Source organism: Mesorhizobium sp. WSM4833 (genome assembly GCF_055811095.1).
The window spans coordinates 54,889-168,097 of the sequence record NZ_JBVVQG010000006.1 but is presented as its reverse complement, the minus strand read 5'-3'; the positions used below and the strand labels follow the sequence as shown (position 1 = coordinate 168,097).

Annotated in this window: 105 protein-coding genes, 1 tRNA gene and 2 pseudogenes (2 of these 108 running past the window's edge); 44 read left to right on the top strand and 64 right to left on the bottom strand. The window is 63.0% G+C overall.

All coding sequences use genetic code 11. The features are described from left to right. A protein-coding gene (locus AC0L2D_RS13825) for an outer membrane protein assembly factor BamE (protein WP_013532236.1) crosses the window boundary here: on the top strand, positions 1–247 show its end. It extends 266 nt beyond the left edge of the window; the window shows 247 of its 513 coding nt (coding positions 267–513); its start codon lies beyond the left edge, outside the window; its stop codon occupies positions 245–247. A gap of 272 nt (positions 248–519) precedes the next feature. On the opposite strand, the gene AC0L2D_RS13820 is transcribed toward AC0L2D_RS13825, so the two are convergent. From AC0L2D_RS13820 to osmF, 5 genes are all read right to left on the bottom strand, one after another. Next, positions 520–2,661: a sodium-translocating pyrophosphatase gene (locus AC0L2D_RS13820; protein WP_473541343.1), complete on the bottom strand. Its 2,142-nt coding sequence runs from the start codon at positions 2,659–2,661 to the stop codon at positions 520–522. A 239-nt stretch (positions 2,662–2,900) separates the two neighbouring features. After that, the gene (locus AC0L2D_RS13815; protein ID WP_473541342.1) at positions 2,901–3,650 is read right to left on the bottom strand and encodes an ABC transporter permease; all 750 of its coding nucleotides are present in this window, start codon (positions 3,648–3,650) and stop codon (positions 2,901–2,903) included. Further along, positions 3,647–4,585 carry an ABC transporter ATP-binding protein gene (locus tag AC0L2D_RS13810; RefSeq protein ID WP_013532239.1) on the bottom strand — a complete coding sequence of 313 codons (939 nt, stop codon included), beginning with the start codon at positions 4,583–4,585 and terminating at the stop codon, positions 3,647–3,649. The genes AC0L2D_RS13815 and AC0L2D_RS13810 overlap by 4 nt, the downstream gene beginning before the upstream one ends. Further along, positions 4,582–5,745 carry an ABC transporter permease gene (locus AC0L2D_RS13805; RefSeq protein ID WP_473541341.1) on the bottom strand — a complete coding sequence of 388 codons (1,164 nt, stop codon included), beginning with the start codon at positions 5,743–5,745 and terminating at the stop codon, positions 4,582–4,584. The genes AC0L2D_RS13810 and AC0L2D_RS13805 overlap by 4 nt, the downstream gene beginning before the upstream one ends. 55 nt (positions 5,746–5,800) lie before the next feature. Next, positions 5,801–6,712 carry a glycine betaine ABC transporter substrate-binding protein OsmF gene (osmF, locus tag AC0L2D_RS13800; protein WP_013532241.1) on the bottom strand — a complete coding sequence of 304 codons (912 nt, stop codon included), beginning with the start codon at positions 6,710–6,712 and terminating at the stop codon, positions 5,801–5,803. Between the two features lie 204 nt (positions 6,713–6,916). Here osmF and AC0L2D_RS13795 point away from each other — a divergent pair, with 204 nt between their 5' ends. After that, positions 6,917–7,489, top strand: a complete 573-nt coding sequence (locus AC0L2D_RS13795; RefSeq protein WP_013532242.1) for an NADPH-dependent FMN reductase — start codon at positions 6,917–6,919, stop codon at positions 7,487–7,489. 8 nt (positions 7,490–7,497) lie between these two features. Here AC0L2D_RS13795 and AC0L2D_RS13790 read toward each other — a convergent pair whose 3' ends face one another. The 15 genes and pseudogenes from AC0L2D_RS13790 to AC0L2D_RS13720 form a co-directional block, all read right to left on the bottom strand. Continuing rightward, the gene (locus AC0L2D_RS13790; protein ID WP_024504678.1) at positions 7,498–8,709 is read right to left on the bottom strand and encodes an MFS transporter; all 1,212 of its coding nucleotides are present in this window, start codon (positions 8,707–8,709) and stop codon (positions 7,498–7,500) included. Next, positions 8,706–9,206 carry a transcription antitermination factor NusB gene (gene nusB / locus AC0L2D_RS13785; RefSeq protein ID WP_013532244.1) on the bottom strand — a complete coding sequence of 167 codons (501 nt, stop codon included), beginning with the start codon at positions 9,204–9,206 and terminating at the stop codon, positions 8,706–8,708. The genes AC0L2D_RS13790 and nusB overlap by 4 nt, the downstream gene beginning before the upstream one ends. Further along, positions 9,203–9,697: a 6,7-dimethyl-8-ribityllumazine synthase gene (ribH, locus tag AC0L2D_RS13780; RefSeq protein ID WP_013532245.1), complete on the bottom strand. Its 495-nt coding sequence runs from the start codon at positions 9,695–9,697 to the stop codon at positions 9,203–9,205. Before ribH ends, nusB begins: the two co-directional genes overlap by 4 nt. Positions 9,698–9,778: 81 nt before the next feature. Further along, positions 9,779–10,054 carry a type II toxin-antitoxin system RelE/ParE family toxin gene (locus AC0L2D_RS13775; RefSeq protein WP_473541340.1) on the bottom strand — a complete coding sequence of 92 codons (276 nt, stop codon included), beginning with the start codon at positions 10,052–10,054 and terminating at the stop codon, positions 9,779–9,781. Continuing rightward, complete coding sequence (locus AC0L2D_RS13770) at positions 10,054–10,314, bottom strand: CopG family ribbon-helix-helix protein (protein WP_013532247.1); 261 nt, start codon at positions 10,312–10,314, stop codon at positions 10,054–10,056. The genes AC0L2D_RS13775 and AC0L2D_RS13770 overlap by 1 nt, the downstream gene beginning before the upstream one ends. Before the next feature lie 63 nt (positions 10,315–10,377). Continuing rightward, a complete protein-coding gene (locus AC0L2D_RS13765; protein ID WP_013532248.1) occupies positions 10,378–10,995 on the bottom strand; it encodes a riboflavin synthase in 618 nt (205 codons plus the stop codon). Between the two features lie 12 nt (positions 10,996–11,007). Then, entirely contained in the window at positions 11,008–12,123 is a 1,116-nt protein-coding gene (gene ribD / locus AC0L2D_RS13760) for a bifunctional diaminohydroxyphosphoribosylaminopyrimidine deaminase/5-amino-6-(5-phosphoribosylamino)uracil reductase RibD (RefSeq protein WP_473541339.1), read from the bottom strand. Positions 12,124–12,125: 2 nt separating this feature from the next. Beyond that, positions 12,126–12,605, bottom strand: coding sequence for a transcriptional regulator NrdR (gene nrdR / locus AC0L2D_RS13755; protein WP_013532250.1), 480 nt, complete (start codon positions 12,603–12,605; stop codon positions 12,126–12,128). 157 nt (positions 12,606–12,762) lie between these two features. After that, positions 12,763–13,428 carry a hypothetical protein gene (locus AC0L2D_RS13750; RefSeq protein WP_024504683.1) on the bottom strand — a complete coding sequence of 222 codons (666 nt, stop codon included), beginning with the start codon at positions 13,426–13,428 and terminating at the stop codon, positions 12,763–12,765. 76 nt (positions 13,429–13,504) lie between these two features. Then, the gene (gene glyA, locus AC0L2D_RS13745) at positions 13,505–14,818 is read right to left on the bottom strand and encodes a serine hydroxymethyltransferase (protein ID WP_473541338.1); all 1,314 of its coding nucleotides are present in this window, start codon (positions 14,816–14,818) and stop codon (positions 13,505–13,507) included. 173 nt (positions 14,819–14,991) lie between these two features. Further along, positions 14,992–16,637: pseudogene (locus tag AC0L2D_RS13740) on the bottom strand (Na+/H+ antiporter). A gap of 142 nt (positions 16,638–16,779) precedes the next feature. Then, positions 16,780–18,033 (bottom strand): L,D-transpeptidase family protein, encoded by a 1,254-nt coding sequence (locus AC0L2D_RS13735; protein WP_127366821.1) that lies wholly within the window; start codon positions 18,031–18,033, stop codon positions 16,780–16,782. Between the two features lie 421 nt (positions 18,034–18,454). Further along, the gene (ldtR, locus tag AC0L2D_RS13730) at positions 18,455–18,970 is read right to left on the bottom strand and encodes a transcriptional regulator LdtR (protein WP_008875359.1); all 516 of its coding nucleotides are present in this window, start codon (positions 18,968–18,970) and stop codon (positions 18,455–18,457) included. A 238-nt stretch (positions 18,971–19,208) separates the two neighbouring features. Then, the gene (locus tag AC0L2D_RS13725) at positions 19,209–19,631 is read right to left on the bottom strand and encodes a DUF6163 family protein (protein WP_013532255.1); all 423 of its coding nucleotides are present in this window, start codon (positions 19,629–19,631) and stop codon (positions 19,209–19,211) included. Next, positions 19,628–20,671, bottom strand: coding sequence for an enoyl-CoA hydratase/isomerase family protein (locus tag AC0L2D_RS13720; protein WP_013532256.1), 1,044 nt, complete (start codon positions 20,669–20,671; stop codon positions 19,628–19,630). Before AC0L2D_RS13720 ends, AC0L2D_RS13725 begins: the two co-directional genes overlap by 4 nt. 194 nt (positions 20,672–20,865) lie before the next feature. On the opposite strand from AC0L2D_RS13720, the gene AC0L2D_RS13715 reads away from it, so the two are divergent. The 3 genes from AC0L2D_RS13715 to AC0L2D_RS13705 all read left to right on the top strand — a co-directional run bounded on the left by AC0L2D_RS13715 (position 20,866) and on the right by AC0L2D_RS13705 (position 23,678). Next, on the top strand, positions 20,866–21,693 hold the full coding sequence (locus AC0L2D_RS13715; RefSeq protein WP_473541337.1) for a DUF2066 domain-containing protein: 828 nt from the start codon (positions 20,866–20,868) through the stop codon (positions 21,691–21,693). Positions 21,694–21,781: 88 nt separating this feature from the next. Beyond that, complete coding sequence (hemB, locus tag AC0L2D_RS13710) at positions 21,782–22,813, top strand: porphobilinogen synthase (protein ID WP_013532258.1); 1,032 nt, start codon at positions 21,782–21,784, stop codon at positions 22,811–22,813. 217 nt (positions 22,814–23,030) lie between these two features. Next, positions 23,031–23,678: a dihydrofolate reductase family protein gene (locus AC0L2D_RS13705; protein WP_127367368.1), complete on the top strand. Its 648-nt coding sequence runs from the start codon at positions 23,031–23,033 to the stop codon at positions 23,676–23,678. A gap of 50 nt (positions 23,679–23,728) precedes the next feature. Here AC0L2D_RS13705 and ppk2 read toward each other — a convergent pair whose 3' ends face one another. Further along, positions 23,729–24,649, bottom strand: coding sequence for a polyphosphate kinase 2 (gene ppk2 / locus AC0L2D_RS13700; RefSeq protein WP_013532260.1), 921 nt, complete (start codon positions 24,647–24,649; stop codon positions 23,729–23,731). A 277-nt stretch (positions 24,650–24,926) separates the two neighbouring features. On the opposite strand from ppk2, the gene AC0L2D_RS13695 reads away from it, so the two are divergent. Then, positions 24,927–25,970 carry an aldo/keto reductase gene (locus AC0L2D_RS13695; RefSeq protein WP_013532261.1) on the top strand — a complete coding sequence of 348 codons (1,044 nt, stop codon included), beginning with the start codon at positions 24,927–24,929 and terminating at the stop codon, positions 25,968–25,970. A 176-nt stretch (positions 25,971–26,146) separates the two neighbouring features. After that, positions 26,147–26,299: a hypothetical protein gene (locus tag AC0L2D_RS13690; RefSeq protein ID WP_013532262.1), complete on the top strand. Its 153-nt coding sequence runs from the start codon at positions 26,147–26,149 to the stop codon at positions 26,297–26,299. A gap of 66 nt (positions 26,300–26,365) precedes the next feature. Here AC0L2D_RS13690 and AC0L2D_RS13685 read toward each other — a convergent pair whose 3' ends face one another. Together AC0L2D_RS13685 and AC0L2D_RS13680 are read right to left on the bottom strand one after the other, a co-directional pair. Beyond that, positions 26,366–26,599, bottom strand: coding sequence for a DUF982 domain-containing protein (locus tag AC0L2D_RS13685; protein WP_244506945.1), 234 nt, complete (start codon positions 26,597–26,599; stop codon positions 26,366–26,368). A 113-nt stretch (positions 26,600–26,712) separates the two neighbouring features. Continuing rightward, positions 26,713–27,378, bottom strand: a complete 666-nt coding sequence (locus AC0L2D_RS13680; RefSeq protein WP_027162432.1) for a GntR family transcriptional regulator — start codon at positions 27,376–27,378, stop codon at positions 26,713–26,715. Positions 27,379–27,543: 165 nt separating this feature from the next. Between AC0L2D_RS13680 and AC0L2D_RS13675 the strand changes: the two genes are divergently transcribed. Next, positions 27,544–28,803 carry a multidrug efflux MFS transporter gene (locus AC0L2D_RS13675; protein WP_063171892.1) on the top strand — a complete coding sequence of 420 codons (1,260 nt, stop codon included), beginning with the start codon at positions 27,544–27,546 and terminating at the stop codon, positions 28,801–28,803. Between the two features lie 28 nt (positions 28,804–28,831). Continuing rightward, positions 28,832–29,206 carry a DUF423 domain-containing protein gene (locus tag AC0L2D_RS13670; protein ID WP_473541336.1) on the top strand — a complete coding sequence of 125 codons (375 nt, stop codon included), beginning with the start codon at positions 28,832–28,834 and terminating at the stop codon, positions 29,204–29,206. Positions 29,207–29,238: 32 nt separating this feature from the next. On the opposite strand, the gene AC0L2D_RS13665 is transcribed toward AC0L2D_RS13670, so the two are convergent. Continuing rightward, a complete protein-coding gene (locus AC0L2D_RS13665; RefSeq protein WP_473541335.1) occupies positions 29,239–29,667 on the bottom strand; it encodes a hypothetical protein in 429 nt (142 codons plus the stop codon). 82 nt (positions 29,668–29,749) lie between these two features. Between AC0L2D_RS13665 and AC0L2D_RS13660 the strand changes: the two genes are divergently transcribed. After that, positions 29,750–30,829 (top strand): LacI family DNA-binding transcriptional regulator, encoded by a 1,080-nt coding sequence (locus AC0L2D_RS13660; protein ID WP_473541334.1) that lies wholly within the window; start codon positions 29,750–29,752, stop codon positions 30,827–30,829. A gap of 2 nt (positions 30,830–30,831) precedes the next feature. Here AC0L2D_RS13660 and AC0L2D_RS13655 read toward each other — a convergent pair whose 3' ends face one another. Continuing rightward, positions 30,832–32,067, bottom strand: coding sequence for an OpgC family protein (locus tag AC0L2D_RS13655; protein WP_024504692.1), 1,236 nt, complete (start codon positions 32,065–32,067; stop codon positions 30,832–30,834). 200 nt (positions 32,068–32,267) lie between these two features. Here AC0L2D_RS13655 and AC0L2D_RS13650 point away from each other — a divergent pair, with 200 nt between their 5' ends. Next, positions 32,268–32,936, top strand: a complete 669-nt coding sequence (locus AC0L2D_RS13650) for an alpha/beta hydrolase (RefSeq protein WP_473541333.1) — start codon at positions 32,268–32,270, stop codon at positions 32,934–32,936. Between the two features lie 26 nt (positions 32,937–32,962). Here the strand turns inward: AC0L2D_RS13650 and sthA are convergent, their stop codons facing one another. Beyond that, positions 32,963–34,351, bottom strand: coding sequence for a Si-specific NAD(P)(+) transhydrogenase (gene sthA, locus AC0L2D_RS13645; RefSeq protein ID WP_473541332.1), 1,389 nt, complete (start codon positions 34,349–34,351; stop codon positions 32,963–32,965). Positions 34,352–34,553: 202 nt separating this feature from the next. Here sthA and AC0L2D_RS13640 point away from each other — a divergent pair, with 202 nt between their 5' ends. The 3 genes from AC0L2D_RS13640 to AC0L2D_RS13630 all read left to right on the top strand — a co-directional run bounded on the left by AC0L2D_RS13640 (position 34,554) and on the right by AC0L2D_RS13630 (position 36,954). Further along, a complete protein-coding gene (locus AC0L2D_RS13640; protein WP_027162437.1) occupies positions 34,554–35,024 on the top strand; it encodes an RDD family protein in 471 nt (156 codons plus the stop codon). A gap of 140 nt (positions 35,025–35,164) precedes the next feature. After that, a complete protein-coding gene (locus AC0L2D_RS13635) occupies positions 35,165–35,929 on the top strand; it encodes an arginyltransferase (RefSeq protein ID WP_013532274.1) in 765 nt (254 codons plus the stop codon). Between the two features lie 128 nt (positions 35,930–36,057). Further along, positions 36,058–36,954 (top strand): DMT family transporter, encoded by an 897-nt coding sequence (locus AC0L2D_RS13630; RefSeq protein WP_473541331.1) that lies wholly within the window; start codon positions 36,058–36,060, stop codon positions 36,952–36,954. A 35-nt stretch (positions 36,955–36,989) separates the two neighbouring features. Here AC0L2D_RS13630 and AC0L2D_RS13625 read toward each other — a convergent pair whose 3' ends face one another. Both AC0L2D_RS13625 and parC read right to left on the bottom strand, forming a co-directional pair. Continuing rightward, positions 36,990–38,204: an AI-2E family transporter gene (locus tag AC0L2D_RS13625; protein WP_027162439.1), complete on the bottom strand. Its 1,215-nt coding sequence runs from the start codon at positions 38,202–38,204 to the stop codon at positions 36,990–36,992. Between the two features lie 271 nt (positions 38,205–38,475). Then, positions 38,476–40,728: a DNA topoisomerase IV subunit A gene (gene parC, locus AC0L2D_RS13620; RefSeq protein ID WP_024504699.1), complete on the bottom strand. Its 2,253-nt coding sequence runs from the start codon at positions 40,726–40,728 to the stop codon at positions 38,476–38,478. On the opposite strand from parC, the gene AC0L2D_RS13615 reads away from it, so the two are divergent. Together AC0L2D_RS13615 and AC0L2D_RS13610 are read left to right on the top strand one after the other, a co-directional pair. Beyond that, a complete protein-coding gene (locus AC0L2D_RS13615) occupies positions 40,684–40,953 on the top strand; it encodes a hypothetical protein (protein ID WP_127423385.1) in 270 nt (89 codons plus the stop codon). The genes parC and AC0L2D_RS13615 overlap by 45 nt on opposite strands. Before the next feature lie 103 nt (positions 40,954–41,056). After that, positions 41,057–42,247 carry a hypothetical protein gene (locus AC0L2D_RS13610; RefSeq protein ID WP_064995458.1) on the top strand — a complete coding sequence of 397 codons (1,191 nt, stop codon included), beginning with the start codon at positions 41,057–41,059 and terminating at the stop codon, positions 42,245–42,247. Between the two features lie 116 nt (positions 42,248–42,363). Here the strand turns inward: AC0L2D_RS13610 and aspS are convergent, their stop codons facing one another. After that, positions 42,364–44,154 (bottom strand): aspartate--tRNA ligase, encoded by a 1,791-nt coding sequence (gene aspS, locus AC0L2D_RS13605; protein ID WP_164920061.1) that lies wholly within the window; start codon positions 44,152–44,154, stop codon positions 42,364–42,366. A 194-nt stretch (positions 44,155–44,348) separates the two neighbouring features. On the opposite strand from aspS, the gene AC0L2D_RS13600 reads away from it, so the two are divergent. The 3 genes from AC0L2D_RS13600 to rnd all read left to right on the top strand — a co-directional run bounded on the left by AC0L2D_RS13600 (position 44,349) and on the right by rnd (position 47,261). Further along, the gene (locus AC0L2D_RS13600) at positions 44,349–44,717 is read left to right on the top strand and encodes a hypothetical protein (protein WP_024504702.1); all 369 of its coding nucleotides are present in this window, start codon (positions 44,349–44,351) and stop codon (positions 44,715–44,717) included. A gap of 72 nt (positions 44,718–44,789) precedes the next feature. Then, on the top strand, positions 44,790–46,034 hold the full coding sequence (locus tag AC0L2D_RS13595) for an MFS transporter (RefSeq protein ID WP_473541330.1): 1,245 nt from the start codon (positions 44,790–44,792) through the stop codon (positions 46,032–46,034). A 75-nt stretch (positions 46,035–46,109) separates the two neighbouring features. After that, entirely contained in the window at positions 46,110–47,261 is a 1,152-nt protein-coding gene (rnd, locus tag AC0L2D_RS13590; protein ID WP_127369637.1) for a ribonuclease D, read from the top strand. Between the two features lie 53 nt (positions 47,262–47,314). Here the strand turns inward: rnd and AC0L2D_RS13585 are convergent, their stop codons facing one another. The 3 genes from AC0L2D_RS13585 to guaB are packed head-to-tail and all read right to left on the bottom strand — an operon-like array spanning position 47,315 to position 49,848. Next, positions 47,315–47,734, bottom strand: a complete 420-nt coding sequence (locus AC0L2D_RS13585; RefSeq protein WP_473541329.1) for an MAPEG family protein — start codon at positions 47,732–47,734, stop codon at positions 47,315–47,317. Positions 47,735–47,771: 37 nt separating this feature from the next. After that, positions 47,772–48,395, bottom strand: a complete 624-nt coding sequence (locus AC0L2D_RS13580; RefSeq protein WP_275954715.1) for a hypothetical protein — start codon at positions 48,393–48,395, stop codon at positions 47,772–47,774. Continuing rightward, positions 48,346–49,848 (bottom strand): IMP dehydrogenase, encoded by a 1,503-nt coding sequence (gene guaB, locus AC0L2D_RS13575; protein ID WP_473541328.1) that lies wholly within the window; start codon positions 49,846–49,848, stop codon positions 48,346–48,348. Before guaB ends, AC0L2D_RS13580 begins: the two co-directional genes overlap by 50 nt. A gap of 307 nt (positions 49,849–50,155) precedes the next feature. On the opposite strand from guaB, the gene AC0L2D_RS13570 reads away from it, so the two are divergent. After that, the gene (locus tag AC0L2D_RS13570) at positions 50,156–51,574 is read left to right on the top strand and encodes a DHA2 family efflux MFS transporter permease subunit (RefSeq protein ID WP_473541327.1); all 1,419 of its coding nucleotides are present in this window, start codon (positions 50,156–50,158) and stop codon (positions 51,572–51,574) included. A gap of 104 nt (positions 51,575–51,678) precedes the next feature. Here AC0L2D_RS13570 and AC0L2D_RS13565 read toward each other — a convergent pair whose 3' ends face one another. Beyond that, complete coding sequence (locus tag AC0L2D_RS13565) at positions 51,679–52,422, bottom strand: RlmE family RNA methyltransferase (RefSeq protein WP_013532288.1); 744 nt, start codon at positions 52,420–52,422, stop codon at positions 51,679–51,681. A gap of 229 nt (positions 52,423–52,651) precedes the next feature. After that, positions 52,652–54,010, bottom strand: coding sequence for a Ppx/GppA phosphatase family protein (locus AC0L2D_RS13560; RefSeq protein ID WP_473541325.1), 1,359 nt, complete (start codon positions 54,008–54,010; stop codon positions 52,652–52,654). Between the two features lie 377 nt (positions 54,011–54,387). Between AC0L2D_RS13560 and AC0L2D_RS13555 the strand changes: the two genes are divergently transcribed. The 5 genes from AC0L2D_RS13555 to AC0L2D_RS13535 all read left to right on the top strand — a co-directional run bounded on the left by AC0L2D_RS13555 (position 54,388) and on the right by AC0L2D_RS13535 (position 58,800). Then, the gene (locus AC0L2D_RS13555; RefSeq protein ID WP_024505761.1) at positions 54,388–55,320 is read left to right on the top strand and encodes a lysylphosphatidylglycerol synthase domain-containing protein; all 933 of its coding nucleotides are present in this window, start codon (positions 54,388–54,390) and stop codon (positions 55,318–55,320) included. A gap of 187 nt (positions 55,321–55,507) precedes the next feature. Beyond that, positions 55,508–55,581, top strand: a tRNA-Gln gene (locus AC0L2D_RS13550). 151 nt (positions 55,582–55,732) lie between these two features. Beyond that, positions 55,733–56,089 (top strand): hypothetical protein, encoded by a 357-nt coding sequence (locus AC0L2D_RS13545; RefSeq protein ID WP_024505762.1) that lies wholly within the window; start codon positions 55,733–55,735, stop codon positions 56,087–56,089. A gap of 262 nt (positions 56,090–56,351) precedes the next feature. Continuing rightward, positions 56,352–56,984, top strand: a complete 633-nt coding sequence (locus AC0L2D_RS13540) for a hypothetical protein (RefSeq protein ID WP_473541323.1) — start codon at positions 56,352–56,354, stop codon at positions 56,982–56,984. Between the two features lie 136 nt (positions 56,985–57,120). Continuing rightward, on the top strand, positions 57,121–58,800 hold the full coding sequence (locus tag AC0L2D_RS13535) for a tetratricopeptide repeat protein (protein ID WP_473541321.1): 1,680 nt from the start codon (positions 57,121–57,123) through the stop codon (positions 58,798–58,800). A 202-nt stretch (positions 58,801–59,002) separates the two neighbouring features. Here AC0L2D_RS13535 and AC0L2D_RS13530 read toward each other — a convergent pair whose 3' ends face one another. Beyond that, positions 59,003–59,221 (bottom strand): hypothetical protein, encoded by a 219-nt coding sequence (locus AC0L2D_RS13530; RefSeq protein WP_013532292.1) that lies wholly within the window; start codon positions 59,219–59,221, stop codon positions 59,003–59,005. 290 nt (positions 59,222–59,511) lie between these two features. Between AC0L2D_RS13530 and AC0L2D_RS13525 the strand changes: the two genes are divergently transcribed. Continuing rightward, entirely contained in the window at positions 59,512–60,516 is a 1,005-nt protein-coding gene (locus AC0L2D_RS13525) for a L,D-transpeptidase family protein (RefSeq protein ID WP_013532293.1), read from the top strand. A 40-nt stretch (positions 60,517–60,556) separates the two neighbouring features. Here the strand turns inward: AC0L2D_RS13525 and AC0L2D_RS13520 are convergent, their stop codons facing one another. Beyond that, complete coding sequence (locus AC0L2D_RS13520) at positions 60,557–61,288, bottom strand: D-lyxose/D-mannose family sugar isomerase (RefSeq protein ID WP_473541319.1); 732 nt, start codon at positions 61,286–61,288, stop codon at positions 60,557–60,559. A gap of 191 nt (positions 61,289–61,479) precedes the next feature. Here AC0L2D_RS13520 and AC0L2D_RS13515 point away from each other — a divergent pair, with 191 nt between their 5' ends. After that, on the top strand, positions 61,480–62,538 hold the full coding sequence (locus AC0L2D_RS13515; RefSeq protein ID WP_473541445.1) for a D-TA family PLP-dependent enzyme: 1,059 nt from the start codon (positions 61,480–61,482) through the stop codon (positions 62,536–62,538). A 21-nt stretch (positions 62,539–62,559) separates the two neighbouring features. Here AC0L2D_RS13515 and AC0L2D_RS13510 read toward each other — a convergent pair whose 3' ends face one another. The 8 genes from AC0L2D_RS13510 to hutI form a co-directional block, all read right to left on the bottom strand. Then, positions 62,560–63,336 (bottom strand): heme ABC transporter permease, encoded by a 777-nt coding sequence (locus AC0L2D_RS13510; RefSeq protein ID WP_473541317.1) that lies wholly within the window; start codon positions 63,334–63,336, stop codon positions 62,560–62,562. A gap of 107 nt (positions 63,337–63,443) precedes the next feature. Beyond that, complete coding sequence (locus tag AC0L2D_RS13505; RefSeq protein WP_013532297.1) at positions 63,444–65,225, bottom strand: glucan ABC transporter ATP-binding protein/ permease; 1,782 nt, start codon at positions 65,223–65,225, stop codon at positions 63,444–63,446. A gap of 510 nt (positions 65,226–65,735) precedes the next feature. Beyond that, positions 65,736–74,318 carry a glycoside hydrolase family 94 protein gene (locus tag AC0L2D_RS13500; protein ID WP_473541315.1) on the bottom strand — a complete coding sequence of 2,861 codons (8,583 nt, stop codon included), beginning with the start codon at positions 74,316–74,318 and terminating at the stop codon, positions 65,736–65,738. A gap of 266 nt (positions 74,319–74,584) precedes the next feature. Then, positions 74,585–75,172 carry a HutD/Ves family protein gene (locus AC0L2D_RS13495; RefSeq protein ID WP_013532299.1) on the bottom strand — a complete coding sequence of 196 codons (588 nt, stop codon included), beginning with the start codon at positions 75,170–75,172 and terminating at the stop codon, positions 74,585–74,587. Positions 75,173–75,257: 85 nt separating this feature from the next. After that, positions 75,258–76,928 carry a urocanate hydratase gene (gene hutU / locus AC0L2D_RS13490; RefSeq protein WP_013532300.1) on the bottom strand — a complete coding sequence of 557 codons (1,671 nt, stop codon included), beginning with the start codon at positions 76,926–76,928 and terminating at the stop codon, positions 75,258–75,260. A 26-nt stretch (positions 76,929–76,954) separates the two neighbouring features. Next, the gene (hutG, locus tag AC0L2D_RS13485; protein WP_013532301.1) at positions 76,955–77,773 is read right to left on the bottom strand and encodes an N-formylglutamate deformylase; all 819 of its coding nucleotides are present in this window, start codon (positions 77,771–77,773) and stop codon (positions 76,955–76,957) included. Beyond that, positions 77,773–79,314: a histidine ammonia-lyase gene (gene hutH / locus AC0L2D_RS13480; RefSeq protein ID WP_473541312.1), complete on the bottom strand. Its 1,542-nt coding sequence runs from the start codon at positions 79,312–79,314 to the stop codon at positions 77,773–77,775. The genes hutG and hutH overlap by 1 nt, the downstream gene beginning before the upstream one ends. Further along, a complete protein-coding gene (gene hutI, locus AC0L2D_RS13475; RefSeq protein ID WP_063167743.1) occupies positions 79,311–80,546 on the bottom strand; it encodes an imidazolonepropionase in 1,236 nt (411 codons plus the stop codon). Before hutI ends, hutH begins: the two co-directional genes overlap by 4 nt. 98 nt (positions 80,547–80,644) lie before the next feature. Between hutI and AC0L2D_RS13470 the strand changes: the two genes are divergently transcribed. Then, positions 80,645–82,000, top strand: a complete 1,356-nt coding sequence (locus AC0L2D_RS13470) for a formimidoylglutamate deiminase (protein WP_473541311.1) — start codon at positions 80,645–80,647, stop codon at positions 81,998–82,000. Further along, positions 81,997–82,734 carry a histidine utilization repressor gene (gene hutC / locus AC0L2D_RS13465; protein WP_473541309.1) on the top strand — a complete coding sequence of 246 codons (738 nt, stop codon included), beginning with the start codon at positions 81,997–81,999 and terminating at the stop codon, positions 82,732–82,734. Before AC0L2D_RS13470 ends, hutC begins: the two co-directional genes overlap by 4 nt. A gap of 45 nt (positions 82,735–82,779) precedes the next feature. On the opposite strand, the gene AC0L2D_RS13460 is transcribed toward hutC, so the two are convergent. Next, a complete protein-coding gene (locus tag AC0L2D_RS13460; protein WP_013532306.1) occupies positions 82,780–83,124 on the bottom strand; it encodes a RidA family protein in 345 nt (114 codons plus the stop codon). A 226-nt stretch (positions 83,125–83,350) separates the two neighbouring features. On the opposite strand from AC0L2D_RS13460, the gene aztA reads away from it, so the two are divergent. From aztA to AC0L2D_RS13440, 4 genes are all read left to right on the top strand, one after another. Then, a complete protein-coding gene (gene aztA / locus AC0L2D_RS13455; RefSeq protein WP_063167741.1) occupies positions 83,351–84,157 on the top strand; it encodes a zinc ABC transporter ATP-binding protein AztA in 807 nt (268 codons plus the stop codon). Beyond that, positions 84,157–85,032, top strand: a complete 876-nt coding sequence (gene aztB / locus AC0L2D_RS13450; protein WP_013532308.1) for a zinc ABC transporter permease AztB — start codon at positions 84,157–84,159, stop codon at positions 85,030–85,032. The genes aztA and aztB overlap by 1 nt, the downstream gene beginning before the upstream one ends. Before the next feature lie 27 nt (positions 85,033–85,059). Beyond that, positions 85,060–86,001 carry a zinc ABC transporter substrate-binding protein AztC gene (aztC, locus tag AC0L2D_RS13445; RefSeq protein ID WP_013532309.1) on the top strand — a complete coding sequence of 314 codons (942 nt, stop codon included), beginning with the start codon at positions 85,060–85,062 and terminating at the stop codon, positions 85,999–86,001. A 150-nt stretch (positions 86,002–86,151) separates the two neighbouring features. Next, positions 86,152–86,490: a protein tyrosine phosphatase family protein gene (locus tag AC0L2D_RS13440; protein ID WP_473541305.1), complete on the top strand. Its 339-nt coding sequence runs from the start codon at positions 86,152–86,154 to the stop codon at positions 86,488–86,490. Positions 86,491–86,567: 77 nt separating this feature from the next. Here the strand turns inward: AC0L2D_RS13440 and AC0L2D_RS13435 are convergent, their stop codons facing one another. Continuing rightward, positions 86,568–87,035 carry an Lrp/AsnC family transcriptional regulator gene (locus AC0L2D_RS13435; protein WP_013532311.1) on the bottom strand — a complete coding sequence of 156 codons (468 nt, stop codon included), beginning with the start codon at positions 87,033–87,035 and terminating at the stop codon, positions 86,568–86,570. A gap of 138 nt (positions 87,036–87,173) precedes the next feature. Here AC0L2D_RS13435 and hppD point away from each other — a divergent pair, with 138 nt between their 5' ends. From hppD to AC0L2D_RS13420, 3 genes are all read left to right on the top strand, one after another. Further along, positions 87,174–88,286, top strand: coding sequence for a 4-hydroxyphenylpyruvate dioxygenase (hppD, locus tag AC0L2D_RS13430; RefSeq protein WP_473541303.1), 1,113 nt, complete (start codon positions 87,174–87,176; stop codon positions 88,284–88,286). Positions 88,287–88,348: 62 nt separating this feature from the next. Further along, positions 88,349–88,576: a type II toxin-antitoxin system Phd/YefM family antitoxin gene (locus tag AC0L2D_RS13425; protein WP_473541301.1), complete on the top strand. Its 228-nt coding sequence runs from the start codon at positions 88,349–88,351 to the stop codon at positions 88,574–88,576. Next, complete coding sequence (locus tag AC0L2D_RS13420; protein WP_013532314.1) at positions 88,573–88,947, top strand: type II toxin-antitoxin system VapC family toxin; 375 nt, start codon at positions 88,573–88,575, stop codon at positions 88,945–88,947. Before AC0L2D_RS13425 ends, AC0L2D_RS13420 begins: the two co-directional genes overlap by 4 nt. A 27-nt stretch (positions 88,948–88,974) precedes the next feature. On the opposite strand, the pseudogene AC0L2D_RS13415 reads toward AC0L2D_RS13420, so the two are convergent. The 5 genes and pseudogenes from AC0L2D_RS13415 to hmgA form a co-directional block, all read right to left on the bottom strand. Then, positions 88,975–89,070 (bottom strand): annotated as a pseudogene (locus AC0L2D_RS13415) (DinB family protein); the annotation flags it as partial. 4 nt (positions 89,071–89,074) lie between these two features. Next, positions 89,075–89,362, bottom strand: coding sequence for a hypothetical protein (locus tag AC0L2D_RS13410; protein ID WP_473541299.1), 288 nt, complete (start codon positions 89,360–89,362; stop codon positions 89,075–89,077). Between the two features lie 4 nt (positions 89,363–89,366). Further along, positions 89,367–90,380, bottom strand: a complete 1,014-nt coding sequence (locus AC0L2D_RS13405) for a fumarylacetoacetate hydrolase family protein (RefSeq protein WP_127365974.1) — start codon at positions 90,378–90,380, stop codon at positions 89,367–89,369. Next, entirely contained in the window at positions 90,377–91,264 is an 888-nt protein-coding gene (locus AC0L2D_RS13400) for an MBL fold metallo-hydrolase (RefSeq protein WP_032899759.1), read from the bottom strand. The genes AC0L2D_RS13405 and AC0L2D_RS13400 overlap by 4 nt, the downstream gene beginning before the upstream one ends. A gap of 11 nt (positions 91,265–91,275) precedes the next feature. Further along, entirely contained in the window at positions 91,276–92,589 is a 1,314-nt protein-coding gene (gene hmgA, locus AC0L2D_RS13395; RefSeq protein ID WP_473541297.1) for a homogentisate 1,2-dioxygenase, read from the bottom strand. Positions 92,590–92,676: 87 nt separating this feature from the next. Here hmgA and AC0L2D_RS13390 point away from each other — a divergent pair, with 87 nt between their 5' ends. After that, on the top strand, positions 92,677–93,150 hold the full coding sequence (locus AC0L2D_RS13390; RefSeq protein WP_024505603.1) for a MarR family winged helix-turn-helix transcriptional regulator: 474 nt from the start codon (positions 92,677–92,679) through the stop codon (positions 93,148–93,150). 145 nt (positions 93,151–93,295) lie between these two features. Beyond that, positions 93,296–93,802: a DUF2380 domain-containing protein gene (locus tag AC0L2D_RS13385; RefSeq protein ID WP_013532320.1), complete on the top strand. Its 507-nt coding sequence runs from the start codon at positions 93,296–93,298 to the stop codon at positions 93,800–93,802. 8 nt (positions 93,803–93,810) lie between these two features. Here the strand turns inward: AC0L2D_RS13385 and tdh are convergent, their stop codons facing one another. Further along, on the bottom strand, positions 93,811–94,845 hold the full coding sequence (tdh, locus tag AC0L2D_RS13380) for an L-threonine 3-dehydrogenase (RefSeq protein ID WP_013532321.1): 1,035 nt from the start codon (positions 94,843–94,845) through the stop codon (positions 93,811–93,813). A 52-nt stretch (positions 94,846–94,897) separates the two neighbouring features. Continuing rightward, positions 94,898–96,085 carry a glycine C-acetyltransferase gene (locus AC0L2D_RS13375; RefSeq protein ID WP_473541295.1) on the bottom strand — a complete coding sequence of 396 codons (1,188 nt, stop codon included), beginning with the start codon at positions 96,083–96,085 and terminating at the stop codon, positions 94,898–94,900. A gap of 331 nt (positions 96,086–96,416) precedes the next feature. On the opposite strand from AC0L2D_RS13375, the gene AC0L2D_RS13370 reads away from it, so the two are divergent. Next, positions 96,417–98,483, top strand: coding sequence for a putative bifunctional diguanylate cyclase/phosphodiesterase (locus AC0L2D_RS13370; RefSeq protein ID WP_473541293.1), 2,067 nt, complete (start codon positions 96,417–96,419; stop codon positions 98,481–98,483). A gap of 76 nt (positions 98,484–98,559) precedes the next feature. Further along, a complete protein-coding gene (locus AC0L2D_RS13365) occupies positions 98,560–99,300 on the top strand; it encodes a polysaccharide deacetylase family protein (protein WP_081714379.1) in 741 nt (246 codons plus the stop codon). 71 nt (positions 99,301–99,371) lie between these two features. Here AC0L2D_RS13365 and AC0L2D_RS13360 read toward each other — a convergent pair whose 3' ends face one another. Continuing rightward, positions 99,372–100,109, bottom strand: coding sequence for a hypothetical protein (locus AC0L2D_RS13360; protein WP_473541291.1), 738 nt, complete (start codon positions 100,107–100,109; stop codon positions 99,372–99,374). Positions 100,110–100,299: 190 nt separating this feature from the next. After that, a complete protein-coding gene (locus AC0L2D_RS13355; RefSeq protein ID WP_013532326.1) occupies positions 100,300–100,728 on the bottom strand; it encodes a MarR family winged helix-turn-helix transcriptional regulator in 429 nt (142 codons plus the stop codon). 115 nt (positions 100,729–100,843) lie between these two features. Here AC0L2D_RS13355 and AC0L2D_RS13350 point away from each other — a divergent pair, with 115 nt between their 5' ends. Beyond that, complete coding sequence (locus AC0L2D_RS13350) at positions 100,844–101,251, top strand: hypothetical protein (protein ID WP_013532327.1); 408 nt, start codon at positions 100,844–100,846, stop codon at positions 101,249–101,251. 143 nt (positions 101,252–101,394) lie between these two features. Here the strand turns inward: AC0L2D_RS13350 and AC0L2D_RS13345 are convergent, their stop codons facing one another. Beyond that, positions 101,395–103,440, bottom strand: a complete 2,046-nt coding sequence (locus AC0L2D_RS13345) for an oxidoreductase (protein WP_473541289.1) — start codon at positions 103,438–103,440, stop codon at positions 101,395–101,397. Between the two features lie 101 nt (positions 103,441–103,541). On the opposite strand from AC0L2D_RS13345, the gene queF reads away from it, so the two are divergent. Beyond that, positions 103,542–104,003, top strand: a complete 462-nt coding sequence (gene queF / locus AC0L2D_RS13340; protein WP_063171865.1) for a preQ(1) synthase — start codon at positions 103,542–103,544, stop codon at positions 104,001–104,003. A gap of 9 nt (positions 104,004–104,012) precedes the next feature. On the opposite strand, the gene AC0L2D_RS13335 is transcribed toward queF, so the two are convergent. The 4 genes from AC0L2D_RS13335 to AC0L2D_RS13320 all read right to left on the bottom strand — a co-directional run bounded on the left by AC0L2D_RS13335 (position 104,013) and on the right by AC0L2D_RS13320 (position 108,447). Continuing rightward, entirely contained in the window at positions 104,013–104,624 is a 612-nt protein-coding gene (locus tag AC0L2D_RS13335; RefSeq protein WP_013532329.1) for a YqhG/Tai3 family protein, read from the bottom strand. A 4-nt stretch (positions 104,625–104,628) separates the two neighbouring features. Further along, complete coding sequence (locus tag AC0L2D_RS13330; RefSeq protein WP_027163240.1) at positions 104,629–105,108, bottom strand: DUF3828 domain-containing protein; 480 nt, start codon at positions 105,106–105,108, stop codon at positions 104,629–104,631. Positions 105,109–105,204: 96 nt separating this feature from the next. Next, a complete protein-coding gene (locus AC0L2D_RS13325; RefSeq protein WP_024504821.1) occupies positions 105,205–106,854 on the bottom strand; it encodes an ABC transporter substrate-binding protein in 1,650 nt (549 codons plus the stop codon). A gap of 42 nt (positions 106,855–106,896) precedes the next feature. Beyond that, positions 106,897–108,447, bottom strand: coding sequence for a trimethylamine methyltransferase family protein (locus AC0L2D_RS13320; protein WP_013532332.1), 1,551 nt, complete (start codon positions 108,445–108,447; stop codon positions 106,897–106,899). Between the two features lie 90 nt (positions 108,448–108,537). Here AC0L2D_RS13320 and AC0L2D_RS13315 point away from each other — a divergent pair, with 90 nt between their 5' ends. Both AC0L2D_RS13315 and mutL read left to right on the top strand, forming a co-directional pair. Further along, a complete protein-coding gene (locus AC0L2D_RS13315; protein ID WP_013532333.1) occupies positions 108,538–109,440 on the top strand; it encodes a LysR substrate-binding domain-containing protein in 903 nt (300 codons plus the stop codon). A 74-nt stretch (positions 109,441–109,514) separates the two neighbouring features. Then, positions 109,515–111,389 (top strand): DNA mismatch repair endonuclease MutL, encoded by a 1,875-nt coding sequence (mutL, locus tag AC0L2D_RS13310; protein WP_473541286.1) that lies wholly within the window; start codon positions 109,515–109,517, stop codon positions 111,387–111,389. Between the two features lie 73 nt (positions 111,390–111,462). On the opposite strand, the gene AC0L2D_RS13305 is transcribed toward mutL, so the two are convergent. The 4 genes from AC0L2D_RS13305 to AC0L2D_RS13290 form a co-directional block, all read right to left on the bottom strand. Then, a complete protein-coding gene (locus AC0L2D_RS13305) occupies positions 111,463–111,714 on the bottom strand; it encodes a hypothetical protein (RefSeq protein ID WP_473541284.1) in 252 nt (83 codons plus the stop codon). Positions 111,715–111,724: 10 nt separating this feature from the next. After that, positions 111,725–112,051: an antibiotic biosynthesis monooxygenase family protein gene (locus AC0L2D_RS13300; RefSeq protein WP_024504825.1), complete on the bottom strand. Its 327-nt coding sequence runs from the start codon at positions 112,049–112,051 to the stop codon at positions 111,725–111,727. A gap of 57 nt (positions 112,052–112,108) precedes the next feature. Continuing rightward, positions 112,109–112,984: an alpha/beta fold hydrolase gene (locus tag AC0L2D_RS13295; protein WP_473541282.1), complete on the bottom strand. Its 876-nt coding sequence runs from the start codon at positions 112,982–112,984 to the stop codon at positions 112,109–112,111. 84 nt (positions 112,985–113,068) lie between these two features. Beyond that, a protein-coding gene (locus AC0L2D_RS13290) for a DMT family transporter (protein ID WP_024504827.1) crosses the window boundary here: on the bottom strand, positions 113,069–113,209 show its 3' end. The gene runs 753 nt beyond the window's last position; only the last 141 of its 894 coding nucleotides appear in the window; the start codon falls outside the window, past its right edge; the stop codon is at positions 113,069–113,071.

The window sequence follows — 113,209 nt, the reverse complement described above, 5'->3', positions numbered from 1 at the left end:
TTCGCAGACGCGCAAGCGCTACGTCGCCTTCGACAAGCCACGGCTCATCGACCAGCATGTGCTGGCGGTCTATTTCGGCGCCGATGGCCGCGTCACCCAGATCGCCAATTACGGGATGAAGGACGGCAAGATGTTCGACTTCATCTCACGCACCACACCGACCGGCGGCAAGGACCAGAACTTCCTCAGCCAGATCATCAACGGTGCCAGCAAACTGGCACCTAGCATTCCGGGCGGCGGCGCCTAATTCCTTTCGGCTTCCATTCCGGGAGCCTCATCATCTCAGGCGACCAAAAACCCGCGGGAGCGATCCTGCGGGTTTTTGTTGTGGCCTCGATCAGGGCAAGATCCCCGTATGTTTGCCGGCGATGCTTAAGCCGTCGAAACCCAAGCCGGTAGATGAGATACCGGCGCATTTATCGCATGCAAGAGATCGGCTTGTTGACGCGTCGACATGGCATTGCTCAAGAAACAACCCGCGGGATCGCTCCCGCGGGTTGTTTCGGGCTGAAGCCTAGATCAGCCGTGCGCGAGCACGGCCAGCAGCAGGAGCGCGACGATGTTGGTGATCTTGATCGCCGGGTTGACGGCGGGGCCAGCGGTGTCCTTGTAGGGATCGCCGACCGTGTCGCCGGTCACCGAAGCCTTGTGCGCCTCGGAACCCTTGAGATGCTTGACGCCGTCCTTGTCGACAAAGCCGTCTTCGAAGGACTTCTTGGCGTTGTCCCAGGCGCCGCCGCCCGAGGTCATCGAGATGGCGACGAACAGGCCATTGACGATGACGCCGAGCAGCGAGGCACCCAGCGCTGCAAAGGCGGACGCCTTCGAGCCAGAGATCAGCAGCACGCCGAAATAGACCACGAGCGGCGCCAGCACCGGCAGCAGCGACGGGATGATCATTTCCCTGATCGCCGCCTTGGTCAGAAGGTCGACCGCGCGGGCGTAGTTCGGCTTCGAGGTGCCGGCCATGATGCCCGGATCCTCGCGGAACTGCTTGCGCACCTCCTCGACGATGGCGCCCGCCGCACGGCCGACGGCCGTCATGGCGATGCCGCCGAACAGATACGGGATCAGCCCGCCGAAGATCAGGCCGGCGACGACGTATGGGTTGGAGAGATCGAAGGAGATCTCGCCCATGCCCTGGAAGTAGGGATATTTGTCGCCATTGGCGGCGAAGAACTTCAGGTCGTTCGAGTACGCGGCAAACAGCACCAATGCGCCGAGACCAGCGGAGCCGATGGCGTAGCCCTTGGTCACCGCCTTGGTGGTGTTGCCGACCGCGTCGAGCGCGTCGGTGGAGTGGCGCACCTCCTTGGGCAGGCCGGCCATTTCGGCGATGCCGCCGGCATTGTCGGTGACCGGGCCGAAGGCATCGAGCGCAACGATCATGCCGGCAAGGCCGAGCATCGTCGTGACCGCGATCGCCGTACCGAAGAGGCCGGCAAGCTGATAGGTCGAGATGATGCCGCCGACGATGACGATCGCCGGCAGCGCCGTCGATTCCAGCGAGACCGCGAGGCCCTGGATGACGTTGGTGCCGTGACCGGTGACCGACGCCTGGGCGATGGAATTGACCGGGCGCTTGTTGGTGCCGGTGTAGTATTCGGTGATGACCACGATGAGACCGGTCACCACGAGGCCGATCAGGCCGCAGATGAACAGGTTCTTGCCGGTGATGACCATGCCGGCGACCGTGCCGACCTCACCCCAGCCGAGCGTCACCTGGGTGGCGACGCCGAGGCCGACGATGGACAGCAGGCCAGTGACGATCAGGCCCTTGTAGAGTGCGCCCATGATCGAGCCGTTGGAACCGAGCTTGACGAAGAAGGTGCCGACGATCGAGGTCAGGATGCAGGCGCCGCAGATGGCGAGCGGATAAAGCATGGCCGCACCCAACACGGCGGTGCCGCCAAAGAAGATGGCAGCCAGAACCATGGTGGCGACGACAGTCACCGCATAGGTTTCGAACAGGTCAGCGGCCATGCCGGCGCAGTCGCCGACATTGTCGCCGACATTGTCGGCGATCGTGGCCGGGTTGCGCGGATCGTCTTCGGGAATACCGGCTTCGACCTTGCCGACGAGATCGCCACCGACGTCGGCGCCTTTGGTGAAGATGCCGCCGCCGAGACGAGCGAAGATCGAGATCAGCGATGCGCCGAAGCCGAGCGAGACCAGCGAGTCGATGACGATGCGGTCATTGGGCTGGAGGCCCATGAAGTGGGTCAGGATGAAGTAGTAGATCGACACGCCGAGCAAGGCGAGGCCAGCAACCAGCATGCCGGTGATGGCGCCCGATTTGAACGCGATGTCGAGGCCGGCAGCGAGGCTGTTCGATGCGGCCTGCGCCGTGCGAACGTTGGCGCGAACGGAGACATGCATGCCGATGAAGCCGGCGGCGCCTGAAAGCACCGCTCCGATCAGGAAGCCGATCGCGGCGGTGATGGACAGCAACCACCAGGCGAGCACGAGGACGACGACGCCAACGATGGCGATGGTGGTGTACTGACGCGCCAGATAGGCTTGTGCGCCCTCGCGGATAGCCGCGGAGATTTCCTGCATGCGTGCATTGCCCTGATCGGCCGCAAGGACCGAACGTGTCGCCCAGATGGCGTAAAGGATTGAAAGCAGGCCGCAGGCGATGACGGCGGAAATAATTGTCATTGCCGGATTTTCCTCGAGTGATGGCCCAAAAGAACCCCTCCCTGGGCCGTTGAGACAAAGACCGGATTCCGAGCACGGAATCCGCCTCTTCGCAGCGGTGTATGCGAAACAGGGCTGCGAACGTCAAGATATTGTTCGGTTTTTGCCCGGCTTTCGCCCAAATGGTTGGGACCAGGCGGCGGCTGCCGTCAGCACCCTGCAATTAGATCGATTGAAATTAGCCCTGACGCAGGGCGTGGCTACTCTGCCTCCCGGCCCATCCGGCGCGCCGTGTAGCGCTCTATGGCCGACAGGCCGTCATAGATCAGCCCGGCAAGGGCTGCCACGATCAGGCCGCCCTGCAGGATGAAGGCGAGATTGTTGGACAACAACCCGGCGATGATCACTTCGCCCAGCGTTTTGGCTGCCACGGTCGAACCGATGGTCGCGGTGGCAAGGCTGATCACCACCGACAGCCTGATGCCGCCGAGAATGATCGGGGCGCTGAGCGGCAGCTCGACCTTGGTGAGCCTTTGCCAACCGGTCATGCCGGCGCCGCGCGCCGCCTCGACGACATTGGCAGGTAGCGTCGTCAGGCCGGTCAGCGCGTTCTCGAAGATCGGCAGCAGACCGTAGAGAAACAGCGCGATCAGTGTCGGCTTCTCGCCGAAGCCGACGGCCGGCACGGCGAGTGCCAGCACCGCCACGGGCGGAAAGGTCTGGCCGATGTTGACCAGGCTGCGCGATAGCGGCAGGAATTCGGCGCCGGCGGGCCTGGTGACCAGGATGGCAAGCGCCACCGCAACGATGGTTGCTGCCACGGTGGCGATCAGAACCGTGCGCAAATGCAGCAATGTCAGCGTCAGCAGGCTGCCCTGGTTGTAGATCACCGGCGCATTGTTTTCGGTCAGCGGCTTCAGCAGCGGCACGAACCAGCCGGGATTGGTGACGAAGGCAACGAGCAGCATCACCAGGGCAAGTCTGAGCAGCGATGGAAGCCAGGCCTTCATGCCGGCCTCGCCGCGCGCTTCACCAGCCCGTCGACGGTGACGCGGCCAAGCGGCTTGCCATCGGCGCCTTTGACCGGCAGCGCCGGCCGGCCCGTCCACAACAATTCGGCCAGCGCGTCACGCTGGCTGGCGTCGCCGGGGATCGCCTCGCCTTCGGCGGAGCCCTTCTCCACGGCATCGCGGACCCGGCCGAGCGACAGCAACCGGAACGGCCTTTCGCTGGCGCCGACCAGGGTCTCGACGAAGGCGCTTGCCGGCTTTGCCAGGATCTCGGCGGGCTTGGCGTATTGCACCAGCTTGCCGGCATCCATGACCGCGATCTTGTCGCCCATATGCACGGCCTCTTCCATGTCGTGGGTGACCAGGATGATGGTGGTGCCGAAGCGCTTCTGGATCGCCAGCAGATCCTCCTGCGCCTTGTTGCGGATGATCGGGTCGAGGGCGCCGAACGGTTCGTCCATCAACAGCACGTTGGGCTCGGCGGCGAGCGCGCGGGCAACGCCGACGCGCTGTTGCTGGCCGCCGGACAGTTCGTGCGGGTAGCGCGGCCCGAAGGCTTCGGGGTCAAGCTGATAGAGCGTCATCAGTTCATCGACCCGGGCCTTGATGCGGTCCTTGTCCCAACCGAGCAGCACCGGCACGGTGGCAATGTTCTGCGCCACCGTGCGATGCGGGAACAGGCCGTGGCCCTGGATGGCGTAGCCGATGCTGCGGCGCAGCTCATAGCCGGGCAGCGAACGATTGTCGGCGCCGTCGAGCTTGATGATGCCCGAGGTCGGTTCGACCAGCCGGTTGATCATGCGCAGCAACGTCGTCTTGCCGGAACCGGACGTGCCGACAATGACGGCTATGGTGCGCGGCTCGATGACCATCGACACGTCATCGACCACGGTCGTCGCGTCATAGCGCTTGGTAATGCCTTCGATCTCGATCATGCCGTTTCAACCCTGCGCCTGGTGGCGGTCATTTCGATCACCGCATCGAGGATGATGGCGGCGGCAAAGGCGAGCGCGACCGTTGGCACCGCGCCGAGCAGCACAAGGTCCATCGCCGTCTGGCCCACACCCTGGAAGACGAATACGCCGAAACCGCCGCCGCCGATCAGCGCGGCAATGGTGGCGAGGCCGATGTTCTGCACCAAGACGATGCGGATGCCGGTCAGGATCACTGGAAAGGCCAGTGGAAACTCGACGCCGAACAGGCGCTGGCGTTCGGTCATGCCCATGCCGCGTGCCGCGTCGTTGGCGGCGCGCGGCACGCCAGCGAGACCGACCACGGTGTTGGCCACCACCGGCAGCAGGGAATAAAGGAACAGCGCGACGAAGGCGGGGGCTGTGCCGATGCCGCGAATGCCGAGCGCGGCAGCCCCCGGCACATGCGTGGCCACCCAGCCGAGCGGCGCGATCAGCAGGCCGAACAGCGCGATCGAGGGAATGGTCTGGATGATGTTGAGCACGTTGAGAAGGCCGGCGCGCAGATTCTCGACGCGATGGCAGAGAATACCGACCGGCAGGCCGACGACCACTGCCGCAAGCAGCGACCCTAGCGCCAGCGTTACATGCTTGGAGCCCTCCGCCCAGAAACTGTCGGCGCGGTTGAAATATTCCTTCAGGATCGACAGATTGTCCCAGCTTCCCGAAATCAACAGCAGCCCGATCGCCAAAGCCGAGACCGCAAGCACGCCAACTCGTGCCAATGGCGACAGGTCCAGCCGTGTCAGCACATCGGCGAGCAAAAGCGTGAAGGCAAAGATCAGAATCCAGAAACCGGAGGCTGGCGAAACTCTCGCAAAGGTGTTGCCCTCCGGCGTGAGGAATGTTCCGGCGACGCCGATCAGCACCGCGAGCGCGGCAAGCGCCACCACGCCGGCGGCAAGGCGCAGCGAAAGCGGTGTCTTGAACAGCGCGATGAGTGCTGCGGCGACGATCATGACGAGCAGCAGCGTCCCGGTGGTTGCCGGCAGCGCCTCGAGAATTGAGCGCGCCTGGCCGGGGACGATGCGGTTGGCACGGAACGTGGCAAAGGGCGCGGCAAAAGCCGCGTAGGCTGATATAGCGGCGATGACCACGCCGAGCTTGTCGAAGCGGATGTTCACGCCCTCCCCCGTCAGTCGATCCGGCGCGCCACGAAAGCGGCGCGCCGGAATCGTCCTACTTCAGGAAGCCGTTCTTCTTCAAAAAGTCCTCGGCGACGCCCTTGACCGGCTCGCCGCCGACCTGCACGCGACCATTCAGCTCCTGCAGCGTGACGAGGTCGAGCTTGGCGAAGACCGGCTTCAGCAGCGTCTCGATCTCGGGATGTTGCTTCAGCACCGCTTCGCGGATGATCGGCGCCGGCTGGTAGACCGGCTGCACGCCCTTGTCGTCGTCGAGCACGACGAGCCCGGACGGTGCGATGCCGCCATCGGTGCCGTAGACCATGGCCGCATTGGCGCCGTTGGTCTGGTTGGCGGCCGCGGCGATGGTTGCCGCGGTGTCGCCGCCTGAGAGAGTGATCAGTTGGTCCGGCTTCAGCGTGAAGCCATAGGTGGTCTGGAAGGCCGGCAGTGCAGCCGCCGAATTGACGAACTCGGCGGAAGCCGCCAGCACCACCTGACCGCCGCCCGCGACATATTTGCCGAAGTCGGTGAGCGTGGCGAGCTTGTTGGTCTCGGCGACTTCCTTGCGCAGCGCAATCGCCCAGGTGTTGTTTGCGGGCGACGGCGACAGCCAGACGATCTTGTTGGCGTCGTAGTCGAGCTTCTTGGCCGTTTCATAGGCCTTGGCGGCATCCTTCCAGACCGGGTCGTCGGCCTTCTCGAAGAAGAAGGCGGCGTTGCCGGTGTATTCGGGATAGATGTCGATCTCGCCAGCGGTGATCGCCTTGCGCACCACCGGCGTGCCGCCGAGCTGGATGCGGTCCGATGTCTTGATGTTGTTGGCGTTGAGGACGAGCTGGATGATGTTGCCGAGCACGCCGCCCTCGGTGTCGATCTTCGAAGAGACAACCACCTGGGCATTGGCGGAAGCCACCGTGATGCCGAGCGCCAATGCCGCGCCGGCCAGAAACTTGACTGAAAACATTGTGGAACCCCTAGCTATGAACCGAAACGCGATGACCGCATATGAGCATGGCTTCAACGGCCAGTCGGGGCACACGGTTTCATAACAAGGGGGATCAGCGCAATATTTTTGTTCGGAAGGCCGATTTTGAGGCGACGCTGGCGATCTGCTGCCATCTGGCGGATAATGCCATAGAGTGCGGGTGGCAAACACGGAGAGCGTGTCATGGCCATACACAAAGTCGGCTACCTCATCGGAAGTCTTGCCCGGGAATCCATCAACCGCAAGCTCGCGAAGGCGCTCGTTCAACTGGCTCCTCCGGAACTTGAAATGACGGAAATCGCCTTCAGGGATCTGCCTCTTTACAGCTACGATTATGATGCGGATTTCCCGCCGGTCGCCCGGGATTTCAAAAAGGCGATCGCGTCCGTTCAGGCCGTCCTGTTCGTTACCCCGGAGTACAACCGCTCGATCCCTGGCGGATTAAAGAACGCGATCGACTGGGCGAGCCGCCCCTATGGAAAGAATTCATTCGCGCGCAAACCGTCCGCCGTCATCGGAACATCGCCGGGCGCCATCGCAACCGCTGTCGCCCAACAAAGCCTGCGCAGCGTTCTGAGCTTCTGCAACTCACCCCAGATGAATGCGCCGGAAGCCTATATCCAGTTCACGCCGGGACTGATAACGGACGACGGCGAAGTGACGGTCGAATCCACCGAGGACTTCCTGCGCAACTACATGGCTGAATTCCATATGTTCATAGCGAGGGTGCTTCAGGTGTTGCCGCCGGACGCATAGGTTTGGCGTCAAGCCGGGCGCGCGCTCGTCACCTTCAGCGCGCCCAGCGCCACGAAGCACAGGACGGTGACCGGAAAGACTATCCAGTTCAGCATCTCCCAGCCCCAGGCGTTGTAGACCATGCCCGACATCAGTGAGGCGCAGGCGACGGAGCCGAACAGGACGAAGTCGTGGAAGCCTTGCACCTTGCCCTTTTCCGACGGCCGGTAGGTGGAGGCCACCATTGCGGTCGCGCCAATGAAGCCGAAGTTCCAACCAAGGCCCAGCAGGATCAGCGACGTCCAGAACTGCCACAGCGCCAGGCCCGACAGAGCGACAATGGCGCAGCCGATGAGCAGGATCAGGCCGGTGGTCACAATGCGTTCGGCGCCGAAGCGATGGATCAGCGAGCCGGTGAAGAAGCTTGGCGCAAACATCGCCATGACGTGCCAGGAGATGCCCAGCGTCGCGTCGGTCTCCGACAGTCCGCAGCCGACCATGGCCAGCGGTGCGCCCGTCATGACGAAGCTCATCAGCGCGTAGCTGCCGACCGCACAGAAAAGCGCGGCGACGAAACGCGGCTGCGTGACGATTTCAGCCAGTGGTCTGGCGTCACTGTCGGCGATCTCCACCTTGCCGGATGCTTTCGCCGGCAGCCGCAGGAACGACAGGATGATGGCGCCGACGGCGGCCAGCGGCAGGATGGACACGAACGAACCGGCAAACATGACCGGCGCCAGCGATTCGCGGGTGAAGATGACAATCTGCGGCCCGAGGATAGCGGTGACGATGCCGCCGGCCAGCACGAAGGAGATGGCGCGCGCCTTGAATTCCGGCGGTGCGTTGTCAGCGGCGGCGAAGCGGAACTGCTGGACGAAGGCGCCGCCGACACCGATCGTGAGCAAGCCAAAGGCAAACAGCCAGAAGCTCCCTTGAAACAGCGCAAGCGTGGCGACGAGGCCGCCAAGCGCCGTGACGATCGTTCCGGTCATGAAGCCGCCGCGCTGGCCCATTCTGCGGATGATGGCCGCTGCGGGCAGCGCGCCGAGCGCCACGCCGATGTTGAAGCCGGTGATCGGCGCTGTCGCCAATGATTTGTCGGGGCCAAGCAGATATTGCCCGGCCAGCGCGCCCACGGAGATGGCGATGGGGGCCGCCGAGCCGATGATCGCCTGCGATGCGGCCAGGATCAGCGCCGTGCGGCGCGCCTCGCTGCCTGCCTCGACGGCGATTGCCGTCATGATGCGTCCTTGCCGCGCCCCTCGCCACGCACCCGGCGTGACACACGGTCGAGCACGGCATTGACCAGCTTCGGCTCGTCTTCCTCGTAGAAGGCCTTGGCGATGTCGACATATTCGGAGACGATGACGGCGACCGGGACATCCTCGCGCTTCATCAGTTCGTAGACGCCGGCGCGCAGGATGGCGCGCAGCGTCGAATCGAGCCGCGACAGCGGCCAGTCCTCGGTCAGCGCCTGGCGGATGATCGGATCGATGGTCTTCTGGTTCTCGACGACACCCGCCAGGATAGCGCGAAACCATTGCGCATCGGCCTCGCGATAGAGCGCGCCGTCGACTTCCTTGCCAAGGCGAAACGCCTCGTACTCGGCGGTGATCTCGAAGACACCGCTGCCGGCGACATCCATCTGATAGAGCGCCTGCACGGCGGCCAGACGGGCAGCGCCGCGCTTGTTGGCGTGGCGCATCGCGGGCTGCCCGGGCGAAGCGGGTTCGCTCACGATCGCGCTCCCAATTGTTCCTTGAGGGCAATCATGGTCAGCGCCGCACGCGCGGCAAAGCCGCCCTTGTCGCCTTCCGAGCGCTTGGCGCGAGTCCAGGCCTGGGCGTCATTCTCGGTGGTGAGGATGCCGTTGCCGATGCAGACCGAGTCCTGCACGCTCAAATCCATGAGCGCGCGGCTGGATTCATTGGCGACAATGTCGAAATGATAGGTGTCGCCGCGGACGACGGTGCCGAGCGCGACAAAGCCATCATAATGTGTGCCGCCTTCCGTCGCGCCGTCCAGTGCAAAGGTGATCACCGCGGGGATCTCGAGTGAACCTGGAACGGTGACGACGTCGTAAGTCGCGCCCGCTTCATCGAGCGCGCTTGTCGCGCCGTCGAGCAGCGCATCGGCAAGGTCGTCATGAAAGCGCGCTTCGACAATGAGCAGATGCGCCTTCGCCTTCGGACGAATGAAGGCTTTGCCGTGTTGGGATGTACCAGCCATAAAAGTCTCCGGGGAGTTGCCGGTGACTTAGGCCGAAGCCGGGTTCATCGCAAGCGGAAGATTGCTGGATGGACTCCTGTCCTATCGATCCTCTCGCGTATGCCACAGGCGCAACACAGAAATTGTCGTGTTCTGTATCTCGTAACGAATTTCGTAGCTGCCTACCAAAATGCGACGCACTTCTCGTGGTTCGAACTCTTCCAGTCTCTCACCGATGCGCGGATATTCGACCAACCGTGCCGGCGCGGCAGTAAGCGACTGCACGGCACGTGCGGCCGCCGGGCCATTTGCTAGCACGAGAAAATCATGTAGCCGGACCAAGTCGGACAAAGCCTTGTTGGTCCATTTCAACTTCATCAACGAGGCACCGGCAGTGGCTTGTCGGTACCAAGACTCTCAGCCCACGCCTGCACGGCCTGGTGATCGATGACCCGTCCTGCGTCGACATCGGCCATTGCTTCAAGCGTGAGCCGTCGGCGCTCCTCCTCCAAATCCACCCACGCGGAAAGAGCTTGTTTGACGATCCAGCCGCGTGGGCGCTCAAGGCGGGCAGCCAGTTGATCTACCTTTTCAGCCAGCGGCAGCGGAACGTGAGCGGTGATTACTTTTGTATCCATCAGAGCCTCACAATCAGATCTAATCATAGCGATTAAAACTGATTAAGTCGAGGCCAGCAGCACTTAAAGCCCCTCTTTCGTCGCCTCGACCAGCCGCGCCGCATAACGCGCCATGGTGTCGATCTCGAGATTGACGCGGTCGCCGACCTTGCGCTCGCCCCAGGTGGTCACGGTCAGCGAGTGGTGGATCAAAAGCACGTCGAAGCGCGCGCCTTCGACCTTGTTGACGGTGAGCGAGGTGCCGTCGAGCGCGACCGATCCCTTGGGCGCAATGAACTTCGCCAGGTCGCGCGGCGCCTCCAGCGTGAAGCGCACGGCATCGCCCTCATCCTTGCGCTCGATGATCTCGGCCATGCCGTCGACATGGCCCGAAACGATGTGGCCGCCGAGTTCGTCGCCGATCTTCAGCGCCCGCTCCAGATTGACTTTGGTGCCGGATTTCCAGCCCGAGGCCGTGGTCAGCCGCAAGGCTTCCTCCCATGCTTCAACCTCGAACCAGCGCGCATTCGAAACGCTGTCGGGCAAGGCCGTGACTGTCAGGCAGACGCCGCCGCAGGAGATCGAGGCGCCGATGGCGATGGTCTGCGGGTCATAGGCTGTGTCGATGCGCAGCCCCACCCCTTCCCTGAGCGGCTTGACGGACGCGACAGTGCCGACATCGGTGACAATTCCGGTAAACATCGGTGTTGATCCCTAAAGGTCTCTTATCCACTCGGCGTAGCTGTCTTCGCCAAAGCGCATGTCGCGCAATTTGCGAAATCCTGCCGGGATATGGTCGGCGTCGATCGGCGATGCAATGCCGTCGTCGCCGATTGCATCCGGTCCCTGGAACAGCACGATGCGGTCGACCAGCCCGTCGGCCAGGAAAGCGCTCGCCACCCTGGCGCCGCCCTCGACCAGCACGCTGGCCATGCCGAGCGCGGCCAGATCCTCGAGTAGTTCCGGCAAGGCTACGCCGCCCTCGTGCGTCTCGGTGCCGATGAAGCGCACGCCGGCGCGTTCGAGTGCTGCCCGCCGCAGCGGATCGGCCTCCAGGCAGGCGGCGATATAGAGCGGTACCCGGTCGACGCCCGAAACCAGCTTCGAGGCCTCCGGCAACCTGAGCTGGCGGTCGAGCACGATGCGGGCAGGCGAACGGTTCTCAAGCCCCGGCAAACGCACCGTCAGGGCCGGATCATCCTCAAGGGCGGTGCCGATACCAACCAGTATGGCGTCCGCCTCAGCCCGCATCAGATACACTTCTCGGCGCGCGATATCGCCGGTGATCGACACCTGCCCGTCACCTTCCCTGCCGATCTTGCCGTCGCTGGAAAGCGCAAGCTTGAGAATAACTTCCGGGCGTTTTCTCAACGATCGAATCAAATAGCCGGCCATCTGCTCGGCAGCTTCCGCCGCCAGCACCTTCTCGACCACCTCGACACCGGCCGCGCGCAGGATCGCATAACCCTTGCCGGACACGCGCGAATCGGGATCGCTGGCGGCACCGACGACCCGCGCAACGCCGGCATTGACCAGCGCATTGGCGCAAGGCGGCGTGCGGCCGTGGTGGGCGCAAGGTTCCAGCGTGACGTAGGCGGTGGCGCCGCGCGCGAGGTCGCCGGCCTCGGCCAAGGCCTCGGTCTCGGCATGCGGACGGCCGCCGACAGCGGTGACGCCGGTGCCGACGATCATCGGACCATTGCCGTCATCGCGCACGATCAGCGTACCGACAGACGGGTTGGTCGCGGTGCGCCCGGCATTTTTTCGCGACAGTCTGAGTGCCGCTGCCATGAAGCGGCGATCAAGGGCGGCCTGTTCGCTTGCAGTCATGCTCAGCTGGCTTCCTCTTCACCCTTGACTTCGTCGCCCTTGAGCTCGCCCAGCAATTCATGGAAATCCTTGGCCTCGCGAAAATTGCGGTAGACCGAGGCGAAACGGACATAGGCGACATCGTCGAGCGACTTCAGCGCTTCCATGACCAGGCGACCGACTTCTCCCGAAGCAACCTCCGTCTCGCCGGAACTTTCGAGCTGGCGCACGATGCCTGTCACCGCGCGGTCGATGCGTTCGGGATCGACATTGCGCTTGCGCACGGCGATCTCCACCGAGCGCAACAGCTTGTCGCGGTCGAAGGGCACTTTGCGGCCCGATTTCTTGACCACGACGAGGTCGCGCAACTGCACGCGTTCGAAGGTGGTGAAACGGCCGCCGCAATCGGGGCAGACGCGCCGCCTGCGGATCGCCGCGCCATCCTCGGCGGGGCGCGAATCCTTCACCTGCGTATCTTCCGACTGGCAATAGGGACAGCGCATGGAGAAGCCTTTGGTTGGCGAATCTGGTGAAGCGAAAGGCTTAGAGGTTTTTGCAGCGATGGCAAAGTGTCGCCAACAGCTCCCTCGCCCTTCAGAGATAGCGAGGCGCAAGCAGGATTGCCAGCCTCGCCAGCAGCCGCACAGCGTACCGATGTCTTCAGGGAGCAACGTCGGCGGTCGGAAACCCGCACGATGCGCCGAGACTACGATAGGCCTTGGTGAAGCCGTCCATGGATATGCTTCCAACCGGCGCATCGCCGAAGGAGACGTCAAGCACCGATGCCCGGCGCATGGCGCGCAGGAGCGCCAGGCTGGTCTTGGACTGGTTGTCGACGGTCCAACTGAGCCGGCCGTTGACGGCGCCATCGGAATGGAGCTTGGCAGTGACGCGGCCCTTGTCGTCGCCGAAAGTGGCGGCAACCGACTTGCCGGCCGGCAAGGCCTTGTTGTCGACGGCGATCGTTACGGACGGGTAGGCATCCGGCGGCAGTGCATCGCCGTTCGTGATGATGAGCGTCAGAACGCCGCTCTCGCCGCCAGCGCCGATAAAGGCGGTCGAGGCCGCGCAGGTCTTGCGCAGATCCTCACCGGTGTCGACCTCGTCGACCAGGGTCGACCATCTGCCAAAGGTTTCGAGCTTGGGTGCCGTCTGGGCGGGCGCCGCGGGCTCGGGCTGAGGTGCGGGTTGCGCAGGAGCGGGTTGCGCGGGCGCGGCTTGAGCAGGGGCGGTTTGCGCCAAGGCGTTGCCGGGGAAAGGCCCGGCGATCAAAGCAGCCAGAGCGCCAACGGCGCCAAGGTCGGCGAAACGAAATGGTCGCATCATCAAGGCTCCTGTCGGTCGCCCCGGCCTGCTGAAACGACGCTTGTCGTTGCAGCAGGCCGCAAAACTTCCTATCGCGTCAGCCGAGATAGGGATAGAGCGGGAAGCGATCGGTCAGCGCCACGACCTTGGCCTTGACCGCTGCTTCGACGGCGGCATTGCCCTCGTCGGAATTGGCGACCTTGAGACCATCCAGCACTTCGGCGATCAGCTTGCCGATCTCCCGGAATTCGGCCTGGCCGAAGCCGCGCGTGGTGCCGGCCGGGGTGCCGAGACGCACGCCCGAGGTGACAAAAGGCTTTTCCGGGTCGAACGGAATACCGTTCTTGTTGCACGTGATGTTGGCGCGGCCCAGCGCCGCCTCGGCGCGCTTGCCGGTGGCGTTCTTCGGACGCAAATCGACCAGCATCAGATGGTTGTCTGTGCCGCCGGAGACGATGTCGAGACCGGTTTCCTTGAGGCTGGAGGCGAGCGCCTTGGCGTTGGCGGCGACGCTCTCGGCATAGACCTTGAAGCTCGGCTTCAGCGCTTCGCCGAAGGCAACCGCCTTGGCGGCGATGACATGCATGAGCGGGCCGCCCTGCAGGCCGGGGAACACCGCCGAATTCATCTTCTTGGCGATGTCCTCGTCATTGCACAGGATCATGCCGCCGCGCGGGCCGCGCAGCGACTTGTGCGTCGTGGTCGTCACGATGTGGGCATGCGGCAGCGGCGACGGATGCACGCCGCCGGCGACCAGCCCGGCGATGTGCGCCATGTCGACCATCAGATAGGCGCCGACCGCGTCGGCGATCTCGCGGAAACGCTTCCAGTCCCAGACGCGGGAATAGGCGGTGCCGCCGGCCAGGATCAGCTTCGGCTTGGTTTCATGCGCGGTCTTCTCGATGGCATCCATGTCGAGCAGATGGTCGTCCTGGCGCACGCCATAGGAGACGACCTTGAACCATTTACCGCTCATGTTGACCGGCGAACCGTGGGTCAGATGGCCGCCGGAATTGAGGTCGAGGCCCATGAACGTGTCGCCCGGCTGCAAGAGCGCCAGGAAGACGGCCTGGTTCATCTGGCTGCCGGAATTCGGCTGGACATTGGCGAAGTTGCAGCCGAACAGCTTCTTGGCGCGCTCGATGGCCAGTTCCTCGGCCACGTCGACAAACTGGCAGCCGCCGTAGTAGCGCTTGCCCGGATAGCCCTCGGCATATTTGTTGGTCATGATCGAGCCCTGCGCCTCAAGCACCGCGCGGGAAACAATGTTTTCCGAGGCGATCAGCTCGATCTCGTGGCGCTGGCGGCCGAGTTCGTTGCGGATGGCGCCGAAAATCTCCGGATCGGCGTCGGCCAGCGTGGTTTCGAAGAAGGATTCGAATTTGTTCGACACTGCCGCTGCTGTTGCCATAGCCTGAAATCCTCGGGGTTCGGGGGCAATTTTGTTTATGCATGTCGTTGCCCAAACCGCTGTACACTTTTGGGCAACCTGCACGCGGCGCCATTAACACAGTTGTTTTCGCCCCGCCACGTTTGCCACGCGAAATTTGCTGGCCGGATTGCGCCAGCCAGGCCCGCGCGTCGTTATTTCCTCGCCTTCCGGCCCCTCAGCAATGCCTCGGTGAGCGTGATCTCGGTAAACAGCGCCTGCGACGTATGGTCGTTGATCTCGCCGCTGCGAAACATGGCGCGCACGGCTTCGCGCTCGGCTTCGATGCCCGCAAATCTCATTCGAGCTCCAGCCTTCCGGCTTCACGCGCCTCGGCGCGGGCCTCATCGGCTTCGTCCGAGGCGGCGATGCGGCGCCGGTAGCCGGCGACGATGCTATCGGCGGCGGCAAGCCTGGCGCCGGGCACCTCGCCTCCCTCATCATCTGCGGCTCCGGCGATGCTCTCGATGCGCGCGATTGCCGCCTTGGCGGCGCCGACACGCGCCAGCCGCTCCTCGGCGGCGCCGGCATCCTCACCCGGCTCGACCAGCCCCCTGGCGATCGTCGGCAGAGCGAGACTGGCGAAGACCAGCGAACAGATGATGACGCCGGCGGCCAGGAAAATGACCAGATCGCGTGCCGGGAACGGCGAGCCGTCCGGCATGGCGAGCGGCAGCGACAATATGCCGGCCAGCGTGATGGCGCCGCGCACGCCGGCCACCGAACCGGCGAGCCGCACGCGCAACCCGAACGGCTCCACCTTGCGCTTGCCCAGACGTGCGGCGATGCCGGCTGCGAGATCGCCTACCCATATCCACAGGAAGCGCAACGCGATCAGGCACAGCGTCAGCGCCACGACGGTCGCGATCGGCTGGATAATCGGGTGCAGGCTCATGAGTTCCGGCGGCACATGGCGGATGATGTCGGGAAGCTGCAGGCCGAGCACGATGAAGAGAGCACCGTTGAAAACGAAGGAAAGCGTCGTCCACAGCGACATCGTCTGCATGCGGGCCGAGACGCCGAGGAAGCGAAACACGCCGGAGCCGCCGGTGAGCAGGCCGGCGGTAACAGCCGCCAGAATACCGGACGCTCCGACATGCTCGGCGCCGAGATAGGCGATGAAGGGCAGCAGAACCATCACCAGCACCTGCGCTTCGGCCGGCACGCCGCCGATCCGGTTGAGCAATTGCAGCAGCTTGGCGGCAACGAACAGTGCCGCGACGCCGATCAGGATGCCAATCGCCACGGCATAGAGAAAACTGAGCGAAGCCGCGGCAAGGGAAAAGCTGCCGGTCAGCACTGCTGCGACGGCGAAGCGGAACATGACGAGGCCTGAAGCGTCGTTGAGCAGCGACTCGCCTTCGAGAATGTGCATCAGCCGCGCCGGGACGACATTCCTGTCGACGATCGAGGACACGGCCACCGCGTCGGTCGGCGACAGCACCGCGGCAAGCGCAAAAGCGACCACCAGAGGGATGCTCGGCACTAGCCAATGCAAGGCGTAGCCGAAGCCGACGATGGTGAAGAAGACCAGCCCTATGGCCAGATCCAGGATCGGTCCGCGCAGCGCCATCAGTTCACGCTTCGGTGCGCCATAGGCATCGCCGAACAGCAGCGGCGGAATGAACACCAGCAGGAACAGCTCCGGATTGATCTCGACATGGATGCCGCGCACCGGCCACGCAAGCGCGGCACCGATCGCAATCTGCAGCACCGGCAACGGCACCCGTACCAGGCGAACCAGAGCGCCGGAAAGCGCCACGAAGACGAGCACGACCAGAATGAAGACGGCGACTTCCATGGTCCGGTTCCAGGCTTTCCGCCGACCATGCGCAAAGCCGGCCGATCCGTCCAGCCGCCCGTCCCGTGAAAAACGCCGCGACACCCAATCAATGAAAAAAGGCCGCCCTGAGAGGCGGCCCTTTTAAATAGAAATCAAATGCTTACAGCGCGGACGTGATCTGCAGCTCGTTGTTGCCATCAAGCGCGTAGACGTCGTCGCGGAACTGCACCACGCCCGGACCGGTCGACCAGGCCGAGAGATAGAGGAAGTGGACCGGCACCGGATTGGTGACCTGGATCGGCGTGTTTTCACCGGTCTTGATCGCCGCCTCGAAATGCTGGCGGTCCCAGCCGGGCGTGTCGCGCAGGATCCAGGTGACGAGGTCGCGCACATTCTGCACGCGCACGCAGCCCGAGGAATCGAAACGCAGCATCTTGCCGAACAGGCTCTGCTGCGGCGTGTCGTGCATGTAGACGCCGTCAGGGCTCGGGAAATTGATCTTCACCGAAGCCATGGCGTTTTCCGAGCCGGGATCCTGGCGGAACCGGTACTTGGCGGCGTCGTCGGTCGACCAGTCGACATTCATCGGATCGACTTCGCTGCCATCGGGCGCGAACAGGCGGATGTGGCTGTTCTTGAGATAATCGGGATTTTTCCGCATCAGCGGAATGATGTCCTTGCGCACGATCGAGACCGGCGCGTTCCAGTATGGATTGACGATGATCTCAGTGATCTTGGAATTGACGATCGGCGTCTGGCGATCGATCTTGCCGACGATCGCGGTGTGGCGAAGCACGACGCGGTCGTTCTCGACCGCTTCGACCTGGGCTGCCGGAATGTCGACCAGCACGTAGCGGCTGCCCAGCGTGCCGGCCTTCTCGCGCAGCCGCTGCAGATTGGTCTGCAACTGGCCAAGCCGGATCTGCGCCGAAACGTTCATCGCCGCATAGGTGTATTTGCCCATCGAGCCATCAGCCGGCAGGCCGTGACGCAGTTGGAAGCGCTTGACTGCCGAGTCGACATAGGAATCGAAAGCTGTCGAAATGCCGGCGCTCTGCGACAGGTCGCCCGCGACCATCAGGCGCTTGCGCAATGGCACCACATCGGGATCATCGACGCCGAGCTGCAGTTTCTTGGTCGCGGGAACCTCGACCCAGCCACCCTGCCCGACAATGTTCTGGTATTGCCCGACCGCCTGTTCCGTGAAGGCGACGGTCTGCGGGCTGAAGATCGGCAGCGTCGAGGCCACCTTGCCACCCTCGCTGGCGCGGGCGTCGAACTGGTCGTCCCAATTGCCGCGCGCCGAGGATTTCAGGATATCACCGATCACATCCTGCGCATTGGCGCCGCCGGCGACCACCGCGGCTGCGAGCGCGGAGGCTCCGGACAGGAAAAAACGACGGCTGGTTTTCATGGACGTTCCAGACATTGGTAGCAGTTCGATCACTTGCTGCGTTGATCACCGGGCGATCTCGCCCGCACTGTAAAATTGGCAATCTTAACAATTAGCCAACCATGGTCCGTATCAGCTTGGTGTGACAATGCACAGGCGCGATACGGGCTGCGGGTGAACGCATGGTCTTCACCACAGCATCACTGCCACTCTCGGTTCCATTGGAATATGGCGGCAACGTGGCCTAGCGGCCAAATCCGACCGGCCAGCATTCCGAAAAGAACGGACCGTGCTTTTTGGGTATCGATCGGCGATCGACCACGCGGTGCAATGACCAGCCAAATCAAAGAAAGGCCGATGCCTCTCGGCACCGGCCCTGACTGAAGGTCGATATTTCGGCCGCGCTTCTGTGACGCGGGCCGGATCCGATGCGGCGGATGTCTTACATCCGGTAGGCGATGGTGTCGTTCCAGAAGCGGTCGAGCCGCTGCAAAGCGCGGTTCATCTGCTTGAACTCGTCGGTGTTGATGCCGCCGACCTGTTCGATCGAGCCGACATGACGCTCATAGAGGCCGGCGACGACCTCGGCCACCTCATTGCCCTTCGGCGTCAGCGAGACACGGACCGAACGGCGGTCGATGCGCGAGCGCTGATGGTTGATGAAGCCGAGATCGACCAGCTTCTTCAGATTGTAGGAGACGTTCGAGCCGAGATAGTAGCCACGCGAGCGCAGCTCGCCGGCGGTCAGTTCGGAATTGCCGATGTTGAACAGCAGCAGTGCCTGGATGGCATTGATGTCGGAACGGCCGTTGCGGTCGAATTCGTCCTTGATCACATCAAGCAGGCGGCGGTGCAGCCGCTCAACAAGCTGCAGCGATTCCATGTACAGGGAACGGATAGCCTCACGGCGATCGTCGGATACGTTGGCGGTCTTCGCCGCCGGACGCGAATTGATCATTGTCTTTGCCTCTCGTTTGTCGCCCTGGTGATTTTTTGTTTTTCACCTTGATCGCGACACTATCGAATACTCATAAAATTCGACTTAAACGCTAGGGCTAACAAGAGCTTACCGGTAAGAGGTTTCGGAAGAGGCTTAACGAACGGTCACCCGAGCAAGAATAATTAACCTAAAGATTTCGGCAACGATTGCAGGGCTCATTCGAGGCGACAGCCGGGCCGCCAATGGGTTCAACGGCTTAGTGGCGGACCGGGCGCTTCTGCAGGTAGATGACGACACGAAAGACGATATAGAGCACCGCCACCGCCGCATGCGAGACGACAATCAGCAAGCGGTGGCCGAACAACTCGGGAAAGCCGGCGTACATGACCGTCTCGGTCACCGCGCAAATGAACCATATCACCGGGCCCCAGGACGCCAGCATCCACAGGCCGGCAGCGGCAAAGGGAAAGAACACGGCGAGCACCACCGCCGCGACCTGCCAGTGCACGGGCATCAGGTCGAAACGCCACAGTGTGCCCGGATAAAAGCCGATCAGCTTGATCCAGTAGAGAATGCCGAACAGCAGGCAGTAGCCCGATATGACGCGCTGGAACCAGGCGAAGATCACCTCCACCCCGGAGGGCTGCAGAACGATGCGCCTTGAGGTCACCTCGCTCATATCAGGAGTTCCCGTTCGCCGAGCGGAGCGAAATAGGCATCGACATCCGCTTCGCTGACCGCAGCGAGGCTTGCCGGCCGCCATTGCGGCTTCGAGCCCTTGTCGATGATGGCAGCGCGGATGCCTTCGTAGAAATCATGGCCGGCGAGCATCCGGTTGAGGATGCGGAACTCCATCTTCATGCAGGCTTCCATGGACAGCGTCAGTCCGGCGCTGATCTGCCGCCAGGCGACGCGCAGGCTGGTCGGCGAGCGGGTGCGGATCGTCGCCAGCGTCTTTGCCGCGAACTCATCGGCGGCGGCCGCACGCTCGAGGCTGTCGATGACGCGGTTCAGGGACGGTTGCGAAAAATGACGGACAATCGCCTCCAGCGTCGGCCTGTCGGTTTCTCGCCTTGCCTGCACGAAGAAGCCGCGCAGCACCGATTCCGGATCGCCGGTCAACGCCAGCCGGTCGAGGAAGCCAGCCTGGTCCTCGGCCTTGATGGTATGGGTGGCCAGCCCAGACCACAGCGCATCGCCATATCGAATGCGATTGCCGGTCAGCGCCAGATACATGCCGAAGGAGCCGCCGAGATCGGGCAGCAGGTGGCTGGCGCCAACATCCGGAAAGAAGCCGATGCCGACTTCCGGCATGGCAAACTGGGCATTCTCGGTCATCACCCGGTGCGAGCCGTGGAAGGAGATGCCGACGCCGCCACCCATGACGATACCGTCGATCAGGGCGACATAGGGCTTCTTGTAGCTGTTGATGCGGGCGTTGAGCCGGTATTCGTCGGCGAAGAACTCGACCGGCGGTTTTCCCGCCCGGCCTGTCTCATAGACATGCAGGATATCGCCGCCGGCCGAAAAGGCCCTGCCCTCTGCCTTGACGACGATGACGTCGATGCCCTGGTCGGCCTCCCAGGCGGAAAGAGCGGCATCGAGCGCCCCGATCATGCGGTGCGTCAAGGCATTGAGCGCCTGCGGCCGCGTCAAGGTGACGACGCCGGCCCGGCCCAGATGTTCGAAGCGGATCTCGTCGCCTCCGCCAAAATCCATCGTGAAAGAATCCCTCTCCCGGCCGCCGGGACTGAAGTGCTAAAGCGTGGCGCATGGGTGCGTCAATGGCGAGGACACCGGTGCAAGCTCTGGCCCGGACCAGGAGCCAGTGCTAAAAATGGAGCTGCAATACGGAAAACTGGGTAGAGTTCATTGCAGCGTACCTGGTGGGTCTTCGAACGGGACGATTGTTTATGACTCGATTTTCGCACCTTGCGCCGGTGGCAATCGGGCTGAGCCTCTGCTTGGCTGTCCACCCGGTCATGGCGGGGACTTTGGAAGACCTCTACAGCTCGCAGACCATCGTCAACGGCAAGTACGAGAAGAACCGCCAGTCCGGCTTCAAGCGCTGCCTCGACGCGGTTCTGGTGCGGGTTTCCGGCGATCAGCGCCTGCCGGCGAAACCTGAAATGACGGCATTGCGCGACAAAGCCGGCACCTTCGTCGCCAGTTTCCACTATCGCGACCGCATGGAAGGCATTCCCAACCATGACGACCAGGGCACGTACGATCGGCCTCATAATCTCTACTGCCAGTACAAGCCTGCTGACGTCGACCCGGTGCTGGCTTCGCTCGGCAGCAGGCCGTGGCTGACCGAGCGGCCACGGCTGGTGGTGTTTTTGGCGACCGAGCGCGGAACAACGCATTACGCGCTCGATGCCGAGGACGACCGTGGCATGCTGATGCGCGAATCGTTCGGCAATGCCGCCGTACCGCTGGCCATGCAGGTGACTTTTCCCACGGTGGCGCAGCTGTCGCAGGCCGGATTGGACGATCAGGCGCTTCGCAATGCCGAGATGACGAAGCTCGACACACTGGCGAAGAGGGCCGGCGCCGACCAGGCGCTTTACGGCAGCCTCGTCTGGAGCGACAAGGAACTGGGCTGGATCGCCGACTGGCGGCTGGCCATGGCCGGCAAGACCTACGTCTGGCAGGTGCGCGGTGTCGGCTTCGACGAGGCTTTCCGTGTCGCCATCAGGGGCGCGGCACAGATTCTGTCAGGCAATGGGCAACCCGAATAGGCCTCGACCCGGTCGCTGGCACAATCGTGCCGCATTGGTCAGCGGCGGGAGCTCGTGGTAAAAGCCTGCCCGAACGAGAGTACTGGCGATGAACAAATTCACCCCCGCAAAGCCCGCCGGCGCGCGCGGCGTCGACGAGATCACCGGCAGCCGCCGTCTGCGCCGCATGCGCAAGGCCGACTGGTCGCGCCGTCTGGTGCAGGAGAACCGGCTCACGGTCGACGATTTGATCTGGCCGATCTTCGTCGTCGAGGGCAAGGGTATCCGCGAGCCTATCGCCGCCATGCCCGGCGTCTTCCGCCTGTCGATCGATCTCGCCGTCAAGGAGGCAGAGCGCGCGGCAAAACTCGGCATTCCCGCCCTCGCCACCTTCCCCAATGTGGACATCTCGCTGCGCGACCAGACCGGCTCGCACATCCTCGATCCCGACAATGTGATCAACCGCGCCACCCGTGCGATCAAGGATGCGGTACCGCAGATCGGCATCATCACCGACGCAGCGCTCGACCCATTCACCAGCCACGGCCATGACGGCATCCTGCGCGACGGCATCATCGTCAACGACGAGACAGTGGAACAGGTGACCGCCGCTGCAGTCATCCAGGCGGCCGCCGGCGCCGACATCATCGCACCGTCCGACATGATGGACGGCCGCATCGGCGCCATCCGCGACGCGCTCGATGCCAATGGTTTTCAGGACGTGGCGATCATGTCCTATGCGACCAAATTCGCCTCGGCCTTCTACGGACCCTATCGCGAGGCGGTGGGCACCGCCGGTCTGCTCAAGGGCGACAAGAAGACCTATTACATCGACCATGCCAATTCGGACGAGGCGGTGAGAGAGGCCGAACAGGACATCGCCGAGGGCGCCGACATGCTGATGGTCAAGCCCGGCCTGCCCTATCTCGACATCATCCGGCGGCTGAAGGACGAGTTCCAGATGCCGACCTTCGCCTACCAGGTGTCAGGCGAATATTCGATGATCAAGGCGGCAGGCGCCAATGGCTGGATCGACGGCGAGAAGGCAATGCTGGAATCGCTGCTCGCCTTCAAGCGCGCCGGCTGCGACGGCATCCTGACCTATTTCGCACCCGAAGTGGCGGAGATGCTGAAGGGGTAATTTCTCTTCGCGACGACGGCCGGTCGCGGCGAGCAATGTCGGCCAATCCGCTTCGACATCCATACCAATTTCCGGCTCTTGGCCGGGGAATCCATAGCGAGGGCCACTTGACCGTTGCGTGGGCTTCGTTTGAGCTTGAAAATACCGCTTGCAATTCACAATCGGTTTGTTACAAAAAACTGCTTGCAAAACACAATCGGTTATCGAGGAGGCTCGCATGTCCAAACTTCGCGTCAACGCTTTCACCCTATCGCTCGACGGCTATGGCGCCGGTCCCGATCAGGATCTGCAAAATCCGCTCGGCGTCGGTGGGGAATCCTTGCACAAGTGGTTTGTCGACACCCGCACCTTCCGCGAGATGGTGCTCGGACAAGACGGCGGCACCACCGACGTCAACGAGGCGTTCGCGGCGCGCAGCTTCGAAAATGTCGGCGCCTGGATCCTCGGCCGCAACATGTTCGGACCGATCCGCGGCGAATGGCCTGACGACAGCTGGAAAGGCTGGTGGGGCGACAACCCGCCCTATCATGTGCCGGTTTTCGTGCTGACCCATCACAAGCGGGAACCGATCACGATGGAGGGCGGCACCACTTTCCACTTCGTCGTCGACGGCATCCATTCAGCTCTTGAACAGGCAAAGGCTGCCGCTGGCGGCAAGGATGTGCGGGTCGGCGGCGGCGTCGCCACCATACGGCAATATCTGCAGGAAAAACTGATCGACGAGATGCATCTGGCGATCGCGCCGCTGCTGCTGGGCACGGGCGAGAACCTTTTTGCCGGCCTGGACATGCTCAAGCTCGGCTATGTCTGCAGCGAGCAGGTGGCGACCCCGCTCGCGACGCATGTGGTGATCAAGCGGGCGTAGGTGGAGAGCCAATCTCCCCCCGCGTGGGGGAGATCGCAGCTTCGTCTGCCTCAATACTTTTCCGGCACGTAGAGCTCGCGCGGCAGCACCTGGCGCTCGTATTCGGGGTTGAAGACGCGCTCCGGCAAAGTGATCTCCTCGTGCGGCACTTCCTCGTAAGGCAGCTGCTTGAGCAGATGGTCGATGCAGTTCAGCCGCGCGCGCTTCTTGTCGTTGCCCTCGACGATGAACCAGGGCGCTTCCGGGATGTTGGTGCGGGCGAAGGTCTCTTCCTTGGCCTTGGTGTACTGCTCCCAACGCACGCGCGACTGCAGGTCCATCGGCGACAGTTTCCACTGTTTCATCGGATCGTGGATGCGCATCAGGAAGCGCATCTGCTGTTCCTCGTCGGTGATCGAGAACCAGTATTTGACCACGGTGATGCCCGAGCGGACCAGCATGCGCTCGAATTCCGGCACGTCGTGGAAGAATTCTTCGACCTGATCGGGCTGGGCAAAGCCCATCACCCGCTCGACGCCCGAGCGGTTGTACCATGAGCGGTCGAACAGCACGATCTCGCCGCCGGCCGGCAGATGCGGGACATAGCGCTGGAAATACCATTGCGACTTTTCGCGCTCCGTCGGCGCCGGCAGTGCGACGACACGGCAGATGCGCGGGTTGAGGCGCTGGGTGATGCGTTTGATGACACCGCCCTTGCCGGCCGAATCGCGTCCCTCGAAGATTACCACCAGCTTCTTCTTGTGGTGGGCGACCCAGGACTGCAGCTTGATCAATTCGGACTGCAGGGTGATCAGGTCGCGAAAATACTGCATGCGATCGATCGAAGGCGGATGCGAGTTCTTGTAGATCTTGGCGATCTCCATCGACAGCGCCGGCTCCGACATTTCGAGCTCATAGTCTTCGTCAAGCGTGTCGGCGAGCTCGGCTTCAAGCCAATCCCTGGCCGGAGAATTCTGTTTTAGCTCGGTCATTATCGGCTGCTCCACTTGCAAGCTCTGTCGATCCACGTCCGGCGCCCCAAACTCCCGGCCTACAGCCCGGGAACGGCAACACCTGAGCCGACTTCCATATAGGCCTGCAATGACGGTTTTATTGCAGCGCGAGCATGGTTACCGCCGCCGTCGGTCCAGCCAGGCATGATCGATCCGCCGCGCTGGCATGGAGACACGTCACCCAAATTGTCCTACAAATAGCGGCCACTTTCGGGCGCCCCCCCAGCCTTTTTCCAACGTAATCGCGAGGACCGACATGGAATACCGCACCCTCGGCCGTTCCGGCCTGAAAGTTTCGACACTGACCATGGGGACCATGACGTTCGGCGGCGCCGGAGCTTTTTCGGCGGTCGGCAAGACCGATCTCGACGAAGCGCGCCGGATGATCGATCTCTGTATCGACGCCGGCATCAATGTCATCGACACCGCCAATGTCTATTCGAACGGCATTTCCGAAGAAATCATCGGCGAAGCGCTCGGCGGCAAGCGCAAGGGCGACGTGCTGATCGCCTCCAAGGCACGGATGCGGATCGGCAAAGGTCCAAACGACGAAGGCCTGTCGCGCCATCACCTGATCCGGGAATGCGAGAAGAGCCTGAAGCGGCTCAAGACCGACGTCATCGACATCTATTTCCTGCACGAATGGGATGGCGTGACGCCGCTGGAGGAAACCATCGGCGCGCTCGACACGCTGGTTGCCCAGGGCAAGATCCGCTATGTCGGCTGCTCCAACTATTCCGGCTGGCAGGTGATGAAGGCGCTCGGCATCAGCGACAGCCGTCATCAGCCGCGCTTCATCACGCAGCAGATCCACTACACGCTGGAAGCGCGCGAAGCGGAGTACGAACTGCTGCCGATTTCCGTCGACCAGGGGCTGGGCGTTCTGGTCTGGAGCCCGCTTGCCGGCGGATTGCTGTCCGGCAAATACCGCCGTGACAGCCCCACCGCCCGCCAACTCGCGGGCTGGTCGGAACCACCGATCCGCGACGAGGACCGGCTGTGGCGGATCGTCGATGTGCTTGTGGAGATCGGCGCGCAGCGCGGCGTGTCGGCAGCGCAGGTGGCGCTGGCCTGGCTGCTTGGCCGGCCGTCCATCAGTTCCCTGGTGATCGGCGGCAGGACGGAAACGCAGTTCCTGGACAACATCGCGGCGGCAAGCCTGGTGCTTTCCGACGAGGAGCGCGCGCGCCTCGACGCGGTCAGCCGGCCGCCCCTGCTCTATCCCTACTGGCACCAGCAGCTGACGGCAAAGGACCGCTTTGGTGCCGCCGATCTGGTGATTGACCGAAGCGGCATCTGATCGGCAAATCGATGGCGATAGGTATCGCCGCCGCAGTGATGGGCGTGGCCCCATCATTGCGGCGCGCATCTTGCAAGCCTGGCCATCATCGACGCACTATCGCTTCAGCTGTTGTGTTTGACGGCTAATGCTCCTAGGCAGGACCAGAGCCGCGAGGCAGTGAAAAAGGAGCCGATATGGCGCGACCACCAAACTACGATCAGGAACGCAAGGAACGCGACCGCCAGAAGGCGGCCAAGAAGGCCGAGAAGCTGGCAGCCAAGGTTGCAGCGAGGGAACGTTCGAAGCCCGAAGACGAGACTGAAGCCGAAACCGAAACGGCAAAGTGACGGCAAAAGGCCCGCAGATGCGGGCCGTGCCTCAATCCGGATTGCCGCCTCGGATGTCGCCTTGTGTCAGGCCGGCGCCTTGTCGCTGACAAAGACGTCCACTTCGCGCGCCGCCGCAATGAAGGCGCGCCTGGCGTTCATCGCCGGCTTGTCGCCGGCGAGTGCGTCATGGCAGGCCTGCAGGGCCGCGCGATGCTTGGGGCTGCGCTTGCCGGGCCAGCTGTTGAGGAGGTAGTCGGAAGCCTCACGCGCCGTGCGCAAGAGCTGAGTGCTTCCCGCCGCGACTGACTTCACAGTCACAGGTGTTTCAAATCGGTTGTTTTCCATCGCCGCTCCTTACGCCATCGGCGTCTGCGAAGCGAGGGCGAAAGTGCGCACACGTCCAGACGCCGCTTTGCGCCCCTTCATCCACCTTAAGCAGCAACGACGGCAAAGCCTCTGGCGCGAAGACCGCGCCGATCGTTGGCGAGCGACGTCACCAGCCGGTCGCGGCTGCCGACGATGTGGACCGAGAGCAGGCGCGCGGCTTCATCGACGTCGCCACGGCGTGCCGCCGCCAGTATGGCGCGATGTTCGGCCCAGGCGCGGCTGAGGGCCGCTTCGTCGCGAACCTCCAGCCAGCGCGCCCGTGACAGGCGTGTCATGGCATCACGGACCGCCCGGAACAGGAATTCATTGCCCGACAGACGCGCCAGTTCGATGTGAAAATCCATGCCGACGCGATGCCATTCCTCGCGCGGCGTGTCGTTGTCGCAGGATTCGAGCATCGCCTCGATGACATCGATGGCGCTCCGGTCCGCCAGGCCGCATGTCAGGCGAACTGCCGCAACCTCGACCGCCTCCCTGTAGACGGCGATCTGCTCGAGTTCAGCCAGATTGATCGGCGACACCGTCCAGCCGCGCCCGTCCCTGCCGACCAGCCCCTCGGTCTCGAGCCGCAGAAGTGCTGCCCTGACCGGGGTTCGCGATGCACCGAAACGGCTCTCGATCCAGCGCTCGGTCAGCTTTTCGCCGGGACCGATCTCGAGGCCCAGGATCATCTGCCGAAGCTGTTTTTCCACGCTGTGCATCTGCGACATTGTCGTTTCCATCTTTTGGCCGTTTGCGATCGTTTTGCCGATCACGTTCGACAGGCTGCATTGACAGCGGCCAGCCTTGCGTCCATGACGTGCACCATCTTGGTATCCCAAATTGGTATCCGCAGCAAGCATCGATAAAAGAGTTGCTGGGACAGGACACACGACATGCAGCAGAGCACGCCCCCGGCGACCGACAGCACCTACAACATCCACTGGCGGCGCAATCTGTTCGTGTGCTTCGCCGGTTCGTTTTCGACGCTTGTCGCCATGACGCTGCTTCTGCCGTTCCTGCCGCTCTATATCGAGCAGCTGGGTGCCGAGGGTCACGCGGCGATCGTGCAATGGTCGGGGATTGCCTATGGCGCGACGTTCTTCGCGGCGGCGCTGGTGGCGCCGCTCTGGGGACGTCTCGGCGACCGCTATGGCCGCAAGGTGATGCTGGTTCGCGCCAGCTTCGGCATGGCCATATGCATGTCGCTGACCGGCATGGTGCAGACGGTCTGGCAGCTGGTGCTGCTGCGGCTGCTCATCGGCTTTGCCGGCGGCTACTCCTCGGGATCGACCATCCTCGTCGCCATGCAGACACCCAAGGAGCGTTCCGGCTGGGCGCTGGGCCTGCTGTCGGCCGGCATCACGGGCGGGGCTCTGGTCGGCCCGCTGGTTGGCGGCGCCCTGCCGCCGCTGATCGGCATCCGCGCCACCTTTCTCCTCTCCGGCGGCGTCATCTTCCTGGCATTCCTGGCGACCACGTTTCTGATCAAGGAGAATCCCCGGCCGAAAACAGCAGACGCCGGAGCGACGCAGAAGCGGAAAGGCGGCTGGTCACAAATCCCCGACAAACGGCCTGTTGTCGCCATGCTGGCGACCGGCATGCTGTTGAGCTTCGCCACCATGTCGATCGAGCCGATCATCACCGTCTATGTGCAGCAGCTCATCGAGGACCAGAGCCGCGTCACGCTGATATCAGGCGTCGTCATGTCGGCGGCGGCCCTTGGCGCCATCCTGTCGGCCTCGCGCCTCGGCAAGCTCGCCGACCGCGTCGGCCACTGGAACGTCATCATCGGCGCGCTTGCCGTCTCGGCGCTGCTGCTGATCCCGCAGGCCTTCGTCACACAGAGCTGGCAACTCATCGGCCTGCGCTTCCTGATGGGTCTGGCGCTGGGCGGGCTGTTGCCCTGCATCACCAGCGTGATCCGCCACAATGTTCCCGATGGGGTCGGCGGCAATGTGCTCGGGCTGTCGATCTCCGCCCAATATGTCGGGCAAGTCGCCGGTCCCTTGCTCGGCGGCTTTGCCGGTGGTCATTTCGGCATGCGCTCGGTGTTTCTAGGCACGTCCATCTTGATGGCCGGCGGCGCGGTGTATAACTGGCTGGCACAGTCACGCCGCGAGCAGGACATGGTTGCCAACCCCGGCAAGCCCTGACGGGGTTGGGCGTCACAGGGCCCCAAATATGAGCACAGCCGAACGACCTTCCGACAACAGCAGCCGTATCCTCGTCCTGGCCGGGGGCTTCTGCGGTGCTGCCGGCGTGGCGCTGTCGGCCGCGGCAGCGCATCTCGGCGGCGCCTTCGTTGGCACCGCCGCATCGTTCCTGCTGATGCATGCGCCGGTCTTCCTTGCCGCCGGATTGCTTGGCGCGAACCGGATCCTGCGCATCGGCAGCCTGATCCTGCTGGTTGGGCTTCTGCTGTTCTGCGGCGATCTGCTGGCCCGCGATTTTCTGGGCTCGCGGCTATTCCCGCTGTCGGCGCCGATCGGCGGCACGCTGCTCATTGCCGGCTGGCTGGCGATCGCTGCCTCGGCGCTGGTGCGCGTGCGGTCCTGACGCCCGCCGGCACCAAACGTCGAGCGTGGCGGCTAATCCTGCCGGCGCTCGGGCTTGATAAGCAATTCGCGATTGCGCCGCCGCAGCTTGGCCAACCAATGCCCTTGCGGCTTTTTGGAAGCCGGCGCGATACCCCAATAGTTGCGGTAGATGTCTTCAAATAGATAGCTCACGGGATGCATGATGTGCGCTCCTTTCAGCGCTTGAATCGATCCAATCGAGAGGTGCGAAAAACCGACCCCGATCAGCTCCGCTTGCGCTCCACAAGGAACCGCAACTCGCGGACCCATGGGCTGGTTTTGCCGCGGCGCTTCTGCGTCGCGGTGTTCGACGAGATGCTCCAGTCGTTGCGGTAAATGTCTTCGAACAGAAAATTGACGGGATGCATGACACAACTCCCTACTTGATGTTGAATCGATCCAATTCCGCCAGCAGGCGTTTCCTTGGATCGATTCAAACATAGGCCCTATCGAAGCCTCGATCAAGCCAAAATTTGAACCGATCCAACGAAAGTGTTAAATGGGAAGAATTCAGGAGACGAAGATGGCGCCACTTATCTCTGCAAAGACAAGACCGGTCCGGCTGGCGGACATTGCCAAGGCAGCCGGCGTGTCGCACGGCACCGCGTCCAACGTCTTCGCCCGTCCGGAGATCGTGCGCGAGGAGGTCCGTGAACGGGTCAAGGCGGCAGCCGAGGCCATGGGATATGGCGGACCGGATCCCAAGGGCCGGCTGCTGCGCGCCGGCAAGGTCAATGCCATCGGTGTCGCGACCGCGGAACCCCTCTCCTATTTCTTCGACGATCCCTTTGCCCGGGTGATGATGGCCAGCATCTCGCAGGCTTGTGACGCGACCGGTGCGGGGATTTCGCTGGTCTCCGCCGTCAATGGGGAGCAGCTCGCGTGGAACATCCAGAGTGCGCTGGTCGATGGCTTCATCGTCTTCTGTGTCGATGGCGGCTCAAAGCTGGTCCAACTGGCGCGCGAACGCAAGCTCCCCTTTGTGGCGCTCGATCTCGATTCGGACGACGACGATGCGGTCGCGGCGATCGGCGTCGACAACATCGCCGGTGCCGGCCTGGCGGCCCGCCACCTGACCGAACTCGGACATCGCCGCTTTGCCGTGCTTACCCTGCCCTGTGCCGACGCAGGCTTCGGCCCTACCACAAGGGAGCAGGTGGAAATGGCCCTCTATTCCGCTACGCGGGACCGCTTGCGTGGCTATTTCGCGGAACTCTCCCGCGTCGACATCGACGTCTCGCGTGTGCCGATCTACGAGACCGTCAATGACGAGAAGAGCGTGTGGGCCGGCCTCGAACATATTTTCGCCGGTGCCGAGGTGCCGACAGCCGTCCTGGCGATGTCGGACAGGATGGCGCTCCATGCGCTGGACTGGCTGCGGCAGCACGACATTGCGGTACCGGGCGATGTTTCTGTCGTCGGCTTCGACGGTGTTCCGGAAGGGGCGGTTTCCAAGCCGCCGCTGACCACGATCGTCCAGCCGATCGCCGAGATGGGCCGCCTTGCCGTCAAGGCGATCCTTGAAAATGATGGTTCGTTCAGCCGGCAATCGCTGCCGGTCGAACTCGTGGTGCGGGCCTCATCCGGCCCCTCGCCCACCTGAGCTCAACGGCCCATTCTTGTCGCCATGCCCGGCATCGCGAAGGATGCAGCATGGACGGGCGATGCGGCGCTGTGAGCCGGCCTGCTTTTGGCGGACCAGCCAAGGCCCGATAGCCATTCGAGATAGTAGGCGAGCGCGAACTGCATGACGATGCCGGCCGATATCAACAGACTGTCATAGGCAAATCCGCCCGGATTGATCAGCTTCAGCACCTGCGCCGCCATTGCAAGCACCGTGCCGGCAATGAAAACCGGCAGCGATCGTTTGCCCAATATGGCAAGCGGATGATCGCGCCCGGTGCGAAACAGATTCGAGATCGCCGGGAATGCCACGATCAGGTAGCTCACTGCGAGTATATGCAGGAGCCTCGGCAGCGACAGGAACGTCTTGTCGAAACCGGTCAGCACCGGAGGCAGGCCAAACCAGGAGATATGCCCCCAGAGCGGGCTGTGCACCCAGACCAGGGCCACAACGGTGTAGGCCAAGGCCGCCCCAACCAGCCAGCGATTGACCGGGATGGTGCCGCCGCGACGCACATGCAGCGTGCCCGCCAGGCCGATGTTGAAAAGGAACTGCCACGACAGCGGGTTGAGAAACCAGAAGCCGGGCTCGGGGTAGTTGGGCGGAGCAATCTGATAAATCCCCGCGACCAGCCACAGGGCGCCGGATGCCACCAGTGCCAGGACCGGCCGATAGCTGACAATGAGCAGGAACAGCGGCGCCAGCAAGAGCAGCACCGCATAGACGGGCAGGATGTTGTTGTAGCCGAGCTGGTGGCCGAGCGTCACGATGCCGATCAGCACCTGCGGCGTATTCTTGATCAACGGCTCGATGTTGATCATCGTCAAAAGCTCCGGCCGCCTGGCAAACACCGCCGCAGCGCAGAAAATGGCCATCACCACCATGGTGGTGACGATGTGGGTGGCATAAAGCACACCGGCGCGGCGCAACATCTTCAAAGTTGCCAGCAGCCGGTTTCCAGGCTGGAATTTCTTGCCGTAGGCGAGCGCGACCGAGATTCCCGAGATCAGCACGAAGACCTCCGCCGCATCCGAAAAGCCGAAATTCTTGTATGTCAGATACTCGAAGGCGGTACCCGGCACATGGTCGACATAGATGGTCAACAAGGCGAGAGCACGGATCACATCGATGCGCGTGTCGCGCTCAGTGCGGTCCGGGACACGCGCCTCGCGGTCTGGGACACGCGCATCGCGGTCCGGGGAAATCTGGGTGGTCATCGACAAAAAGGCCTCAAAGCTGGTTGTTCATACCGGCAATGCGACCCCCGGCGCACCGCTTCGATTCCTCCCGAAGGATGTTATCGGCGGAGAAACGGACTGTAATGCGCCCGGTTCAATCAACTTTCGCGGAGCTTGAAAATATTGCGTTTTGAAGCCGGCAAATTGAGCGAAACGTCATATAATCAAGAGGATGGTCGATGATCGACGAGACCTCACAAGATGGTGCGTTGCGGCGTGATCTCGCCTTCCACTACCGGCTTTACGGCGCGGCGGATTCAACGGGCGACTGCTTCTTCCTGCTGCATGGGTCGGGTGTCGACGAGACGACATTGGTGCCGCTGGCGCGAGAGATCGCACCGCGTGCCACGCTCATCGCGGTGCGTGGCCGCGTTGTCCAGGAGGATGGTTTCCGCTGGTTCGCGCGGATCACGCCGACGCGCTTCGAACAGGCGAGCATCCGCACCGAAACCGAGACCTTTGCGGGCTTCGTCGCTGACGCGGCCACACGCCATTATCTCGACCTCTCGCGCACAATTTTCCTCGGCTATTCGAACGGCGCCAATCTGGTTTCGAGCCTGATGCTGCTGCATCCGGGCCTTGTCGAACGCGCCGCGCTGCTGCGACCGATGCCGGTGCTCGATGATGTGCCGGCGACGGATCTGTCAAAGGTGCGGGTGCTGATGATCGCCGGCGCCGCCGACCTCACCTATGCGTCTTTCGCCCCTGCTCTGGTGACATTGCTCAGTCGGCATGGCGCCGAGATCGACGCCAGGATTGTCCCGTCAGGTCATGAATTCGGCAGCGCCGACGCGGCAATCGTCAGGCAATGGCTGGCGGGACCGGCGGCGGTGGCGCAGGCAGGCTGACAGGCTCGCCGCCACGACCAGCCGGCCTACCCTCTTCCCATCCGGTTCCAGGCATCCAGCCCAGCGATCTTGTAGGCTTCGGCGAGCGTCGGATAGTTGAAGGTGTTGTTGACGAAGAAGTCGACGGTGCCGCCGAGATTGATCACCGCCTGGCCGATGTGGATGAGCTCGGTGGCGCCCTCGCCGATGATGTGCGCGCCGAGCAGACGGCGCGTTTCGATCGAAAACAGCAGCTTCAGGAAGCCGGTGTTGACACCCATGATGTGGCCGCGCGAGGTCTCGCGAAAACGCGCCACGCCGACCTCGTAGGCCGCACCGCTCTCACGCACCTGTTCTTCGGACTGGCCGACCGTCGAGATTTCCGGCACCGCATAGATGCCATAGGGGAAGGTTTCCGGCGGCGGCGGCAAAGGCACTCCAAAGGCATGGCAGGCGGCCACCCTGCCCTGCTCCATCGAAGTCGAGGCCAGGCTCGGAAAGCCGATGACGTCGCCGGCGGCATAGATGTTGGGCACGCTGGTCTGGAAGGATTGCGGATCGACCTTGATGCGCCCTCTGGAGTCGGCGTCGATGCCGACAATATCCAGGCCCAGGCTGCCGACATTGCCGGTGCGACCGGCGGCGTAGAGCACAACCTCGGAACGGATGGTGCGGCCATCGGCCAGTTCCACTTCGGCGGCGTCCGGCTTGGAGCGGATCTCCTTCACCGCGCTGCCCAGCCGGATGGTCATGCCGCGATCGCGCATCTGGTGGATGAAATCGTCGACGATCTCGCGGTCGACGAAATCGAGGATGGAGTTGCGCGGCTCGACCAAGGTTACCGGCACGTCGAGCGCGGAAAAGATCGTCGCATATTCGACGCCGATGACGCCGGCGCCGATCACGGTCAGCGTGCGCGGCAAGCGATCAAGCTCCAGCATCTCGTCGCTGTCGAAGACGCGGGTCTGGTCGAAAGGCACGTCGCGCGGGCGGTGCGGCCTGGTGCCGACCGCTATCAGCGCATTGGTAAAACCGACCTCGCTGTAATCGCCGGTGTCTGATGTCAGGCTGACCTTGTTGGGGCCAAGGAATTTCACCGCGGCGCGAGCGCTCTTGACCGTGTTGCGCATGAACTGGTGCTGCAGCACCTCGACCTCATGGTCGAGCGTCTTGTGCAGGCGCTCGACCAGATCGCCGACCGAGATATCCTGCTTGACCCGGTAGCCGCGCCCGTAGAAGCCGCGCTCGCGCCAGCCCGAAAGATTGAGCACCGTTTCGCGCAGCGTTTTCGATGGGATGGTGCCGGTATGCACCGAGACACCGCCCAGACGCCGGCCGCGGTCGACCACCAGCACGGACTTGCCGAGCTTGGCCGACTGCACCGCGGCACGGCGGCCGGAAGGTCCGCTGCCGATGACCAGCATGTCGTAGTCCATATTGCCCCGTCCCCTGTGCGCTCTGCTGCGCCGCAACAAGCTAATGCTATCCGCGCCGCAAATTCAACCAGTTCACATCGGGCCCGACGCCATCGAAGCTGGAGCACCGCTGGAAGCGCGATCTTGATTCCGCCACAGGCCTTCACCATTTCATGGCTGAGCGGTCCGCACCCTATGTCGGACCTTGTTACGAGGAAATGACATGAACGCGCGCGTTCTCGACGGCGAACTCATCACCAGCAGGCTCGACGATGTCAGGGCCTATGACGGCGTGCGCACGAAGCGCATCCTCGCCTTCATGATCGACTATGTCATCGTCGCGCTGCTCACCATCCCGTTTGCCATTCTGGTGTTCTTCCTCGGGCTTTTGACCCTCGGGCTTGGCTGGATGCTGTTCGGCATCCTGTTGCCGACTGTGGCCATCCTCTACATCTGGAACACGCTGGGCAGCACCGATCAGGCCACCACGGGCATGAAGATGATGGGCATCCGGCTCGATCGGCTCGATGGCAGGCCGATCGACGGCCTCACCGCGGTTGTCCATTCGGTGCTGTTCTGGGCCGGCAATGTCATCCTGTCGCCGCTTGTCCTGCTGGTGACGCTGTTTTCCGACCGCAAACGCACCTTGCACGATCTTTTGCTTGGCACGGTCGTCAGCCGCACCGACCGCTGAAACGGCCCTCTGAAGAGCAGTCGCAACCGATTGAGCACAAATGTGAAGGCGTCGAGTCGACCGCGCCCACATAATCCTGTTGAATTTTTCGCCATCCGCGCCAAAGGTAGAGCGATTCGAAGGAGTGTTTCCAAGGCTCGATGACGCAACATCCGACCCAGTCGCCGCAGTTCTTCCTGACCGCGCCGTCGCCGTGCCCCTATCTCGACGGCCAGTTCGAGCGCAAGGTGTTCACGCACCTGGTTGGCGACAAGGCGGCGGAGATGAACGACCTCTTGACGCAAGGCGGCTTCCGGCGCTCGCAGAACATCGCCTACAGGCCGGCCTGCGAGACCTGCCGCGCCTGCGTTTCGGTACGCATCCTCGCCCAGGAATTCGTCGCCAGCCGCAACATGAAGCGCGTGCTGCAGCACAATTCCGATCTCGTCGGCTACATGCACAATGCCGAGCCCTCGACCGAACAATATTCCCTGTTCCGCAGCTATCTCGACGCCCGCCACCGCCGTGGCGGCATGTCCGACATGACGGTGCTCGACTATGCGATGATGGTCGAGGATACCCATGTCGACACCAAGGTGATCGAGTATCGGCGGCGTGGACCCGACACGTTCATCACCGGCAAAGGACAGGGCGAGCTGATCGCGGTGGCGCTCACCGACAAGATGGCCGACGGCCTGTCGATGGTCTACTCCTACTTCAATCCCGATTTCGAGGAGCGGTCGCTCGGCACGTTCATGATCCTCGACCACATCGCCCGCGCCAGGGCGATGGGCCTGCCCCATGTCTATCTCGGCTACTGGGTCAACGGCTCGCGCAAGATGAATTATAAGATGCGCTTCATGCCGCAGGAGCATCTCGGCCCCAAGGGCTGGGAGCGCTACACCAACGAAGCGGTTTCACGCTGAGCTTTTCCAAGGTCCGCCTTTAAACTGTTTCAAGGCAGGGGATGCTGGTCTTTCAGCCGGTTGGCTGGAGAGAGTGCGCCATTGCACCGGCCGGCCGCCAGCCTGCATTTCATTGCGAAAGTTCCTGCATGTCCTCTCATCACGATCACCAGAAAGGTCTTTTGATAACCGCCATCGGCGGGCTCACGCTGACTGTCGACATACCGTTGATCCGCCTCGCCGACGGTGGCGCATGGACGATCATGCTGCTGCGCACCGGCACAACTTTCGTCGCGGCCATGGTCATCTGGTCGGTCTGGCGGGCACTCAGCCGAAACGCCCCGCCGCTGATCCCCGGCTGGTCCGGCCTGATCGTGGCGATGTGCTACGGGCTGACCGGGATCACCTTCGTCACCGCCGTCTACCACACCTCGACCGCCGACCTGGTGTTCATCCTGGCCTTCAACACCGTCTTTGCGGGCTTGCTGTCGTGGATATTCTTGCGGGAAAGGCCACGGCTGGTGACCATCGCGGCGATGGCGATCATGATCCTCGGCGTGCTGGTCATCGTCGGCGGCTCGGTCGGCACCGGCAAGCTGTTCGGCGATTTCATGGCGCTGTGCTCGGCCTTCTTCATCGCGGTGGCCATCACCATCTCGCGCGCCAGCGGCAAGGACATGGGATTCACCTCGCTCGTCGGCGTCCTTCTGCCGCTCGCGCTGGCGGTCTTCATGGTGTCAGGCGAAGGCTTTCATGTGAACGCGCCATGGTGGATCGTCTTCAACGGCGCCATCATCATGCCGATCTCGTTCTTCTGCCTTGCCGCCGGGCCGAAATACATTTCAGGACCGGAAGTGGCGATGTTCTACCTGCTCGAAACCGTGCTGGCGCCGGTCTGGGTGTGGATGATCTTTGCCGAGGCACCGACCCGCAACAGCCTGATCGGCGGCGCAATCCTGATCGTCACGCTCGTCGCACACTCGCTCTGGCAGCTGCATGAAGGGCGCAAGCGCCGGATCGACTTCGCGGTGCATCACCCGGTCTAGCGACAATTCGGCTTACGGCGCAAAGCCGGTCGTTATCAGGCGCTGGCTTTCTTCGCCGCATTGGATTCCGGCAAGACCTCGATCTGCGGACCGGCCTCGATTTCGGCCGCCGAATCGGCGGCCGTCTCGTCGGCCAACTCCACCTCGCGCAGCCATTCGCGCCAGATCGCGACCAGCAGCGCCATCAGCACCGGGCCGATGAACAGGCCGAGAAACCCCATGGTCTTGACGCCGCCGATGAGGCCGAAAAAGGTCGGCAGGAAAGGCAGCTTGATCGGTCCGCCGACGAGCTTCGGACGCAGTGTCTTGTCGACGATGAACAGCTCGACCGCACCCCAGAGGAACAGTGCCAGCCCGGCCATCGGCGAGCCGCTGGCGGCGAGGTAGATCGAGACCAGCGTGAAGGACAGCGGTGCGCCGCCGGGGATCAGCGCCATGACGCCGGTCAGGGCGCCAAGCGTGACCGGCGACGGCACGCCGGCCAGCCAGTAGGCGATGCCCAGCACCAGCCCTTCGCCGATGGCGATAACGGTCATGCCGGTCACGGTCGAGGAGATCGTCGCCGGCACGACGCGCGAAATCCGCTCCCATCTGGTCGGCAGGATGCGCTCGCCGAGACGGTCGACCTGGCCGGCAAAGTGCTCGCCGTCGCGATAGGCGAAGAACAGCGCGATCATCATGAACAGCAGCGTCAACAACAGGCCGAAAGCACTGCCGCCTGCGGCCAGCACGCCGCGATAGATGCTGCCGATGTTGGCGCCGCTGACCAGCTGGATCAATTCACCAATGCCGCCGGGATGGCCGAAATTGGTCGTCCACTGCTCGTTCAGCCACTCGCCCACGACAGGCATGGTGGCGATCCAGTGTGGCGTCACCGCGCCGTGACGGTTGGTCTCGATCGCCCAGGCGACCCATTCGCGGACTTCGTTGATCGCATAGGTGCCGGCGAGCGCGATCGGGATCACCAGGAAGGCGAGGATGAACAGGATGGCGAAGGTCGCGGCGATGGTGCGGTTGCCGCCGACCGCGACAAGCAGGCGGCGGTAGAGCGGCCAGCTGGCGAAAGCGATGACGAGCGCCGCCAGCACCGGAAACAGGAAGCCGTGGAAGAAATAGACGCCGGCGGCAACGATCAGCACCAGCAGCCAGCGTGCCGCCGACAGCGGCGGGATGACGGCTGCCCTGAGCGGCGTCGACAGGCCGAAGAGGCGCTGCTGCCGTTCCGGTTTCTGGATTCTTGCTTCCTTCAAACGCCTGGCTCTCCCAAACACCCCTCCTGTCTATGCACTGATATAGTGCAGCAATCGTGACGATAGTCCAAATGAGATGGTGAAGCTGCCAATCTCCCCCCTCGTGGGGGAGGCCCGGCAGGACAGAGGGGGCGTGAAGGATCGCGGCCTTGGATTTGGACCGTGAGCCGCAAACCAATCGAGTATCTGTGAACTCGACCGTCGGCGGGACAGCGCCCCCCTCTCCCTGCCGGGCATCTCCCCCACGAGGGGGGATCGGCAGCTTCACTCGCTACCCAAATTTCCCCGTCCTCGGGAATCCCTTCGGCACCATGCGTCCGGCCGAGGCACGGGCGCCGATCCATTCAGCCAGTTCCTCGCGCGACCTTGTGAAGGTGCGGTCGGCTGAATCCTGCCAGGAGAGGCCGCTCTCCAGGGTGAACGGCTTGAGATCGAGAAGGCCGCCATCCTTGTATTTCTGCAGGCGCACGCCCTTGCCGCGGCCCATCTCCGGAATCTCTGCGAGCGCGAACACCAGCATTTTGCGATTCTCGCCGACGATGGCGAGATGGTCGCCGGTGACCGGGATGCAGCGCTTGGCTTCGTCCGGCGCCTTGACGTTCATCACCTGCTTGCCCTTGCGGGTGTTGGCAACGACTTCCTCCTCCGGCACGATAAAACCGTTGGCGTCGTGCGAGGCCAGCAGCAGCTTGCGCTTCGGATCGTGAACGAAGGCGGTGACGATGTCCTGGTCATTGTCCATATCGACGATGATGCGGATCGGCTCGCCATGGCCGCGCCCGCCAGGCAGCCGGTCGGCGCCGATGGTGTAGAACTTGCCCCCGGTGGTGAAGACCAGCACCTTGTCAGTGGTCTGCGCATGGAAGGCGAGCTTGAGGCTGTCGCCCTCTTTGAAGGTCAGCGTCGAGAGATCGGCCAGATGCCCCTTCATCGCCCGCAGCCAGCCCTTTTCCGAGACGACGACGGTGACCGGCTCGCGCTCGATCATGGCATGGGCGATGTCGGTCAGATCATGCTCGGGCGCGTCGGCGAACTGGGTGCGGCGCTTGCCGAGCTCGGTCTCCGGACCGAACTTGTCGCGGATGTTGGTGACTTCCCACTTGATCGTCGCCCACTGCTTCTCGTTTGAAGCAAGCAGTGCCTCGATCTGCTTTTTCTCCGCGCTCAGGCCGTCGAATTCCTTGCGGATTTCGAATTCTTCAAGCTTGCGCAGAGCGCGCAGCCGCATGTTGAGGATGGCTTCGGCCTGGGTGTCGGTGAGCGACCAGCGGGCCATCATGACCTGCTTTGGCTCATCCTCCTCGCGGATGATCCTGATCACCTCGTCGATGTTGAGGTAGGCGATCAGGTAGCCGGCAAGTATCTCCAACCGTCTTTCAATTTCGCCGAGGCGATGTTTCGAGCGGCGGACCAAAACCTCGCGGCGGTGCTCGAGCCACTCCTGCAGCACGCCCTTCAGCGACAGCACGTTGGGCACCTTGCCGCGCGACAGCACATTCATGTTGAGCGGGAAGCGGCTTTCGAGCTCGGTCAGCTTGAACAGCGATTCCATCAGGATGCCGGGGTCGACCGAACGGCTCTTCGGCACCAGCACGACGCGGACGTCCTCCGCGCTTTCGTCCCTGATGTCCTCGAGCAGCGGCAGCTTGCGCGCCATCAGCAGCTCGGCGATCTTCTCGATCAGCCGCGCCTTCTGCACGCCGTACGGGATTTCGGTGACAACGATGCTCCAGGTGCCCCTGCCCTGGTCCTCCTGGAACCACTTCGAGCGCACGCGAAAGCCACCGCGACCGGTTTCGTAGGCTTCGAGGATCGAGGCGCGGCTGTCGACGATGATGCCGCCGGTCGGGAAATCCGGCCCCTGGACAAAGTCCATCAGCTTCGCCACCGGCGCGTCCCGGTTTTCGATCAGGTGAAGTGCGGCATCGCAAAGCTCGGCGGCGTTGTGGGGCGGGATCGATGTCGCCATGCCCACCGCGATGCCGGACGAGCCGTTGGCCAGCAGGTTCGGAAAGGCGCCGGGCAAAACCACCGGCTCCTCGTCTTCTTCATTGTAGGTCGGCCGATAGTCGACGGCATCCTCGGTGATGCCGGACAGCAATTCGGTCGCCACGTCGGTCATGCGCGCTTCGGTGTAGCGCATGGCGGCGGCGTTATCGCCGTCGATATTGCCGAAATTGCCCTGCCCGTCGACCAGCGGATAGCGCATCGAGAAATCCTGCGCCAACCGCACCAGCGCGTCATAGATCGACTGGTCGCCATGCGGGTGGAACTTGCCCATCACCTCGCCGACGATGCGGGCGCATTTGGCAAAGCCCTGATCGGGGTTGAGCCGCAGCAGGCGCATGGCGTGCATGATGCGGCGATGGACCGGCTTCAGTCCGTCGCGCACGTCGGGCAGCGCCCGGTGCATGATGGTCGACAGCGCATAGGCCAGATAGCGCTCTTCCAGCGCCTTCTTCAGATCGACCGGCTCGATGTGATCGCCACCGCCATTTTCAGGCGGCAAAAGCCTTTTTCCCATGGGCTCGGACTAGCCGAGCGGGTGATTCGCGGCAAGAGCCCGACGGAGATACCGGCCTTTCTGCAACATGAAACCATACCCCAGCGGATGTCGGCCAACATCAGCCTGTTACATGCGGGCTCTATCGCCAAGCGCGACGATATCCGGCTATCGGCTCTTCATGACAAATTCACCGGTTTGCGCAAAGACGGTGGGATCGGGTTTGCCTTTCACCGCGATTTTTGACCAATGTGCCGGGACACGCCTTTTTCCGGTCCAGTTCGTCACGGAATGGTGATGGCGCAAATAATTGAAAAAACAATTTCAGGACACTCTCAGGGACCTTGCGATGACAATCAAACGCTCAATTCTCAAGAAACTGGCTTTTTCGACCTTCTTGCTCACGCTGCCGCTGAATGCGGCCCTCGCACAGGATACGGCAGTGGCCGACCGGCTGAAGGCAGCGCTTGTCGCACAAGGTGTCGACATCACCTGGACCGGGGTGACCGGCGACAACACCAGCATGGTGCTGCAGGGCGTTGCCATCAAACCGGCGGCGGAGAAGGAAGCGCTTCCCATCGGCGACGTCAAACTCGAAGGCGTGACCGAGGCAAATGGCGGCTATGACATCGCCACCGTATCAACGGCTGCCTTCACACACAGCAAGGACGGCGTCACCCTCGACCTCAGCCCCTTCGTCATCCACGACATGACAGTTCCGGCCGACGGCGCCACCGGCCCGCTGGGCTCGCTGATGATGTACAAGTCCGCCGAACTCTCGAACATGACCGTCAAGGTCGCCGACAAGACCGCCTTCTCGATGGACGGGCTTGCCATCGAAATCACGCCGCCGGCGGACGGCAAGGCGATGGAATTCACCGCAACCACCGAAAAATTCAATGCCGACCTGACGCTGGTGGACGATCCCAAGTCCAAGGAAGTCATCAACGCGCTCGGCTACCAGAACATCGCGGGCAATCTCGAAATGGCCGGCACCTGGCAGCCCACGGACGGCAAGATGGAACTGTCGAAATACGACATCTCGGTCGAGAATGCCGGCACGCTCGGCATGACCTTCAATCTCGGCGGCTACACGCTGGACTTCATCAAGTCGCTGCAGGAAATGCAGAAGAAGATGGCGGCACAGCCGGAAGGCGCCGACAATTCGGCGCAAGGCATGGCCATGCTCGGCCTGTTGCAGCAGCTTTCGTTCAACAGCGCCTCGATCCGCTTCGACGACGATTCGCTGACCAACAAGGTTCTGGACTATGTCGGCAAGCAGCAAGGCATGTCCGGCAAGGACATCGCCAACCAAGCCAAGGCGATCGTGCCGTTCGGCATGGCGCAGCTCAACAATCCGGAACTGACTGCGCAGGTTACGGCCGCGGTCAGCAAATTCCTCGACGATCCGAAGAGCCTCGAAATCTCGGCCGAGCCGCCGGCATCCGTGCCGTTCGCGCTGATCATGGCGGGCGCCATGTCCAACCCGCTCGATCTGCCCAAGACGCTCGGTGTCACCGTCAAGGCCAACGAAGACTGATCGAAGCGATCTCGGTATGCGAAAAGCCCGGCAGCGATGCCGGGCTTTTCATTGGGATTAGCGAATCGAAAGAATCGGTTCGGGCGGTTCTTTAAAGCATCGCCCAAAGCGCGCGATCAGGCGTCCTTCCTGGGCACGGCAACGCGCAGCGCCAGGTCGCGAAGCTGCTGCGGGCTCGCTTCCGACGGTGCGTTCATCAACAGATCATAGGCCTGCTGGTTCATCGGGAACATGGTGATCTCACGCAGATTCTTGGCGCCGAGCAGCAGCATGACGACGCGGTCGACACCGGCGGCCATGCCGCCATGCGGTGGTGCGCCATACTGGAAGGCACGATAGAGGCCGCCGAAGCGCTCCTCGACCGTGGCGCGGTCCAGCCCTACCGTCTCGAACGCCTTGACCATGGTTTCGGGCAGATGGTTGCGGATACCGCCTGAGGCGATCTCGAAACCGTTGCAGACCATGTCGTACTGGAACGCCTTGATGCCGAGCAGGTCCTCGCCATTCAGCGCATCGATGCCACCTTGCGGCATCGAGAACGGGTTGTGGGCGAAGTCGATCTTCTTCTCTTCCTCGTTCCACTCGAAGAACGGGAAGTCGACGATCCAGCACAGCTCGAAACGCTCGCGGTCGACAAGGTTCAGCTCCTCGCCGGCACGGGTGCGCGCAGCCCCCGCGAAGGAGACGAACTTCTTCGGGTCGCCGGCAACGAAGAAGGCCGCGTCGCCATCGGCAAGGCCGAGCTGAAGGCGGATCGCCTCGGTGCGCTCCTCGCCGATGTTCTTGGCGAGCGGACCGGCGCCTTCGAGCTTGTCGCCCTCCTTGCGCCAGAAGATATAGCCCAGCCCCGGCTGGCCCTCGCCCTGCGCCCAGGAATTCATGCGGTCGCAGAAGGCGCGGCTGCCGCCGGTCTTGGCGGGAATGCCCCACACTTCGGCCTTCGGGTCATTGGCCAGGATATTGGCGAACACCTTGAAGCCGGAATCGCGAAAATGATCGGAGACGGCCTGCATCTCGATCGGGTTGCGCAGGTCCGGCTTGTCGGAGCCGTATTTGCGCATGGCCACATCATAGGGAATGCGCTGGAAGTTCTGCGTCACCGGTTTGCCGTTGGCGAAGGTCTCGAAGACCCCGCGCATGACAGGTTCCATGGTCGACAGCACGTCGTCCTGCTCGACGAAGCTCATTTCGAGGTCGAGCTGGTAGAATTCGCCGGGCAGGCGATCGGCACGCGGGTCCTCGTCGCGGAAGCAGGGCGCGATCTGGAAGTAACGGTCGAAGCCCGACACCATGATCAGCTGCTTGTACTGCTGCGGCGCCTGCGGCAGCGCGTAGAAGGTGCCGGGATGGATGCGCGACGGCACCAGGAAGTCGCGCGCGCCTTCCGGCGACGAGGCGGTGAGGATCGGCGTCGAGAATTCGGTGAAGCCGACCTCGCCCATGCGCTTGCGCATTTCCGCGATGATTTTGGTACGCGCAATGATGTTCTTGTGCAGCGTCTCGCGGCGCAGGTCGAGGAAGCGGTACTTCAGCCTTATATCCTCGGGATAGTCGGGCTCGCCGAACACCGGCAGCGGCAGTTCCTTGGCCGCCGACAGCACCTCGATCTCGCGGGCGAAGATCTCGATCTCGCCGGTCGGCAGATTGGCATTGGTCGTCTCGGGCAAGCGCGCCTTGACCTCGCCGTCGACACGGATGACCCACTCGCCACGCACGGTCTCGGCGACCTTGAAGGCCGGCGAATCCGGATCGGCGACGATCTGGGTCAGGCCGTAATTGTCGCGCAGGTCGATGAAGAGCAGGCCGCCATGATCGCGCACGCGATGCACCCAGCCGGACAGACGAACGGTCGAGCCAACGTCGCTCTTCCTCAACTGGGCACAGGTATGGCTGCGGTAACGGTGCATTGTCATTGATAAAGTCCGGGGTGCTGGGTTGCAGGCCAAGCATCAAGCCCGGCCTCAAAATTTGCGCGAAAAGCGCATGGGAGGCCGGATTTGTCAAGGCAAGCGGCTTCGACAGGACATCCGTTGTAAACTTGGGCGGCACAATGGATAGCGATATCCTCTACCGCTACGTTTACGGCAAATGAGATCAGGATATGCAAAACCAGAAGCTCTTTCTGACACCTCAAGAGCGCAGCCGCATCGTCAACCTGCTTGACGCGGCTCGCATAGACGATTGGGCGCGGTTCAAAGCCCTCTCCGACGGTGACTTTCCGAACGACGAATCGATGCGGGAGCAGTTCGACGGATCGCGGCTCATAATCGACTACGATCGTATCGACCCGGAACAGCAATTCGCTGTTGGCGTAGATCCCGACGGTTTCCGGCTCATCACCGGTCAGTTGCCTCCGCGCGACGATCAACGGCAACAGGTGATCATGACGATCTATAGCAAGAACCTAAACGACGGCCCGTTCATAAGCGTTTGGACCTTCCACGAAGAGTTGGACATATCCTCGCTGTAGTTTGCCGGGAATTGCCGCTGGTATTGGTCAAGGCGATGGTTCAAGAAGAGATCACCGACACGTGATTGCTTCATGTCCTCCATCCGCCCGATGATCCCGCTTCTTCTCGCCGCAGGCATACTGCTCGGCGGCAATGGGCTGCAGAGCACGCTGATCGCGCTGCGCGGCGCGCAGGAAGGGTTTTCCGCTTCCGACATCGGCCTGATGGGCACCTTCTACTTCGCCGGCTTCCTGCTCGGCTGCCTGGCCATCACCCGCATCATGAAGGCGGTCGGCCATATCAGGGCATTTTCGGCGCTGGCGGCAATCGCCTCAGTCGGCACCTTGCTCCTGGTGCTGGTCATCGATCCGGTGATGTGGTGCGCGGTGCGTCTTGCCGGCGGCTTCTGCTTCGCCGGGCTGTTCACCATCGTCGAAAGCTGGCTGAATTCCGGCGTCAGCAATCACGACCGGGCACGCGTGCTGGCGATCTACCGGATGGTCGACATCGGTTCGGTGACATCAGCCCAGTTCCTGATCCCGATCTTCGGCGCCGGCGGTTTCGCCATCTTCGCCATCATGTCGATGATGATCACGCTGTCGCTGGTGCCGGTGTCGCTCGGCGACCGCTCCAACCCGACGCCGCCGGAGGAGGTCAAGCTCGACCTGGCGCGCGTCTGGCGGATTTCGCCGCTGGGCTGCTTCGGCTGCATCGCCGTCGGCGTCACCAACAGCGCCTTTCGCACCTTGTCGCCTGTCTATGCCGAGCAGATCGGCATGTCGGTCGCCGATGTCGTCACCTTCGTCAGCGTCGGCATTTTCGGCGGCGCCATCATCCAGTATCCGCTGGGTTACCTTTCCGACCGCTGGGACCGGCGCCGGGTGCTGTTGATCACAACCTGCTGCGCGATGCTTTCGGCACTGGCGCTGGTGTTCATTGCCGGCAGCAATCCGGCGCTCAACTTCATCTTCATCTTCATCTTCGGCTGTTTCGCCATGCCGCTCTATTCGCTGTCGGCGGCGCATTCCAACGACCGCGCCGACACGGGCGAGTTCGTGCTGATCAACGCGGCGCTGATGCTGTTCTATTCCTTCGGCGCGATTGGTGGCCCGTTCGCCGCCTCGACGGCGATGCAATATTTCGGACCGGGCGCCCTGTTTGTATTCAGCGCGGTGGTCTATGCGATCTTCATCGCCGTCATCCTCTACCGCATGCAGGCCCGGTCCGGGGTGCCGGCGGGCAGGCGCGGCCGCTTCATTGCGCTCCTGCGCACTTCGACGGTTTTCGCGCGGCTGGCCAGGAGAAACGGCGATTCCGACGGTCCGGGAACCTCATGATGGCGGTGCCAAAGCTTGACGAAAGCCCCGGCGGCTGAAATCTAGGAAGACCTTACTCCTGCCAAAAGCGATTTGATGCACGTCATCACCACCCAGAAAGAACTCGAGACCGTTCTCGCCGCTTTCGAAAAGTCGGATTTCGTCACTGTCGACACCGAATTCATTCGAGAAACGACGTTTTGGCCGATCCTGTGCCTGATCCAGATGGCCGCCCCTGGCGTAACGGCACTGATCGATCCGCTGGCTCCCGATATCGACCTGAAGCCGTTCTTCAGGCTGATGGCCAACGAAGCTGTGGTCAAAGTCTTCCACGCCGCGCGGCAGGACATCGAAATCATCGTCCATCTCGGCGATCTGGTTCCGCATCCAGTGTTCGACACGCAAGTGGCGGCAATGGTCTGCGGCTTCGGCGACAGCGTATCCTACGACCAGCTCGTGCAGCGCATCACCGGGGCGCGGCTCGACAAGTCGTCGCGCTTCACCGACTGGCGCCACCGGCCGCTTTCCGACAAGCAGCTCGACTATGCGCTGGCCGACGTCACCCATCTGATCGAGGTCTATCAGCACCTCAGCGCCGAACTGGAGCGGGAAAACCGCGCCCATTGGCTTAACGAGGAAATGGAGGTCCTTACCTCCCGCGAAACCTATGATCCGCATCCCGAGGACGCCTGGAAGCGGCTGAAGATGCGGCTGCGCAAGCCGCAGGAACTGGCGATCGTGCAGGGCGTTGCGGCGTGGCGCGAGCGCGAGGCGCGCGAACGCGACGTGCCGCGCGGCCGCGTGCTCAAGGACGACGCGATCTACGAGGTGGCGCAGCAGGCGCCGCGCGACGCGGCAGCCCTGGGCAAGCTGCGCACGACGCCGAAGGGCTGGGAACGCTCCTCGACGGCGACGGCGCTGCTTGGCGCGGTCAACACCGCCCTTGCCTTGCCCAAGGAGCAGATGCCGAAACTGCCAAAGAGTTTCCAGCCGCCCGAGGGCTCGAGCGCCGCGGCGGAACTGTTGAAGGTGCTGCTGCGGATCGTCGCCGAAAAGGAAGGCGTCGCGTCCAAGGTGCTGGCCTCCAGCGACGACATCGACCGTATCGCCGCCGAGGGCGAGGAAGCCGACGTGCCGGCCCTGCAGGGCTGGCGGCGCGCGGTGTTCGGCGAGGCCGCGCTCAAGCTGGTACGCGGCGAGATCGGCATCAAGTTCGACAAGCGCAAGATTGCGGTGTTCGACCTGTAGAGGAGCGTTCTTTCCTTCTCCCGCAAGCAAATGGAGAAGGCAGAACTGTCTGCTCAAATCACGCCGAGCAGGTGCAGCGCGAACCAGATCCATCCCAGCAGGAGAATCACCGCACTGACGAAGAATGACCGGCTGCGCAGCAGCAGATTGTTGCTGGTCAGGTGAACCCAGGCGTGGAAATAGCGCGATGCGACGAAAATCCACATCAGCGCCAGGGTCAAATAGTTGACGCCGTTGGTCAGGTGCAGCGCCAGGCACAGCACATAGAACAGCACCGGCAGCTCGAACTGGTTGGTGAGATTGGCGGAAACGGTAACGCTGGAGGCCGGCTCGGTCGAACGCACCTTGAAATGACCGGGCTTCGCCTCGCCTGACCTGATTGCGCCGTATCTGCGGCGACCCAGGACGCAGTAGACAATGTAGATCAGCAGCACGTGCGCCAGAACAGGCCAGAAGATCGTGGTCTGGTTCACGAAGTTTCCCCTACCCGGCTGAGCTTTGCGCGCGGCATCAGGCCAGGCGTTTCTGGCCTGCCAGCCAGAAGGCGGCAATGACGATCACCGGGATGGCGAAAAGCGCGAATTTGGTGACGGTGAGCGCCGAAGCCAAAGACAGCGAGTCCGGATTCGCCGACAGGAAATCGGACAGAAGCCGCGCTACCGCGATGTTCTGGGCGTAGTCGGCAAGCGTGTAGGGCAGCACCAGGACCAGCGCGAAGATCGACTGCAGCTGCACCGGCTGCACGCGGAAAGCCTTCAATCGCCGGCCGGTGGCCAGGATCAGGCTGACCAGCGTCACTGACAGCAGCGCCGGGAACAACAGATCGAAGGTCAGATAGTGCCAGACGAGAATGATCTCGCCGCCGCGCCGGCCGAGTGCCGTCAGCCAGGCCATGCCTTCGTCCGGAGTGAAACCGAAAATACGCATGTCGAGTGATGGCAAGCCGCCGCTCAACTGGCGGAAGTAGAGGAATTCCATACCCGTCATGGCGATGAAAACGACCGCCGACAGGAAACAGAGTGCGCCTGCGTGGCGCGGCAGCCGCAGGATCGTTGCCGTCAGGCTCCGCCCGAGCCCGTACTGGTCAGGCTCCGCCGGGATAGTTCGGGCTTTCGCGGGTAATCGTGACGTCATGGGCGTGGCTTTCACGAAGTCCGGCATTGGATATGCGCACAAAGGTGGCGCGCTCGCGGAAATCGGCAAGATCGCAGCCACCAACATAACCCATAGCGGCTTTCAAGCCGCCCGCAAGCTGGTGCAGCACGCCAGACACAGGTCCTTTGTAGGGAACCTGCCCTTCGATGCCTTCCGGGACCAGTTTCAGCGTGTCGCGCACCTCGGCCTGGAAGTAGCGATCGGCGGAGCCGCGGGCCATGGCGCCGACCGAGCCCATGCCGCGATAGGCCTTGAAGGAGCGGCCCTGGTGCAGATAGACCTCGCCCGGGCTTTCGTCGGTTCCGGCCAGCAGCGAGCCGATCATGGCCGCACTGGCGCCTGCGGCGAGCGCCTTGGCCAGATCGCCGGAATATTTGATGCCGCCATCGGCGATCACCGAGACGCCGGATTTGTGCGCCGTCTCGACCGCCGACATGATGGCTGAGAGCTGCGGCACGCCGACGCCGGCAACGATGCGGGTGGTGCAGATGGAACCCGGGCCGATGCCGACCTTGACGGCGTCGGCGCCGGCGTCGATCAGCGCCTGCGTGCCCGCGGCGGTGGCGACATTGCCAGCCAGGATGCGGACGGAGTTGGATAGTTTTTTCGCCCGCGTGACGGCGTCGAGCACGCGCTGCGAGTGGCCATGCGCGGTGTCGATCACCAGAAGGTCGACGCCGGCATCGATGAGGCGTTCGGCGCGCTCGAAACCGTCATCGCCGACGCTGGTGGCGGCGGCGGCGCGCAGGCGGCCCTGTGCGTCCTTGGTGGCGTGCGGATTGAGCTGCGACTTCTCGATATCCTTGACGGTGATCAGTCCGACGCAATTGCCCTGCCTGTCGACGACCACCAGCTTTTCGATCCTGTGCTGGTGCAGGAGGCGCTTGGCCTCGTCCTGGTCGACGTTCTCCTTGACCGTGATCAGGTTGTCACGGGTCATCAGTTCATGGACCTTCTGCGCCGGATCGGACGCAAAGCGCACGTCGCGATTGGTCAGGATGCCGATCAGCCGGCCGATCTTGTGGCCGCCGCTGCCGCCGTTCTCGACCACCGGAATGCCCGAGATCGAATAGCTGCGCATCAGGCCCAGCGCGTCGGCGAGCGTCGCGTCGGGGCCGATGGTGACGGGATTGACCACCATGCCGGATTCGAATTTCTTGACCTGCCGCACCTGCTCGGCCTGTTCGGCCGGCGAGAAATTGCGGTGGATGACGCCAATGCCGCCGGCCTGGGCCATGGCTATGGCAAGCCGCGCCTCGGTGACGGTGTCCATCGCCGCCGACAGGATCGGCACATTCAGGTCGATGTCGCCGGCGATGCGGGTGCGGACATCGGTTTCGCCGGGCATGACCTCGGAATGACCCGGCTGCAGCAGCACGTCGTCAAAGGTCAGCGCCAATGCGCCGGTGGACGTTTCGATGATTTTTGCCATGGCCAGTCCCTTGAACATAAAAACGGTGGGGGAATACAAAAAAGCGCTGGACCGGAATGGACAGCGCCGACTCGTTTCTTCCCTTTCAGGATTGGCGCTGGCTGGTACCACGTCCAAGCACCGATGAAAAGCGGATGATTTCACGCTCCCGGAAAGGTGACTTTCCGGCGAAGGGATGCCACCTGTGGTTGCCGGTCGCACAAAAGTGACAGCAAATTAATGCGACATCCCGGCGAAGGCATGGTAACCGCCCGCCTCAGGGCCGACATGCAACCGGCAACGCAACATTCAAGTCTGGACGCGTTCCTTGAACCGCACCATCCCGCTTATATTGGCGGTCGCCCTTTTCATGGAAAACATGGATTCGACTGTTATCGCGACATCGCTGCCGGCGATCGCCGTCGACATCCACACCAGCCCGATCGCGCTCAAGCTGGCCCTGACCGCCTATCTCGTCTCGCTGGCGATCTTCATTCCGATCAGCGGCTGGATGGCCGACCGTTTCGGCGCCAAGAATATCTTTCGCGCCGCGATCGCCGTCTTCATCGTCGGCTCGATCGCCTGCGCGCTCTCCGGTTCGCTGCCGGCCGTTGTGGTCTCGCGCTTCCTGCAAGGCATTGGCGGCGCCATGATGACACCGGTCGGGCGGCTGGTGCTGGTGCGCGCGACACCAAAAAGCGAACTCGTCGCGGCGATGTCCTGGGTAACCGTTCCGGCGTTGGTCGGACCGTTGGTCGGGCCGCCGGTCGGCGGCTTCATCACCACCTACTTCACCTGGCACTGGATCTTCCTGATCAATGTGCCGATCGGCCTGATCGGCATCTGGCTGGCGACGCGTTTCCTGCCGGAGACCGAATCGATGGAGACGCCGCCGCTCGATTTCCTCGGCTTCGTGCTAAGCGGGCTGGCGGCATCCGGCGTGGTTTTCGGCCTGTCGGTGGTGAGCCTGCCCTATTTGCCGCCGGCCACCGGCCTTATCACCGTAGCGGTCGGCCTGCTGTCGGGCGCGCTCTATCTGCTGCACGCGCGGCGCGCCAAAAATCCCTTGCTGGCGCTCGAATTGTTCCGCAACCAGGTGTTCCGCTCCTCGGTGCTTGGCGGCGGACTGTTCCGCATCGGCATTGGTGCCGTGCCGTTCCTGCTGCCGCTGATGTTCCAGATCGGTTTTGGGCTGACGCCGTTCCAGTCCGGCATGATCACCTTCGTCTCGGCGATCGGCGCCATCGGGATGAAGTTTGTCACCGCGCTGATCTTCCGCGTCGCCGGCTTCCGCCGCGTCCTGGTTGTCGGTTCTCTGGTCGCCGCCGCCTCGATCGCCATCAACGGCCTGTTCACACCCGACACACCCTATCTCTTGATGCTGGCCATGCTGCTCGTCGGCGGCTTCATCCGCTCGATGTTCTTCACCGGCGTCAATGCGCTCGCCTATGCCGAGGTTTCGGCTGAAGACACCAGCAAGGCGACACCGATCACGGCGGTGTTCCAGCAGTTGTCGGTCGCGCTCGGCGTGGCGCTGGCCGGCGGAATCCTGGAAGTGTCCACAAGCCTGCACGACCGGTCACTGACGCTGGCGGATTTCCACACCGCGTTTTTCGTCGTCGCGGCGATTTCGGCCGCCGCGTCGCTGTCGTTCATGCGGCTGGCGCCCGATGCCGGCAACGCCATCTCCGGCCACGGCCGCCTGACCACACCCAAGACGCTGGAAACGAGCACGGCGGGGAAGTAGTTCCCTCTTGCCTTCTCCCCTGTGGGAGAAGGTGGATCGGCGCGAAAGCGCCGAGACCGATGAGGGGTGTTCCAGCGGAGTGAAACGTTGGCGCTCCCTGGAGCTCATCCGTCGCCTTCGGCGACACCTTCTCCCAGGGGAGAAGGAAGATCTCGCCCTTTGAAATCCTTGGCCAGCAAATAAAGCTCGACCGATTCATCCCGCGACGCCGGCGGCTTGACGTGATGGACCGAGCGGAAATTCTTCTTGAGCATGGAGAGCAGTTCGTTTTCGGCGCCGCCCTGGAAAGTCTTGGCGAGGAAATGCCCGCCCGGTTTCAGGACGGAGAGCGCGAAATCGGCCGCCACCTCGCACAGATGCATGGTGCGGATATGGTCGGTCCGCTTGTGGCCGGTGGTCGGTGCCGCCATGTCGGACAACACGATATCGGGATCCCCACCCAGCGCCTCGGCCAGCTTCTGCGGCGCCTGCGGATCGAGGAAATCCATCAGCAGCACCGGTGCGCCGGGCACGGCGTCCATTTCGAGATAATCGATGCCGATGACATGCGGCTTGTCGGCCGTCGATTTCGTCCGCGCGGCGGCGACCTGGCACCAGCCGCCGGGGGCGGCACCGAGATCGATCACCTTCATGCCGGGTTTCAACAGATGATGCTTGTCGTCGATCTCGATCAGCTTATAGGCCGCGCGTGAGCGATAGCCGTCGGCCTTGGAGCGCTGGACATAGGGATCGTTGATGTGGCGCTGCAGCCAGCGGCGCGACGATTCCTTCAGCCCGCTCTTCTTCTTGATCCGCGTCTTCAGCACGCGAATGCTGGCGGATCCTGGTTTTTCCGGTTTCTTGGTCATTGCCTGATTTCTGGTCCGGGTTTTCTCGCTCGTCGAGTTGTGTTCATTTTTCGACGTCTGCGCGTTTCGTGAACGGCTTCCCCCACTCCGTCTCGGCTTCGCCGAGCCACCTCTCCCCCCTCCGGAGGGAGAGGAAGGGAGCCAGCCTGCATAAGTTCACGCCTTTCCTCTCCCCCGTCGATCGGGGGAGAGGTGTCGAGCGAAGCTCGACGGAGTGGGGGTCGACTGTTCACGCTCTGCCACGCCCATCGTTGCGCCAGACGCCATCATCGGCCATCAGTTCGCTCAAAATACCTTCCCGCAGGCCACGATCGGCGACGCGCAGCCGCTCGGACGGCCATACGGCGCGGATCGCTTCGAGGATAGCACAGCCGGCCAGTACCAGATCGGCGCGATCGGCACCGATGCAAGGGTTGGCGCAGCGCTGCTGGAAATCCCAGCCAACCAGTCTTTCGACCATGCGATCGACGCTGTCGCGGTCCATCCACAGCCCGTCGACACGGCGGCGATCGTAGCGCTCGAGTTCAAGGTGGACACCGGCCAGCGTCGTCACCGTTCCGGACGTGCCCAGCAGATGGAAATTCGGGCTGGCCTTGAGATGGCTCAGCCGATCGCGACCGTCGAAGCTGGCCAGCCGGCCGGCAACGTCATCGACCATGGCGGCGAAGATCTCGCGCGTCACCGTGCGGCCGCCAAAGCGCTCGGCCAGCGAGACGACGCCGACCGGCAGCGACGTCCACGACACGATATGATTGGCCAACCTCGGCGAACGGCGGCCGGCGAGATCGATGAGCGCGATTTCCGACGAACCGCCGCCAATATCGAACAGCACGACGCCTTGGGTGTCGCGCTCGACCAGCGAGCCGCAGCCGGACACCGCCAGCCGCGCCTCGGTCTGGCGGTCGATGATCTCGAGCTTCAGGCCGGCCTCGCGTTCGACGCGGTCGATGAATTCGACGCCGTTTTCGGCCGTGCGGCAGGCCTCGGTGGCGATCAGCCGGGCTTTTCTGATCTTGCGGTTGCGCAATTTGTCGCCGCAGATTTTCAGCGCCTCGACCGCGCGGTCCATCGCCGGCTGGCCGAGCCGGCCATTGGCGGTGAGCCCCTCGCCCAGCCGGACGATGCGCGAAAAGGCGTCGATGACGCGGAACTGGCCATGCCGCGTCGGCACGGCGACCAACAGCCGGCAATTGTTGGTGCCGAGGTCAAGCGCCGCAAACACCGGAAGCTCATGGACCGGCGGCCGACGGGCGCCTTGTTCCGGCCGCGGCACAAGAGCGGCGGGCGAGATCACCGCTTCCGCCGGTCTGTGGGCCTCCGCCGCCGGGGCACCGGTTTTGCCTGGCGCCGGCGATCGATTCTCCGCGGGACGCGCTTCCTCGCGCGCAAAAACCTTGCGCCCGCGCCTTCGCTTGCGCCGCTTCTTGGGCTTGCCTTTGTGGGGTGCGTCGCCCGCCTGCCCGTCTGCGGAGCGGAGCTCCGTCGGGCGGCGTTGCTGCCAGCTTGCGTTCCCCGGGTCAGCCGACCGCTGGGAAGCGCTGGACACGCCCACCTCCGGCGCGCCGGCGCCGGTATCGTGGTCTTCCACTGTCGTTCCTTCCGGCGCCGCGCGAACCTATGATGGACGCAGCAGGCGCTTCAGTGTTTTAAGTTGTCGCCAGACTAACAGCGCCGTGCCCGATCACCAAGAGCCGCATGCCGAATTTTACCGGCAGGCCGCTGACCGCCGTTCCGGTGCGACCGTGAGATGAATCCGTACGCCGCAGTTGCCGGCGCAACGCCTGCCGGCATCTCTTCGGTCGCCCCACGGACAAATCTTGCCGGCCGCCGCTGCGACAAGGGTTCGCGGTTGAATAGCCGGCTTCGATGAGGCATTTCTGAAATGAGCGGAAGAATCCGGCAAAGCCGGCCTCCCACCAGCCACGAAAAAAGGAAGCGGACCCCGCAACGCATGGCAGTCAGGCAATGAACTGGAGACGCTATTTCTGGCCGGTCGTCGGTATCGCGGCGGTGATCTTCTCGCTGCTGCTGCTCTGGCACGAACTGCGCGGCGTTTCGCTCGACGATGTATGGGACGGTATCACGGCCATTCCGACCCGCGGCTGGATCCTTGCCGCGCTGAGTTCGATCATCGCCTATGCCTCGCTCGCCGGCTACGATCACATCGCGCTTCTGCATATCGGCAAGCGCGTGTCGTGGCTGTTCGTCACGCTGTGCTCCTTCACCACCTATGCGCTGTCGCACAACATTGGCGGTTCGGTGTTCTCGGGCGCCGTCATCCGCTACCGCGCCTACGGTACCAGGGGCCTGACCGGACAGGATGTCGGCGTGCTGGTGGCGGTCTGCTGGATCACCTTCGTGCTGTCGACGATTTTGGCCTCGGGCCTCGTTCTGGTGTTCGAGCCTGAGATACTCGACCGATTTTCCGGCATCGCCCATCATGGCCTGTCCGAAGCGGCCGGTATCGCGATGCTGCTGCTCGTCGCCGCCTATGTCTTCGGCAGCTGGCTGCATCTGCGCCCGCTGAAGATCGCCAGCTTTCAGCTGCATTATCCGGCGCTGCCGATCGTCGCCCGGCAGTTGCTGATCGGCCCGATCGAACTGCTGGCCGCCGCCGCGATCATCTTCTTCGCCCTGCCCGCGGCCCACAATCCCGGCTACTTCGTCATACTGGGCGTCTTCCTCGTCTCCTTCTCGATCGCGCAGATCTCGCATGCGCCGGGCGGACTCGGCGTGTTCGAGGTGGTGTTCCTCGCCGGCCTGTCGGACATGGATCCGGTCGGCGTGCTGGCGGCGCTGCTGGTGTTCCGGCTGTTCTACCTGATCGTCCCGCTGATTCTGGGCCTGGGCGTGGTGTTGTTCTTCGAACGCTCGCAGTTCAGCCGGACGGAGCCTTGAAGGCTGGAATTGGACTAGGCGCCGCGCGCCGGCATCTGAAGTGTGGCGTCCTGTCGAAACGTGCCATTGAAGCACAGAGCAGGCTTGACTATTTTCCGCTGGCGGCTACAAGGCAGCGCTCACAGCGGCTTGCCCGCTCGGCCCGCACGGTTTTCACGTTTGTCGTGATATTCAAGATCGTGCCTGCTGGGGAATAGGTTAACGGTAGACCCACGGACTCTGACTCCGTTAGTCCTGGTTCGAATCCAGGTTCCCCAGCCACTCCTCTTCTCTCGATCAAAACAATCACCAACGCTCATCATCGTGAAATGCTCCCTGGCGACCACCTGACGGGATTCCAGCTATGGTGGGTTGCGGCGGGGTGACATTTATAGGATCGTCAAAGGATCGAAATTATCGAAGGAAGAACGGAATGCGCGCTTTGGTCTTCATCGGATTTCTGATGTTCGTTACTTTCTTGGTTGGCTGCACGACAGACAAGGGGAATGCCAGTCAAACCCAGACTGCGGAAGACAAGGCGCAGTGTACCGGCTTTGGTTTTAAACAAGGCACGGATGCTTTTGCCAATTGCATGATGAAGCTTTCGTCGCAGCGACAAGGCCAACAGCCCCAAGATCACGATGCACTCCTTCGCCGGTATAAGTCCTTAAGTATGGCTCGGCGCGGTGATGATCGGTATCCTGTATGCAGCGCCTCCGACATGGACAATGAACTCGATACTTCGGCAAATAAATGGATTGGCCCCAATTGCCAGATGGCACCAGATTAAGCGAGTGGAGTGCTGTACCAGCGACCCGTCGAACGCGCCAAGCGTGAAATTCAAGACACCGCCGCAACACCAGTCGATCCGACGAGCCGGCATATTTATTCCGGCGTTCGCCGCATCGCGCGCCGTGTCGTCACTTACCCTGCCTTCCTGTAGGCCGCCTCGGCTGCGTGATTTCCTTCGATGAAGCCGAGGCCGATTCCGGTCGCGCTCCACTCCCGGCACCCGGCCTCTGCTACATCGAGGAGCATGGAGCAAACGCGTAATGGTCAGTGACAGCCGATTCATTCTCGAACGCATCAGCCAAGGCTGCGTGACGCTCTCCGACGACGAATTCGTCATCGACAGGCTGGTCAAGTATTTCGGCAATGGCAGGATCCGCTGGCACGTCGAATTCCGCGGGCATCGCATCGAGCTGACGACAGGCCAGCTTAAGAAGCAGCCGACCTTCCGCAGGAAAATGCTCGAACAGACAGGGGTGCTGCCGCCCCAGCGTGCCGGGACCAACTACAGGCGATGGGCAGTCGATCTGAGGAAGAATGCCGTCGAGCTTCCTTGGCGGGATAGGCCGGTGGATAGCGGCTTCGCCATCGACAGGCTCGCCAGCCACGGCGACGGGCGCTGGACGGTCGAATATCAGGGCAAGACCATCAAATTCACGACGACGAAACTCCGCAGGCAGGTGAGTTTCCGCAAACGCATGCTGGCCAAGGCCAAGGTGCTGCCGCCCGAGTTGACCCCGGCTGCTTATCGGAAGTGGATGGACTGGCTCATTCAAAACGCCACCGAGGCTGCTCCGCAGGCCGGCGATGCCTTGGTGACGGAGAAAAGCTGGCTTGACGACCTGCCTGAGCTAGCCGGCTGGCAAAACGAAACGGTGCCCGAAGAGACCGGCTAAGGGCGGCGATAGTCTCCAATGCAAGCAGCGATGGCACTCGTTGCGTTTGCCATGCCTGCCAGTTTCGGCACACATTGATGGCGAAGGAGTCTGACCAGAGCTGGCTCGCTGGCAATCAGAATTGAAATGAGACGACATGGACCGCTTCGACCTCGGCACCTACCGCCGCCCCATCTCCACTCGCTCGACAGAAACCCAGCGTTGGTTCGATATTGGCCTTAACTGGTGCTACGGCTTCAACCATGAGGAAGGCATCAAGTGTTTTGAGAAGGCGCTGGAGACGGATCCTCACTGCGCGATGGTTCACTGGGGCATCGCCTATGCCGCTGGACCTTTCTACAATCTGACCTGGAAGGAGCATGGCGAGGCCGAAGCCGACAGCGCGACCAAGCGCTGCTTCGAGCATGTCCAGCTGGCGCGGGCCAATGCGGCTGCCGCCAGTAAGATCGAGAAGCGGCTGATCGAGGCGCTGGCCGCCCGCTTCCAGAAGCCACACCGGGTGAGCCTGGACGAATTCGAACGTTGGGATGACGCCTATGCCGCCGCGATGCGGCTTGTGTATCGGGACTTTCCCGATGACCATGATGTGATGGCCCTGCTGGTCGAAGCACTGATGATGCGCACGGTGCGGCGGCTGTGGAACCTCAAGACCGGCGCGCCGGCGCCGAATTCCGATGTCGTCGAGGCGCTCGACGTCTGCGAGCGGTCGATCCGGCTTGCCGATGAGGCCGGCGCAGCACAACATCCGGCGATCGTCCACCTGCACATCCATCTCCTGGAAATGTCCACGATGCCGGAGCGCGGCATGCGGTCAGCGGATCTGCTCGGCGAAATGTGCCCCGATGCCGGGCACATGAACCACATGCCGGGGCACATCTATGTGCTGTGCGGCGAGTATGAAAAGGCAAAGCGCGCCAGCGAAAAGGCGGTGCGCGCCAATGACCTCTATCTCGCCTATGCCGACGAGCCGACCTATTATTTGCTCGGCTGCTGCCACGATCTGCATCTGATGATGTTCACCTGCATGTTGTCGGGCCAGTACCAGCCTGCACTGTGGGCGGCCGACAGGGTGCGCAGCCTGGTCGCGCGCGACGTGGTCGCCATCCAGGGCCGGCCCAAGCTCACGCAGACGGTGGAAGGCTACCATGCGATGAAATCGCATGTGCAGGTGCGCTTCGGCCGCTGGCAGGAGATCATCGACGAACCGGTCACCGAGGAGCCGGGCCTCTATGTGCTGACGGCGGCCATGCAGCGCTACGCCAAGGGTGTGGCGCATGCGACGCTCAAGCATTTCGCTGAGGCTGAACGTGAGCGCGAAGAGTTCCATCGGCATCTGAAAGGCATTGCGCCCGAGCGGCGCTTCCTCAGCAACCCGGCGCAAGCTTCGCTGGCTGTCGGTGCCGCCCTGCTCGACGGCGAGCTGGCGTACCACCAGGGCCGGCATGAGGAGGCGTATGGCCATTTGCGGCAGGCGGTCGAGCTTGACGACAATCTGTCCTACACCGAGCCGTGGGCCTGGATGCACCCGCCGCGCCATGCGATGGCGGCGCTGCTTCTCGACCAGGGTCACGCGCAGGAAGCAGAACAGGTCTATCGCGACGATCTGGGCCTGAGCGGCAAGGTGCAGCGCTGTGCCCAGCATCCGAACAATGTCTGGGCATTGCACGGGCTGGTGGAATGCCTGAAACGGCGCGGCGAGACCGATGAATTGCCGACATTGCAGACAAGCCTTGCAGCGGCGCTGGCCAAGGCGGATGTGCCGATCACCTCGTCCTGCCTGTGCAGGACGAGCGCGCAGCAAGGCTGCTGTCACTGACGCGGAGTCTGCCTGTCGCCACTGTTGCGGCCGATCGGCTAGAGCAATTCCAGTAAAAGTGTGAAACGGTTTTCCGTCCGGAATTGCGTCAAAACAAGGAGTTAGAGCGGGTCGCCGTCTCCGTGAAACGGCGAACTGCTTTAGCCAAACAAATTGTCGGCCAGATCATCGTTGGCGGTGGAAACCTCGCCGCCCGGGTATGTCACCTGCCGATCAGCCAAGGCTCCATGCTGCGTCGTCCCACGCCTTCGATCAGCACGGAGCAGTCTATCTCATCGTGAAGTTGGGCGTTTGGGTCAGACGAAAGCCAGGAAGCATAGGAGCGAAGCTGCTTGAGCCTGGCTGTTTTCTCAAGCCGTGCCTGGCGCTCATCCTCGGCTGGTTGAGCCGGTCCTTTGTTCTTCTGGGCAGGAAATTGCATCCTGGCTCTCCTCGGTCACCGAGCCTGTGGAGACGGACTCAATCGGGCGTTGGCCCGTTGTCGCTCCGGTCTCTGCGGTTCTGAAGCCAACACATGCGCTGACGGGAGTCGCCATTCATCTTGATGATGGCGGACCCTTATCAACAATGCACCCGCGCCACCGCCGGGTGCTCCTAGTCCGGGTTCACTGCGCGCACGGCACTCGGCAGTCGGACGCAACTGCAGGAAATGGAACCAGATCGGCCGTGCGACGTCATAGAAGCAGGTGCCCATACGGGAGTGTGACCTCCATGATCAGGCTCGTTCTTGTCGCGGTCGCCATGCTCGTCATCGCATGCGATGCAACGGCGGCGGCAAAACTGGACGCGGCCGCCGTCAACAACGCCCAATTTGACGGCAGCGAAGCGAAAGGCGTCAGTGCGACCGTGCTGAAGGCGCAAATCCTCCTGGATCGTGCACGCTTCTCGCCAGGCCTGATCGATGGCCGCCAGGCGGAGAACTTCACCCGGGCAGTCAGTGCGTTCCAAGCGGCCAACGGATTGCCTGCCGACGGCAAGCTCACCCGCGAGACATGGGACAAGCTGGTCGCGACCTCCTCGCGCCCCGCGATTGAGACCTATGATTTGACACGCAAGGATGTGCATGGGCCGTTCACCAGGCGAATTCCGGCGCGCATGGAGAGGATGGCCCGCCTGCCCAGGCTGGCCTACCACAATGCCCTGGAAAAGATGGCGGAGCGCTTCCACATCAGCGAGCAACTGCTTGAACGGCTCAATCCCGGCATCGGCTTCAGGAAGGCGGGGCAAAAGCTGCTCGTGCCAGCTGTCACCCGAGGTGATCCGCCGCAAGACATCGCGAGCGTCGAGGTCGACAAGAGCGCTCGCCAGGTTCGGGTGCTTGACCCTTCCGGCAAAGTGCTTGCGACGTACCCCGCCTCGATCGGAAGCCAGGAGAAGCCCGCGCCGAGTGGCCAGGCGGAGGTCAAACGCGTGGTGCACCACCCAACCTATCATTACGATCCCGAGTTTGCCTTCAAGGGAGTGAGGAGCAAGCGCCCCTTCACGATCGCTGCCGGGCCAAACAATCCGGTGGGATCGGTCTGGATCGACTTGTCCATCGATAGCTACGGCATTCACGGGACTCCGGACCCAGGCAAGATCGGAAAGACCTTCTCGCATGGTTGCATCAGGCTGACCAACTGGGATGCCGAAGACCTCGCCTCCGAAGTGCAAAAAGGCACAAAGGTCGTCTTCAAGGACGAAGCGGCAGGATCGGTCGAACAAGGATCGCAGTAGGTAGGCGCTACGGCCTACCCACTTTCGACCGTGTGACTAGTCACACGGTCGTGTGACTGGCGTCGCCGAGGGCGTGGAGCGGCCCCTTACCCAGCCACTTCTCGTAGTCGGACACCAGCAGATGGATCGGGGCAACGTCTTCGTCGATGTTGGAAAAACGGCCGATCGGTTCGCGAAACACATTGTCGGTGAGATCGTCGTTGACGGTCGAGACCTCGCCGATCAGCACATCCTTGCCCTCGGCCCAAAAGGCATGCCAGACGCCGGGCAGCAGCGTGACGCTCTGGCCCGGGTCGAGCTTCAGGAGCCCGCCCGCAGGCAGCCTGTGGATGGTTCCGTCGACAGGCACCGAAACCTCGGCCTTGGGATCGATGCCGCCGTCGCGGTCATGCATAAACAGTTCCAGCACCAGCTTGCCGCCGCCACGGTTGATGATGTCCTCGGCCTTGATGTTGTGGCGATGCATCGGCGACAGCTGATCCTTGCGCGAGATCATGATCTTCTCGGCATAGAGCATGCCCATGCCCTTCTTCATGTCCTCGTAGCGGCCGTTGCGAACGGTGAACAGGAACAGGCCGAGTTCCCTGAATTTCTCTTGCCCGTAATCGGTGATGTCCCAGCCGAGCCGCGAGGTGAACACCGCCGACGAGTCGACCTGGCGCGCCTTCGCCTCCTGCGGCGACCAATAGGCGAAGGGCGGCATGATGTAGCCGAACGAGCGGATGAAAGCGTCGGCTTCGCGGATGATGTCGTTGATGGCGGAGCGCTTCATGATCATGATCCCTTCGTATCGATTTGTCTGGCAAATCGCATAGCCGAACGTCGATGCGGTGTCGATCCATCTCGCCGCCCTGCCCGGCCTTGCACTTAGGCGCATGGACCACAGATCCGCTTCGCTGGCCGCGTGACATCGCGGATTTTCAGGGCCATAAAACCCGCGGATTCCTCATGGGGTGAAAGATGATGCCGACCGTCCACGACCTCGATACGCCGTCGATTCTCATCGACGCCGCGCGCGCCGAAGCCAATATTGCCCGCGCCCAGGCGCATGCCGACAAGAACGGGCTGAAGCTCAGGCCGCATATCAAGACGCACAAATTGCCCTATTGGGCGAAGAAGCAGGTGGCGGCCGGCGCCGTCGGCATCACCTGCCAGAAGATCGGCGAGGCCGAGGTGATGGCCGATGCCGGGCTGGCCGATATTTTTCTTCCCTACAACATCCTTGGGCGCGCCAAGCTGGAGCGGCTTCTCGCGCTGCACGGGCGCGTCACCCTGTCGGTGACAGCGGACAGCATGGAGACGCTCGAAGGGCTGGCAACCACCTTCACCGATGCCGGTCATCGTCTACCGGTGCTGGTCGAATGCGACACCGGCATGGGACGCTGCGGCGTGCAGTCGGCCGATGAAGCGGTTGCGCTGGCAAGACAGATCGACAGAGCCGGTGGCCTCGCCTTCGGAGGACTGATGACCTACCCGGCCGCCGGGAAGGCAGCGGAGGCCGAAGCCTGGCTCGCCGACGCCAAGCAGGCGCTGGCCGCATCGGGCCTCGCCTGCGAACGCATCTCCAGCGGCGGCACGCCGGATATGTGGCGCTCCAGCGATACATCTGTTGTCACGGAGTATCGTCCAGGCACCTACATCTATCTCGACCGCTATCAGGTCGCCAAAGGCGTCGGCACGCTCGACGATTGCGCGCTGACGGTGCTGTCGACGGTGGTCAGCCATCCCACCGCGACGCGCGCTATCCTCGATGCCGGCAGCAAGGCGCTGTCCAGCGACACGCTGGGTCTCGCCGATTTCGGCGAGTTGCTCGGCGTGCCGGGAGCGCGGGTGACGGGCCTGAGCGAGGAGCACGGCACCGTCACGCTTTCGGGTGACGGCAAATTGCGCATCGGCGAGCGCGTGCGTGTCGTGCCCGACCATTGCTGCGTCGTCACAAACTTGTTCAACGAGGTCAACCTGGTCGACGGCGACAAAGTGCTGGAAACGCTGCCGGTGGCGGCGCGCGGAAGGATGGGGTGAACTAAGAAGCGTCTTGCCTTCTCACACAAGGGGAGAAGGGGGAGAGCGCTCCGCCTGCCGTGCCGCGACCCTGCGCATGGCAATCACCCGGCGACGGCGGATTTCGGTGCGCATCGCCATCAGGTGCAGCGCGAAGAACAGCACGGTGAAGCCGAGCGCCATGACCAGCAGCGGCCACAGCAGGCTGGGGTCGATGGTGGAGCCGCCCATGCGGAACACCGAGGCCGGCTGATGCAGCGTGTTCCACCAGTCGACCGAGAACTTGATGATCGGGATGTTGATGAAGCCGACCAGCGTGATGATGGCGGCGGCCCAGGCGGCGCGGCTGGCATCGTCGAGCGCACGGGTCAGCGCGATGATGCCGAGATACATCAGGAACAGCACGAAGACCGAAGTCAGCCGCGCATCCCAGACCCACCAGGTGCCCCACATCGGCTTGCCCCAGATCGAACCGGTGATCAGCGCCAGCGCGGTGAAGACGGCGCCGATGGGGGCTGCGGATTTCAGCGCGACATCGGCCAGCGGATGCCGCCAGACGAGCGTGCCCAGCGCCGAGATCGCCATCAGCGTGTAGCACATCATGGCCAGCCAGGCGAAAGGCACGTGGATGTACATGATGCGAACGGTGATGCCTTGCTGGAAATCCTCAGGCGCGGCGAAGCTCATATAGAGCCCGACGGCGAGGATCAGTGCGGCGATCGTGGCCAGCCACGGCACGACCTTGTCCGCCAACCCGACGAAGCGCGTCGGGTTGGCGAGATCCATCCAGCTTGTCAGGCGTGAAGTCGTGTCGCTCATGCGGTTCTACATAAACCGCCGCGGCGTTCGGGGCAATCGAGCGGTGGTGTCGCAGGGCTGCAGCGCTCTGCCTTCTCCCCTGTGGGAGAAGGCAGAGACGTGCCTGATCAGGCGGCCGCTTCCTGCTGTTGCAGCACGGTGCGGCTGAGGCGGCGGACCTCCTCGTCGTTGAGCAGGCCGCCAGCGCGCAGCAGGCTGGCAAAGCGGCCATTGCGCAGCGACAGCTCGGTGAAGCCGCCCATCTCGACCACCCTGCCCTTGTCCATGAACACGACCAGATCGGCGTCGCGAACGGTGGTCAGGCGGTGGGCGATGATGAAGGTGGTGCGGTCGCGGCGCAGTTCGTCGATCGCTTCCTTGACGCGGTCCTCGGTCTCGACGTCGAGCGCGCTGGTCGCCTCGTCGAGCACCAGGATCGGTGCGTCCTTCAGCACGGCACGGGCAATGGCGATGCGCTGACGTTCGCCGCCCGACAGCTGGCCGCCACGTTCGCCAACCACCGTGTCGTAGCCATTGCTCTTGGACAGGATGAAGTCCTGTGCGGCAGCCGCATTGGCAGCGGCATGGATCTCGTCATTGCTTGCATCGGCGCGGCCGACACGAATGTTGTCCTCGATCGAGCGGTTGAGCAGGCCGGCATCCTGGAACACGGTGGCGATCGAATGGCGCACCGACTTGCGGGTCACGGTGCGGGTGTCGATGCCGTCGATCAGTATACGGCCATGGGACGGCGAGAAGACACGCTGCAGCAGGTTGATGAGCGTGGTCTTGCCGGCACCCGTCGGGCCCACGATGGCGACGGTCTGGCCCGCCTGCACCTCGAAGGACACGTCGTCGATGCCTTGGCCGGAATTGGCGAATTCAAAGCCGACATTCTCGAAGCGCACATGGCCGGTGACGTTGGAAAGATCGCGCAAGCCGTCCGGCTCGGCGGAATCAGCCGCGGAGTCCTCGAGATGGTAGAAATCCTCGAGCTTGGCACGGGCCTCGGAAATCTGGTTGGCGAAAGCCGACATCTGGTCGAGGCGAGCGATCAGCATCGTGGCAAAACCGGTGAAGGCAATGACGTCGCCGACACCCAACTGACCATGAGTCACGAGATAGGAGCCGATCGACAACACGATCAGCATCGAGATTGCCGATGACAGACGGTGCAAGGCATTGGCCAGCGCCCACCAGTCGAGCACAGGGTTCTGCGCGTCGAGCAGGTTCTTGACGTAGCGGCGCAGCGTATCGGCCTCGTGGCCGAGCCGATTGTAGCTCTGCAGCACCGCAACGTTGCTGACCGAGTCGGTCACATGCGCGAACACCTTGTGGTAGTGGCGCTCGACCGCGGCCTGGCCCGCCTTGGTGCGGCGCATGACCATCCGGCCGATGCCGACATAGAGCAGCCCGAGGCCAAGCAGCACCAGCGACATGCGCAGGTCCATGCTGATCGCGGTCGGGACCAGCAGCACGAGGGCGACAGCCGTGGACAGATGCTGGCGCATGAATTCGAGCCAAAGGCTGAACAGGGTTTCGACGGCGCGCAGCATCGTGTGCAGCGCATTGGAGGTGCCGTGCTGATGGTGCCAGGCGAGCGGCATGGTGATCACGCGCTCGAACGACTCGCAAAGCACTTCGCTGCGCCGAGCATGGGCGAAACGGTCAGCGCCGCGCGCCACCATGACGAAGGCAACGATGTTGAAGGCGCCGAGACCGGCCCACATGACCAGCGTGGTGAAGACAGAGCCGCGCTCGGAGATGGCGCCGATGACGCGACCGAACATAATCGGCTCGAGAAGCGCTACGATGGCGAGAGCCACGTTGGCCGAACAGATCAACGCAACGCGTTTCCTGTCCGCGGCCAGATAACCGAGAGCTCGCCAGTAGATTTGCAGAAGGGTCACCCCAGTTACTCCGCCACGCTGTTTATTGTGCACTGCATCATTTTATTCGTACCGGTTGATACGTCGCAAAACAATGGCCGTGTACCCCTTCAGTTCCCTTAGAGCGAACAAAAGATGGCGACGTTCCGAAATCTGCCGTGATCACCTAACGGTTTGAGAAGACAGGTAAAATGTCAGGCATGCGGCGAAATCATGGCAGTTGGCACGTGCTGCCATAATTTTAATCAGCAACAATGTCGGGCGGATGACTGAGGCCGAAATCGCCTTTCGCGAAGTATAAAGCAAAACAAAGCTGCAGGATGCCCTTCCAGGCGAAGGGTGGCCAAACCCTCACCGCTCGCGGCTACTCCTATGGGACGCCTCAAGCCTTTGATTTCATAGACCTCTCGGCGAGATGCCCGTCAACGGCAGACGGCAACGCCAGGCGGGATGGGGCCTCTCATCCGCCGTGGTGACAAAAGTCGCGGCCCGGAACCCCGCCCCGAGCGCATGCTTTTTGGGCAACAGGCCTCAGGCCGGGATCCTGACGACAACCTCGGCAACTTCGCCGTCCTTCAGCTCGACTGCCGAAGCCTTGGTCTTTGCCCCATTCACCTCCAGCGACACGGCCTTGGCCTTATTGTCGCGGATGACGCGAACCTTGAGTTCCGCCCCCAGCATTTTGAGATTTGCCGAGTACCCATCCCAGTGGCTTGGCAGCTTCGGCTTGAACTGGACACGCTTGCCGCGCCGTTCGATGCCCAGAATGCCTTCGACTGCAGCCCTGTAGAGCCAGCCGGCAGAGCCGGTGTACCAGGTCCAGCCGCCACGGCCGCCCTTGCCGTTGCCGGCATTGTCGTCCCCGGCATAGATGTCGGCCGCCACGACATAGGGCTCCACTCGATAGTGCTCGGCCGTGGCCTCGTCGGTCGCGTGGTTGACGGGATTCAGCATCGAGAAACAACGATAGGCCTCGTCGACCTGCCCCATCTCGGCAAGCGCGATGACGAACCATGTGGCGGCGTGGGTGTACTGGCCGCCATTCTCGCGCACGCCAGGCGGATAGCTCTTGATGTAACCGGGGTCCTTTTCCGTCTTCGAGAATGGCGGCGTGAACAGCTTGACGATCTTCAGCTTGTCGTCGACGAGCAGCTTCGTTGCTTGCTCCATGGCGGTGGTCGACCGTGCCGGGTCGCCCTCTCCCGAAAGCACACTCCAGGACTGGGCGATCGAGTCGATCTTGCACTCCTGCGAGTTGCGAGACCCCAAAGGCGTGCCGTCGTCGAAACTGCCGCGCCGGTACCATTCGCCGTCCCATGCGGTGCTCTCAAGCGCCCGCTTCAGAACATCGGCATGCTTTGCCCAGGCCTGTGCTCGCTTGGCATCACCCTCGGTCTTGGCGACGGGGGCGAAATCGCCCAGCGTCTTCAGCAGGAACCAGCCGAGCCAGACGCTCTCGCCCTTGCCGTGCTCGCCGACGCGGTTCATGCCGTCGTTCCAGTCGCCGCCGAGGATCAGCGGCAGGCCCGCGGGGCTGCTGCGCTTGATGGCGAGATCGAGCGCACGCGCGCAATGGTCGTAGAGCGTCGCTGTCTTCTTCGAGATTTCCGGGGTGAAGAAGGCATCGTGCTCGCCCTCGCCCAGCGGCTGTCCATCGATGAAGGCCAATTGCTCCTTGAGGATGGAGGCATCGCCAGTGACCAGCAAATAGCGCGCCGTAGCGTGGGCAAGCCAGACCACGTCGTCGGAGATCAACGTGCGTACGCCAGCACCCGTGCGCGGCAGCCACCAGTGCTGCACGTCGCCTTCGGGGAACTGCCGCCGCGCCGCGTTGAGGATCTGGTCGCGCGCCAGCTGCGGGTCATGTGCCAGCAGCGCCAGCGTATCCTGCAACTGGTCGCGGAAGCCGAAGGCGCCGCTGGCCTGATAAAAGGCCGAGCGGGCGCGGATGCGGCAGGCCAGGCTTTGATAGGGAAGCCAGTGGTTGACCATGGCGTCGAGCGCCTTGTCGGGCGTCTCGACCTGGATGGTGTCGAGGAAGCCGCGCCATTCGCGCTCATTGTCGGCCAATCGCTGGTCGAAGTCCTTGGCCCGATGCTCCTGCACCAGCGCGCTCGCCTCCTCGACCGACTCGGCGTCGCCGAGCAGCCAGAGCAGCGTCACGTCGCCGCCTGCCGGGATCTCGACGTCGCGGGCAATCGCCGCGCACGGATCGTCGCCGGCCTCGACACGGCCAGACAGCGCCGCACCGCTCAGCACCGCCTGCGGTAGCTCGCTGGAGCCATGCCGGCCCAGGAACTCCGATCGGTCTGTCGTCACCGAATGGACGCCGCCGTCGGCCGCCAGGAACGCAACCCGCTCGCCGAAATCCAGCCCGTAGGGGTTTTGTGCGAGCAGCGCCCCACTGGCGGCATCCCGCGACGGGACGATGGTTGCCGCAGTGCGCGACCGATGCCCGCCGAGCACCCATTCGGCATAGGCATAGACACGCAGCCGCGCCGGCACCGAGCCGGAATTCTGGATGCGCAGCCGCGAGATTTTCAGGGAATCGACCGGATCGACGACATGGGTAAGGTCCATCGACAACGGTCCGCGCTTCGAGCGGAAGGTCGAGAAACCCTGGCCGTGCCAGGCCTCGTAGGTCATCGAGGGATCGCGCACCATGGCGGCGAGCGGCGAGAATGCCTTGCCGCTGGCCTGATCGTAGATATAGAGGCCCTCGCCCGGGCGGTTCGAGACCGGATCATTCGACCACGGCGTCAATTGGTAGTCGCGGCTGTTTCGGCTCCAGGTGAAGGCTGCGCCCTCGGCGGAGGTGTGGAACCCGAACGAGGCGTTGGAGACGACGTTGATCCACGGCTGCGGCGTCGTGCGCCGCCCGGCCAGGCGCACGACATAGTGCCGTCCGTCGCCGTCGAAACCGCCAAAGCCGTTCCATTGGCTGAGTCCGCTGCCATCGGCGCTGACATTGGCCACCGCCTGCGAGGCAGGAGTATGCGTCGTGGGTGTCGGCGACGGCAATTCACGCGGAATCGGCAACGTTGCCAGAGCATCCCGCGCCTGCAGGGCCGCCGCCTCGGCGCGCTCGATCTGGTCGAAGATGGTGCCGTTGCGCGTGTGCAGGACGACGCGGGCGACGGCGAGCAGCGTCTTGTAGGTGGTCTCGTCCATAAGATCGCGGCGCACCGCGAAAATGTGCTGGCGCGGCCCGAGCTCCTTGCCGCGCAGACGGCTGTTTTCGCACAGCGTCTCGACCGCCCGCTGCAGGTCCTGGACATAGGAGGACGCCTGCTCGTTGACGACGACGAAGTCGATCATCATGCCGCGGGTGCGCATATATTCCTGGAACCGCAGCGCCTGAGCGACGATTTCGAGATCGGCGACATCGCCGATCCTGACCAGGAAGATCGGGAAATCGCCGGAAATGCTTGTCGGCCACAGGCTCGACTGCTTGCCCAGCCCCGAGGCGATGGATTCGGCGGGAAGACGCAGGAACGGATCCGGATAGATCAGATAGCGCGCCAGCTTCTGCACATTGGCGGCATCGGTCAGGCTGAGGCCCATGTGGCGGGTCTGCACCTGGCTCCGCGTCCAGGCAAGCATGGCCTGGCGGGCAAAGCTCTCCGGATGGTCGAGGCGGGCGATGGCTTCGTCCAGTTCGGCACGGCCGGCGCCGACAACCGTCCAGAAGGTCAGCGATATCTTCTTGTTGGCCGGCACGCGCACCTGGCGGCGCAGCGAGGCGACGGGATCGAGCGTAGAGCCTGAGTGGCCGCCCAGCCTGGCGCCCGGGTCGAAAGCGGCTGCGTCGACGATGGTGCGGCCACGGCCGATGAAGGCGCGCCTGTCGGTCTCGGCCTCGGCGTCGCGCGCCGATCCGGACGGATCGGTGACGAAATGCACCATGGCGATATCGGGCTCGCTGGTCTCGCGCTTGCGCCGCGTGGCGAAGATCGCCGCGTTGTTCGCAGAGATTTCGGTTTCCACGAACATCTTCGAGAAGGCCGGATGCGCGTTGTCGGACGCCTCCAGGCCGAGCACCAGCTCGGCAAAGGAGGTCACTTCGATGTGACGGTCGGACGGACCGTCATTGTAGAGCGTGACCCGACGGCCCTCGCCATTGCCTTCCGAGATGACGATACATTCGACCTCGGAGCGCAACGTGCCCACCGATTTGACGAAGCTCGCCTTGTCGTCGGAGAACAAGGTCTGCGCCTTTTCCTCGGCGGCTCGCTTCGGTTCGGCTGTAGCCGACCACCAGTCGCCGGTGCCGGCGTCACGCAGGAAGATGTAGGAGCCGAGCCGGTCCTCGGTCGGATCCGGCTGCCAGCGGGTGACGGAGAGATCGCCCCAGCGGCTGTAGCCCGAGCCGGTCGCGCTGACCATCACCGAATAGCGGCCGTTCGACATGACGTTGGTCGACCGCAGCGACTGCAGCGGATTGAGCACGATGCGGGTGTCGGGGCTGTCGACTTCGGTCTCGTCCTTGGAGCGTTCGTCGGCCTCGGTCCTGACGGTCGCGGTCGGGATGTCGCGCGGCGCCCTCTCCTGCAGCAAGAGTTCGGCCGATTCGATGACCGGATCGCTGTGGAAGCGGTCGCGCATGCGACCTTCGAAGATGGCGTCGGCAACCGCCGCGATCGACATGCCCGAATGGTGGGCCATATAATTCTGGACGACGACATGGTCCGTGCCTTCCGGCACGCGCTGTGGCGTGAAGTCGACGGCATCGTAGTAGCCGTGGCGGCCGAGCGCCCCGATCTCCCGCAATCGGGCGAGATTCAGCACGGCTTCACGCGGATTGAACTGGGCCGCCAGTATGGTGGCGTAAGGCGCGATCACCGTGTTCTGGCCAAGACCGCGCTTCAGCCCGAGGCCTGGAACGCCGAAATTGGTATATTGGTAGGTCAGTTCGCGGTCGCGGGCATTGTAGGCGGCCTCCGAAATGCCCCACGGCACGTTCTTCTGGCGGCCATACTGGATCTGGCGCTTGATGATCAGCTTGCTGGTCTGGTTGAGGATTGAGCCCTGCGGCTCCTTCATGACCAGCGGCGGCATCAGATATTCGAACATCGAGCCGGACCAGGACATCAGCGCGCCCTGGAAACCGATTTCGACGATCGGCCGGCCAAGCCTGAACCAGTGCTCGGTCGGCAGATCGCCCTTGGCGATGGCGAACAGGCTGGTCAGCCGTGCTTCGGAAGCCAGAAGGTCGTAGCAGCTTTCGTCGAGCTGGTGTTCCTCGACCCGGTAGCCGATCGACAGCAGCTTGCGCTCCGGCCGCATCAGGAAGGAGAAATCCATCTCGAAGGCATAGCGGCGGGTGCGCTCGCGTAAGGTGAGCAGCTTGGCACGCAGCGCCTCGACGGCATTGTCGTCGCTGTGCGCGTCATGGACGTGCGCTTCGCAGGTGGCTTCCAGCCTTGCCGCCCAGTCGACGATGACGTCGCTCTGGGGCGACACCGCCTCGGTATGGATGGCGGTGGCCAATTTGCGGATCTCGCCTGCCAGCACAGCCAGGTTGATGGTGCGGATCGACGCCATTTCGGGCTGCGCCTTGATGGTGTCGACAGCGCGCCGCATGCCGTCGAGACGGTCGGCGAGGCGCTGGCGCAGCGGGCGCAGCTGACGGCGGTCGTCGGGCAGATCATCGAGGCTTTCGCTGAGGATGGTGACCGTGTCCAGAATGCCTTCGAAATCGCCCTGGAGGTGGACGGAGGGCGCCTCCGCCCATTCGGCGCAGGCGGCCGCCACCGCCACCAGATGGCCGGCCAGATTGCCGCTGTCGACTGCCGAGATGTAAAGCGGATAGAGCGGCTTCAGCGTCGTGGTGTCGTACCAGTTGAAGAGGTGACCGCGCTCACGCGGCATGCCCTCGATCGTGGCCATGGTGGCGTCGATGCGGGTGATGGCGTCGGACAGGCTGATCCAGCCGAAGTCGCGGGCGGAAACGACGGACAGCAGGTAGACGCCGATATTGGTGGGCGAAGTACGAGGCGCCACCACCGGTGCCGGGCTTTCCTGGAAATTGTCGGGCGGCAGATGGTGATGCTCTGCCGTCACGAAGCTTTCGAAATAATGCCATGTGCGCCGCGCCACCGTGCGCAACGTATGGATATCGGCCTGCGATATGCGCAAGCGATCCTCGGTTTCAGCCGAACGGCTGATCCAGCTGGCGATGGCGGGCGAGCCAATCCAGAACAGCGCGAAGAAGAAGGCAACGAAGGCGCCGGTCGAATCGGCCAGTACCGGAATGGCAAGGCCGACGAAGCCGATGATTACGGCGCCATACATCATGCCGTAATACGAACCGACATCGTTGTCGCCCGCCTTGTGCGCCTGCGAGGCGGTGCGCCATTCCAAAAGGTTCTGGCGGCTGACGAACAACCGATAGAGCGTGCGCACGATGGCATCGCCCATCATCCAGGCGTTGTGCGCCATCAGGACGATCTTCAGCGCCACCATGGCGGTGCCGAAGGCGACGTCGCGTGCCAGGGCCGAGAAATGGCCGCGTGGCGTCTGGTCGCCGCTCTTGGGCAGGATGGCGTTGACGATGTCGAATGTCGGCGCCATGAACAGGCTGAGGATCAGCAGGGCCTGCCATTGCGCGGCCTGTGTGAAGGGCAGCAGCGTCCAGCCGGCAATCGCCGCCATCACCCAGAAGATCGGCGTCAGCGAGCGGCGCAGATTGTCGATCATCTTCCAGCGCGACAGCGCCGGCACGCCGGAGCGCGGATCGAGCATGAAGCCGAGCAACTGCCAGTCGCCGCGTGCCCAGCGATGGTGGCGCGAGGCGTCGACCGAGTAGCGGGTCGGATAGTCCTCGACCAGTTCGACGTCGGTGACCAGCGCCGAGCGCGCCAGCGCGCCTTCCAGCAGATCGTGGCTGAGGATGGTGTTTTCCTCGATGCGGCCCTGCAGGGCGGCCTCGAAGGCGTCGACGTGATAGAGGCCCTTGCCGGTGAAGGACCCGTCGCCGAAAACGTCCTGATAGAGATCGGACACGGCAAAGACATAAGGGTCGAGGCCGCGATTGGCCGAGAACACCCGCTGGAAGAACGACGCATCGTCGCCTGATGTCAGCGACGCGGTGATGCGCGGCTGCAGGATCGCGTAGCCGGCGGTGACGACGCGCTTGCTGGCATCGAAATGCGGCCGGTTGAGCGGGTGGCAGAGCTTGCCTACGAGGGTGGCGACCGCGTCACGGGTGGTGCGCGTGTCGGCATCGAGCGTCATCACGTGGACGACGTTCTCCGGCAGCGGCACGTCGAGCGGCAGGAACGTGGTGTCGCTGTCGCCGCGCAGCAGAAGGTCGAGTTCATGCAGCTTGCCGCGCTTGCGCTCCCAGCCCATCCACGACCCTTGCGCCGCATTGAAGAGCCGGCGCCGGTGCAGGATATAGAAGCGCGGCGCGCCTTCGGAGGGATAGCGTGCGTTGAGGCGAGCGATCTCGGCACGCGCGAATTCGAGGATTTCGGTGTCGGCAGCATCGATCTCGGTCTTCGAGTCCGGCCAGTCCGACAGCAGCGCGAAATGGATTTCATCGGCCGTGTTGGCGAGATGATGCACCTCGATATTGCGGATGTTTTCCTCGACATCGTCGCGCGAGCCGATCAGCGACGGCACCACCACCAGCGTGCGCGCCTCGGGCGGCACGCCGTGCCGGTAATCGTAGCCGACGAGGCGCGTCGGTTTCAGGAACAGCGAAACGACCGTGTTGAAGAAGGCGAGCGCGCCCTCGCTGGCCGGCACGGCAAAAAGCGCCAGCATGAGGACGATCGAGGGCACCGACAGGCCGAGATTGGCAAGCGCGTTGCCTGAGAGGACGAGAAGCAGCGCCGTCAGCGCAAACACCGGTACGACGATGCCGAGCCAGCCGGTCTTGCGGAAGGCACGCTTGACTGTCTGGCTGATGGTGGGTCGATAGCCGATCGCCTTCTCCAGCTCGAGCCGGCGTGGGCCGACGAGAAAGAAGCCGACATCGGTGTGGGCGGACCCGGTTAAAACGACGTCGCCGTCGCCATCGCTGGCGGCGTGGCCGGCCAGCTCGATGGCCTTCTCGGCGACGCGATATTCCGAAAGGTTCGAGCGGCGCGCCAATTCCTCGATCGCGGTCCGGTACTGGTCGCGCGAGAAGAAGTCGAGCGCGGCGAAATCGGTGCGCTCGCGCAGCACGGTGTCGATGCGGCTGACGCCTTCGAACCACACGGTCCAATCGACGTCGTTGATGAGGCGCAGGCCGCGAATGATGTTGCCCGTCGTCACATTGCCGCTGGACAACGTGTGATGTTCGGAAATGATGATTTCCTCGGCATCGGAGCCGGTCTTTTCGAGCTCGCCTTCCAGCCATTCCAGAGCCTTGCCGGCATTCTGCGAGCCATCGCGCAGGCGATAGAGCAGCTGGGTGGCGAAGGTGGTGTCCTGTGCGTGGGCGCTGAAATTGGACAGGATCGACTGCCGGTCGGCGCTGTCGTCGGTGGCCAGGACCTTGTCGGCCACATCGTTGGCGATCTGACGCATCTGACGGGTTCGATTGACCCTGACCGCCAGCCGGCGCAGATTTTCGATCAGCACGAAGCGCAACAGCGAAGGCAGCGCCCAGAGTTCGCCGATCTTCAGCGGCTCGACCGACTGAAAACCCTGGACGATGGACTTGAACATCGTCGCCGAAACGGAACTGTCCGAATGTGCGACATAGGTCCAGGCCAGCGCCAGCGCGCGCGGCACGCTGCCGCCGTCAGGCAGCTTCAGGGTCGGCAACTGGCGATAGAAGCGGCGCGGCAGGTCGCGCTTGACCTGGAAAATGGTCTCTTCGACCAGGTAATTGTTATCGAGCAGCCATTGTGCCGCCGGCGTGATCGTCTCGCCCCTCGCCTGCGCCGCATTGGTCGACCGGTAGACTTCCAAAATCTTCTTGGCGCTGTCGCGGATACGGGCCTGAAAATCGAAGGGCGTCAGCCCGAACAGATCTGTGAGGTCGCATTTCGCCAGGCTTTCACCGAGCAGCCGAAGGCGCTCTTCGGGCAGGTAATTGGAGCGGATCGGCTCTTCGGTGATGGCCGGGAAGCTCGCGCTTGTCTTCTCGATTTGGGCAGGATTCGTCTGAATATTCATTGAAAATTCCGTAAGCGGGCACTGAGCGGCGTCACCGCCACGGCAATGGCCCTAAAACCGGTTCAAATGCAATTGGTTGCATAAACCCCACTTGCCGAAAGTTTGTTTCCGCACCACGACAGGGCGTCGTCTCTCAGCAAAACTCAAAGACAAGCACCCCACTTCCCGCCAGCCAGATCGGCGGAGAGGATTCAGGCTTTTTCGTGATGCCGCCAGCAGCTTACGCTATATTTCGCCGGTACCGCGATCATGTTTGGAAACAAGCGTTAATCGTTGCCGGCGATGGCGCGGATCCGGATCACGTACAGCGTTGCCTCATGGGCGGGTTGGACAAGCAGGCCGGTGCTGACCGGCCCGGACAGCAGAGTGTCAAGCGGCCCGAGGCGAACCGGTTCAGCGGCGGGCACACTGATGTCGCCGTCCAAGCACAGGATGAGCGTTGTGCCGGCTTCAGTCCGGATTTCCACGGGGGCCGAAATCACCAGGCGTTCGACCGAATGCGTCATCCGGCTTCGGCGGGTCATGACATTGAGATCGGTGATCGGTCCGCCGATCAGCGCGGCCGAGGTCTGCACGTCGGCCGGGAAAGAAAACAGGGCGGTCGTCCTGTTTATAGATCTCGGCGGGTAGCCGGCAATCTCGAGGACGATGCCCTCGCCTTCGAGCACGGCAAGAGTGCGATCGATGCCGGCGAATTGCGAGAACGGACCGCTCGATTCGACACGCGCCATCGACACGCGCCAGTCGAAATCGTTTAGCCCGGCACCGGGCGGCGAGACGGCGATTTCCGTCGTCACGCCGCCACCGTTCTTCCACGGCATCGACCGGTATTCGGCTGCCCGCAGGATGCGCATACCTAGCCCTCCGCTATGGCTACGGGCGTTCGAAACTCGAAAAGCCGATTCCGCGGCTTTTCGCCTGCCTGCGGCCGGACGTTTCTCACCCGAGAATGCCGGGCAGGTTGAGCTGGTGCTCCTTGGCGCATTCGACGGCGATTTCGTAGCCGGCATCGGCGTGGCGCATGACACCGGTCGCCGGGTCGTTCCACAACACCCGCTCCAGGCGCCTGGCGGCTTCGCGCGTGCCGTCGGCGACGATGACCATGCCGGCGTGCTGCGAAAAACCCATGCCGACGCCGCCGCCATGGTGCAGCGACACCCAGGTGGCGCCCGACGCCGTGTTGAGCAGCGCGTTGAGCAGTGGCCAGTCGGATACCGCGTCCGAGCCGTCCTTCATCGATTCCGTTTCGCGGTTCGGCGAAGCAACCGAGCCGGAATCGAGGTGATCGCGACCGATGACGACAGGCGCCTTCAGCTCACCCTTGGCCACCATTTCATTGAAGGCAAGGCCGAGCCTGTGGCGGTCGCCAAGGCCGACCCAGCAGATGCGCGCCGGCAGACCCTGGAAGGCGATGCGCTCGCGCGCCATGTCCAACCAGTTGTGCAGGTGGGTGTTGCCGGGCGTCAGTTCGCGCACCTTGGCGTCGGTCTTGTAGATATCTTCCGGATCGCCCGACAGAGCCGCCCAGCGGAAGGGGCCTATGCCGCGGCAGAACAGCGGACGGATATAGGCCGGCACGAAGCCGGGGAAGGCAAAGGCGTTCTCGAACCCCTCCTCCTTGGCCACCTGGCGGATGTTGTTGCCATAGTCGAGCGTCGGCACGCCGGCGTTCCAGAACGCCACCATCGCCTCGACATGTTCGCGCATGGAAGCGCGGGCCGCCTTCTCGACCGCCTTGGGGTCGCTGACGCGCTTCTCGCGCCACTCGGCCATCGTCCAGCCCTTCGGCAGATAGCCATTGATGGGATCATGCGCCGAGGTCTGGTCAGTGACCATATCGGGGCGAATGCCACGTCTGAACATCTCCGGGACGATCTCGGCCGTATTGCCAAGCAGGCCGACCGACTTCGCCTCGCCGGCCTTGGTCCAGCGTTCGATCTTTTCCAGCGCCTCATCGAGCGTCTCGGCGCGCTCGTCGACGTAACGGGTGCGCAGGCGAAAATCGATCGAGTCCGGGTTGCATTCGATGGCGAGGCAGCAGGCGCCGGCCATGACGGCGGCGAGCGGCTGGGCACCACCCATGCCACCGAGCCCGCCGGTCAGGATCCATTTTCCCTTGAGATTGCCGCCGTAGTGCTGGCGGCCGGCCTCGACGAAGGTCTCGTAGGTGCCCTGCACGATGCCTTGCGTGCCGATGTAGATCCACGAGCCGGCCGTCATCTGGCCGTACATCATCAGGCCCTTCTTATCGAGCTCGTTGAACTTTTCCCAATTCGCCCAGTGCGGCACCAAATTGGAGTTGGCGATCAGCACACGCGGGGCGTCCGGATGGGTGCGGAAGACGCCGACCGGCTTGCCCGACTGGACCAGCAAAGTCTCGTCATCGGCCAGCGTCCTCAAGGAGGCGACGATGCGGTCGAAATCGTTCCAGGTGCGCGCCGCCCGGCCGATGCCGCCATAGACGACCAGTTCGTTGGGATTTTCAGCAACATCCGGGTCGAGATTGTTCATCAGCATGCGCAGCGGCGCTTCCGTCAGCCAGGAGCGCGCGCTGATTTCGGTGCCGCGCGGGCTGCGGACTTCGCGGATGTTGTGGCGAGGATTGTTCATGGCGTCACTCCATAAAGGACCTGATGTCAGACACGCGCCCAGGATGTCGCGGTCTCGAGGATTTTCCGCAGGGTGGCGCGGATCGGTGCTGCGAACTCGGCGTCATAGGGCACCGGCCAATTGTCCGGCGTGCCCTTGCCATCGGGCTCGCGCATATAGATGCGGTTGGAGAGTTCCATCTGCAGTGCGTGCACGCCTTGTTGCGGCTGGCCGAAATGGCGTGTGATCCAGCCGCCCTTGAAGCGGCCGTTGATGACAAAGGTTTCACCGGTTTCGGCCATGATCTGGCCGACCATCGCCTGCAGCGTCGGATCGGCGCTCCTGCCGTCATTGGTGCCGAGATTGAAAACCGGCAGCGTGCCTTCAAACAGGCGCGGCAGCACTGAACGGATCGAGTGGCAGTCATAGAGCACGATCTTTTCGTGTAGCCCGCGCAACCGGCCGATCTCGGCCTGCAAGGCGGCATGGTACGGCACGAAGAATTCCTCGCGACGCTCGTCGATCTCCGACGGCCCCGGTTCTTCGCCCTCGCGATAGAGCGGATCGCCATCGAAAGTCTCGGTCGGGCAAAGGCCCGTCGTCGCCTGGCCGGGGTAAAGCGAGGCGCCGGAGGGATCGCGATTGACGTCGATGACGGTGCGGGAGATCGCGGTGTGCACCACCGTCGCCCCGAGGCCGGCGGCAAAGTCATAGAGATTATCGATCCACCAATCGCAGTCGCGGCGGCCGAGCCAGGGTGAGACCAGCCGATTCTCAAGGCCGGCGAGGTCGATGCCGGTGTGTGGTATCGACACCAGCAACGGGGCTGTGCCGGGCGTGACCGTCAGCCAGGGCGCGCTTGCCATCACACCGCTCCGGAAATCGACGGCAGAGCCACACCGCCGGCGGCCTCGATGGCCGCACCGCTGCGCACCATGGCGATGGCTTTTTCCATATCGGGGTGGAAATGGCGGTCATTGTCGAGATGCGGCACTTCGGCCCGCACCAGCCTGCGCACCACCTCCAGGGCGTCGCTCGACGCCAGCGGCGCGTGGAAATCGCAGCCTTGGGCCGCGGCCAGCAGTTCGATGCCGATCACCGCGGTGGCGTTCTCGACCATGCCGATCAGCCGGCGCGCGCCGTGCGCGGCCATCGAAACATGGTCCTCCTGATTGGCCGAGGTGGGGATCGAATCGACTGATGCCGGATAGGCTTTCTGCTTGTTTTCGGAAACGAGCGCCGCCGCCGTCACCTGCGGGATCATGAAGCCGGAGTTCAGGCCGGGCTTGGGCGTCAGGAAGGCCGGCATGCCGGAAAGTGCCGGATCGACAAGCATGGCGATGCGGCGCTCCGACAGCGAGCCGATCTCGCAGACGGCGAGCGCGATCATGTCGGCGGCGAAGGCCACCGGCTCGGCGTGGAAATTGCCGCCGGAAAGCGCGGTGTCATCCTCGGCGAAGATCAGCGGATTGTCGGTGACGCCGTTGGCTTCGGTGCCCAGCGTGTCGGCCGCCTGGCGCAGCACGGTGAGTGCAGCGCCCATCACCTGCGGCTGGCAGCGCAGGCAATAGGGATCCTGCACGCGTTCGTCGCCAACCCGGTGCGATTCACGGATGGCGCTGCCGGCCATCAGATTGCGCAGGGCGTCGGCCGTCTCGATCTGGCCGGGATGCTTTCTCAGCACATGGATGCGCGGATCGAAGGGGGCGTCGGAGCCTTTTGCCGCGTCGGTCGACAGGGCACCGGCGACCAGCGCCGATTGGTAGAGCACTTCGGCCTCGAACAAGGCGGCCAGCGCATAGGCGGTCGAAAACTGGGTGCCGTTGAGCAGCGCCAAGCCCTCCTTTGCGCCCAGTGCCACCGGCTCCAGTCCATGCGAGACGAAGGCGACCTTGGCCGGGAAACGGCCATGTGGGGTAAAACATTCGCCGACACCGATCATCACCGCCGTCATGTGCGACAACGGGGCGAGGTCGCCGGAGGCGCCGACCGAACCCTGCGCCGGCACCACCGGGATGACGTCGTTGGCCAGCATCGCTTCCAGCAACTCGATGGTTTGCGGCCGCACACCCGACGCGCCCTGCGCCAGGCTGGCGAGCTTCAGCGCCATCATCAGCCGGCAAACGGCAACCGGCATCGGCTCGCCGACGCCGGCGGCGTGCGACAGGACGATGTTGCGCTGCAAGGTCTCGAGATCCTCGGCCGGGATGCGGACGCTGGCCAGTTTGCCGAAGCCGGTGTTGATGCCATAGACCGGCTCGCCCTTGGCGACCATCCTAGCGACGGCCTCGGCGCTCGCCTTGATTTTCGGCCGGCAGGCATCGTCCAGCTTGGGCACGGCGCCACGATAGATGGCGCGCCAGTCGGCCAGCGTCGCATTGCCGGGCTTCAGGGTCAGTTCGGTCATTGTCCTCTCCAGATGCGGGCATGCAGCGGGTTGAAGCCCATGCGATAGACGAGTTCGGCGGGGCGCTCGATGTTCCAGATCGCCAGGTCGGCGGATTTTCCGGCTTCCAGCGTGCCGGTTTCTCCCAGCAAACCAAGCGCGCGGGCCGCCTCCCGGGTGACGCCGGCAATGCATTCATCGACGGTCAGGCCGAACAGGGTCGCGGCCATGTTCATGGTCAGAAGCAGCGAGGTCAGCGGCGAAGTGCCGGGATTGTTGTCGGTGGCGACAGCCATCCTGACGCCGTGCTGGCGAAACAGGCCGATCGGCGGCTTCTTGGTTTCGCGAATGAAATAGTAGGCGCCGGGCAGGATCGTCGCCACGGTTCCGGCCTTGGCCATCGCCGCTGCACCTGCCTCATCGGTGTATTCGAGATGGTCGGCCGACAGCGCACCGTAACGGGCGGCGAGTTCGGCGCCATGCAAATTGGACAGTTGGTCGGCATGAAGCTTGACCGGCAGGCCGGCCGCCTTTGCAGCATCGAAGACGCGCGCCATCTGTTCCGGCGAAAAGGCGATGCCCTCGCAGAAACCGTCGACGGCATCGGCCAGCCCCTCGGCGGCAACCGCCGGGAGAATTTCCTTGGCGACCAGATCGATAAAGGCATCCTTGTCACCCTTGGCTTCCGGCGGCAGCGCGTGGGCGCCGAGGAAGGTCGTGCGGATCGTCACCGGCCGCTGGTTGCCCAGCCGCCGTGCGGCACGCAGCGACTTCTTCTCGTTTTCGAGGTCCAGGCCGTAGCCTGATTTTACCTCCACGGTGGTTACGCCCTCGGCGATCAGCGCATCGAGGCGTGGCAGTGATTGGGTGACCAGTTCGCTCTCGCTGGCGGCGCGCAGCGACTTGACCGAGGAGACTATGCCGCCGCCGGCCCGGGCGACCTCTTCATAAGTGGCGCCGGCCAGCCGCATCTCGAATTCGTTGGCGCGGTTGCCGGCATGGACCAGATGGGTGTGGCAGTCGATCAGGCCGGGTGTGATCCAGCGGCCCTCGCAATCAACCGTCTCGGCGCCCTGGGCAAGTGTCGGGGGCAGCTCCGACTCGGGGCCGGCATAAACAATGCGGCCGTCACGCGCAGCGACCGCGCCATGTTCGACGACGCCAAGTCCGGCAGACCCGTCGGCCATTGTCGTCAGCCGCGCATTGCGCCACAGACGAAGATCCCCTGCCCGGCTTTTGCTCTTTGCAGCCATCATCTTTTCCGTTTCAATCGATGACGATTATGTATATACATATTGAAACGCACTGCAAGTGCCTTCATCGCATGAGACACAGAGAACCGGAGAGAAAAGTGGCAGCGATCTTTGCGGAACAGGCGCTCCTTCCCGATGGCTGGCGCGAAAATGTGCGGCTTACCCTGGCTGAGGGACGCATCACAGCCGTTCAGCCTGGCGCTGCTGCGGCGGCAGCCGGCGACGAACGTCACGCGATCCTGTTACCCGGCATGCCCAATTTGCACAGCCACGCCTTCCAGCGCGGCATGGCCGGCCTTGCCGAGCTTCGCGGCCCCTCCGCCGACAGTTTCTGGAGCTGGCGCGAGGTGATGTACCGTTTCGCCCTGTCGATGACGCCCGATCAGGTCGAGGCGGTTGCCGCACAACTCTATGTCGAGATGCTGGAGGCCGGTTTTTCCCGCGTCGGCGAATTTCACTATCTGCATCACGACCGCGATGGAAAACCCTACGCCAACCCAGCCGAGATGGCCGAGCGCATTGCGGCCGCGGCCGGCGAGGCAGGCATCGGCCTGACGCTTTTGCCGGTGTTTTATGCGCACTCGTCTTTCGACGGTGCCGCACCAAACGAAGGCCAGCGGCGATTCATCAACGATGTGAATCGATTCTCGCGGCTTGTTGAGAAATGCCGCGAATCGGTTCGCGCGTTGGATCAGGCTGTTGTCGGCGTCGCTCCGCACAGCCTTCGCGCCGCGACACCGGAAGAACTGATTGACGTGACTGCCCTAGCGCCGGACGGGCCGATCCACATCCACATTGCCGAGCAGGTGAAAGAAGTCGAGGATTGCCTTGCCTGGTCGGGCGCGCGGCCGGTCGAATTTCTGCTGGCCAATGCCAAAGTCGACAAGCGCTGGTGCCTGATCCACGCCACCCACATGACCGATGCTGAAACCGTTGCCATGGCCAAAAGCGGTGCCATCGCCGGCCTGTGCCCGATCACCGAGGCCAATCTCGGTGACGGCACTTTTGCCGCGCCGCTGTTCAGGGAACATGGCGGCCGCTATGGCGTCGGCTCCGATTCCAATGTGCTCATCGGCCTGCCCGACGAGTTACGCCAGCTCGAATATTCGCAGCGTCTCGCCCACCGCGCCCGCAATGTGCTGGCGGTCGCAGGCGGCTCGACCGGTCGCGCACTGTTCGACGCCGCGCTCGACGGTGGCAGCGTCGCGCTTGGCGCCGGTGCTTCCGCGATCGCCGCCGGCGCATCCGCCGATCTTGTCTCGCTCGATCCCAAAAATCCCTCGCTGGCCGGCAAGAGTGGCGACGCGATCCTCGACGCCTGGATCTTCGCCAATGGCAGCAAGGTCGACTGCGTCTGGGTGCATGGCCGCAAACAGGTTAGCGGCGGCAGGCATGTGAAGCGAGAGGCCATCGCTGAGCGTTTTCGCAACGTGATGACGGCGCTTTCGACATGAGCATGGCCGGCACTGTGGAGGCGGAAGGCGGCGGCTCGCTGCACCAGCGCATCCTCTCCGACATCAGCGAGAAAATCCTGTCCGGCGCCTGGGCGCCCGGTCATCGCATCCCGTTCGAGCATGAGTTGAGCGTGCAATACAATTGCTCGCGCATGACGGTGAACAAGGCGCTGTCGCAGCTTGCCAAGGCCGGACTGATCGAGCGCCGCCGCCGCTCAGGCAGCTTTGTGCGCCGGCCGCAGTCGCAGGCCGCGGTGCTGGAAATCCACGATATCCGCATCGAGGTCGAAGCGCTCGGCCTGCCCTATCGCTACGAGCGCGTCGCCCGACACAAAAGGCGCAGCAGCACCGGGGATCGCGCACTGCTGGAACTCGGCGTGGCCGGACCGGTGCTGGCGCTGGAGTGCGGTCATTTCGCCGGCGAGCGGCCGTTCGCGCATGAACAGCGGCTGATCAATCTCACCGCCGTGCCCGAGGCAGCGGACGAGGAATTCGTGGCCACCGCACCAGGACCATGGCTGATTGGCCGCGTGCCGTGGAGCGAAGCCGAGCACCGGATTCGCGCTGTCGCCGCCGACAGGCATATCGCGGCTGCACTCGATATAGAAACCGGTGCGCCCTGCCTGGTGGTCGAGCGACGGACGTGGAGCGCCGAGCACCCGGTCACCCATGTGCGCTTCACCTACGCGGCCGAGAGCCACACGCTGGTGGCGAGGTTCAGGCCGCAGGGGTGAGGCTGATCTCCCCCCACGTGGGGGGAGATTGGCAGCTTCAACGCCTCAAATCGCAGCGGTAATAATAATCTCGACCAGATATTCCGGGGCGGCGAGCTTTGCTTCGCCGGTGGCGCGGGCTGGCGTGTTGCCCTGCGGCACCCACTTGTCCCATTCCGCGTTCATCTCGGCAAAGGTGCTCATGTCGGCCAGCCAGATGATCGCCTGCAGGATCTTGGTCTTGTCGGAGCCAGCCTTGGCCAGCAATTCGTCGACAGCCGCCAGGATGTCCCTGGTCTGCGAAGCGACATTGCCGGTTGGCTGGCCGACCTGACCAGCCAGATAGACGGTATTGCCATGGATGACGATCTGGCTCATGCGCGGGCCGACATCGATGCGACGAATGCTCATTGGATGGTTCCTTCCTGTGGCGGTTGCGCTTCTTTAGAGTCGCGACCGGCTTGGGGCAAGGTCGCTAGGTCGAATCCCCTTGGGCCAACGGCATATGATACGCACACACGGCAAGTTGACCCTGCCGCCGCAATTCCGCCGGATTGGCTTGTTGACTAATGTAATAACATCACATATCCAATCGGCCGCTGCCAGCAGCCGGATTTCGCCGCCTACGGATCGCAGAATGACAAATACCTGCCTGACATTCCGCGACCTGACGCTTGGCTACGGCAGCCATCCGGCGATCCATCATCTCGACGGCACCATCCGCAAGGGCTCGCTGACCGCTGTGGTCGGCGCCAACGGCTCCGGCAAATCGACGCTGATGAAAGGTATTGTCGGCGTCCTGAAGCCGATGGCCGGCGAGGTTGTCCGCGCACCCGGTGTACGTGCCGCCTATCTGCCGCAGCAATCGGAGCTCGACCGGTCCTTTCCGGCGCGGGTGGTGGATCTGGTTTCGCTCGGCCTGTGGCCACGGCGCGGCCTGCTTGGCCGCTACACTAGGGAAGATCGCGATGACGTCAGCAAGGCGCTGATGGCGGTGGGCCTCGGCGGTTTTGAAAAGCGGCCGATCGACACGCTGTCGGGCGGCCAACTGCAGCGCACGCTGTTTGCGCGTGTCCTGCTGCAGGACGCCGACCTCATCCTGCTCGACGAACCCTTCAACGCCGTCGACGCCAAGACGGTCGGCGACCTCATTGCGCTGATCAAGCACTGGCATGGCGAGGAACGCACCATCATGGTCGTCGTCCACGATCTGGATCTGGTGCGGCAGAATTTCCCCGAAACGCTGCTTCTGGCCCGCCAGCCGATCGCCTGGGGCGAAACCCGGGAAACGCTGAAGCCTGAAAATCTGTTGCGCGCCCGCCGTTTTCACGAGGCCTGGGAAGAAAATGCACCCTGGTGCGAGCCGGGCGAGGACGCTCATGGTCACGATCACCATGGCCACGATCACGATCACCAACATGGCGTCGGACCGAGGGCTGCTTGATGGACATGCTTTACGGCCTTGTCATCGCGCCCTTCGCCGATTTCGCCTTCATGCAGCGGGCGTTGATCGGTTCGCTGATGCTGTCGCTCGGCGCCTGCCCGATCGGCGTCTTCCTGATGCTGCGGCGCATGAGCCTGTCGGGCGACGCCATGGCGCACGCAATCCTGCCCGGTGCAGCCGCCGGCTTCCTGTTCTATGGGCTGGAAATCCTGCCGATGACCATCGGCGGCCTGATCGCCGGCGTCATCGTCGCGCTCGGCGCCGGCGCCGTCTCGCGTTTCACCATCCAGCGCGAAGACGCCTCGATGGCGGCTTTCTACCTGATTTCGCTCGCCATCGGCGTGCTGATGGTGTCGATCCGCGGTTCCAGCGTCGATCTCATGCATGTGCTGTTCGGCACCGTGCTGGCGCTCAATGACGAGGCCCTGACGCTGATCGGCGGCATCGTCGCGGTGACGCTGGTCAGCCTCGCCATCTTCTGGCGGGCGCTGGTCGCCGAATGCCTAGACCCGCTGTTCCTGCGCTCGGTCAGCCGGCTCGGCAGCCCGGTGCATTTCATCTTCCTCGGCCTTGTCGTACTCAACCTCGTCGGCGGCTTCCAGGCGCTCGGCACGCTTCTATCGGTTGGGCTGATGATGCTGCCGGCCGCGGCCGCCCGCTTCTGGACGGTTCGCGTCGAGCCGATGTGCGTGCTGGCCGTACTGATCGGCTTCGCATCCTGCGTCGCCGGGCTGCTTTTGTCCTATCACGCCTCGCTGCCATCCGGCCCGGCCATCATCCTGTCGGCCGGCGTCGTCTATTTCGCCTCGATCCTGTTCGGCACGCGCGGCATTCTGCGCGCACGCATCATCCATCACCGTCACAGAACGGCCTGATCCCCGCCCCTAGAAGGAGACCCCTCTATGCTGAAATCCATCCATGCCGCCCTGGCGATGAGCGTTATAACATTAACCGCCTTTGGCGCATCGTCGGCCTTCGCGGCCCCGCTGAAAGTGGTCGCCAGCTTCACCGTCATTGCCGATTTCGCCAAAAATGTCGGCGGCGACCGCATCGATGTCACCACCATCGTCGGGCCGGATGGCGATGCCCATGTCTACGAGCCGAGCCCGGCCGATGCGGTGGCCATGGCCAAGGCCGACATCGTGCTGGTCAACGGCCTGCATTTCGAAGGTTTTCTGCAGCGGCTGGTCGATGCCAGTGCCACCAAGGCCTCGATCATCACCTTGACCAAGGGCGTGACGCCGATCGATTTCAAGCCTGAATTCGCCGATGCCGACGCGGCCGAAGGTGCCGGCACCGGCGGCGGCAAGACGGTCACCGATCCCCACGCATTCCAGTCGATTGCCAACGCCAGGATCTATGTGAAGAACATCGCCGAGGCTTTCTGCGCGGCCGATTCGGAAGGCTGCGTCAGCTATCAGACCAATGCCGCCGCCTACACCAAGAAGCTTGATGCGGTCGAAGGTGAAGTGAAAGCGGCAATTGCCTCGATCCCAGAGAGCAAGCGCGTCGTCATCACCTCGCACGACGCCTTCGGCTATTTCGAACATGCATACGGCCTGACCTTCCTTGCCCCGCAAGGGGTCTCAACCGACTCCGAACCATCCGCCGCAGACGTTGCCAAGCTGGTCAATCAGGTGAAGCAGGACAAGGCGGCTGCGATCTTCGTCGAGAACATCACCAACCCGCGCCTGATCGAGCAAATCGCCAGCGAAACCGGCATCAAAGTCGGCGGCACGCTCTATTCGGACGCGCTGTCGCAGCCCGACGGCCCGGCCGCAACCTATATCGACATGATGCACAACAACATCCGTCAGATCAAAGGCGCTATTCTCGGCAGCTGAGTTTGAAGGATCGTCCAGCCGGGCCGCATCGGCCCGGTTGGATTTTCTGGCACGCAATGTCTATTTGGCAGAGAAATCCTTCGGCACGGATTGCCGCCCATGTCGGGGAGTGGCAAGACTGCCACCTGACCAGTTTGCGAGGATGCTGCCATGGAATACCGCGAAATCAGCGAGGACTATTCGGTTTCGGGCCAGATCCAGCCCGAAGACGTCCCCGCCATCAAGAAAGCCGGCTTCAAGAGCGTCATCTGCAACCGGCCCGATGACGAACAGCCGGGCCAGCCTTCTGCCGACACCGTCGGGGCAGCGGTCGAAGCCGCAGGCCTCGCCTTCCGCTACATTCCGGTGATCAGCGGCCAGATCACGGCCGAGAATGTCGAGGATCAGGCCGAAGCGCTCGAGGAACTCGACGGCCCGGTCTTCGCCTATTGCCGTTCCGGCGCCCGCTGCACCAATCTCTATGGACTGATCCAGCAGTCGAAGGGTTGAAGGGCCCTTCCGTCATTAGGCTGGGGATCCTTCACACCCCCTCTGGCCTGCCGACGTATCAATGATATCCGCTCAGATTAAATCGGCAGCGCGCCGGTTTCCTTCAGCGTCTCCAGCACGATCGCCGTCTTCACGTGCTGCACGGATTCGTGCGGCAGTAGCACGCCGTTGACGAATTCCGACAATGATTTGAGATCCGGCGTCACCACTTTCAGGATGTAGTCCATCTCGCCGGTCAGCGCGTGCGCTTCCTGCACTTCGGGCAGCCGCGCCACCAGTTCGCCGAAGCGCCTTGCATTGTCGCGATTGTGGGTGGCGAGCGTGACCGAAATGACGTTGACCAGGGAAAAACCGAGCTTGTCGCGGTCGAGAACGGCGCGATAGCCCCTGATGAAGCCGTCCTCCTCCAGCCGCTGACGGCGGCGCGAGCATTGCGACGCCGACAGGTTCACCCGCTCCGAAAGATCGTTGTTGGTCAGCCGCGCATCACCCTGCAACAGTGCCATTATCTTGCGGTCGAACTGGTCAATGCGCGCCTCATCCATGGCTTTCCCTTACATCATGCACGCTTCACGCATGACGTCATCATTTCAAGCGTTTGAATGCAAGCACCGTGCGCCTCCTCCGCGTTATCATCGTGTCAAATCGCCTTTTCAGGCCAGGCCAGCTTTCGGAGGAATATTATGGGTCCCTTCCCGCACGACGCCCCGCCCGCCAGGATCAGCAAGGACAACCCGGCCGGCACCGATGGGTTCGAGTTCGTCGAATTCGCGCATCCGGAGCCGCAAAAGCTGGCTGAGCTGTTCACCCGCATGGGCTATATCGCGGTGGCCAAGCACCGCACGAAGGACATCACCGTCTGGCGCCAGGGCGACATCAACTATGTCGTCAATGCCGAACCCGGCTCGCATGCGATGAAGTTCGTCGACAAGCACGGCCCTTGCGCCGCCTCGATGGCCTGGCGGGTGGTCGACGCCAAACACGCCTTCGATCATGCCGTTGCCAAGGGTGCCACACCTTACGAAGGTGCCGACAAGGCGCTGGACGTGCCGGCGATCGTGGGCATTGGCGGCTCGCTGCTCTATTTCATCGAAACCTACGGCAAGAAGGGCTCGGCCTATGACGCCGAGTTCGAGTGGCTGGGTGCGCGCGACCCGCGGCCGGAAGGCGTCGGCTTCTACTATCTCGATCACCTGACCCACAATGTCTATCGCGGCCAGATGGACAAATGGTGGGATTTCTACCGCAACCTGTTCGGCTTCAAGCAGATCCATTTCTTCGACATCGACGGCAAGATCACCGGCCTGGTCAGCCGCGCCATCACCTCGCCCTGCGGCAAGATCCGCATTCCGCTCAACGAGTCCAAGGACGAGACCAGCCAGATCGCCGAGTACCTGAAGAAGTACAATGGCGAAGGCATCCAGCACATCGCCGTCGGCACCGACGAAATCTACGAGGCCACCGACAGACTGGCCGAGAACGGGCTGAAGTTCATGCCCGGCCCGCCTGAAACCTACTACGACATGTCGTATGACCGCGTGAACGGCCATGACGAACCGATCGAGCGGATGAAGAAGCACGGCATCCTGATCGACGGCGAAGGCGTCGTCGACGGCGGCACGACCAAGATCCTGCTGCAGATATTCTCGAAAACCGTGATCGGCCCAATCTTCTTCGAGTTCATCCAGCGCAAGGGCGACGAAGGTTTTGGCGAAGGCAATTTCCGCGCGCTGTTCGAATCGATCGAGCAGGATCAGATCAAGCGCGGGGTGATCAAGGTTCAGGCGGCGGAATAGCCATCGAACTCACTTGCGGCCCGGCCAATTATGACCTAAATTCTGGTCATAAGAGGTCATCTATGAATATCCCCATGGCAAAAGCGAAGGCTCAGCTTTCCGAATTGGTGAAACGTGCCCAGGCTGGCGAAGAGATCCATCTGACCCGACATGGAGAGGTTGTCGCAACCTTGAGCGCTCCCGTTCGGGCTGGTGGGAGCAAAGGCTTGCTTGGCGCCCTGAAAGGCCAGATTTGGATATCGGATGATTTTGATGAACTCGGTCCCGAATGGGACGATTATATTAAATGAGCCGCAGATATCTGGTCGATACCCATATTCTGCTTTGGGTACTCAACGCCGATTCACGTCTTTCGGATCATCATCGCGATATCTTTCTCACAGGCAAGGATGTGATCGTCAGCGCCGTCTCGGTGGCCGAGATCGCCATCAAGAAATCGCTCGGCAAAGTGACGCTCACAGGCGACATCGTGGACATCCTGCGATCGAACGGGATTCCGATTCTCGGCGTAAACGAACTACACGCGGCGAGACTTGAACATCTGCCGCTTCACCACCGCGATCCCTTCGACCGCCTGCTTATTGCGCAGACCCAAATTGAAGGCCTGACGTTGGTCTCCGCGGATCGGCAATTTTCAGCCTATGACGTCGTATTGGCCTGATCGCCCAAGCCCAGCCGCTTGACCTCTTTCGCCGGGCTGAAGGGACAATACCGCGCGGTAGAGTCGGTCGTTCGACCAGAGATTGTTGCCGGCCATGCTGCGCGGGTAGTCGGGCAGGCTCATCACGTCATCCGGTTGACCGCGACAGATACAAGCCCGCCCACATAACGACAAATCCAGCAAGAACGATCAGCAGCAACCAGTTCATACGCCGACGCATGCTCTGCGTTTCCGCGTCCCGCGCGACGGCCATGTTGGTGATGGTGTGGAACATCATCGCCTTGCGCGGAAAGCCGCTGCGGTTGGTCAGGTCAGGCGAGCGCGCCTCTATGCGATAGCTCAGCCGGATCGCCTGGATGAAGACCGCCAGTATGGCGAGTGCCCAGACACCGGCCAGCAGATAGACCCCCGTCATGCCCTTACCTCTCGTATTTCTCGACCTTCTGTTCGATGGCACCGAAGATCGAATGCCCAGCCTTGTCCTTCATCTCGATGCGCACCGTGTCGCCGAAGCGCAGGAATGGCGTTTTGGCTTCGCCTGACACAATGGTCTCGATCATGCGCAGTTCGGCGATGCAGGAATAGCCGGCGCCGCCGGCCGAGACAGGCTTGCCCGGCCCGCCGTCGAGCTTGTTGGAGACGGTGCCGGAACCGATGATCGTGCCGGCGGCCAATGGCCGTGTCCTTGCTGCATGAACGATCAGCGCAGGAAAGTCGAAGGTCATGTCGATACCGGCATTGGCGCGGCCGAACGGCTTGCCGTTGAGATCGGTAAGCAGCGGCAGGCTGACCTTGCCGCCGTCCCAGGCATCACCCAGTTCGTCCGGCGTCACAGCGACCGGTGAAAACGCCGAGGACGGCTTTGATTGGAAAAAACCGAAACCTTTGGCCAGTTCCGGTCCGGTGAGCGCGCGCAACGTAACGTCGTTGACCAGCATGACCAGTCGGATCGCTGCCTTTGCTTCTTCGAGGCTTGCACCCATCGGCACGTCGTCGACGATGACAGCGACCTCGCCCTCCATGTCGATGCCGAAGGCTTCGTCAGCCGTGCGGATCGGATCACGTGGCGGAATGAAAGAATCCGAGCCGCCCTGGTAGATCAGCGGGTCGGTCCAGAAGCTCGCCGGCATCTCGGCGCCGCGCGCTTTGCGCACCAGCTCGACATGGTTCACGTAAGCCGAGCCATCGGCCCATTGATAGGCACGCGGCAGCGGCGAATGGGCGTCATGTTCGTGGAAGCGCTCCGCCGGCATCGCATTGTTCTCAAGCGATTCCGCTATCGTCGCGAGATGCGGGGCGATGCGCCGCCAGTCGTCGAGCGCCGCCTGCAGCGTGCGTACCAGGAACGAGGCGTCGGTGAAGCGTGTCAGGTCGCGCGAGACGACGACGAGTTTTCCGTCGCGCGTCCCGTCCTTCAATGTGGCAAGCTTCATGCGGTTTCCTCTCCTGCTGCAGCTTTGGCGCTGCTTAAGCCCACAACAAGACCGTCGCGGGCGATCGTCAAGTCGCCGTTCCAAGTTTTCCTGACAGCGGCAGTCCAGTCGGCCTCGCCTATCAAAGAATCGTCGGCCGGGATGAGATGGTTGAGCACCAATCTCTTCACGCCGGCATCGCTTGCGATGCTGCCGGCTTCTTCGGCAAAGCTGTGGCTGGCGAGCAGATGCTCTCTGAGCCGCGCACCATTGCCGGTCCTGGCCACCAGTCGCTCGATGCCTTCTTCCAGCATGGCTTCGTGGACGAGGATGTCGGCGCCTCGGGCAAAATCGGCGAGCGGCGGATAAAAGGCCGTGTCGCCGGAGAACACCACGCTTTTGGCGCCATGCTCGAAGCGAAGCGCAAAACAATCGGTCACCGGCGGATGCTCGACGCGCAGCGCCGAAACCGTCAAGCCGCCCTGCGCGACCACCTGGCCTTCGCCGAATTCGCTGATCGACACCAGATCGCGAATATCCGGCCGGCCTTCGTCAACGATGCGGATCTCGATGTCGAACTCCATCGCCTGGCAAAAGCGCCGCCAGTAATGACCGGTGCCGGGCGGACCGAACACGCCGACGGGCGTCGCGAGGCCCGCCGTCCAGGCGGTGTGGATCAGCGGCCCCAGTTCCAGCACATGGTCGGAATGCAGATGCGTGATGAAGATCAGGTCGAGCGACTTCAGGCTGATGCCGGCATCGACCAGACCACGCGTCACGCCAAGGCCGCAGTCGACGACGATGCTGCGGCCGCCGATCTGCAGCAGCGACGAACTCGGCCATGGACCACCCGGCCGCAATGCCGGGCCACCCTTCGAGCCCAAAAGCACCAGCCGATCCGGCATTGGCTCGGTGCTCAAGACCAGTCGCCCTCGGGCGTGCCGTTGAAACGCTTCTTCAGGTCGGCCCAGCAGTCGATGTAGTTGTCCTGCCGGGTTTCGAGCTCGGCGCCGTAGCGGGTCAGCATCTGCGGAAATCGGGTCTCGAACATGAAGGCCATGGTGTTGTCGAGCTTGACCGGTTTCAGCTCCGCGCGCGAGGCCTTTTCGAAGCCAGGCGCATCCGGCCCATGGGCCAGCATCAGATTGTGCAGGCTGATGCCGCCAGGCACGAAACCTTCTTCCTTGGCGTCGTACTGGCCGTGGATCAGGCCCATGAACTCGCTCATGATGTTGCGGTGGTACCAGGGCGGCCGGAAGGTATCTTCGGCCACCAGCCAGCGCGGCGGGAAGATGACGAAGTCGATGTTGGCCGTGCCCTCCTCGCCGCTTGGTGCCGTTAACACGGTGAAGATCGACGGATCGGGATGGTCGAACAAAAGCGCTCCGACCGGTGAAAAGGTCGCCAGATCATATTTGTAGGGCGCATAATTGCCGTGCCAGGCAACGACATCGAGCGGCGAATGGCCGATCTCGGTGACATGGAAATTGCCGCACCATTTCACGATCAGCCGGCACGGCGTTTCCTTCTCCTCGAACCAGGCGCAAGGCGTCTTGAAATCGCGTGGGTTGGCCAGGCAATTGGCGCCGATCGGGCCGCGATCGGGCAGCGTCAACTTGGCGCCGTAGTTCTCGCAGACGTAGCCGCGCACTTCGGCGTCGACCAGCTCGACCTTGAAGACCAGACCGCGTGGCAGCACGGCGATCTCGCCGGGCCGCAGCTCAATGACGCCCATCTCGGTGACGAAGCGCAATGCGCCGACTTGCGGCACGACCAGCAACTCGCCGTCGGCATTGAAAAAATGATCGTCCGCCATCGAGGTGTTGGCGACATAGACATGCGCCGCCATGCCGGTCTGCCCGAGCACGTCGCCAGCGGTTGTGATGCTGCGCATACCGGCGATGAAATCGGTCGGCTCCTTCGGCATCGGCACCGGGTTCCAGCGATACTGGCCGAGCGCCAGTTCATGATCGCCGACACTGGGCGCACTCTTCCACAAGGGATAGCTCGCCGCCTTGAAGCGGCCGGTGTGCTTGACGCTCGGCCGGATGCGGTAGAGCCAGGACCGCTCATTGGTGCCGCGCGGCGCGGTGAAGGGCGAGCCTGAAAGCTGCTCGGCATAGAGGCCGTAGGCCGGCCGCTGCGGCGAATTCCGTCCCTGCGGCAACGAGCCGGGCAGCGTCTCGGTCTCAAAATCGTTGCCGAAGCCCGGCATATAGGAAAAGGCCATTGCTTCCTCCCGAAATGGATATCAATTGACCAAACTGGTTTCATTTGTAACCATCGAAAATGTAACCATCAATGGCGGCTTTGAAAAATGGCGATCAGGAGCGAAGCGTCCGACGCGGCTGAAATTCTCAATCTGGAAAACTTCCTGCCCTACCGGCTCTACCGGCTTGCCGACGCCGTCAGCCGCGAATTTTCGAGGATATACAAGGACAGCCATGGCCTGACGCGGCCGGAATGGCGCACCCTTTCGGGGCTGGGGCAGCATGGAACGATGACTGCGACCGAACTCGGCGAGCAATCGGCTATGCACAAGACCAAGGTTTCACGCGCCGTGGCTGAACTCGAGCGGCGGCGCTGGTTGATGCGGACACCTGATGAGAAAGATCGCCGTATCGAACATCTGACGCTGACCGGAACGGGGCTTGCCGCCTATCGCGAGATGGTGCCGCTGGCGAAGGCGTTCGAACGGGATTTGCTGGCAAGGCTCAGCGCTGAAGAGCGCACGGCGATCACCAGCGGACTGGCTGCATTGGAGACCAGTCTGGTCCCGAGCAAGAGTTAGTCCAAGATCAAGCCAATCACTCTGAACGACGGAGTTCGAGCGAGACTGCGTGGAAACTCCCGAAGCATAGCATTGCTTTCGATTTAATCGTGATTTGCGTTGTCAGGCCGCGTATAATGCCCATCATACCGACAGGAGGACTACGATGAGCATTCGCACATTAAGTGTCCTGGTGACGCTGCTTGTAGGCACCTGCACATTTGCGCAGGCGCAGCAGACAAAGCCGATGTCGATCGAAGTGTTCCCTTTCGAATTGGAGGACAAGAGCGCCGGGGCGGGAATAATTCCCCCGGATGAATATGACAGGCGCTATCTGTCGGAATCAGCACAAGTTGCTAAGGACATGCTCTCCCAGTCTGGGCGTTTTACAGTAATTGATGTGCCGGCGAGGGATACACAGGCTGCGGCGCCGCACGGATTGCGCAACTGCGCTGGTTGTGAAGGCCCGATTGCCAAGGAGCACGGCGCGTCGCTTGCCTTGCTTGGTGTCGTAACGCGCGTCAACCGAACAGAACATACTATGTTCATTCGCATCCTTGACGCCGAAACCGGGAAACATGTTTCGGAGGGGTTTACCGATCTTCGCATGGGTGCGAACTACGCGTGGCCCCGCTCCGTGAAATGGCTGATGAAAAACAGAATTCTGCGTTAGGGCGGCATCTACCAATCCATCACCACCTTGCCGGAACTGCCGCTGCGCATTGCATCGAAGCCGGCTTGGAAATCGTCGATGCCGATGCGGTGCGTGATAAGCCCGGAAACATCCAGCGGCCCCTGCACCAGCGCGATCATCTTGTACCAGGTCTCGAACATCTCACGGCCATAGATGCCCTTGAGATGCAGCATCTTGAAGATGACCTTGTTCCAGTCGATCTCGAATCCGGTCGGCGCAATGCCCAGAATGGCGATCTTGCCGCCGTTGTTCATGGTGTCGATCATGTCGCGGAAGGCGGGGGCTGCGCCCGACATTTCGAGGCCGACATCAAAACCCTCGGTCATGCCGAGTGCCGGCATGACATCGCGCAGCTTTTCCTTGGACGCGTCGACGACATGCTGGACGCCGAGCTTTTTCGCCAGCGCCAGCCGCACCGGATTGATGTCGGTGATGACCACTTTTCGCGCGCCGACGCATTGGGCGACGAGCGCGCCCATGATGCCGATCGGCCCGGCGCCGGTGACCAGCACGTCCTCGCCGACCAGATCGAAGGAGAGTGCCGTGTGCACGGCATTGCCCAACGGATCGAAGATGGCGGCGATCTCGTCCGGCACATCATCGGGGATCGGCACGACGTTGTGCTGCGGGATAGCCAGATACTCACCGAAGGCGCCCGGACGATTGACGCCGACGCCGAGCGTGTTGCGGCACAGATGCCCTCGCCCGGCGCGACAGTTGCGGCAATGACCGCAGACGATGTGGCCCTCGCCCGACACGCGCTGGCCGACCTTGTATTCGGTGACCGCTGCGCCGAAATCGGCAACGGTGCCGACGAATTCATGGCCCGTCACCATCGGCACCGGCACCGTCTTCTGCGCCCACTGGTCCCAATTGTAGATGTGCACGTCGGTGCCGCAGATCGCCGTCTTCTTGATCTTGATCAGCACGTCGTTAGGGCCGATTTCCGGCACCGGCACCTCTTCCATCCAGATGCCTGGTTCGGCCTTGGCCTTCACCAGCGCTTTCATCATGTTCGACATGCTTTTGTCCCTTGAAGCTCTTGTTCCGGAATCGCTTTTCGATTCCGGCTTGTCAGGAAATGACGCCGAGTTCGCGCCCGACGGCGGCGAACGCTTCCACCGCGCGGTCGATATCGGCGCTGGAATGCGCCGCCGACATCTGCGTGCGGATGCGCGCCTGCCCCTTTGGCACCACCGGGAAGGAGAAGCCGATGACATAGATGCCGCGCTTCAGCATGCGCGCGGCCATCTCCTGCGCCAGGCTGGCATCGCCCAGCATCACCGGGATGATCGGATGATCCGCTCCGGCCAGCGTGAAGCCGAGCTTGCCCATTTGCGACCGGAACCGCGCAGCGTTGTCGTAGAGTTTGTCGCGCAGCCCATCGCCGTCCTTGATCAGCTCGAACACCTTGATCGAAGCGCCGGCGATCGCCGGCATCAGCGTGTTGGAAAAGAGATACGGCCGTGAGCGCTGGCGCAACCAGTCGACCACCTGGCTTTTGCCCGAGGTGTAACCACCGGAGGCCCCACCAAGTGCCTTGCCGAGCGTCCCGGTGATGATGTCGACCCTGCCCTCGACGCCGCAATGCTCGGCCGAGCCGCGGCCGTTCTGGCCGACGAAGCCGACGGCATGGCTGTCGTCGACCATCACCATGGCGTCATACTTCTCGGCGAGGTCGCAGACACCCCTGAGATTGGCGATGATGCCATCCATCGAAAACACGCCGTCGGTGGCGATCAACCGGAAGCGGCAGTCCCGGGCTTCCTTCAGGCGCGCCTCGAGATCGGCCATGTCGTTGTTGGCGTAGCGGAAACGTTTGGTCTTCGACAGCCGCACACCATCGATGATCGAGGCATGATTCAAGGCATCCGAAATAATGGCGTCTTCCTCGCCCAGCAGCGTCTCGAACAGGCCGCCATTGGCATCGAAGCAGGAGCCGTAAAGGATGGTGTCTTCCATGCCGAGGAAGGAGGAAATCGTCGATTCGAGCTGCTTGTGCTCTTCCTGCGTGCCGCAGATGAAGCGCACCGATGCCATGCCGTAGCCATAGCGGTCGAGCGCCTGCTTGGCAGCATTGCGCAAATCGGCGCTATCGGCGAGGCCGAGATAGTTGTTGGCACAGAAATTCAACACCTTGTCGCCGCCGACCTCGATCTCGGCCGACTGCGTCGAAGTGATCACCCGCTCCGACTTGTAGAGGCCTGCCGATTTGAGCCCCGCGAGCTCGCTGTCGATGTGGGAGAGGAATGCTGCGGTCATGACCTAGCCTCGTTTGATGTGGGCCGACTGTCGTCTCGTCCGCGCGAAAAATCCATCGCAAAAACGACCGGATCGGTGGCAAGCAGCACGATGCGGCCCCGATGTCGATCATCACGCGGCCGAGGAACGACGCCACGACAAAGGTTCTGGCCGATGACCGCTCAAATGGCGGTACGGTGCTAAACGAGCCGATAACCATTCCGCGATCTTTCCACGGCCGCCCCTTGCCGGACAGCCGTCGATTTCCGGTCCTGTTAACGTTTGCAGTTCAATGGTGCTCATACAAGAATCCCTAGGCAAGAATCCTTAGGCGAGAGGGCCGCCCCCGAAAATGTCGCAGCAGCCGGTGCAAACCGTTTCAGGCAAGCTCATACTGCTGATCAAGGCTGGCTATTGGCTGGCCCTGCTGATCATTGCGGCCATGGTGATCGCCTCCTTCATACTGCTGCAGCAGATGATGGCCACCCAACAGCACAATCACACCTTGCTCGACATCGTCAGCACACAAAAGACGCTGTCGCAGCGCATCGTCTTCCTTGCCAGTGCAACGGGTGCCGGTTCACGCGACAAGCAACCGGCGCTGGTCAGTGCGCTCAAGCAGGCAACGGCGGAGTTCGAGACCAACTACGACCTGCTGCTCGATCAGACAGGAGCCGATCCGCAATCGCCGGCCAAGCTCGACCCGAAGTCGATCGAAAGCGTCCTCTTCGCCAAGCCCTTCCACCTCGACTATTTCTCCGTCGGGCTGATCGCCAATGGCGACCGCCTGATCTCGGCCTATGAATCGCAATTCAGCGGCAATGGCGGTTACAAGGGCGGCGGCGAACGCGTCAATCTCGACGCCTCAGTCGCCAATGCGACCTTGTCGGGTTATGCCGCGCTCGGCCAGCGCATCACTGCCGACGCCGACGACCGCTCCGAGAAGCTGCTCGCTCTCCATCGCACGCTGTTCTACGCCACAATCGGCGTCATCATACTGGTGGCGCTCTTCATCTTCAGGCCGATGTCGAACGCCATCCTGCGCAAGACGCATGAACTGATCGACGCGCGCAATTCCATGGCCTTCATCGCGGTTCATGACGGCCTCACCGGCCTGCACAACCGCACGTTCCTGACCGATCATTTCGACACGCTGATCAAGGGCACGCACCGGCGTCGCGAACGCCTTGCCGTCGTCCAGCTCGATCTCGACCGGTTCAAGCAGATCAACGATACGCTCGGCCACGCCGCCGGCGACTATGTGCTGGTCGTCACGGCACAGCGCATGCGCGATTCCTGCCGGGCGTCGGATCTGTGCGTGCGCCTGGGCGGCGACGAGTTCGTCATGATCCTCGGCGGCGCCGGCGGCACCGAAGACATCAACATGCTGGCGCGGCGCATCCTGGCGCACATCAACGAGCCGATCGTCTTCCAGGGCACGACCATTCTCCCAGGCGCCAGCGCCGGCATCGCGGTCTATCCGATCGACGCCGACAATGCTGGGGATTTGCTGGTCCATGCCGACCTGGCGCTTTATTCCGCCAAGAAGCTTGGCGGTGGCAACTTCTCCTTCTTCTCCGAGGAACTGCGCCGCGAACTCGATTATCGCAAGCAGCTCGAGCACGACATCAAGGTCGCCATCGCGGAGCGGGCGTTCCAGGTCTATTTCCAGCCGCAGGTCTCGCTGACCAACGGCACGATCAGCGGCATCGAGGCGCTGGTGCGCTGGAACCATGCGGAGCGCGGCATGATCCCGCCCGGCGAATTCATCCCGGTCGCCGAGAAATGCGGCTTCATGCCCGAGATCGGCCGCATCGTCATCACCAAGGCGATCAACGAGGCGGCCGAATGGAATCGCGCCGGCATTGCCTTCGGACGGCTTGCCGTCAATGTTTCCGGCACCGAGCTGCGCGAGCACGATTTCGATGCGTTCTTGTTCGAGACGCTGGAAAAGGCTGGGCTGCCGCCGCAAAAACTGTCGCTGGAAATCGTCGAATCCGTCATCCTCGACGACGAAAAGACAGGCATCGCCGCCAAGCTGCGCCACATCAGGGCAGCCGGCGTCCATCTCGAACTCGATGATTTCGGCACCGGCTATGCTTCGCTCAGCCATGTCAACCCGAACGAGATCGACCGGCTGAAGATCGATCGCCGCTTCGTTCAGAACATCCATGAGAATGGCGACAACTCGAAGATCGTGCGCGCCATCACCGAGCTGGCGCGTGGCCTCGGCATCTCGATCGTCGCGGAGGTTGCCGAAACCGAGGCCGAGCTCGATTCGCTGATGGCGATCGGCTGCGACCAGGTGCAGGGCTACTCCATCGCCTTCCCGATGCCGCACGACAAGGCGCTGGAATGGCTGACCGCTCGCATGCCGAAGAAGGCCAAGCTGACGGTGCTGCAAGGAAGCCTGGCATAGGTACGGCCGGGCTGCCTTGACAACCGCGTGTGAAGATGGCCGCCTTGTCGTGATCGCAACAGGGATATCGGGGCTGATGACACCGTTTCGGTTTGCCCTTGCGGCACTGCTGATCTTTGCGGCCCCCGCCCAGGGCGCCGATCGCACCATCTATCTTACCTTCGACGATGGGCCGCTGAACGGCACAAGCAACATCCTCGACGTGCTGGAGGCCGAGCAGGTTCCTGCAACCCTATTCATGGTCGGCATGCACGCACAGGCGAGCGCTGCCAACAGAGCGCTCGTCCAGCGCGCCAAGCAGCTTCCTCTGGTGACGCTCGGCAACCACAGCTACAGCCATGCCTACAATCACTACCGGCATTTCTACGGCGACACCGAGGGTGTCGTCGCCGACATGGTACGGGCAAACGCGGTGCTCGGCTTGAAGCCCGTGGTGCATGCAAGGCTGCCGGGGCGCGACGTGTTCAGGCTGCCCTCCATGTCGAAGAACGACACTTCGCTTGGCCTCGCCCAGGAGGGGCATGAAGAGCCCGACTACGAATTTGTCGCGGCCTCAGGCTTTTATCTCTACGGCTGGGACCATGAATGGGTGCACAAGGACAACGGCGAGCCGGTGCAGAGCGTCGACCATCTGGTCAGCGAGATCGATCATCTGTTCGGCTATGGCCGCTTCGTCAAGCCCGGCAAGCTGATCCTGCTGATGCATGACGAGATGTTTCAGGACGGCTTCGACGGCAAGACGAAGCTGACCAATTTGATCGCCGCGCTGAAGCTGCGCCGTTACGCCTTTGGGGCAATCCAGGGCTACGACGACTGAACCGGTGAGGACGGCAAGTTCTTCAGCGGATGTGCATCGGTACCCGATGCTGTCGCATGGCCGGCAAGGCGTCAAAGCACCTCGATCGATTCCCCGCGCAGCTTGTGCCGACGCAATTTGATGTATGTGCGCAAATTAGGCGTCATCTGAAAGCCCACCAGCTTCGTCTCCTGGAGGGGAGCAGCCCACGCCATCGTCTCGTAGCGGGCGCCGTAACCTTCGATGGTGGCGGCAAGATTTTCGCGGCCCAGATTCCTGGCCAGAGTGGCGCAGGCAGCAACCCTCGAACGAATCGACTGGCCGTATTTGGGCGCAAACGCCAGTCCGCCGTCCGCCAGGTCATCGACCTCATGGGCAAGCGCCAGGAACAGAATGTCCTCGTCGCCGGTCGGCACACCTTTGTCCACAATGCGCTCGGGATCTCCCGTGTCGAATTTCAGTCCGACCACGCGAGCGACAAGACCCTCGACGCGAGGACCGATTTTTTGCTCCAGCCACTGGCGGTGAGCATCGGTTCGCCTGCTGGATTTGCCGTCCGGATACTGGCCTCCGTCATAGGCGGCGTGAAACATAGCAGCGAGGACAAGATCGACGCTTTTGTCGAAATGCGCGACCGACGACGCAGCTCCCACCGCATGGCAGATGAAAGGCCGTCCCGTCTTGCGATAACGGCCGTTGAACATCGCGCAACACACACGATACGCCTTCTGCACCCGGGCGATATCGGCAAGCGGATATCCAGCCTCGTATAGCTGGATGTAAAGCGCCGTGTTGGTCTGGCGCGGAACGAACAGATCTTCTTTGGTCAACTTGTCCCCCCGAACGTTGTTAGGTTTTCCGGCGACTTCTCGCTGCCGAAGCCAGCGGCTTCGGTATTCTTGCACAGATTTTGCAGAAGAGTTGAGCCTGACCTCTCCCCACCAGGATCAGCCGGACAATGGAACGTTACAAATGTGATGAGGGAAGTCCAGTCCAAGGAAATTCTTGGTCCGTCGGGTTCTATCCCCCGACATTGCCCCGCAACACAGCCAGCACCTGCGCGAACTCCGCCAGACGCTCGTCGGTCAATCCCACTCGCAGCCGCTTGTCGAAGACGAGCGCGGCCTTTCGCAGTGTCTCGAACATCGCTTCTCCGGCCTCGGTCAATTCGACCAGATGAACCCGGCGGTTGACGGGGTCGCGGCGGCGCATCAGCAGGCCCTGCGCCTCCATGGCGTTGAGATGATGGGTCAGCGTCGCGCCCTGGATACCGATCATGCCGGCAAGCTCGCGCTGGTTGGCAAGGTTGCTCGACTTGACCGATAGCAGCGTGAGCCAGATCGGCAATGTACCTCCAGCCTCGACCAGGGCAGCATCGAAGGCCTGGGCAACCAGCTTGGCGGTTCGTCCGAGATTCATGCCGACTGGCGGGCGGTCAAAGGGTGTCATTGCAGGACCCTAGACGGTGTCATGCACGGATGGAACTGGCACGACTTTTATATTGACATCTAACCGTTCGATATCTAATCATCTAGAGATGGCGGGCTAAAGAGGAAATCCGGTCATGCAGTATGTCTACATCGTCGTTATCGGTCTTCATGTCATGGCAGGCGTATTCTGGGCGGGCACGACCATCGCGGTCGGCCGTGACCCGGACATCCGGGCGGAACGGTTCTTCCGGCCGCAAATGGGCGCTGCCGGCCTGGTTTTCCTGACCGGCATACTGCTCTGGTATTTCTTTCACGAGGGTGTTTTCGGCTCGATGGAGAAGGTGCTGGCGCTGGGCATCGTGACGGCCCTGATCGCCGCCGGCGTGCAAGGCGCGCTGGTGGGCTCAGCCAGCAGGCAGCTTGCCGGTGCCGATGCGGCAACGGAAAGGCAGTTGCGCGCGAAGATGACAAGAGGCGAGCGCATTGCCGGGGGGCTGTTGGTGCTGACAGTGCTGTGCATGGCCACCGCCAGAATGTTTTGAACGCCGCCACGCGGCACACCCTCACAGAATCGTACGTTGTCTGGCGACGAGCCAATGACGTGCGGGCGCGCGGCCAGACCGAAGTACATGGGCTCTCGTACGCAGGTCCGGCCGCGCGCCACCGATCCTCGCAACGCCCAATTTCAGATCCGCAAGCCGAACCTGATGCCGTCGTAGATGGCGGCATGGATGTTGCGCGAGGCGACCGCGTCGCCGATGCGGAACAGTACAAAGCCGCCTTCTGGATTGCGCTTGGGGAAGATGTCGCCACCGCTCACCAGCCGTTCGTAGTCGACCGCACCGCCATTCTTCGACAGCGGCTTCAGCGAGAGATAGAGATCATCGAGCGGCAACGTACCGTGCTCGACCACCACCTGGTCGACCCTGCGCTCGCCGCGCCAGCCATCGGCGAAATCCGATGCCAGTTCGGCGACCAGTTGGTTGCCCTCGCGGCGCACCGAACGCAGCCGCGTGTTGATGGTGATGGTGACGCCCTTTTCCTGAAAGGCGCGCATATACGGCACATGGTTCATGCCGCCCATTTCCGGGGCAAAGAAACGTTCGGGCGAGACAAGTTCGAGTTTCGAGCCGGCATTGGCGATCAGTTCGGCGGCGCCCATGCCCTGATGGCCGCCATTGTCGTCATAGAGCAGTACATTTTCGGCCGGCTTGACGCTGCCGGCCATGATGTCCCAGCTTGAGGTGACAAGATTGTCGCCGGCCGTCAGCGGCGGGTTCTGCGGCAGGCCGCCGGTGGCGACCACCACCACGTCGGGTGACAGCGCCAGAACATCGTCCTTCTCCGCCCAGGTGTCGTAGCGGATCTCGACGCCGAGCCGGGCGAGTTCAGCCAGCCGCCAGTCGATGATACCGATCAGCTCCTTGCGGCGCGGATTCTGCGTCGCCAGTCGAATTTGGCCGCCGGCCTGGCTCGATGCTTCAAGCACCGTCACCTTGTGGCCGCGCTCGGCTGCGACCCGCGCAACCTCCAGCCCGCCGGCGCCGGCTCCGATGACCACGATTTTCTGCTTCGGTCCTTCGGTCTTGACGATGATATGCGGGATTTCGGCCTCGCGGCCAGTCGCGGCATTGTGGACGCAAAGCGCTTCGCCGCCCTCATAAATGCGGTCGAGACAATAGGTGGCGCCCACGCACGGGCGGATCTCATGCTCGCGGCCCTCCATCACCTTTTTGATGATGTGCGGATCGGCGATATGGGCGCGGGTCATGCCGACCATGTCGAGCTTGCCGGTGGCAATGGCGTGGCGTGCGGTGGCCACGTCGGATATGCGCGCCGCGTGGAAGGTCGGGAATTTCGTCGCCGCCCTCACCTCTCCGGCGAAATCGAGATGCGGCGACGAGCGCATACCGGCCACCGGTATGACCTTGGTCAGCGCCGCGTCGCTTTCGATCGAGCCGCGGATGATGTTGAGGAAATCGACCTTGCCGGAATTGGCCAGCCGCCCGGCGATCTCGATGCCCTCCTGTTTGGACAGGCCTTTTTCGAAATCTTCGTCAGCGACCATGCGGATGCCGACGACGAATTTCTCGCCGACCGACGCACGCACGGCATCAAGCACCATGTTGGTGAAGCGCAGGCGGTTGTCGAGCGAGCCGCCGAATTCGTCGTCGCGATGGTTGGTGGCCGGCGACCAGAAGCCGTCCATCAGATGGCCGTAGGATTCGAACTCGATGCCGTCCAGTCCGGCGGCCTGACAGCGCTGGGCGGCCGAAGCATAGTCGGCGACGATGCGCTCGATGTCCCAGTCCTCGATCGTTTTCGGGAATGCGCGATGCGCCGGCTCACGCACCGGCGAGGCCGAGAGCACCGGCAGCCAGTCGGCCTTGTTCCAGCCGGTGCGGCGCCCGAGATGGGTGATCTGGATCATCACCTTGCAGTCGTGCTCGTGGCAGGCATCGGCGAGCTCGGCCAGCCACGGCACGATCCTGTCGTCATAGACATGCAGATTGCCGAAAGCGGCCGGGCTGTCGCGCGAGACGATCGCCGAGCCGGCGGTCATGGTCAGCGCCATGCCTCCCCTAGCCTTCTCGGCATGGTAGAGCCGGTATCGCTGTTTCGGCATGCCGTCCTCGGAATAGGCCGGCTCATGGCTGGTCGACATGACCCGGTTCTTCAGCGTCAGATGTTTGAGCTGGTAGGGCTGGAGAAGCGGATCGTTGGAGGTCATCGTCTTCCTGCGGTTTCAAATTGTGCTAATGAGCGGCAAAATTCGTTTTCAAGCATGTCGTCCCGAACGCACTCCGGGCACATGCGACAAGGATTGAGCCCATGATCGACACCAAAACACTCACCCAGCTCGGCACCCACGTCGAGACGCCACAGAGCCCCGAAGCAGCGGTCCTGGAGACCGTACCGTTTTCGCGCGGCGACGGGCCGCCGGCGATCGTGCGCTTCACCTGCCCGGAATTCACCTCGCTGTGCCCGGTCACCGGCCAACCGGACTTCGCCCATATCGTCATCGACTACGCACCCGATGCGGCTCTGGTGGAATCGAAGTCGCTCAAGCTGTTCATGACCTCGTTTCGCAACCATGGCGCCTTCCATGAAGACTGCACCGTCATGATCGGCCGCCGCATCGTGGCGGCAACCAAGCCGCTGTGGTTGCGCATAGGCGGCTATTGGTATCCACGCGGCGGCATTCCGATCGATGTGTTCTGGCAAACCGGCGCTCCGCCGGAAGGCGCCTGGCTCCCCGACACCGGGGTGGCGCCCTATCGCGGGCGGGGTTGAGCTCGCCCATCATTCGCACTGATATTGGCTGAGTGCCCATTCGCCGGTCACCGACAACAGGTCCGTGATCTTCCAGTCGCCATCGACCTTCTTGAATTTCCATTCCAGCCGGTGCGGGTTGCCCGATATGACGAAGGCGACGATGACCTTGGCCTGGTCACCGTTGATCGCCTCGAGCGTCTTCAGGCTCTTGTCGATCTCGGCCTTGTCGTAATCGGCATTGTCGAGCGCCATGTTGGGGTCGAGGCACTCGCCCTGCCCGGATTTGCGCAAGGCATCGCTCTTGTCGAGCACGGTTTTGGCTGGATCGATGAAATGGCTTCGCTCGGCCGGATCGATCTCCAGCCCGACCTGATCGTAAAACGGCCGCACAACGGCGGTCGGCGAGCCCGGCTGGATCGGTGCGGCGGGCGCGGCTTCGGCCGGCGACCATCCAACCGGCGGCGTGGCCGGTTCTGCCGCTCCGCCCGGCGCATTTGCGGGCGGTGCAGCGCTGTCGCTCGGCTGGGTGTCGGCCGGGGCGTTTGCCGGCGGCGCACCCAACAAGCCTTGCGCGGCGGCGCCGCTCAGAGCCGCCAGCAGGCACACACCCGACAGTGCCACGAACCGGCGGTGGGCCATCGCTTCACTCCGGCGTCTGGCCGGCCATGCATTCCAGCGCGCTGAGCGTCCAGTCGCTGGTTTTGGAAGCGATGTCCGATATCTTCCACTTGCCGTCGATCTTCTTGAGCGACCAGAGCATTTCACGTTTGGAATCATCGCCTTCCGGAAACAGGCTGAAGGATGCCGTGACCTGTGCGTTGTCGCCATCCTGCTTCTCAGACAGTTTCAGCGTTTTCGAGACGGTTTTCTGATCGAAATCCTGAGCGTCGAGACCAGGATCGAAATCGATGCAGGCGACCTGGTCCGGGTTCTTTTTCGTTGCCTGGTCGTTCAGGTCGAACAGTTTCGTGACCGGTTCGGTGAACCGGTCCCGATATTGTTCGTCGGCCTCGAACTTGACCGCCGGGGCATAGAAGAACTTCACCGCGTCGGACGCCGGTCCGGCGACGGCTCCGGCCGGCAGGGCTATCGAAAGGGCGGCAACGATCACTGTCAGTCGCATGCAGAATCTCCGGCTTTTGACGGCTTGAGCCTATCAACACCACGTATCCTGCATATCGGCTTTTTTGCGGCTCATGAAGTCCCGCAGCACCTTGTTTCAGCCGTCCAGCCAGACGTTCTGAAGGTCCATCTCGAATGTCTGGTGGACACCATAGTTCTTCACCTTCTTGTTCATGTGGCTGTAGAGCTTCTGCCAGAAGGGCTGAATAATGACGCCCGAATCCTGCAGGATCTGCTCGACATCCTTCATGACCTCGCGTCGTTTCTCCACGTCGATGAGCGAAAGCGCCTGCTTGAGCTTGGCATCGAAATCGGGGTTGGAATATGCCGATTCATTCCAGGCCTCGCCGGTGCGATAGCCGAGCGCCAGCACCTGCACGCCAAGCGGGCGCATGTACCAGATCGTCATCGAATAGGGATATTTCGTCCAGTCGTTCCAGAAGGTCGAACCCGGCAGCACCGTGCGCTTCACCTTGATCCCGGCATCGCGCAACTGGCCGGCAATGGCGTCGCCGGTATTCTTCTGCCAATCGTCCTCGATGGTGATCAGCTCATGCTCGAAGTCGGCCTGTCCGGCTTCCGCCATCAGCTTCTTGGCGCCGGCGGCGTCGCGTGTCTTCTTGGGCAGCGCATAGTATTCCGGATGGATCGGGGCGACGTGGTGGTTTTCACCAGGGGTGCCTCGCCCGGCATAACCGAGTTCGAGGACCGCATTGTTGTCGACGGCCATTTGCAGGGCGTTGCGCACCCGCTTGTCGTCATAGGGCTTGTGGGTGATGTTGGTGCGGGCAACCAGCGTCGTCGCCGTCGCCACCTCCGATTTCACCAGATCCATCTTGTCGAGAATGTCGATGAAGTCGGCGGGCGACTCGAAATTGAGGTCGATCTCACCGGATTCGAACGCGTTCACGGTGGCGTTGAAATCGGTGCCGTAGTCGACGAACTCGACGCTGTCGAGCGGCGCCTCACCACCCCACCATTTGCCATTCTCACGACGCTTGACGACCGCCTTCTGGCCGACATCGTAGGAGACAAGTTCGAACGGTCCCGTGCCGATCGGCTTCTTGATCGGATCGGCACCGTCGGCATCGAAGCTGCGATGGACGACGAGCGCCGGATAGTCGGTGAAATTCGGGATCAGTGAAATGTCTGGTTCGCTTAGCTTCAGCTTGACCGTATTGTCGTCGACCTTGGTGATCGCGCCATCCCTGGCCTTGCCGGTCTTTGCGTCGATCAGCGCGCCGACCCGGGCGGCCATGGAATTGCCGGCGACATTCTTCTCGCACCAGCGGGTCAGATTGTGAGCGACGTCATCGGCGTTGAAGGCATCGCCATTGTTCCACGTGATGCCCTTGCGCACATGCAGCACGTATTCGGTGGCGTCGTCGTTGATATCCCAGCTTTCGAGCAGGACCGGCTCGAAGGTGAATTGCCTGGTATAGCGGACAAGCGGCTCCAGCCAGCAGCGCGAAATGTTCGCCAGTTCCACCCAGTCGTAAGTGCGCGGATCCTTCTGTCCCTTCACCGACATCGAGACGCGCAGCGTTCCGCCTTTCTTCGGCTCTTCGGCCAAGGCCCGATCCGGCACGGCAAGGCCGATCATGCCATAGGCAAGAGCCGTCGATGCGCCGAAGGCGCTTGCCAGCGCCAGGAACTCGCGCCGGTCGACACGACCCGCGCGTGCTTCGACAGCCATTGCCTCGATAGCGCTCGGCACGCGATCGCCACTGCTTCTGAAGAATGCCATTTTTTTCTCCCGTCTGGTTCCCTTTGATCTTGGTTCTTCGCCTCAACTGACGCTGTCCGGCAGCCTCTCCTCGCGCCGCGCGATGAAATCCATCAGGCCATCGGCGATGCCTTCGTCGAGTTTCGGCTCCTCGTAATCCGCCAGCATGTTGCGCGCCTTCTCGCGGCCGCGCGTGTCGTGGTCCTTCGCCCCTTCTGCCTTCCACTGTTCGAACGAATTGAAGTCCATGATCGAGGGCATGAAGAAGGCGGATTCGAAATGTTCGAGCGTGTGCTGGGTACCGAGGAAATGGCCCTGCGGTCCCACCTCGCGGATTGCCGCCATGGCTTCCTTGAAATCGTCGAACGGCAGGCCGCCGGCATATTTGTACCAGCCGATGAGCTGTTCGCAGTCGGTGGCGAATTTCGAATAGCCGCAGGTCAGGCCGGCCTCGAGCCATCCGGCGGAGTGCCAGATGTAGTTGGCGCCGGCGAGGATGGCGGCATGCATCAGCATGTTCGCCTCGTAACCAGCCTGGGCGTCGTTGAGCTTCGACCCGACATGGAAGCCGGAGGTGCGCCACGGCAGCCGGTATTTCCGCGCCAGCGCTCCCATCAGATACATCATCTGCGCCGCCTCGGGCGTGCCGCCCATCGGAGCACCGGTCTTCATGTCCACCGTGACCATGAACTGTCCGTAGATCTGCGGCGAGCCTGGGCGCAGCAGTTGCGTGAAGGCGACGCCCGCCAGCGCTTCCGCATTGACCTGTGCCACAGCGCCCACGGCGGACGCCGAAGTCGAGGCGCCGCACAGTGCAAAGGGTGCGAGGATCAGCGGCTGGTTGCTTCGCGCATAGACCTTCATCGCGTCCAGCATGGTGGCGTCCCACACCAGCGGCGAATTGCAGTTGGTGATCGACACCAGGACCGGATTGTCGCGGACGTAATCCTCTCCGAACACGATGCCTGCCATCGCCATCGTGTCTTCCGCCCGCTCCTTGGACGTGACGATGCCCATGAACGGCTTATCGGAATGCTTAAGCGCGGAATGGATGATGTGGAGGTGACGCTTCGGTACCGCGATTTCCATCGGCTCGCAAATGACCGAACTCGATGAATGCAGCGCCGGCGCCATGTAGGCGAGCTTGTGAAAATTGTTGAGGTCGGCGAGCGTGCCGTAACGCCTGTTGTTGTCGAGATCGCGAACATAGGGCGCGCCATACATCGGCACGAAGATGGTGTTGTTGCCGCCCACCCGCACCGTGCGCTGCGGATTCCTCGCATTGAGCGTGAACTCCGACGGGACCTTCGACACCAGTTCCATCAGCAGGGCCCGGTCGATCCGCACACGGGTTTCCGAGACATCCGCGCCCGCCGCCTTCCACAGTGCGATCGCCTCGTCGTCGCGGAACTCGCATCCCACCTCTTCGAGGATCAAGAGCGACTCCTCGTGGATCAGTTCGACCGCCTCATCCGGGACCATCTGGTAGACGGGGATCTGGCGGACCAGCGTCGGGAACGACGTTACGGGAGCTCCGCGCAGGGCCTTGCGCCCCAGGCGGCCGCCACTGCGGCGGTTGGCATGTTCGGTCACTTCGGGGGCCGGTGCGTTCATGGCAACTCCATTCCACTCATGAAGGAGCCTAGCGCGACAAAATGGTGATGTGACGCTGGAAAATCCTGATCTCTTGTATAAGCTCAGCTTATGCGAAGCTTGCGCCACCTTCTGCCTTCGGCCGGCAGCCTGATCGTCTTCGAGGCGGCCGGGCGGCTGTCGAGCTTCACCGCCGCCGGGCGCGAGCTGGGCATGACGCAGGCCGCCGTCTCCTATGCCGTGCGCGGACTGGAAGAACAGCTCGGCGCCAAGCTGTTCCAGCGCCGCCACCGCCAGGTGCTCCTGACCGAGGCCGGCGAGCGCTTCCATGCCGACGTCTCGCTCGGCCTTTCGCACATCCGCAAATCGGCGGAGGATCTGCGCCTGCAGGCGACCGGCGGTCATGTCACGCTGGCCGCCTCGACCGCGTTCGGTTCGTTCTGGATGATGCCGCGCCTGCAGCAGTTCCGTGACGAGCTGCCGGGCATCGACCTGCGTATCCAGACCGCCGACCGCGACCTCGACATCATCGCGGAAGGCATTCCCCTCGGCGTGCGCGGCGGCGCGCCGCGGGACTGGCCGGACTATCATTCGTTGCCGCTGGCTGACGAGGAGATATTTCCCGTCGCCGGCACCAGCTATGCGGCAAAGTTCGGCCTGCCCAGATCCGCTGCCGAACTGGCCACGCACCGCCTCATCCATCTGGAGGAGCCGTATCGCGAGGCGGCCAGTTGGGACGAATGGTTCCAGTCGGCGGGCGCCAATCTCAGCGATACCGCGCGCGGCCTGCGCATCAACGACTACGGCCTGGTGATCCAGGGTGTCATGGAAGGCCAAGGCATCGCGCTCGGCTGGCGGCACCTCGCCGAGCGGCTGCTGGCGTCGGGCCTGCTGGTGCCGGTGACGGATCATGTGCTGAAGACCGGCAAGGCCTTCTATGTCGTCTGGCCGAAGAACCGGGAGCTCAGCGACAACGCCCGCAAGGTGCGCGACTGGCTGGCGGCGCAGGCATAAGTCGTTTTCCACTGATCCACCGCTGGCGCAATTCTGCCCCTCCCGCGCGACGCGAATCCGCCTATAGTGCCGCCATGCCCATCCGCCAGCTTTCCGAAACGATGATCAACCAGATCGCCGCCGGCGAAGTCATCGAGCGTCCGGCGAGCGTGGTCAAGGAACTGGTCGAGAATGCGCTCGATGCCGGTGCTTCGCGCGTCGAGATCGTCACATCGGGCGGCGGGCTGAACCTGATCCGCGTCACCGATGACGGCTCCGGCATTCCCGAACGGGAGCTGGCGCTGGCGATCGCACGTCACTGCACCTCCAAGCTCACCGAGGATATCAACGACATTCGCTCGCTGGGCTTCCGCGGCGAAGCGCTGCCGTCGATCGGCTCGGTGTCGCGACTTTCGATCCGCTCGCGCACGGCAGCAAGCGACAGCGCCGCCGAGATCGGCATCGAGGGTGGCCGCGTCCTGCCTGTCAGGCCGGCGGCGGCCAATCGCGGCACCACGGTCGAGGTGCGCGACCTGTTCTTCGCAACGCCGGCCCGATTGAAGTTCATGAAGGGCGAACGCGCCGAAAGCTCGGCCACCAGCGATGTGGTCAAGCGCATCGCCATCGCCTTCCCCGCCGTGCGCTTCACGCTGGCCGGCTCGGACCGCTCGACGCTGGAATTGCCGGCGGCGGACGACAGCGCGGAAGGCAGCCTGCGTCGTGTCGCCCAGGTGATGGGCGCCGACTTTCCCGACAATTCCATTGCCCTCGACGCGATGCGCGATGGCGTGCATCTGACGGGCCACGCGTCGATCCCGTCCTTCACCCGCGCCAACGCGCTGCAGCAATATGCCTATGTGAACGGCCGCCCAGTGCGCGACAAGCTGATCGCCGGCGCCATACGCGGCGCCTATGCCGACGTCCTGCCGCGCGACCGCCACGCGGTGACGGTACTGTTCCTGACGCTCGATCCGGCCATCGTCGACGTCAATGTCCATCCAGCCAAGGCCGATGTGCGCTTCCGCGATCCCGGCCTTGTGCGCGGGCTGATCGTCGGCGCAATCAGGCAAGCACTGGCCGATGCCGGCGTCCGCGCCGCCACCACGGGTGCCGCCGGCATGATGGCGGCGTTCCGGCCAGGGGCCGCATCCTACGGCCACGGCGGACCGGCAAACGGCCACCGCAGCTACGACGCGGCCTACCGCGCGTCGGGCCCGTCCGGCTTCGATCCTGCCCGATCGCCGCAGCGGCCGCTCGATATGGGTTTCGATGGTGCGGGCTTCGAGCAGCGCGGCTTGCGAGAAAGCGAGCAAGCGGCTTTCGATGCCGGTCCGCTTGCCAGCGCCGATGCACGCGCAGGGCAGGATGAAGCGGCCGAGACGTTGCTCGGCGCGGTGCTGGGCGCGGCGCGCGCCCAGGTGCATGAGAACTACATCGTCGCCCAGACCAGGGATTCGCTCATCATCGTCGACCAGCATGCGGCGCATGAACGGCTGGTCTACGAGGCGCTGAAGAATGCGCTGCATTCGCGCCCGGTGCCCTCGCAGATGCTGCTTCTGCCCGAGATCATCGACCTGCCGGAGGAGGATGCGGAGCGGCTTGCGCTGCATTCGGAAACGCTGGCCCGCTTCGGTCTCGGCATCGAGCGCTTTGGCCCCGGCGCTGTCGCGGTGCGCGAGACGCCGTCGATGCTGGGCGAGGCCAATGTCCAGCAATTGGTGCGCGACCTCGCCGACGAGATCGCCGACAACGACACGGTCGACACGCTGAAGGAGCGGCTGGACAAAATAGCCGCGACCATGGCGTGCCACGGCTCTGTGCGCTCCGGCCGCCTGCTCAAGGCCGAGGAGATGAACGCGCTGCTGCGGCAGATGGAGGCGACGCCCGGCTCCGGCACCTGCAACCACGGCCGCCCCACTTATATCGAACTCAAGCTGGCGGATATCGAACGGCTTTTCGGACGGCGATAGCTGCGGACGGATTGCGGGCCTATCGCTTCGCCGCTCGAGGTCGGCAGGTCAAGGAGGCCGGCCGACAATGTGGTCACCCGCGATTTTCGCCCAGCAGTCCGAGTAGCGCGATCGCAGCCGCCGCCAGCAGGAGGATCGCACCGGTGATTTCAGCCCAGCCGACCGCCTCGCCGAAAAGCCAGGCTCCTGCCGCCAAAGCGGTCAGCAAATAGCGTGCAGCCGCCAGCAGGCGCGGAGGCGCGTCATTGAGACCGAGCTTGATCGCGGCCCAGGTCAGCCCCCAGATCAGCGACATCACCGCGAAGAAGAAGAGGTTGCGAACCACCGATGGGCGCTCAGCGCAGTCCCCGACGATCGACAAGTATCCGATGGATTTCGATCCGCTCCGGCAGCTCGATCAGGAACTCGGCATCGCGGTCCAGATGATGGACTTTGGTCGGTTCGCCTTTGGTAAAGGCGGTCATCGCTTGCATGTCGGCCCAATACGAGATGGTTGTGAACCACGTCTCGGCATCACGGTCCTCGCGCAGCAATTGGACGCCAAGCGCCGTCTTCTCGAGGGGTGGAATACCCTCGGCACGCAGGTATGGCTCATAGGCGTCGGCGATGTCGCGGCGGGTGCGACCGCGCCAGATGCGCGCGATGGTCGGTGTGGTCGGCATGAGGTTCTCCTTCAGTCAGGCGCACAGCAAACTGGGCATAGCGGACGCCAATTGTGATCAGCCGTGAACACCAGCCAGGAAATCGCGGACCAGCGCCAGCGCGTCGTCGAAATGTGTCTCGAGCAGCCAATGACCCGCCCCTTCGATCAGATGCAGTTCCGCATCGGGCAGATCGCGATGATAGGCCCTTGCCGACGCCGCGGGCATATAGCCATCCTCTGGCCCCCAAAGGATCAGCGTGGGTGGATGGTGTTCACGCAAATAAGCCTGGTAGCGCGGAAACCAGGTGAGATTGGCTTCCAGCTTCTCCATCAGACCGACGGCGATCTGCCGACGAACCGGCGTGTTCATCAGTGGCCAGTGAAGATTCCAGAGATCGGGCGGCACGCGCATGGCGACGTCGTCAGCCACTTCCCCGATGAACTCGGCCCGGAACCCGTCCTCACTTACCGCAGCCTCGAGCGGACGGTGCTTGCCGGGCGTCTTGTCGGTCCACCAGGCCTTGATCGTGGCGTATTTGGGTCCAAGCACGTCCTCGTAGATGTCGCCGTTCTGGATGATGAGGGCGCTGATCCGCTCCGGGTGCGAGATCGCATGCCGGAGTCCTATCTGCGAGCCATAATCGTGCAGCCACAAGGCGTAGCGTTGGAGACCGAATTTATCGGCAAGCTTGGAAAGCACGTCGCAATAGGCGTCGAAATCATAGCCGAAGGTGGCCGGATCGGGTGTGCCGCTGTATCCGAAGCCAGGCCAATCGAATGCAATCGTCCGCCAGCGGTCGGCGAGCGCCGGCATCAGTCGGCGGAATTGGAACGAAGAGCAGGGATAGCCGTGCAGCAAGAGCAAGACAGGTGCTTCTAACGGCCCTGCCTCGCGATAAAAAATGGATAGATCATCCAGTTGCATGCGTCGGTGCGCCGTTGCACCCGGCATTCGGACCTCCGTCGAACAAACATCGGCTAAACGCGTTTGATCGAGGGATCGTTCCGAATGGGGGAAGCGGACGGTCGGCAATATTCATCTCTTCAAATTCACCACGATGACACCGCCCAGCGCCAGCGCGCCGCCGATTATGCCGAGCAGAGTGGGAACTTCGCCCAGCCAGAAGAAGCCGATCAGCGCGGACATCGGCGAGACCAGATAGAGGAAGTTGGAGGC

Bases quoted from the DNA above. Each gene is read 5' to 3' on its own strand.
- AC0L2D_RS13820 (WP_473541343.1), bottom strand. From the start codon at position 2,661: ATGACAATTATTTCCGCCGTCATCGCCTGCGGCCTGCTTTCAATCCTT.
- AC0L2D_RS13815 (WP_473541342.1), bottom strand. From the start codon at position 3,650: ATGAAGGCCTGGCTTCCATCGCTGCTCAGACTTGCCCTGGTGATGCTG.
- AC0L2D_RS13810 (WP_013532239.1), bottom strand. From the start codon at position 4,585: ATGATCGAGATCGAAGGCATTACCAAGCGCTATGACGCGACGACCGTG.
- osmF (WP_013532241.1), bottom strand. From the start codon at position 6,712: ATGTTTTCAGTCAAGTTTCTGGCCGGCGCGGCATTGGCGCTCGGCATC.
- AC0L2D_RS13795 (WP_013532242.1), top strand. From the start codon at position 6,917: ATGGCCATACACAAAGTCGGCTACCTCATCGGAAGTCTTGCCCGGGAA.
- AC0L2D_RS13790 (WP_024504678.1), bottom strand. From the start codon at position 8,709: ATGACGGCAATCGCCGTCGAGGCAGGCAGCGAGGCGCGCCGCACGGCG.
- ribH (WP_013532245.1), bottom strand. From the start codon at position 9,697: ATGGCTGGTACATCCCAACACGGCAAAGCCTTCATTCGTCCGAAGGCG.
- AC0L2D_RS13775 (WP_473541340.1), bottom strand. From the start codon at position 10,054: ATGAAGTTGAAATGGACCAACAAGGCTTTGTCCGACTTGGTCCGGCTA.
- AC0L2D_RS13770 (WP_013532247.1), bottom strand. From the start codon at position 10,314: ATGGATACAAAAGTAATCACCGCTCACGTTCCGCTGCCGCTGGCTGAA.
- AC0L2D_RS13765 (WP_013532248.1), bottom strand. From the start codon at position 10,995: ATGTTTACCGGAATTGTCACCGATGTCGGCACTGTCGCGTCCGTCAAG.
- ribD (WP_473541339.1), bottom strand. From the start codon at position 12,123: ATGACTGCAAGCGAACAGGCCGCCCTTGATCGCCGCTTCATGGCAGCG.
- nrdR (WP_013532250.1), bottom strand. From the start codon at position 12,605: ATGCGCTGTCCCTATTGCCAGTCGGAAGATACGCAGGTGAAGGATTCG.
- AC0L2D_RS13750 (WP_024504683.1), bottom strand. From the start codon at position 13,428: ATGATGCGACCATTTCGTTTCGCCGACCTTGGCGCCGTTGGCGCTCTG.
- glyA (WP_473541338.1), bottom strand. From the start codon at position 14,818: ATGGCAACAGCAGCGGCAGTGTCGAACAAATTCGAATCCTTCTTCGAA.
- AC0L2D_RS13735 (WP_127366821.1), bottom strand. From the start codon at position 18,033: ATGAAAACCAGCCGTCGTTTTTTCCTGTCCGGAGCCTCCGCGCTCGCA.
- ldtR (WP_008875359.1), bottom strand. From the start codon at position 18,970: ATGATCAATTCGCGTCCGGCGGCGAAGACCGCCAACGTATCCGACGAT.
- AC0L2D_RS13725 (WP_013532255.1), bottom strand. From the start codon at position 19,631: ATGAGCGAGGTGACCTCAAGGCGCATCGTTCTGCAGCCCTCCGGGGTG.
- AC0L2D_RS13720 (WP_013532256.1), bottom strand. From the start codon at position 20,671: ATGGATTTTGGCGGAGGCGACGAGATCCGCTTCGAACATCTGGGCCGG.
- AC0L2D_RS13715 (WP_473541337.1), top strand. From the start codon at position 20,866: ATGACTCGATTTTCGCACCTTGCGCCGGTGGCAATCGGGCTGAGCCTC.
- hemB (WP_013532258.1), top strand. From the start codon at position 21,782: ATGAACAAATTCACCCCCGCAAAGCCCGCCGGCGCGCGCGGCGTCGAC.
- AC0L2D_RS13705 (WP_127367368.1), top strand. From the start codon at position 23,031: ATGTCCAAACTTCGCGTCAACGCTTTCACCCTATCGCTCGACGGCTAT.
- ppk2 (WP_013532260.1), bottom strand. From the start codon at position 24,649: ATGACCGAGCTAAAACAGAATTCTCCGGCCAGGGATTGGCTTGAAGCC.
- AC0L2D_RS13695 (WP_013532261.1), top strand. From the start codon at position 24,927: ATGGAATACCGCACCCTCGGCCGTTCCGGCCTGAAAGTTTCGACACTG.
- AC0L2D_RS13690 (WP_013532262.1), top strand. From the start codon at position 26,147: ATGGCGCGACCACCAAACTACGATCAGGAACGCAAGGAACGCGACCGC.
- AC0L2D_RS13680 (WP_027162432.1), bottom strand. From the start codon at position 27,378: ATGTCGCAGATGCACAGCGTGGAAAAACAGCTTCGGCAGATGATCCTG.
- AC0L2D_RS13675 (WP_063171892.1), top strand. From the start codon at position 27,544: ATGCAGCAGAGCACGCCCCCGGCGACCGACAGCACCTACAACATCCAC.
- AC0L2D_RS13670 (WP_473541336.1), top strand. From the start codon at position 28,832: ATGAGCACAGCCGAACGACCTTCCGACAACAGCAGCCGTATCCTCGTC.
- AC0L2D_RS13665 (WP_473541335.1), bottom strand. From the start codon at position 29,667: ATGTTTGAATCGATCCAAGGAAACGCCTGCTGGCGGAATTGGATCGAT.
- AC0L2D_RS13660 (WP_473541334.1), top strand. From the start codon at position 29,750: ATGGCGCCACTTATCTCTGCAAAGACAAGACCGGTCCGGCTGGCGGAC.
- AC0L2D_RS13655 (WP_024504692.1), bottom strand. From the start codon at position 32,067: ATGACCACCCAGATTTCCCCGGACCGCGATGCGCGTGTCCCAGACCGC.
- AC0L2D_RS13650 (WP_473541333.1), top strand. From the start codon at position 32,268: ATGATCGACGAGACCTCACAAGATGGTGCGTTGCGGCGTGATCTCGCC.
- sthA (WP_473541332.1), bottom strand. From the start codon at position 34,351: ATGGACTACGACATGCTGGTCATCGGCAGCGGACCTTCCGGCCGCCGT.
- AC0L2D_RS13640 (WP_027162437.1), top strand. From the start codon at position 34,554: ATGAACGCGCGCGTTCTCGACGGCGAACTCATCACCAGCAGGCTCGAC.
- AC0L2D_RS13635 (WP_013532274.1), top strand. From the start codon at position 35,165: ATGACGCAACATCCGACCCAGTCGCCGCAGTTCTTCCTGACCGCGCCG.
- AC0L2D_RS13630 (WP_473541331.1), top strand. From the start codon at position 36,058: ATGTCCTCTCATCACGATCACCAGAAAGGTCTTTTGATAACCGCCATC.
- parC (WP_024504699.1), bottom strand. From the start codon at position 40,728: ATGGGAAAAAGGCTTTTGCCGCCTGAAAATGGCGGTGGCGATCACATC.
- AC0L2D_RS13610 (WP_064995458.1), top strand. From the start codon at position 41,057: ATGACAATCAAACGCTCAATTCTCAAGAAACTGGCTTTTTCGACCTTC.
- aspS (WP_164920061.1), bottom strand. From the start codon at position 44,154: ATGCACCGTTACCGCAGCCATACCTGTGCCCAGTTGAGGAAGAGCGAC.
- AC0L2D_RS13600 (WP_024504702.1), top strand. From the start codon at position 44,349: ATGCAAAACCAGAAGCTCTTTCTGACACCTCAAGAGCGCAGCCGCATC.
- AC0L2D_RS13595 (WP_473541330.1), top strand. From the start codon at position 44,790: ATGTCCTCCATCCGCCCGATGATCCCGCTTCTTCTCGCCGCAGGCATA.
- rnd (WP_127369637.1), top strand. From the start codon at position 46,110: ATGCACGTCATCACCACCCAGAAAGAACTCGAGACCGTTCTCGCCGCT.
- AC0L2D_RS13580 (WP_275954715.1), bottom strand. From the start codon at position 48,395: ATGACGTCACGATTACCCGCGAAAGCCCGAACTATCCCGGCGGAGCCT.
- guaB (WP_473541328.1), bottom strand. From the start codon at position 49,848: ATGGCAAAAATCATCGAAACGTCCACCGGCGCATTGGCGCTGACCTTT.
- AC0L2D_RS13565 (WP_013532288.1), bottom strand. From the start codon at position 52,422: ATGACCAAGAAACCGGAAAAACCAGGATCCGCCAGCATTCGCGTGCTG.
- AC0L2D_RS13555 (WP_024505761.1), top strand. From the start codon at position 54,388: ATGAACTGGAGACGCTATTTCTGGCCGGTCGTCGGTATCGCGGCGGTG.
- AC0L2D_RS13545 (WP_024505762.1), top strand. From the start codon at position 55,733: ATGCGCGCTTTGGTCTTCATCGGATTTCTGATGTTCGTTACTTTCTTG.
- AC0L2D_RS13540 (WP_473541323.1), top strand. From the start codon at position 56,352: ATGGTCAGTGACAGCCGATTCATTCTCGAACGCATCAGCCAAGGCTGC.
- AC0L2D_RS13535 (WP_473541321.1), top strand. From the start codon at position 57,121: ATGGACCGCTTCGACCTCGGCACCTACCGCCGCCCCATCTCCACTCGC.
- AC0L2D_RS13530 (WP_013532292.1), bottom strand. From the start codon at position 59,221: ATGCAATTTCCTGCCCAGAAGAACAAAGGACCGGCTCAACCAGCCGAG.
- AC0L2D_RS13525 (WP_013532293.1), top strand. From the start codon at position 59,512: ATGATCAGGCTCGTTCTTGTCGCGGTCGCCATGCTCGTCATCGCATGC.
- AC0L2D_RS13520 (WP_473541319.1), bottom strand. From the start codon at position 61,288: ATGAAGCGCTCCGCCATCAACGACATCATCCGCGAAGCCGACGCTTTC.
- AC0L2D_RS13515 (WP_473541445.1), top strand. From the start codon at position 61,480: ATGCCGACCGTCCACGACCTCGATACGCCGTCGATTCTCATCGACGCC.
- AC0L2D_RS13510 (WP_473541317.1), bottom strand. From the start codon at position 63,336: ATGAGCGACACGACTTCACGCCTGACAAGCTGGATGGATCTCGCCAAC.
- AC0L2D_RS13500 (WP_473541315.1), bottom strand. From the start codon at position 74,318: ATGAATATTCAGACGAATCCTGCCCAAATCGAGAAGACAAGCGCGAGC.
- AC0L2D_RS13495 (WP_013532299.1), bottom strand. From the start codon at position 75,172: ATGCGCATCCTGCGGGCAGCCGAATACCGGTCGATGCCGTGGAAGAAC.
- hutU (WP_013532300.1), bottom strand. From the start codon at position 76,928: ATGAACAATCCTCGCCACAACATCCGCGAAGTCCGCAGCCCGCGCGGC.
- hutG (WP_013532301.1), bottom strand. From the start codon at position 77,773: ATGGCAAGCGCGCCCTGGCTGACGGTCACGCCCGGCACAGCCCCGTTG.
- hutH (WP_473541312.1), bottom strand. From the start codon at position 79,314: ATGACCGAACTGACCCTGAAGCCCGGCAATGCGACGCTGGCCGACTGG.
- hutI (WP_063167743.1), bottom strand. From the start codon at position 80,546: ATGGCTGCAAAGAGCAAAAGCCGGGCAGGGGATCTTCGTCTGTGGCGC.
- hutC (WP_473541309.1), top strand. From the start codon at position 81,997: ATGAGCATGGCCGGCACTGTGGAGGCGGAAGGCGGCGGCTCGCTGCAC.
- AC0L2D_RS13460 (WP_013532306.1), bottom strand. From the start codon at position 83,124: ATGAGCATTCGTCGCATCGATGTCGGCCCGCGCATGAGCCAGATCGTC.
- aztA (WP_063167741.1), top strand. From the start codon at position 83,351: ATGACAAATACCTGCCTGACATTCCGCGACCTGACGCTTGGCTACGGC.
- aztB (WP_013532308.1), top strand. From the start codon at position 84,157: ATGGACATGCTTTACGGCCTTGTCATCGCGCCCTTCGCCGATTTCGCC.
- aztC (WP_013532309.1), top strand. From the start codon at position 85,060: ATGCTGAAATCCATCCATGCCGCCCTGGCGATGAGCGTTATAACATTA.
- AC0L2D_RS13440 (WP_473541305.1), top strand. From the start codon at position 86,152: ATGGAATACCGCGAAATCAGCGAGGACTATTCGGTTTCGGGCCAGATC.
- AC0L2D_RS13435 (WP_013532311.1), bottom strand. From the start codon at position 87,035: ATGGATGAGGCGCGCATTGACCAGTTCGACCGCAAGATAATGGCACTG.
- hppD (WP_473541303.1), top strand. From the start codon at position 87,174: ATGGGTCCCTTCCCGCACGACGCCCCGCCCGCCAGGATCAGCAAGGAC.
- AC0L2D_RS13425 (WP_473541301.1), top strand. From the start codon at position 88,349: ATGAATATCCCCATGGCAAAAGCGAAGGCTCAGCTTTCCGAATTGGTG.
- AC0L2D_RS13420 (WP_013532314.1), top strand. From the start codon at position 88,573: ATGAGCCGCAGATATCTGGTCGATACCCATATTCTGCTTTGGGTACTC.
- AC0L2D_RS13410 (WP_473541299.1), bottom strand. From the start codon at position 89,362: ATGACGGGGGTCTATCTGCTGGCCGGTGTCTGGGCACTCGCCATACTG.
- AC0L2D_RS13405 (WP_127365974.1), bottom strand. From the start codon at position 90,380: ATGAAGCTTGCCACATTGAAGGACGGGACGCGCGACGGAAAACTCGTC.
- AC0L2D_RS13400 (WP_032899759.1), bottom strand. From the start codon at position 91,264: ATGCCGGATCGGCTGGTGCTTTTGGGCTCGAAGGGTGGCCCGGCATTG.
- hmgA (WP_473541297.1), bottom strand. From the start codon at position 92,589: ATGGCCTTTTCCTATATGCCGGGCTTCGGCAACGATTTTGAGACCGAG.
- AC0L2D_RS13390 (WP_024505603.1), top strand. From the start codon at position 92,677: ATGGCGATCAGGAGCGAAGCGTCCGACGCGGCTGAAATTCTCAATCTG.
- AC0L2D_RS13385 (WP_013532320.1), top strand. From the start codon at position 93,296: ATGAGCATTCGCACATTAAGTGTCCTGGTGACGCTGCTTGTAGGCACC.
- tdh (WP_013532321.1), bottom strand. From the start codon at position 94,845: ATGTCGAACATGATGAAAGCGCTGGTGAAGGCCAAGGCCGAACCAGGC.
- AC0L2D_RS13375 (WP_473541295.1), bottom strand. From the start codon at position 96,085: ATGACCGCAGCATTCCTCTCCCACATCGACAGCGAGCTCGCGGGGCTC.
- AC0L2D_RS13370 (WP_473541293.1), top strand. From the start codon at position 96,417: ATGTCGCAGCAGCCGGTGCAAACCGTTTCAGGCAAGCTCATACTGCTG.
- AC0L2D_RS13365 (WP_081714379.1), top strand. From the start codon at position 98,560: ATGACACCGTTTCGGTTTGCCCTTGCGGCACTGCTGATCTTTGCGGCC.
- AC0L2D_RS13355 (WP_013532326.1), bottom strand. From the start codon at position 100,728: ATGACACCCTTTGACCGCCCGCCAGTCGGCATGAATCTCGGACGAACC.
- AC0L2D_RS13350 (WP_013532327.1), top strand. From the start codon at position 100,844: ATGCAGTATGTCTACATCGTCGTTATCGGTCTTCATGTCATGGCAGGC.
- AC0L2D_RS13345 (WP_473541289.1), bottom strand. From the start codon at position 103,440: ATGACCTCCAACGATCCGCTTCTCCAGCCCTACCAGCTCAAACATCTG.
- queF (WP_063171865.1), top strand. From the start codon at position 103,542: ATGATCGACACCAAAACACTCACCCAGCTCGGCACCCACGTCGAGACG.
- AC0L2D_RS13335 (WP_013532329.1), bottom strand. From the start codon at position 104,624: ATGGCCCACCGCCGGTTCGTGGCACTGTCGGGTGTGTGCCTGCTGGCG.
- AC0L2D_RS13330 (WP_027163240.1), bottom strand. From the start codon at position 105,108: ATGCGACTGACAGTGATCGTTGCCGCCCTTTCGATAGCCCTGCCGGCC.
- AC0L2D_RS13325 (WP_024504821.1), bottom strand. From the start codon at position 106,854: ATGGCATTCTTCAGAAGCAGTGGCGATCGCGTGCCGAGCGCTATCGAG.
- AC0L2D_RS13320 (WP_013532332.1), bottom strand. From the start codon at position 108,447: ATGAACGCACCGGCCCCCGAAGTGACCGAACATGCCAACCGCCGCAGT.
- AC0L2D_RS13315 (WP_013532333.1), top strand. From the start codon at position 108,538: ATGCGAAGCTTGCGCCACCTTCTGCCTTCGGCCGGCAGCCTGATCGTC.
- mutL (WP_473541286.1), top strand. From the start codon at position 109,515: ATGCCCATCCGCCAGCTTTCCGAAACGATGATCAACCAGATCGCCGCC.
- AC0L2D_RS13300 (WP_024504825.1), bottom strand. From the start codon at position 112,051: ATGCCGACCACACCGACCATCGCGCGCATCTGGCGCGGTCGCACCCGC.
- AC0L2D_RS13295 (WP_473541282.1), bottom strand. From the start codon at position 112,984: ATGCCGGGTGCAACGGCGCACCGACGCATGCAACTGGATGATCTATCC.